The following is a 115,343-nucleotide window of genomic DNA, read 5'->3' on the forward strand; positions in this document are numbered from 1 at the left end:
AAGAACAATCAACACTGTTTGTACATGACAATCCTAAATCTATTGTCAGTGAGAAATTTCGAACAATAAGATCAAATATTATGTTTTCCAATGCAAATACTAGTGATAAAAATATACTTGTCACTTCGGAACATGCATTGTCAGGCAAATCCACAGTTTCTTCAAATATTGGTATTTCTTATGCTCAGGCAGGGTATAATACGTTAATTATAGATGGTGATATGAGAAAGCCTACGCAACACTATGTGTTTCAATTATCTAATTTGACTGGTTTATCAAATTTAATAATTAATAAAACGACGTTTAATGATGCTATAAAAGCTACACATATTGACAATTTAAGTGTTCTGACTTCAGGACCTATACCACCTAATCCATCAGAATTGATTGCATCTAATAAGTTCAAGCAGATTTATGACATAGTATCTAAAGATTATGATTTCATCATTATTGATACACCACCAGTTAATACGGTTACTGATGCTCAATTATTTGTACAACATACAAAAAATGCAGTATTAGTAATTGATACTGAAAAAAATGATCGTGATGAGGTGAAAAAAGCACAAGAACTGCTAAACGTTGCAGGAGCTAAAATATTAGGTGTCATATTAAATAAAATGAAAGTGACAAAATCATCGAGTTATTACTATTACTATGGAACTGATTCAGATGATTGATATGCACAATCATATATTACCTGCTATAGACGATGGTCCTCAATCAATTGATGGGACATTAAAATTATTACGACAGGCAAAACAACAAGGCGTAACAGGTATTATAGCTACGCCTCACCATTTAAGTCTTAAGTATAATAATCCTATAGCAACAGTAATAGAATCAATAAATAATGTGATGCAAATACCCGAAGTCATATCTATATGTTTGCCAATTTATCCAGGCCAAGAAATAAGAATTTCAGATAAGATTTTAACTGATATTAAAAATAACCAGATTATTGGTTTAAACTATTCTAAGTACTTACTTATTGAATTTCCGTCTAATGAAATTCCTCACTATTCACAACAATTATTTTTTGAATTACAACTTCAGCAATTTATACCAATAATAGCGCATCCAGAACGAAATAATGTGTTTTTAAAGCAGTCAGATACTTTGTATTATTTAATTAAAAATGGGGCTTTAAGCCAATTAACTATTACTTCTGTAATAGGAAAACTAGGAAAAAAGATACAAAAATTTGCATTGCAATTAATTGATCATAATTTAACACATTTTATTGCTTCTGACGCTCACCATTATTGTTATAGACCGTTTGAAAATAATCAGTTGTATCAAAATACAAAATTAAAACACTATGCTTCAGAAATAACTCAAATGCTAAAAAACTCACAGTGCATCATTAAAGATGAATCTATATTAAAAAAACAACCGTTAAAAATTGATAAACGCTTCTTGAAATTATTTTAGATAAGAGAGGTGAATTGAATGACACACATCAATGCAAAACAACGATTATTCATCCTTATAATGATTGATTCTATTATTGTTACGTGCTCAATCTTTTTAGGAGACTTTATATTAACTCCTTTTTATGAAATTAATTCTATGCATAAATTATTTATTACATCTATCTGTTTACTGGTTTGTCATTTTCTAACTGCATATTTTTTTGATTTATATCATAGGGCATGGGAATATGCGAGTATTAATGAAGTACTACTTATTGTTCGATCTGTTTCAACGTCTATACTATTAACTTTAATTATTATTTTTGTAATTACATGGTCACAACCTTTTTATAGTTTGTATTTTATAACGTGGATGTTACATATTATTTTGATAGGTGGGTCACGGTTATTTTGGCGAATATATCGCAAGAAGGTAAATGGTGCACCGGTTTATAAAAAACCAACATTAATTGTTGGTGCGGGAGAAAGTGCGTCGTTATTAATAAGGCAAATGTTGAACAGTCCAAGTATGGCTATGGAACCTGTAGTAGCTGTTGATGATGATTATAATAAGCAAAATATAGTGTTAACAGAACGAGTGAAAGTGCAAGGTTATACTACGGATATACCAGATCTTGTAAAACGATATTGTATAAAAAAGATAATTATTGCAATACCTTCAATTGAAAATAAGAAAGTGAGGGAGCTAAATCGAATTTGTAATATCAAAGGTGTTTCTTTATTTAAAATGCCTAATATTAATGATGTATTAACAGGCGAACTTGAAGTGAATCAATTAAAACGTGTAGAAGTAGAGGATTTATTAGGGCGCTCCCCAGTGGAGTTAAATATGGACCAGATCGCGCAAGGACTTACAGATAAAACAGTGCTTGTTACAGGTGCTGGTGGTTCGATAGGTGCTGAAATATGTAGACAAATTTGTCAATTTGAACCTCGAAAATTATTAATTTTAGGACATGGTGAAAACAGCATATATTTAATACATCAAGAACTGATGAAACAACAATATACCAATATTGAAATTATACCTATAATTGTTGATGTACAAGATAGAAAGCAAATCAACAATATTATTAAACAATATAAACCTTTTGCTATTTATCATGCTGCAGCACACAAGCATGTACCATTAATGGAAATAAATACAGAAGAAGCATTTAAAAATAATGTAATTGGTACAAAAAATGTTGCGGAATTAGCTAAACGACATGCTGTACAGAAGTTTGTCTTGATTTCTACAGATAAGGCTGTAAATCCTTGTAATGTAATGGGAGCAAGTAAGCGTATAGCTGAAATGATTATTCAAAGTCTCAATGATGAACAACATGTTACTCAATTTGTAGCAGTAAGATTTGGAAATGTCTTGGGTTCTAGAGGATCAGTTATCCCCTTATTTAAAAAGCAGATAGCTGAAGGGGGACCTGTGACTGTAACTCATCCAGATATGACGCGTTATTTTATGACAATACCTGAAGCAGCTAGATTAGTATTACAAGCTGGAGCATTAGCTAAAGGTGGAGAAATATTTGTGTTGGATATGGGTAAACCAGTTAAAATCGTCGAACTAGCAAAAAACTTAATTCGATTAAGTGGTAAAACAGAAAATGATATTAACATTGAATTTTCAGGAATTAGGCCCGGTGAAAAACTGTTTGAAGAATTGTTAAAAGATGATGAAATTTACCCGACTCAAATCTATGAACAAATTTATATAGGAAAATCTACAGTGTATCCTATTGAAAAACTCTATCCGTGTTTAGCTAAAATTAGAAGCGGTGAAATTAACATAATAGATTTTGCTAAGCGAAGTGAACATTATTTTGAATAAATCGTTTGCTTGTTATTTATTAGGTAATATTTTGTTTGGCGTTAGTCAATGGCTCATTATTTTATTAATTATAAAGCTAGGAACGAGTATAGAATTAGGTGTATACACATATGGCATCGCTGTTATAGCGCCGTTAATTTTGTTTATGTCTTTTGGCTTTAATACATTAATAGTGACTGATAATTATCTTGAAAAACAAACAATGGTCATGTTGAGATGTTATTGCCTAGTCGTAACACTACTATTTTATAGTGCTATCGTAGCTTTTTTTACGAATTTAACACATACGTCATTTCTTTTATTGATTGTAGTTGCAGTTAGTAAATTGGCTGAAGCTGCATTAGATATTAATTTTGCATATTTAATTAAACTACAAAAATACGGGGAAATTGGCCTTTATAAAATATCAATGACTTGTATTCAACTTATTTTACTAATCATCTGTTATGTTTATTTTCATTCATTAACAATGGCCGTATTTTTATATAGTGTGATTATATTGATTATGTTTATACGACTAAATATAAAACATTTATTTAGAGCTATATCATGGTCAGTTAGCTTGAAATTACTGAAATTAGGATTGCCGTTATCAATTACACTAGCGTTATCATCATTAAATACCAACATACCTAAATATATATTAGAGTCTGTTTCGACTATAGAAAATGTCGGAATATTTAGTAGTTTACTTGTCATTTATTCAGCTGGTAATACTTTGTTTTTTTCTATATATAATTATTTTTTACCTAAAGTTGTTGAGAAAAAATCAGACACATCTTATTTATGGAAAGTATTATTAACAATTTTGGGACTACTCTTTACCACTCAATTAATATTAATTTTGGTTGGAACTAATAATTTATCGGTTATACTTCAAACACTGTTTACTTCGTCATATGTACATCTACAAAAGGAATTTATGAATGTTATTGTTGGTAGCATTTTTGTATATGCTAGTATTTTATTTGATTTATTTATCAACGCTTATCAAAAATATATTTACAATACATTTATTCAACTACTCAGTGTAGGTTTAGTTGCTATTACATCGATAGTGTTAATACCATATTTCAAAATATATGGGGCAACACTTGCATTTTTAATCTTTGGGATTACGGTAAGTATTACAAAATTAATAATATCTATCATGATTATACAGAGGGGTAACATATGACAGTTAAAGAAGTAGGGATCATCATTAGTTCAATCGCTTGTTTAATCATTTTTATGTGGTTAAATTACAGCAATATATTGTTGCTACTCTGTATCAACGTGCTTATATTTCTGTGGTTATTCTATCGGGAATATGATAGGAAATTTATTATCATCTTGCTTATCCAGTGGTTGATGTATGTCATATTATTAGTTATTCATCAATATTTTTATGCATTACCAGGGTCAGGGAATGATGATTTACGTTTTGAAGAATTGGCGCAACGCTTTTATATAAACTATTTATATAGCGTGAACTTAGAGATTTTTCAAAATTCAGCGTTTTACTCACAAATGATTTCGCTGTTTTACCTTTTTGGTACACCTCATATTTTGATACCAGGTTTATTAAATATAACCGTCCATAATCTTACTGTAATGCTGTTATATCATATTTGTGTACATTTATTTAAGAATACCAATGTAGCAAATATTTCAACCATTATTTATATTTTATATCCACTTCACATTACTTCAACTATTATTACTTTAAGAGAAATTTATATTACCTTTTTTATTTTATTGTTTATTTATGCATTATTGTTATATCATCGTCGAAATAACAAATGGCATTTAACTATATGCGTTATCGCAATTGGTTTAGGTTCCTTATTTCATATTGGCTTATTAGGATTATTGCTTATATTAGCAGTGTATTTTATGTTTTTATCAGCTCATTCAGCAATAGTAAGAGTTTTTTTAGTGTTAGCTATCATTTTAGGTTTTATTGTGTTGATTACTTATAATGAGGATTCAAAACTGACCTCAACTTTAAAAAATGAGCAGCACTTGGAACCAACAACTTTTAAAGCTAGAGCGGATTACCTTCATATAAATGAAGAAAAAAATATACAGACTAAAACTAAGCAAATCATTTATTTTCTAGTAAAACCACTACCGTGGGAAATTAGAAATTTTTCAGACATTATTGGTGTTGTTAACATAGCATTCATACTATTAGGCACATATTTGGCTTTTAAAGCATATATGTATGAAAGGAATAAGGATATTTTAATTGTTTTAATAGCAATCTATATTGTATTTATCATCTTCTCTTTAGGTACATACAATTATGGTACTGCGTTAAGACATAGAGATAAAGTAACGATGTTATTTACGATGTTTATTAGCTATTATGCGTTCATATTAAGGAAGCGGTGATAACTATGATTCGACGTATATTAAAAGTTATGACAGCAATTTTAACACTTTTACCTAAACGCTTATCTTTATTATTGTATGAACTTAATAGTAATACGAATTGCACATGGCAAATTGCATTACGATACTGCATTGTAGGAAGTTTATGTAAAGCAATTGGCCACAACGTTTATATCGGTAAACGTGTTACTTTAAAAAACATTGAAAATATCACAATAGGCGACAATGTCAGCATTCACGATATGTGTTACATCGATGGATATGGCGGTATTAAGATAGGCAATAATGTATCTATTGCTCACAATACCTCCATATTGACATCAACACATACTTGGTCAGACCAATCTATACCTATTAAGTATAACCAAGTTATAGCAGGTAAGGTTGTTATTGAAGATGATGTATGGATTGGATGTGCGGTCAGAATATTATACAAAGTAACTATTGGTCAGAGATCAGTAATAGCTGCTGGAACTGTTGTGACTACAAATTTACAATCTGGTTGGTTAGGAGCTGGCATACCTATGAAACATAAAAAGAAATTGGAGGATTGGTGATATGAAAGTATTAATAACAGGCATAGCTGGTTTTATTGGTTCACATGTCGCTAGTAAATTACTACAAGCGAATATTCAAATTGCAGGAATTGACAATTTAAATAATTATTATGATGTGTCATTAAAACATGCCCGCCTAGACAATATTGGGAGAGAAAATTTTCCTTTCTATCAAATTGATATAGCAGACTATGAAGCTGTTAATAAAGTTTTTTTACAAGAAAAACCTGATGTTGTAATTCATTTAGCAGCACAGGCAGGTGTGAGGCATAGCATTAAAGTGCCACACAGTTACATTCATTCTAATATTGTTGGTTATTTGAATATTTTAGAATGTTGTCGCTATTTTCATGTTGAGCATTTAATATATGCTTCATCGAGTTCTGTATATGGTGCTAATAAAGCACAGCCATTCAGTACTGCAGATCCTGTTGACCATCCGATAAGTTTGTACGCGGCCACTAAAAAAAGTAATGAACTTATGGCTCATAGTTATAGTGCATTATATAATATTCCGACAACAGGACTCCGTTTTTTTACTGTTTATGGTCCATGGGGGAGGCCAGACATGGCATTATTCAAATTTACGCGCGGTATTTTAGAAGAGGGCGAAGTGGATGTATATAATTATGGGAAAATGGCTCGAGATTTTACTTATGTGTTTGATATTGTTGAAGCCATTTACCGTTTATTAGGACACAAACCTGCTCCTAATGCTAATTGGGATCCTTACCATCCAAATCCTAGTGATTCTTTTGCGCCCTATAAAATATATAATATTGGTAATAATCAACCTGTTAATATACTCGAATTTATCGAAGCTATTGAAACTAAGTTAGGAAAAAAATGTATAAAAAATTTCAAAGATCTTCAACCAGGTGATGTGCCGAAGACGTTTGCTAATGTAGATGATTTATATCGACAAATAAACTTTAAACCATCAGTGACTATTACAGAAGGCGTAAATAAATTCATTGATTGGTATTTATCGTATTATAATATTAGTAAAGGATGTTGAACGTGGACAAAACGATAGCAGTAGTTGGCTTAGGCTATGTTGGATTACCTGTTGCTGTTGCATTTGCACAGAAATTTAAGGTAATAGGTTTTGATATTGATGAAGACAGAATAAAACAATTAAAACAAAATTATGATCAAACTTGTGAAGTGGCGGAACAAGCATTACTAGATACAACGATTCATTTTACTACTAAAAAAGATGTCTTAAAACAAGCTGATGTAATAATTGTAGCTGTACCTACACCAATAGATGATCATAACACACCAGATTTAACCCCATTAATCCATGCTAGTAAAATGATTGGTGAAATTCTTCAACCTGGCATGATCATCGTATATGAATCGACGGTATATCCAGGTGCAACAGAAGAAGTGTGTATACCTATATTAGAACAGCAATCTAATTTAAAATATAATGAATCCTTTTATGTAGGGTATTCACCGGAAAGGATTAATCCAGGTGATAAACAACATACTTTTGATACCGTTAAAAAAGTAGTGTCGTCAAATAATCCTGACATTGGTAAGGAACTTGCTCAACTTTATGAACAAGTAGTAACAGCAGGTGTTTATGTTGCACCAGCAATTAAAGTTGCTGAAGCGGCTAAAGTGATAGAAAATACACAAAGAGATATTAATATTGCATTAATAAATGAATTAGCCGTAATTTGTAAAGAAATGCATATTGATACTGTCGAAGTATTAAAAGCAGCAAAAACAAAATGGAATTTTTTACCATTCTCTCCGGGTCTCGTTGGAGGACATTGTATAGGTGTAGATCCTTATTATTTAACCTATAAAGCTCAGACGATTGGCTATTATCCTGAAGTTATTTTAGCGGGGCGACGTATTAACTCGAATATGGCGAAATATATTGTTGCTCAATTAGTAAAATTGATGATTCAACGTAATATTCCTGTTCATGGTGCAACAGTTAATATATTTGGTATTACATTCAAAGAGAATTGTCCAGATTTAAGAAACTCACAAGTGTTCACAATTATTAAAGAACTAAAAGCTTATAATATGACATTACAAATACATGATCCTGTGGCGGATAAAACCTTGGCACTTTCGTTGTGTGACATTGAATTGTTAACTGAAACAGTTATGACACCGGCTGATATTGCCATCTTTGCAGTAGGACATGATATATATATAGATAACAAAGCTAATTATCTAGAGCTCGTTAAACCAACAGGTATTGTGTGCGATATCAAGTCAATATTTGATGTTAAAGATATACTGAAAACGCAATACTTGTGGAGGTTGTAATTGTGAAAATATTACAAATTGCAGCATTAGAAGTGACACATACTAAATTATTAAAGCAACTAAATACTACATGTATTGAGCAACAATATGATGTTCATTGTGCTTGCTATACTCCTCAAAAACCTCAAAACTATTTTCAAGATAATATGTATTTTCATAATATTTATTTACCACGTCATATCAATGTAGTGACAAACTTTATATCACTCTATAAATTAATACAGCTAATGAAAAAATTGCGGCCTGATGTTGTACATGTACATACGCCAATTGCTGCAGTATTAGGTAGAATTGCTGCAAAAATAGCTAAAGTACCATGTATAATTTACACAGCACATGGTTTTTATTTTCACGAAAGTATGACAAATTTTAAATTTCAAGTGTATTTTAATATTGAAAAATGGATTGGCAGATGGTGTACAGATTATTTGTTTGTTCAAAGTAAAGAAGATTACTATGTTGCGAAAAAGGCTAGATTTTTATCAAAAAAGCATAAGAACAATTATGTGCATATTAGTAATGGTATCGACCTACGTGAGGAGTTTAATTATCACAAAATGGATGTTGCGGCCGTATCCCAGTTGCAAAGTAAATTAAAAATCACTCAATCTGACATAGTGATTACTTTTATAGGTAGACTAGTTAAAGAAAAAGGAATATTAGAGTTATTGTCTGCTTTTAGGCAAATAAATGATCATAGACTTAAATTGATAATTATTGGTGATCTACATCAAAGTGAACGTGATCAAATGACAATTAGACAATTAGAAAAATATCGTAATGAAAATAATATTATTTTTACCGGGTTAGTTCACAATGTAAATCATTATTTATATTTAAGTGATATCTTTTGTTTACCATCATATAGAGAAGGGATGCCTCGCTCAATATTAGAAGCTATGGCTATGAAAAATGCAATAATTGCAACTGACATTAGAGGTTGTAGAGAAGAAATAATAGACGGACAACATGGTTATTTAGTGCCTACACAGTCGAGTGATATGATTGCTCAAAGAATAAATGAGCTAATTACTAATCCACATAAATTAAAACAGTTCCAAGATGCAAGTTATCAAAGAGTTAATAAAAAATTTAACGAATTAGATGTTGTAGCAAAACAATTAGAAATATTTAAGATTATAGAAAGTAGTGACACATCATGTTAAAAAGGTACTTCGATATTGTGATTAGTTTATGTGTATTATTTATGGCTTTACCATTGTTAATAATAGTGGCTATTTTAATTCAAATAAGTATGGGGAGACCAATCATTTTTTGTCAACTACGGACAGGAAAAGATGCACAGCCTTTTAAATTGTATAAATTTAGAACGATGACTAATAAGTACGATGAGCACAATAACTTATTACCGGATGAAAAAAGAATGACGAAAATAGGAAGGTTTATACGTAGTACAAGCATAGATGAATTGCCACAACTGATAAATGTGTTAAAAGGAGATATTAGCATTGTTGGTCCTAGACCACTATTAATGGACTATGTAGCTCTATATAATGACAGACAAAAACAACGTTTATTTGTGAAGCCGGGCATAACTGGCTTAGCTCAAATTAGTGGTAGAAACTCATTATCATGGGAGCGGAAATTTAAATATGATGTATGGTATGTCAAACATCAATCAATGAAATTAGATTGGTATATTATTGCTAAAACAGTGATTAAAGTTTTATTACGTAAAGACATTTGTGCTCAAAACGATGTAACAACAAAGCCATTTAAAGGGTCTTCATCATGAAACCAGTAATGATTATAGGTAATGGCGGTCATGCCAGTGTAGTAACAGATGTAATAAAATCTCTGAATAATTATTATATAAAGGGATATTTAGATGATGTTCAAAAAGAATATATACGAAGTGACGGTTTAATTTATGATGCAATTGCACACATAGATCGTTATAAAGATAATTATTTCGTAATTGCTATTGGAGATAATCAACAAAGAGCAGCAGTGTACCATCGACTGGGGTTAGATGATCAATACTTTGCAACAATTATTCACCCAACTGCCATTATTGGCTCTAACGTAATAATACAAGCTGGCTGCGTAGTAATGGCTCATGCTGTTATACAAACAAATACATTTATTGCTAAACAATGTATTATCAATACTAAAGCATGTGTGGAACATGACAATAACATTCAAAGTTTTACGCATATTGGACCCAATGCTACCTTAGCTGGAAATGTTCATGTTGGCAGTGAATGTCTTTTGGGAGCTAGCGCAACAGTAGTACCTAATACCATTATTAGAAATAAAGTTACAGTTGGAGCAGGTTCGACAGTAATCAATGATATACAAAGTAATCTCACGGTTGTAGGTTCACCTGCACGACAAAGAGGTGATAACAAATGAATGATGAGAGAATTTACTTGTCACAACCACATATGGGTGGGAGAGAGCAATATTATATAAAAAAAGCTTTTGCACAAAATTGGATAGCACCATTGGGTGATAACGTTAATCAATTTGAACATAAGGTGCGCAATTATGTTGGAAGGAATGCTGCCGTAGCAGTGAGTAGTGGTACAGCAGCGATACATTTGGCACTAATTGAATGTGGAGTAAAACAGAATGATTTTGTATTTTGTCCATCTTTAACATTTTGTGCAACTTGCAATCCTATATTATATTTAAATGCCAAGCCAGTATTTATTGATTCGGAAATTGAAACTTGGAATATGTGTCCTCAAGCACTTCAAAAAGCATTTCATCAATACGAACGTCAAGGTTTAAAGCCTAAAGCTGTTATCGTAGTGAATTTATATGGACAGCCGGCAAAATATAATGAGATTTTAGATATATGCGACTATTATGATGTGCCAATTATTGAAGATGCAGCTGAATCACTAGGCTCTATATATAGTAATTGTCACAGTGGGAACATAGGTAATTATAGTATTTTATCTTTCAATGGGAATAAAATTATAACAACAAGTGGTGGAGGTATGCTGTTATCCAATAATGAACATGCTATAGCACATGCTTTATATTTAGCCACGCAAGCTAAAGAGGATGTTTTATATTATCAACATAGTGAATTGGGATACAATTATCGCTTGAGTAATATAAGTGCTGGTATAGGTATTGGACAAATGGAAGTCATCGACGAAAGAGTCGCACAACGAAGAAGGATATTTCAACGATATCAACAAGAATTGCAATGTATTTCTGCAATAACCTTCCAAGAAGAAATCGCAACAACCGTTTCTAATCGCTGGTTAACAGCTCTGTTAATCGATCCACGACAAAGCAATGTTACAGTTAAAATGCTATTACAAATGTTTGAAAAACATAATATAGAAGCAAGACATGTTTGGAAACCTATGCATTTACAACCATTATTTAAAAATTTTGATTTTGTTTCATTAGAGCAAGATAATGCGGGATACATTTTTGAACATGGTATTTGTTTACCTTCTGCTTCAAATATGTCGTTATTACAACAAGATAGAGTCATAAACATTTTACAGGACACGTTATTGCGACATCAGTTGTGAACAAAATGAACTAAAAGCTGAAGCGGTTAAGATCTCTGTAAGTTAATAATGCAATAGACTGGAACAATATTTTGCTCCAGTCTATTGTTATATATGTAGTTAATTATTTGAAAAGTGTTTAGCTAGATTTTTTAAATAACTGTAAAGTTCACTAGGGAACCCTATATTTTTAGCAGTAGTACCTTTATGATTATCAATGAACGCCTCGGGAGAAATAGAAAAAACACGCTGGAAGTTTTTTAAGTAAGTTGAATAAGATTTATAACCATATGATTTCCATATGTCTTTGTGGTTATTAGAAGATAGTATCTCTACAGCTAAACGATAAATTTTGACTTTCCTAATATATTTTATTAAGGATATATTCATTGTTTCAGAAAAAACGCGAGATAAATAACTAGAATTTACATAAAATTTTTCAGCAATAGTAGCTAATGTAAGATTTTCTTTATAATGTTCATTGATGTAGATTAAAACATTATTAATTAGTGGATTGGATGCTTCCAAATTGTGTTCTCGATAATAATTACCTAACCTAATAAAGTTAATTAAACGAATAATACTAATATCTGCATTAAAATAATCTTTTTCGTATATTGAAATGATGGTGTCCAGTAACTCTTTCTTAATAAAATTATCAATTTTACTTTGATCTAGTTCTAGATTGTCCCAATTGAATAATGAAAAACGATTAAAACTTAACTTATTAATATTTAAGGCAATCACTTTGCCTGAATTAATGAGTAGTTTTGGAGCTGAATAAGGTTGTATTAAAAAAAATTCATGTTTATGATAACTACCTAAATAAGCTTTATCATATAAAGTGACACTACCAGTTAAAACAAAAAAAATACTAATTGTATTAAAGCTTTCATTTATATTAATATCAGCATTGTGAATTTGATAATTATAATCCATTGTATCTCTCTTTCCTTCTTCATAGTATTGTGCCAAACCTATCATATCACTTACAATTGCTAAATAATTTACCATCAAAAGCAAATTATTTACTGATAATGGTCAAAAAATTAAAAGTAAATTTGATATGTCTAAAGTTGAAAAGCAATTGTGAGAAGGTCGTGTTTTTATAAAATATGATAATTAAACTATCGTATGTTTCGAGTATTATAAATAAATTAAAATAATCTTTTTGGAATTAATTAAGCGCTAACGGTGATCGTTAGCGCCGGCTTGGAGATATGAATTGAATATTCAAAAGTTTAAAGAGAATAATAAAAACATCCCTATAAGATATCATAGAGTAAATGACAACTACTCCGTTAGTAGAAGTAGCTAACTATATTATAACAAGGTCAAAGATAAATTTTATTATCATTTTGGAATTAGAAAAAAATAGCAGACGAATAGTAAAATAAAAACACTAGTCTAGGAGACTAGTGAAAAATAGTAATAGCAAAAGGCTATATTTTGTAATTCTATTGATGAAAATGAACGGTAACACAGTTACTAAAGTTATTTTTTTTGAAAGCACAGTACTATATACCATTTGTCTTCATAAAAACAGTAAAATGAAGACAACAAAATTATATCAAATCAAAATTTTTTATAATATATTTTTTGAGGATGTGTAAAAAAACTAATAATTAAAGTAAAAATTAAGCTTTATTATTTTGTTAATATTAATAATGATAAAATTTTCGTATTTATGCTTTGATAGTTTTTATTAAAAATTTAATTAGTAATATAATTATTGTTGGTGATTCTATATACGTGAATATATACTTATGTTAGCTAATAATGAATTTGGAGAAATAGCATAAATAATTTCCAAATTAATAAACAACAGCACTTTTGATTTTTACTATATAGTTATCAATTTTTACTACATATTTTGAATGCACTATAGTTTATTATAGAAGTGCTATAATAAACTTGTGTGATAAATAAACACATAAAATTTTTCATAAAATATATTCCCTAATAAGATGGGAAGAGGTAAATTATGTGCAAATTATTTACTTCTTCCTATTTTTATTAGTTATAAACAAACAGTTTTTTTACTTAAATAGAGGCATTTTTTACTAATGGTTAAAATGAGCTATACATTAACAAAATATCATACTATATTTGTAATGAGGTACGGCACATACAGCTAGAATTAATAACATTTTATTTGTTATTAATACATCATCCACAGACGTGTTTTACCTCAAACACACTTGCTTTCTCCTAAACTATTTGTTTAATTAATATTCTTTTTGTTAGTTACAATCAGAGTGTAATGACTAACATAAGTATAGGTAGTGCATCCATATAAACTGCCTCACTCAATCATTTAACATAAACAAAAAGCGAATTTTGTGTAGAAAATTAGCCTGAGTTTTAAAATGTGCACACGACTTGATTCATTTCAGTCGTGTGCATTTTTGTGTTGTGAATGAAGAAGAAACTACGAAATGATAGGTATATGCAAAAGAGAGAAAATAGTTTAATTTGTCCTAGCTGTTTGTATGGCGAAATTATTAGCAGTTAATGATAATTAAAATGTGTGCCAAAAAATAACTTCTTTCGTTATAATAGATAATATGAGATGGAGGAATGTGACGTGGAATTTTGGTTGAAACAACAAGCAAATCGTAATGGGGATGCGGTGTTTATAGACAATGGGAAGACAAAATTAACCTTTAACAGTTGCTATCAACGTGCAACACATCTTGCCTACAGTATTCATAATTTAAATCAAAAACGTGTAGGTATGTACATCGATAACAGTATAGAATCAATTATACTTATTCAAGCTGCTTGGCTCGCTGGGGTAGAAATTGCAATGTTGAATACACGTTTGACAGAAACAGAGATGCAAAATCAGATGCATTCAATCGATGTCGAAGTCATTTTGACAACTTCAGATTTAACTTTAGATGGCTTTGATATTTATACTTATGCGTATTTAATAACTTGTGCTGAAGAACAATCATATGAAGCACCTTTTGACATTAATCGTATTGCTTCAATTATGTTTACTTCTGGTACAACGGGTCCTCAAAAAGCAGTACCTCAAACATTTGCCAATCATTATGCTAGTGCTATAGGTTGTGAACAAAGTCTAGGTTTTGATGCCAATACAAAATGGTTGTCAGTGTTACCTATTTATCACATATCTGGTCTTAGTGTGATTTTGCGTGCATTAATTGCAGGATTCACTGTAAGAATAGAGCCAAAATTTAATACACAGCAAATATTGCACATCATTTCTGAAGAATCACCGACACATGTGTCATTAGTACCACAAACATTAAAATGGTTAATGGATGCGGGGTTAACTCAGCCATATAACATAGAAAAAATTTTACTCGGCGGTGCGAAGTTATCTGCTGCTTTAATCAACCAAGCATTGTCCAATAAGTTACCAATTTACAATTCATTTGGTATGACTGAAACTTGTTCACAATTTTTGACTGCTTCACCGACAATGTTGGAGCATCGTCCAGACACAGTTGGTAAACCTAGTGATAATGTACAAGTGAAAATTGTACGACCAGATAATAAAGGTCATGGAGAATTAGTGATCAAAGGTAATAACGTTATGGAAGGGTACTTATATCCTAATGAGTTGAACGCTATTGATGAACAAGGTTATTTTAATACTGGAGATATTGCTGAAATAGACGATGAAGGTTTTGTAATGGTATATGATCGGAGAAAAGATTTAATAATTAGTGGTGGGGAAAATATATATCCATTTGAAATTGAATCTGTGGCAAAAGCATGCAAAGATGTGGAAGATGCAATGTGTGTCGGTACGGTTGATGATATTTGGGGAGAAGTACCATATTTATATTATGTAGCTAAAGATACTGTGAAAGAGTCACAATTACAAGACTATTTACAAAATCATTTAGCAAAATATAAAGTTCCAAAGTATTTAAAGCGCGTATCAGCGTTACCATACACCTCTACTGGAAAATTACAGCGTCAACATTTGTAAAATAGGAGTGACTTATGATGAAAATAGTAGATATGAAACTATATACTGTTGAGTTACCTTTTAAAGCGCCTATTGTGACGCCGAAAATTACACTGTCTACAAGACAAGCACTTATTTTAGAATTGGTTACTGATGATAATTCACACTATTTTGGGGAATGTAATGCGTTTGACACAGACTGGTATTTTGACGAAACGATCGAGGTAGTAAAACAGCAATTACAGCAATGGTTTGAGGCTAATAAGTATAAAGCATTTTCAACATTTGAAGATATCCAGCAGATGGTTATTTCGCTAGAAGCGTATCCAGCGACTCGTAGTACAATTATTATGGCAACATATCAAATGTTTTATAAGCTATATAATATTACTGTCGATTACGGTGCGACCGTTAGTGGGTTGACTGCAGAAAGATTACAACAACTTAGAGATACACAACCGAAAAGAGTAAAGGTGAAATGGTCTAATACAATAAAAGCTGATTTACAACATCTAATAGCTTTGGCACATAGGCCGAATCTCGTTATAGATGGGAATGAAAGTATTGCTAAAAATGATGCTGCGCGCTTAACGCAATTGTATGCTGATGATATCCTTTATATTGAAGAACCGTTTTATAATTTAACAACATTTAACCAAGTGCCGAATCTGCCATTAGCTATAGATGAAAAAGCTATATCAACTACAGCAATTTTAGATATTGTAAATAATTATAATGTTGAAGTAGTAGTTTTAAAACCATTCCGTTTAGGCGGATTGGACAGAGTGCTTTCACTTATTCAAAAACTTGAACAGTATAATGTTAAAACGGTCATCGGTGGCATGTATGAATATGGTTTGAGTCGCTACTTTACAGCAATGCTCGCTCAATATGCAACTTACCCGGGCGACATCACACCAGCAGGTTATTATTTTCAGCAAGATATTGTGAAGGATTCAGGTTTGTTAAATAATGGAAGACTGGAATTTAATCCTCCCGTTATAGATTTAACACAATTGACCCCAGTGCTTTAATGTTTTTTGTTTTTCTTTTTTAGAGGAACTGGATCGAATCCTCCTTTGTGTAACGGATGACATTTTAAAATTCTCTTAATGCCTAGCCAGCTGCCTTTGAATGCTCCATAAACTTCTACAGCTTCTTTTGTATAAGCTGAACAAGTTGGATAAAATCGGCATGTTGGTGGAGTAAGTGGTGAAATAAAATTTTGATATAGATAGATAACTCCTAAAAACAGTTTTTTCATATTATAGCCTCCAACGTATTTGTAAACATGATAATTTTAACATAAATAAGAGGTGTCAGATGAGTATAAAGTTTAAAGATAGAGATAATAATGATGTACTATTAAAGTTCAAAGAAGAAAATGATTTTGCTGATGCAACACACGTACTTACAATTCCTATTTATACAAATAAATTGTTGTTTACACAACATAAAAAACGCGGTATAGAGTTTCCAGGGGGCAAAGTGGAAGTAAATGAAACATCACAAGAAGCTGCTATTAGGGAATTGCATGAAGAAACAGGTGCCACAGTTAAGGAAATGCATTATATAGCGCAATACCATGTTGCTCGAAGTGACTTACCTAGTTTCAATAAAGATGTTTATGTTGTATTAGTTGATTTTATCGAAGAAAAAGAGGACTATTTAGAAACAACAGGACCTGTTTTATTTGCAACAATTGAAGAAATTCCTGACACTGATAAAAGCTTTTTGCTAAAAGATGATGCAATATTAAGTTGTGTAGATAGGATGATGAATCTTGGCTATTACTAAAACAAAGAAAATGCCTATAGATGTTCGCAATCACAGTGGTTATGAGATTACATATTTAGTGGATGATTTACAAGTTAAAGCGCTATTATTATTACCGTATCAGCGTGTTAAACGTATCGTAGTTTATTTACGTGGTGGTAAAGGTCAAGTAGGGAAGGTGAGAACAGGCAGATTACTGCAATTTGCCAATGCTGAAACGTTAGTAGTAGGCCCTTATTATCGAGGCAATAATGGTAGCGAGGGAAAAGACGATTTCAACGGTGAAGATTTAAAAGATGTGACGACCTTAGTGAAGCTATTACACACACAATATCCAGATGCAGCAATTCACATGATAGGATTTTCGCGTGGAGGATTACAGGGGCTCCTGACATACTATGACTTACCAGTATCCAGTTTTATAATTTGGGGTGGTGTGTCTGATATCAAACTAATGTATGAAGAGCGCGTGGATTTGAGAGGAATGTTGCGGCGTATGATTGGTCACCCTAAAAAACAAGCAGCTGCTTACCAGTTGCGTGATGCCATGCAATATATTACACCAACAAGCCCACCTATATTAATAGTCCATGGTGCACAAGATCACCAAGTAGGTATTCATCAAGCGTATTATTTAGCTCAAGCGTTGAACGATATCTCGTTAACTTACCGCACCGTATACCAACAACAAGAAGGGCATGTGCCAAGACCGTTTGCCTTGTCACCTGTTTTGAATCAGATACAACAGTGGATGTCAGATGTTGAACACCAAACGATTCAAGATGATTATGCAATAGAATAAATTACAAAGAGGCTGAGACAAATTACTTATGTCCCAGCCTCTTTTCATATTATTATAATTGTTTAAATCCGCCTTTGATTGCGAGTTCTTGTGCTTCAGTACCGAATTTTTCAAAATTCTCATTAAAGCGATTAATTAAGTCTTGTGCTTGCTCTTTATATGCAGCAGCATCGCTCCAAGCATTAATTGGGTTTAAAATTGTCTGTGGCACATCATCTACTTCAACAGGGATACTTAATCCGAAAGTATCGTCCTTCTTGAATTCAGCATCTTTCAATTGACCTGTGATAGCTTGATTTACCATTTGGCGTGTATAGTTTAGGCTAATTCTTCTACCTACACCATATTTACCACCAGTCCATCCAGTGTTAACTAAATACACATCTACTTCGTGCTCGTCGATAAGTTCACCTAAAATATCAGCGTATACAGTAGCATTGAGTGGTAAGAATGGAGAACCAAAGCATGTAGAGAATGATGGTTCAGGTTCAGTAACACCACGTTCTGTACCAACTAATTTAGCTGTAAAACCACTTAAGAAATGATACATAGCTTGATCTTTTGTTAACTTAGCGATTGGTGGTAATACACCGAAAGCATCAGCAGTCAAAAAGATAATTGTATTTGGATGCGCTGCTTTTGATGGTTTAACAATATTATCTATGTGATCAATAGGGTAAGCAGCTCGAGTATTTTCGGTATAGTAATTGTCATCGAAATCAACATCTCCGTAATTATCAACAACTACATTTTCTAATACAGTACCATATTTTATAGCATCATATATTTGTGGTTCTTTTTTCTGTGATAGATTGATAGCTTTAGCATAGCAACCACCTTCGATATTAAAAATACCGTTTTCGTTCCAGCCATGCTCATCATCACCGATAAGTTTTCTTGTAGGGTCTGCTGACAATGTAGTTTTACCGGTACCTGATAAACCAAAGAATAACGCGACATCTCCTTTTTCACCAACATTTGCAGAACAGTGCATACTTAAAATGTCACTTTTTGGTAATAGGTAATTCATTACAGAAAAAATACCTTTTTTCATTTCACCGGCATATTCAGTGCCACCGATTAAAATGACTTTGTGTTTAAATGATGTAATAATAAATGTTTCAGAGTTTGTGCCATCGATGGTAGGATCAGCTTTGAACCTTGGTGCAGAAACGATTGTAAAATCTGCTTTAATGTCTTCTGCTTCTTCTTTTGAGCTAGGTTTAATGAACATGTTTTGAGCAAATAAGTTATGCCATGCTAATTCATTAATTACCGTTAAGTTCAACTGTGAATCTTCATCGCTACCTGCATAACCATTAAAGATGTATAGCTCATCTTTTTCATCTAAATAATCTAATACTTTATCATATAAATTAAGGAAAGTTGTTTCATCAATGGGCTGATTGATTTCTCCCCAGTCGATATCATCTTTATATGATGGTTCAGAAACGATGAATTTATCTTTTGGTGATCGACCTGTATATTTACCTGTTCTTGCGTTTATTGCGCCTAGTTCTGTTAGTTCACCTTCATTATTATCAATGATTTTATAATTTAATTCTGTTGTTGATAATTGAAATAAGGAAGTGTTTTTTCTTAAAATGTTTTGTAGTTTATTAGTGTAAGTATACGTGTCTATCGCCATACTTAATCCCTCCATCGTTATTTTAATGTAAGCCCTTACAGTTAACGAGTATAACATAATTACATAATTAATCCATACCAATTTTCGATAAAATTTGAATAAAAGTTAAATTGACATAAGATGCCAGATTAGTTACTATATTAGTAACGGATTCTCTTATCCTGAGTGGCGGAGGGACATGGACCCAATGAAGCCCAGCAACCTCTTCTTAATTGAAGGAAGGTGCCAAACCGTTTGCAGACCTATATTGTCTGAACGATAAGAGCGAATGGACGTACAGAGCCTTCTCTCTATTTATATAGTGATGAAGGCTCTTTTTTATTAAGCTCAACAGATAGAGAATTTTCGTAATTTAAAGCTAAAGGAGCACATTATGACTTACAATAGAAGACTTTTTACTTCAGAATCTGTAACAGAGGGACATCCAGATAAAATTGCAGACCAAGTTTCTGACGCAATTTTGGATGAAATTTTAAAGGATGACCCAAATGCAAGAGTGGCATGTGAAACAACAGTAACAACAGGAATGGCACTTATTTCAGGAGAAATATCTACATCTACTTACGTCGATATTCCGAAAGTTGTCAGAGAAACAATAAAAGAAATTGGCTATACTCGTGCAAAATTTGGTTATGATAGTCAAACAATGGCTGTTTTAACAGCAATAGATGAACAATCATCAGATATAGCACAAGGTGTAGATACTGCATTAGAGTATCGTAATGATATTTCGGAAGAAGAAATAGAAGCAACTGGAGCAGGTGACCAAGGCTTAATGTTTGGTTATGCTACGAATGAAACGGATACATATATGCCGTTACCAATTTTTTTATCACACCAACTTGCAAAACGCTTATCAGATGTTAGAAAAGACAAAATACTTGATTACTTAAGACCAGATGGAAAAGTACAAGTAACAGTGGAATATGATGAGCAAGATGAACCAAAACGTATAGACACAATTGTCTTATCAACACAACATGCAGAAGATGTTGAATTAACACAAATTGAACAAGATATTAAACAGCATGTAATTGAACCAACTGTACCGACAGCATTATTAGATGCAGAGACTAAATTTTATATTAACCCAACAGGTCGTTTCGTAATTGGAGGGCCACAAGGTGATGCTGGATTAACTGGCCGTAAAATTATTGTTGATACGTATGGTGGTTATGCACGACATGGTGGGGGATGCTTTAGTGGTAAGGATCCAACCAAAGTAGATAGATCTGCTGCATATGCTGCTAGATATGTTGCTAAAAATATTGTTGCTGCTGAATTAGCTGACAAATGTGAAGTTCAATTGGCATATGCTATTGGTGTAGCTGAACCTGTATCTATCGCAATTGATACTTTTGGAACAGGTAAAGTAGGCGAAGCACAATTAGTTGAAGCAGTAAGAAATCATTTCGACTTACGTCCGGCAGGCATAATCAAAATGTTAGATTTAAAACAACCAATCTATAAACAAACAGCAGCTTATGGTCATTTTGGTAGAACAGATGTATTGTTACCATGGGAAAAACTGGATAAAGTTAATTTATTGAAAGATTCGGTACAAGCATAATAACAATTTCAAAAATATGTGAGTTTTCCATCGAATGATAAACAGTTTTCTATTATAATGTAAGTATTGAAGAAAAAAGGAGCGAAATTGTTATGAATTCATTTGGACCAATTGAAATTGGTTTGATTGTAGCTGTGATCGTAGCAGTCATTTGCTTGATATTATTTTTAGTTACACTTAAAAGTAAGAAGAAAGCACAACAAAAAGCAGAAGAGCATTATCAAAAAAAAGAAAAGCAATTACAGGATTCTTATGCTGAGGAATTAGAAAAAGAAAGAATTGAAAATAAGAAAACTGTAACTAAACAAAAGGAAGATTACGATCACACTGTAAACTCCAAAAATCGTGAAATTGATGCGTTAAAACTTTTCTCGAAAAATCATAGTGAATATGTCACTGATATGAGGTTGATTGGTATTCGTGAGCGTTTGGTGAATGAAAAACGTATTCGACCAGAAGACATGCATATTATGGCAAATATCTTTTTACCTCGAAATGAGTTTAGTGATGTGCAACGTATTAGCCATTTAGTTTTAACACGAACAGGACTTTATATTATTGATTCACAATTATTAAAAGGTCATGTATATAATGGTATAAGCGGTGCTCAGTTTGAAGAAACGCCAATGATGTCACAAGTATTTGATACATTAGACTTAGATAAGAAGGATCCTCAAGTATTAGTATTGGATCAAAATGACGATACACAGTCATTATCAGTAGTTAATTATTCTAATCATTTGGAAGCTGTTGAAAAGTTAGCTGGTGACTTACAAAATGAATTGAATTTAAAATATACACCAACAACAATTTTATATTTCAATCCTAAAAATGATGGTGGGGTTACTATTTCTAACTTTGCGCAAACTGCTAATAGTAAAGTATTAGTTGGACCAGAACAACTTGATGAGTACTTTAATAAATTTGTTTTCCACGGTAGAATTCAATATAATGTTGAAGATTTACAGCAAGTTATGGATAAAATTGAATCATTTAATTAATATACAAAACTGAGCGTCAAAATAATAGACGCTCAGTTTTTGTATATTTTACACTTTTAAGCATAATCTTTTGTTATTTTTAGTAATTTTTATATGATTAGAGTATCTTAAGTTGGAAGGGGTATTAATTTGGAAACAGTAGAATTTTATAATGGTAATAAAATGCCAGTAGTTGGTTTAGGTACATTCCGTGTTGAAAATAATGATGATTGTAAAGAGGCTGTAAAACATGCCATCATTAATGGTTATCGAAGCATCGATACTGCAATGATTTATGATAACGAATCAAAAGTTGGAGAAGGTATTGCAGAAGGCTTAGCTGAAGCTGGAATTGCAAGAAACGAATTATTTATTACATCTAAATTGTGGTTAGCTGACTACGGTCGTGAAAATGTTCAAGCAGCATACGAAACAAGTTTGAAAAAACTTGGATTAGATTACTTAGATTTATATTTAATGCATTGGCCAGGGTTAGATGAAGCTGTAATGATTGATACTTGGCAAGGTATGGAAGATTTATATAAAGATGACAAAGTTAAAAATATTGGTGTAAGTAACTTTACTGTTAGTCATTTAGAAGCTTTATTAGCACAAGTATCTATCAAACCTGTAATTAACCAAGTTGAGTTTCACCCGTACTTAGTACAAGATGAACTTCGCCGTTATTTAGAAGTTCAAAATATAGTGGCTGAATCTTGGTCACCATTAATGAATGCTCAAATTTTGGATGATGAAGTAGTAAAAGCTGTGGCAGAAGAAGTAGGCAAAACTCCTGCACAAGTCATCATCCGTTGGAATATAGAAAATAATGTCGTTGTTATCCCTAAATCAATTACACCATCAAGAATTGATGAAAACTTAGATGTATTTAACTTTAGTTTAACAACTGCCCAAATTGAAAAATTAAATGCTTTAAATGAAGATAAACGTATTGGTCCTAATCCGGATGAGTTTAGTGGGCAATAAACTGATAATAAAATCCCTAGTGTAGGTAATTACACTAGGGATTTTTTCATTTTTTAACTAATAGTATAGCCTATAAGACAAGCTATAAAAGCACCAAGATATTGCAATACAGAATATAAAGTGAAATGAAACAAATTTCTTTCTTTGTCAATAAATTGTACAAGTTCTGATGCCAAAGTCGAAAAAGTCGTTAAGCCACCCAAAAATCCAACAGTGGTTAGTGATAATATTAAGTTATCTGACGTCTGATTCATAATAATTCCAATTAGCAAGCTCCCGACAAGATTGACGAATAAAGTAGCAATAGGTATACGGGATACAAAGTGACGATTACAATAATTTGTAATGGCACCTCTAACTACTGCACCCAAGCCTCCTCCAAACATAATACATAATAAATTAAGCATTTAACCAACTCCCAATTTTGACACCTAAGTAGCAACATAAAATGCCTAATACATAACTTATAATAGCGTATATAAATAAATGAACGATCGCTTGATGATTAAGCATAGTAACTAATTCAAATTGAAAGGTCGAAAATGTTGTTAAGGCACCTAAAAATCCAGTAGTAACAGCTTTTTTTAAGTGTGGATTATTTCGAAAATAATTTAACGATAGTACACCTAATAATCCCATTAACGTAGCACCTGTTAAATTTGCTAGTAAAGTACCGATAGGAAATGCTGTCGAATTGTTATTAAACAAAGATAATCCATAGCGTAACGCCGCACCAAACGCGCCGCCTATAAAAATATATAAATACTGCATAGTATATTACCTTCCTAACATAAAAAATAGAGCGAGAAAGAACCCAAACAAATAACACTTGGAATTCGTATACCCGCTCTCACGATGTGACATGTTTACTTCTTCATTTTATTATGGATGTATACATGTTACTTAATTTGTGTTGATTTAATGTGAAATATACATTTATGTAGTCTTACTTACACAATTATAATTAATTAAAAAATGATGCCAAAAGTAGCAAGTGAAGATAAAATATGTATAATAATCACGATTAATAAGATGAATGGTAGTAGTTTGCTTGCTTTTTTAACCCAATCCGTGCGTTCTTTTGAATGCTTGATTGATTTATCTGAAAGAATAATAGCAGCAATTAAAATTATTGCGTTAATAAAGCTACAGACAAAAATTAATTTAATCATAGAATCAAATATCTGATCTAGCAAAGGGTTGTAAGTATTGAAACAAAAACTTACTAATATTAATAGCCCAGATAAATAAAAATAAAGTTTTGAGCGTGCCATATTTACCTCCTATAGCGTATCATTTGATAATAATAACACACTTTTACAAAAAGTTAATAGTATTAGTGATTTCTCTGTAATACATACTCATACTATAGTTGAGTAATTATAAATTGTAGGTATAAGAATGGAATTAATATGTTTTAAATAATGAAATTATATAAATTATAGGCAAAAAATTAGAAATTTTATGGCAATGGTGGTATAAATGAAATGTATGGTTTAATAGATTTAAGACAATTCGAAGAGAATTGTTTATATTAGTCAGGAGGAATATGTAATGACAAAATTAAATGTTGAAGTGTTTGCAGATGGTGCAGATATTGAACAAATGAAAGCTGCTTATAAAAATAAAGAGGTTGATGGTTTTACTACTAACCCAAGTCTAATGGCCAAAGCAGGCGTAACGGATTATAAAGCTTTCGCAGAAGAAGTTGTACGTGAAATTCCTGATGCTTCTATTTCTTTTGAAGTATTCGGTGACGATTTAGAAACGATGGAAAAAGAAGCTGAAATCTTAAAACAATATGGTGACAATGTTTTTGTTAAAATTCCTATTGTTAATACTAAAGGTGAAACAACAATTCCTTTAATTAAAAAATTATCAGCTGATAATGTACGTTTAAACATTACTGCTGTTTATACTTTAGATCAAGTTAAAGAAATTACTGATGCTGTAACAGAAGGTGTGCCAACATATATCTCTGTATTTGCTGGACGTATCGCTGATACTGGCGTAGATCCAGTACCAATGGTTAAAGAATCAGTTGAAATTGCACATAGTAAAGCAGGCGTTAAATTATTATGGGCAAGTTGTAGAGAAGTAATTAACGTAATTCAAGCAGATGAATTAGGTGCAGATATTATTACTTGTCCTGCAGACGTTGTTAAAAAAGTAAATACTAATTTAGGCAGAGATATCGAAGAACTGTCAGTTGATACAGTTCAAGGTTTCGCTAAAGATATTCAATCATCTGGCTTATCTATTTTATAATGAAATAGATTGAGTCCGGGATATAAATAGCTCAGACTTTAATATAAACGTCAATTTCTATTGAAAAGATATAGAAATTGACGTTTTCTTTATTTTTTGAATGACAAAATATAGTTTGCCCGATGTTGTAATGTGTTGACACCCGGGAGAATAGCATGTGAGAGTGACTACAGGCTCGAACTATACCCCAGGCAAGCTAGCACGGTCAAAATTGAACGTTTTTAAATAAACAAATGAATGTCAGACAATGATATAGCTGTTATCAAGGATAAGGTACTTTTAAGATAAAAGATTCTACTATTGAATCATTGTGTTATTTACTATAAACTTTAATGGTAAATTGAAATGAACGAAATAGAGCGAGGTATAGTACATGAGTTCGAATATTTTTCAACAGAAAGTGAAAAAACAGCTGTGGTTTTTGAATAAAAAAGAAAAACGTACTTTACATAAAGTTTTAGAGGAAGCAACTTCAAAAGATTCAGAGGTTGATTTAAAACGCCCAGTAAGGTTTTCTAACCAATTTTTAAAAGAGTTTATTTTTCAAGAAAAAGTCGTTTCAGTGACGACATTGTTTCCTTTATTAATTGGTATTTTGTTTGCCTATATTATTTTAATTGGTGTGTTTTTATTTGGTTTTATTACAAGTTTGACTGCAGTCCAATATTTTATAAAACCGGAAGTGTCGTTATCTCCTCTGGTAGTTATTTTAACACTGATAGGTTCAATTTTATTAGTTATTTTGAGCTTATATTTTATTAAGGTTGCTACTGCATACTTTACTAAAAAGTTATTGGAATATAAACATAATTCGAAATTATAACTGACAGCTAATTATAAGTTTGTTTAAATAAATGGATAAGGACAATACTTTCTTGCCATTTTTTTAGAATCAGATGATAGGGTTCATCGATAGTCAGAAAATGACTGTTATTAAATTGAATAATTGAAGCGGAGCCTTTTGTTTTTACTCCACTTATCGAATGCGCATTGATATAATATTGTATCGGTGCGCGTTTAGGTTTTAGTGGAAATAGAATTAAAGTGTCGTGGATGAAGATAGGTACTAACTTATTAATTTTAAGCATGGCTTTGGCATGTTTGAGTTGTACAGTTAAAGATTTATTATTGATTTCTAATAAATATTTTACTACATTGTAAGGCGTTGTTGGATAAATGTAGTAATGGTTTAAATGTTGACAAAGTGTTTTTGTTTGTGTACTTTTTTGAGTGTGTAAGTATAACATATTTGCTGAAGAATGCATATGAACATATTCCTTTCATATTTTAAAATAATTTGAATATTTCACTTGTACAGCCTTTTTATAATTTTTAATTGTAGATAATGATAGTTGCATAATATTAGCAATTTCATATTGCTTATAACCTTGTAAAGATAGCAAGAACCATTGTTGTTCTTTGTGAGATAATTGATTGCTAAACTGTGTATACAAAATGGAGGCTTCAATAGAGGAGAAATTATTCTGAGCTTCTAAGTGGCACAGATTGATATCGACAAAGTGATATTTAAGATGTTTGGAGCGAAATTGATCAATCAAATGGAAACGTAATCTGATATATAAATATGACTCTAATGAGTTGGAATGCTGGGGATTATAATTTACGAGTAATTGCCATAAGTGAATAAATAATATTTGAAAATATTCATCATAATTATACGTGATTTTATATCGTTTTAATAGTTTGTGTATTAACTGTTGTTGCTTTTGCAATTCGATTGAAATTGTCATTATAGTTCCTTTAAGGTTGTAATTACAACTTGAATTTCCGGATATAGAGATTTTATTACGATTAATAGAAATTTTCATTTGCTTAATTAGATAAATAGGTGTTAAATATTAGTAGTAGATAGAATAAATAAACAACATAGCGATTGAATACATGATTAACTCAAAGATATGACATTTTATCTTAATTTTTGTATAAATAGGGAGGTTTCATAATGGATTACGCACACTTAAATTTAGAGCATTTTTTCTCTAGACATGATGACCTAGACATAATAAAAGATAAATCAGATTTTGTAATGATAAATAATACGACCAACGAAATGTTATATCGTGATGGAGATATTGAAGGTACGATTGATTTGAATCGCTATTATTATAAAAATAGATCTCAAGCAGTTAGCTTTATTATGATGGATTATTATAGAAGTCAAGAGTAATGAAATTAAAATTTCATTACTTTTTTTATGAATTTGTGACAACTTAGGTATTAAATTGTCTATTTTACAGTAAAGTGTTAGACTTTATTATCGAAGTCTTATAATTAAATACGATAATTTTGACCTTAGAGGTGTGAACATGACAAAGCATAGTAAAGGCTCTATATTATCAATTATTGGTTTATTGGTAATATTAGCTGTCGTTGTGAGTATCGTCTTTTCAATGATTTCTGATCAAATCTTCTTTAAAGATGTTAAAGAAGTAGAAAAGGTAGAAAATCTCAAAGTTTCTTTAGAAAAGGCGTCGAAAAAACAAATTCATAACTATACTAGTCAACAAGTGTCTAGTAAAGATAATAAAAACTGGCGAGATGCGTCATCTGGAGAAATTAAAGCTGCGATGGATAGTAGTAAATTAATTGATAGCGATACTCAAAAATATCAATTTTTAGAACTTGATCGCTATCAAGGAATCGATGAAAATAGAATTAAGAGAATGTTGATTGATAATCCTACTTTATTAAAACACTCTGACGATTTTATTAAAGCAGCAAAACATAAACATGTAAATGAAGTATACTTAATTTCACATGCATTGCTAGAAACTGGCTCTGCTAAAAGTGAATTAGCAAGTGGTGTGGAAATTGATGGCAAAAAATACTATAATTTCTTTGGTGTAGGCGCACTTGACGAAGATCCTGTTAATACAGGCGCTAAATACGCTAAAAAGCATGGTTGGGATACGCCAAGTAAAGCCATTGAAGGTGGAGCGGCATTTATCCATGATCATTTCTTATCTAAAAAAGAACAAAATACATTATATAGTATGAGATGGAACCCACAAAATCCAGGTAAACATCAATATGCAACAGACATTAAATGGGCAGAAAGTAATGCAAGTTTAATGGCCAACTTTTATAAAGATATGAAAACTGAAGGTAAGTATTTCAAATATTTTGTCTATAAAGATGATGACAAACATAAATCGCAATAATAAAAACTAGAAAGCTGAGATATAAATCTCCGTTTTCAAAATAAGAGGAGACTGGGACAACATTGATTCGTCCCAGTCTCTTTTCATATTGTCAGTAGCTGACTGCATTGAAAATGCGCTTCAAACCGAGCTTGTTTCAACGCTAGTCATTCTTGCCGGGGTGGGAAAACGAAATTATTTTTTTCAAAATCAGATTTCTGTCCCACTTCATGTTTTAGTCGAAACCTTTTTTTCGTGTTGGCAGTAGCTGACTGCATTGAAAATGCGCTTCAAACCAAGCTTTTTTCAACGCTAGTCATCCTTGCCGGGGTGGGACGACGAAATCATTTTTCAAAATCGGATTTCTGTCCCACTCCCTCTTTATATTTTAAGTCTTTTATTTTGAACAAAGGCTGCCTGGTGTATGTTTCAAACATATAGTTTCTTACTATTCCATCGGGTGTCAGCACGTTACATCATCGAACAAATTATATTTTGTTGTTCAAAAGGTAAAAAAGCATCAAATTCTATATATTTTGAATAGAACTTGACGCTTTTTCCAATCAGATTTATGTCCGATCTCGTGATTTTTGTTAATAAACTTTATTTTTTCTAGAGATAAGTAATAATAATAAAAGTGTCGAAATAAATACTTTGAAAATAAGCTTCATGTGATCACATCCTACTCTAAATACTAGCGTTGCCTATTATACATGTTATAAAACAAAATAACTATTCTTCAAAATAATGATGTTTTTCTAAAAAATTCTTGGCAACGACAGCAGGTTCAAGACTTTTACCATCTGCTTGGTAGTTCAATTTTTGCATATCTTGTGTTGAAATTTTATTGTTTAATTTGGCAATAGATTTTTTGATTTTCGGATTGTCTTGTAGAAAATCATTAGGTGCAACTGCACTTGCATCGTATGGAGGGAAGAAATTTTTGTCATCTTTCAACACAACTAAATCATAGGCAGAAATTCGACCATCGGTAGTATAACCTAATGCTACATCTAACTTTTTATTTTTAAGGGCATCATAGACTAAACCAATTTGCATAGGCTTTAATTTATTGAAGCCAAAACCGTAAAATGATTTAAATGGTTTATAACCATCGCCACCACGTTTAATCCAAGTTGAATCTGTACCTACGTTTACTTTATTTTTAATCTTTTTCAGATCTGAAACAGTACGCAAATTATATTTCTGTGCTGTTTCTTTAGTGACCATGAAAGCGAAAGTATTTTCAAACCCATAAGAATCAAAAAATGTTTGATCAAATTTTTTATTGAACAATGTTTGTGTAATTGACATTGCCTTTTGAGGGTTTCTAATAGGTTGCTGTTCTAGTACACCAACTAAATCAGTGCCAGTATATCGTGTGCTAGAGATGTCAGCATCATCATTGATCATTGCGTTATGTTGGATTGTAGCTGAACCTAAATTATTAATAATAGAAGCAGAGTATTCACCATTTGAATCATGTTCAATTTGTTCTTTTAACATGTATGCCATGATTTGTGATTCACTCGTAGCCAAAGCAGAGATTTTGATATTTTTTTGGTTATTGCCACCACCTAAACCGGGTAAATCACAACTTGCTAATATAGAAAAGCTTAATATAATTAATATTGCAAAATACTTTAATCGTTTCATTGATTACCGTCCCATTTAAATTACTTTATTAAAATTAATTTTTTGTATGTAAATAGAGTATCATAGTTGAAAGAAATAATTAACAAGAGCTATGAAAAATTGTTGTATAATGAAATTATTTATAGAATATAGTATTGTTAAATTTATCAGTAATCAATTACAGGAGGGGTCATATGCGAGTAGCAATTATTGGTGCTGGTACAGCCGGTGTATCAGTACTAAGAGAAATGGTTAAATATGAAAAGTTTAAAGATTGGTACGTTGATGTATATGATACACCTAAAAATATGGGGAAGGGCGTCCCATTTCAAAATGACAGTGATCAATTGTTAATTAATTTACCTGCTAAGGAAATGTCTATTAATATCGAAAATCAACGAGAATTTTTCGATTGGTATCAACAACAAAATGTTTTTAAATTTGATAATCCAGAATATTTGCCGAGATTTATTTTTGGCCATTATATGAAGTCTTATTTAAACTATTATTTAAATCAATTTGACAATATTAATAAAATTTCAGAAAAGGTTGAGGAAGTATTTATTAATTCAGATATTGGAGATACACAAGTTTCATATAGCGTGTGTACTAGTATGGATATGACAAGTTGTCGAACTTATGATTGCGTATTTTTAACAATTGGAACATTGTCTTATCACGATCCATATAATTTAAAAGGCACAAGCGGTTATATTCAAACTCCGTATCCAACGTATAACACCTTAGATGAAGTGAAAGACACAGATAACATTGCAGTGATTGGAACTGGTTTAGCTAGTTTAGATGTAATACGCTACGTAGCTGAACACCATCCTAATTTACCTTTAACAGTGACTAGTAGAAGTGCAAAATTACCGCGTGTGCGTGGCAATATGCCAGAATTGCAATTTCAATACATTACACCTGAAAATTTTAATACTATTAAAAAACGACATTTTGGAAATATGCCGTTAACAGAGGCGATAGCATTATTTAAACAAGAATGTGCACATTTTGGTATTTCCTTAACTGAACTATTGAGCAAAGAAAATCGCACCCACGTAGAACAACTCCAATTTGATTTAACGCATGCTGAGGAATTAGGTACGTTACAAAGTTTACTCGAAGGAATTAAAGAAAATATGAATTGGATTTGGAATAGTTTTAATCGACAAGATCAAGAACAGTTTTTAAATCATTATCAACATATACTCAAAGAAAATTCTAATCCGATGCCTCCGAGAACAGCTGAATTACTTATTGCTGAGATTGAGAATCACAACATAGTGATTAAAGCTAATTTACAAAATATTACATATGATGGGCAACATTTTTGTATATCATATGGTGAAGACAAGAACAATTGTGAATACTATGATGTCATTATTAATGCTACTGGCTCAAAGTCACATTTATCTGAATTAGATGGGGATGATCAACTCGTGCTAAATTTAGAAAATAGGCAAGTAATACAAGCCCATCCTTTAGGTGGTATTCAAATAGTACCAGAGACTAACCAAGTAATTAGTCCTAGATATGGCACATTACACCATATGTTTGCATTAGGCCAACTTACAAATGGCATTAACCAATCACGGAATGGCGTTAATATGATAGTTAAACAAGCAGTAGATGTTGTGAAGTTGCTTCTACAGCAATCGAAAGCATAGCTTGTAAAAATAAAAAATAAACCCGACTTTAATAATATGGATTGTTTTTACTGTATAAATAGTGTATTATAATTCATGTAACTTAACATAAAGTTACTTGACTCAAACATCATTAACAATTTCATACGTAATTCTTTCGGGGCAAGGTGAAATTCCTAACCGGCAGTATAAAAGCCTGCGACCCATAAATGTTTAGTATTTATGGCTGATCTAGTTTGATTCTAGAGCCGACAGTTAAAGTCTGGATGGGAGAAAGAATGAAGATATAACACAACACTACTATAGTGTTTATTTGGTCATGCCATTTTACGATAGAGGTATGTCATTATTTAAGTTACACAAATGTTATATAAATATATCCCGCACCTGAAAACTCATGTTTTTCAGGTGCGTTTTTTTATTTAAGAGGTGATAAATTGAGTCAATTTTTAAATTATGCAATAAATTTAGCACACATGGTACAAGGTCAAACAGGAGTCAATCCACCTGTAGGAGCCGTAGTTGTACGTGATGGTCGAATTGTTGGCTTAGGCGCACATTTGCAACATGGTGATAAACATGCTGAAGTTCAAGCTTTGGAAATGGCCAAAGACCTAGCCAAAGATGCAACGATTTATGTGTCATTAGAACCATGTACTCACTTTGGCACTACACCGCCATGTGTTAATAAAATTATAGAATATGGAATTACTAAAGTTGTTTATGCGATGAAAGATACTACATTAACCTCAAATTGTGATGAAATTTTAACTAATGCAGGTATTGATGTGGACTATCGCTTTCAAGAAGATGCAGAAAATTTATATAAAGATTTTTTTACAGCTAAAAATGAACAACTTCCTGAAGTAACTGTAAAGGTGTCTTGTAGTTTAGATGGTAAGCAAGCTACGGATAGCGCACAAAGTAAGTGGATTACTAACAAACAGGTTAAGCAAGATGTTTTTAATTTGAGACATCGACATGATGCGGTACTGACAGGTAGAAATACTATTGAACATGATAATCCACAATACACTACACGTATTGAGAATGGTAAAAATCCTATTAAAGTTATTTTATCTAAATCAGGTACGATTGATATGGGGTTAGATATTTTTACAGATCCACAATCTAAAGTATGGATTTATACAGAAAATAATAAATTGTGTTCACAAACATCTAATGTAGAAGTAATAGTTCTCGATGATTGTTCCTTAAATAATATTTTAAGTGATTTATATCAAAGAGGTATTGGTAAATTGCTAGTAGAAGCTGGTCCGACCGTGACGTCTGAGTTTCTCCAATCTAGCTTGGTAAATGAACTCATCTTATATTATGCCCCGAAAATTATAGGTGGTTCTGGTAAGTATCAATTTTATCAAACAGATAATGTTCTTGAATTATCAGATATTCCGAATTTTGAAATTGTTAATTCTGAGTTGCTTGAGCAAAATATCAAATTAGAACTGCGAAAGAAGTGAGCAAAGATGTTTACTGGAATTGTTGAAGAAGTCGGTACAATCGAACGTAGTCAAAGTAGTAATGCTGTAGTTGAATTAACTATCACATGTCAAACTATCCTTGAAGATATGCACATTGGAGATTCCATTAGTGTAAATGGTGCATGTTTGACAGTTACTGACTTTACTAACCACGGTTTTACTGTTCAAGTAATTGAAGGTACAGAAGCAAAGACGTATTTAAATCAACTGAAACAAAGTAAGGAAGTAAACTTAGAACGTGCGATGAGTGGACAGGGTCGTTTTGGTGGACATTTTGTCTTAGGACATGTTGACGAAGTAGCGACAATTACACGCATACAAACGTCTGATAATTCAAAAATAGTGTCAATCAAGCCACCGAGTCACATACTTGATGAGATGGTACAGCAGGGTTCAATCGCTGTTGATGGTGTAAGTTTGACAGTTTTCAAACTGGGTGACAAAGAATTCGATATTCATTTAATCCCTGAAACAAGAAAATCAACGATCTTGAATGATAAACGAGTTGGTGATTATGTGCATTTGGAGACTGATATGCTATTCAAGTATGTGCATAAAATAGTTGGTAAGCAATCAACAACTTTAACTGCAGATAAATTAAAAGCTTTCGGTTTTTAAAGGAGGGGCATACTATGCAATTAAATCGAATTGAAGAAGCATTAGAAGCACTGAAGCTCGGTAAAAGTATTATTGTAGTAGATGATGAAGATAGAGAAAATGAAGGTGATCTTGTAGCTGTAACTGAATGGATGCAAGATAACACAGTAAACTTCATGGCGAAACATGGAAGAGGATTGATCTGTGCGCCTGTAAGTTCAGATATCGCTGAAAAATTAAAATTACATCCGATGGTTTCTGATAATTCGGATGTCTATGGCACGCAATTTACAGTTAGTATCGATCATGTCGATACAACAACGGGTATTAGCGCAGCCGAAAGAATGTTAACTGCAAGAGCACTTATTGCTACATCTACAACGTCCGCAACATTTAATAGACCTGGACATCTCTTTCCACTAATTGCGAAAGATGATGGCGTTTTGGTACGTACAGGACATACAGAAGCATCGGTTGATCTAGCACGATTAACAGGTGCCAAACCTGCAGCGTTAATTTGTGAAATAATGAATGACGACGGTTCTATGGCTAAAGGTGATTCTTTAGAAGCCTTTCGTGAGCAACACCAATTAGTAATGATTTCTATAGCAGATTTAGTTGAATATCGAAAACATACTGAATCACATATTGAAGCACGTGCTAAAGTACAAATGCCTACTGAATATGGTGATTTTGATATGATAGGTTTCACAACTGCTAGTTCAAGAGATGAAATTGTAGCAATCATCAAAGGTGAGCCTCGAAAAACTGAAAATGTGCGTATTCATTCTTCTTGTATGACTGGTGATATTTTTCATAGTCAACGTTGTGACTGTGGTGAACAGTTGGCAGAATCAATGAAATATATTAATGAGCACGGGGGTGTGATTTTATATTTACCGCAAGAAGGTCGTGGCATTGGATTGATTAATAAATTAAAAGCTTATGAGCTCATTGAACAAGGTTATGATACTGTAACAGCTAATCGAGCATTAGGTTTTGAAGATGATTTAAGAGAATATAAAGATGCGGCAGCAATTTTAAAATATTTTGGTATAGAAAATGTGAATTTGTTGAGTAATAACCCAACAAAATTTGCTGGTTTAGAAGATTATGGCGTGAACATTGCACGACGCGTAGAAATCATTGTACCAGAAAACGAACACAACCATAGTTATATGGTTACAAAAAAAGAAAAAATGGGTCACTTAATATAGGAGGATTTAATTATGAATTTTGAAGGTAAATTAATAGGCACGGATTTAAATGTAGCAATTGTAGTGAGTAGATTTAATGACTTTATCACTGGACGTTTATTAGAAGGTGCTAAAGACACATTAATCAGACATGAAGTAAATGCTGATAATATTGACGTAGCATATGTACCAGGTGCGTTTGAAATCCCATTAGTTGCTAAAAAGTTAGCTGAAAAAGAGAAATATGATGCAGTTATTACATTAGGTTGTGTTATTAAAGGCTCAACATCACATTATGATTATGTCTGTAATGAAGTTTCAAAAGGTATTTCAAGAGCTAATGATGTAACAAATACGCCAGTTATTTTTGGTGTGTTAACAACAGATAATATCGAACAAGCAGTAGAAAGAGCCGGTACTAAAGCTGGAAATAAAGGTTCTGAAGCGGCTATCAGTGCAATTGAAATGGCTAATTTATTAAAATCTATAGATGCATAATTTATAAATTATTAAGAGTTTGGGTTATCAACAACCAATTCTCGAATGAAAAGGACGAATTCATATGACAATGGATTCGCCTTTTTTATATTAAAATATTACCGTAAAATTTCGTCACAAAATATATAACTTAGTGCTTACAGTAAAAGAAAACGTCAATTTCTATCGTATTAAAATAGAAATTGACGTTAATAAATTAGTCAATAATATTAATATTCTAGCACCTTTAGCATCAGTGGCAAAAATTATTTTGCCTTTTTAGTGATGATACTTAATAGCGATCCAACAGCTACAGTAGCACCAGCGATAATACCTAGTTTTTTAAGCATTTTAGGAGAAGTAAACTCCTTATAAGCTAAAACTAAGTTTTGTGGTCGTTCAGCTAATCTACGCATAAAGTAACTAAACCAATCATCACCATATGGGACATAAATACAGAAATTATAGCCTTGTTTAGCGATTTCTTCAGCTAATTCTGTACGAAAACCATATAGCATTTGAAATTCAAATTGTTCTTTATCTATGTTATTGTCTTTAGTAAATTGTTTAACATGATTTATTATTTGATCATCATGCGTTGCTATTGATGTAACGTGATTACAATTAAGAAGGCGTTTTTCAATAATATTTATATAATTTCGATCAATTTCATCTTTTGTTTGATATGCGATGAATTCATTTTCTTTATATGCGCCTTTAACTAAGCGTAAACGCAGCTCAGGGTATTTATCTATTAAAGCTTCTGCTTTAAATAAATATGCTTGAATTACAGTACCTAAATTTTTAAATTCACCTTTTAAACGGTCAACTGTTTGAATAACATCGAGTAGAGAATCATACTTCTCAGTATCGATATTTATGTGCATATTTTTAAATTCATTAGCTTTTAGCAAAATTTCTCTTAAATTGCGATAAGCTAAATCTAAGTCAAATTCAGCTCCTAATTGACTGATTTTTATAGACATATGTGCATCTAAATTATAATTATTAATGGCATACATGACTTCTAAGATTTGGTCTTTAGCCATGATTGCCTCTCCTTCAGTAGAGACATATTCTCCGAGGTTATCAACAGTCACGACGATACCTTTTTCATTTAGTCGGGAAATGGTTTCTACCAAAGCTGGAATGGTGTTGCCTGCAACAACTTTATTAGCACCAAACATGGGTCCTAGTTTTTTAGCAGTGTTGTTTAAGGCCTTGTTGTTTGATAAAGCAATGAAAAAATTTTTAATGATTGGCATATGTATTCCTCCATTCTCACAATTATATTTAGTTCTATTTAAGTGTATCATGAATTTATTAGGGAAGAAATCGTTTACAAGTTGATTTTATACAAAATTATTTACTTAATACACAAAATTAAGTAACAATAAAAATGTTGGTGTTATTTTTCTATTTTATAGGTGTAAAGTTGAAGATGATACACATTAAAATGGAAATTTTATAGCAGTATTTGATACAATTAATATAATGAATTCTATTGAGAAGGGGAAGTATTGACATGTGGAAGTGGGAAACAGAGAATGAAGCAAAAGGTGTAGTTGTTATTGCACATAATATGTTAGAACACACAGGTAGATATGCTTATTTAATCACTATGCTTCGCCGAAATGGATATCACGTTATAATGGGCGATTTACCTGGTCAAGGTCAAACTGCGAGATCAAATAAAGGTCAAATTGAAAGTTTTGATGTCTATCATGAACATATTTTAGATTGGATTAGGATTGCTAATGAATATAAAATACCTACATACATTTTAGGCGTTGGTCTTGGAGGATTAATTGTTTTAAATCTATTAGAAAAAGTAGAGGTACCTGTAGAAGGGTTAATGTTAATTTCACCATTATTGGAATTCAAAAAGAACAATAAAGTTAGAAAAGGTAAAGTAATTTCTAATATTGGAAGATTAGTTAAAGATACTCGCTTTAATATGGGTATAGAAATTGAAGACTTAACTAGAAACGAAGAAGTTATACAAGAAACTAAAGAAGATCAATTGATGTTAAGTAAAGTGAGTTATAATTGGTATAAACAGATTGTCGAAGTAATGAAAGAAACTGTGCAGCATTTGCAAGATATTGATCCTATACCTACACTAGTTATGTCTGCCAGTGAAGATAAAATAAGTGATATTAAAGTCACGGAAATGCTGAAAGATAAAGTTAAAACAAACGAGTTATATTATAAAGTTTGGCCAGGATTTTATCATGAAATTCATAATGAGCCAGAAAGAGATGAAGTCATGCGTTATATTTTATCGTTTTTAAACAATAGTGCGAGTACTATGGGTTTTATCGTTAACGATGAAAATAATGTATCGTAAACATTAAAATATAAAGTTATGACAAAGCGGTTTAATTTATATTGAATATAGATTAAATCGTTTTTTTATTAATATATGTGAAAAGAATCACAAAAATATTGAAAGTTTGTGATCGATTTGATATAGTTTAAATGTGAAAAAAATCACATTATCTTACTGTATAGGAGAGATGGTTATGAATGTTAAACATGGAAATAAAGTAGTATTAGTTGGAAATGGTGCTGTCGGTTCTAGTTATGCGTTTGCTATGGTAGTACAAGGTATAGCAGATGACTTAACGATTATTGATTTAGATGAGACAAAGGTAACTGGAGACGTTGCAGATTTAAACCATGCGGCTCCTTATAGTTCAACAACAGTAAATATAAAAAAAGGTGATTATAAAGATTGTGCAGATGCTGATATTATTGTGATTACAGCAGGTGCAGCTCAAAAATCAGGAGAAACTAGACTAGACTTAGTAGAAAAAAATGCTAAAATAATAAAGTCGATTGTTTCTACAATAATGAAGTATCAATTTAATGGGATATTTTTGATAGCTTCAAATCCAGTTGATGTTTTAAGTTATGTTGCGTATAAGACCTCTGGCTTACCGAAAAATCAAGTAGTTGGTTCTGGTACAGTGTTAGACACAGCAAGATTAAAGCATCAGATTTCAAAATATGTAGATGTTGCCCCAGCTAACATTGATGCAAATATCATAGGTGAACACGGAGATTCTGAGCTTGCAGTATGGTCACAGGCGCATATTGCAGGTCAACCTATACTTGAAATATTAAATAATAATTCACGAGACAAACAATTGATAGACACACTATTTTGTAATACACGAGATGCAGCATATGAGATTATCCAAGCTAAAGGAGCAACGTATTATGGGATTGCTCAAGCCTTGGTTCATATTACTCAAGCCATTTTAAAAAATCAAAATATTGTGCTAACTACTTCTAGTTATTTAGAAGGTGAATATAATCAACATGATGTATATATTGGTGTACCAACGTTGTTAAATAGAAATGGGGCAGTAAACGTCATAGAAACACCATTAAATGATCATGAAAAATTATTATTTAATGATTCAACTGAAATTTTAAAAGAAATGCAGTCAAAAATAAAGCTTACTTGATTGCATATTTCTTTGATTGAATTTAAAATGTGTATAAGATTAATTTTATTAAAAAATGTAATATTCAATCAGTGAAAGTTGTTCTCAAAAAGAATACTTACCAAAATTAATAAAATTAATTTTTTCATGTTTTATTATTATTTTTATTGGGGGTTATTATTATGGGAAAGGCGCTTCAAAATAAAGTTGAAGGCATCTTAAGCTTAAATCAACTTTTAAATGATGTTGAAGCAATCTTTGACAGTATAAAGAAGGAATATAAGATGTCTAAAGAAGAAGTCTTAATATTGCTTACTTTATGGAAAGAAGGTTCAATGACACTAAAGCAAATGGATGATTTCGTTCATATCAAATCATATAAACGTACACGTACGTATAATGATTTGGTTGAAAAAACGTGGATTTTGAAAGAACGTCCACAAAATGATGAACGTACAGTAATTATTCATTTTAATGAAGATTTAAAAGAGAAAAGGGAAGCTCTTTTAGACTTCATTAAAGATGAAATTGCAGCTAAAGAAACTAGTTTACAGTCTAGTTTAAAATCTATCTTAAATGTTTAGAGCAATAAAAAACCTCAGAACAATGTTCTGAGGCTTTTTATTATCTTTTTTCAATGGCACATATAAAAGGTGGGTTATTTTGTTGATTTATAAATTGATATTGTAAGATATGTGCTTGCTGTTGATTAAAATCATGTAAATATTTCATAAGCGCATCTTTTTCGACAGCGCCTTCTTCATGACCAGAATAAATAACCAAAATTATGATGCCTTCAGTGGCTAACATATTAAAAATTGAATTAATAGCTTCTATTGTAGATGACGGCTTAGTCACTATTGACTTGTCGCCATTTGGTAAGTAACCTAAGTTAAATATCGCTGCGTCAATTGTACCGTTATGTTTGGATGTAAGATGTTTTGACGCATTGGCATGACTATCCTTTATTAGCGTAACATTATGATAATTTTCTGTTTTAGCACTAGTAGCTGCCAGTGCTTGTTCTTGAATATCAAAGCCATAGACATGACCTTGAGGCACTAAGTTAGCTAAAAATAGAGTGTCATTGCCATTGCCACAAGTTGCATCAATGACAATGCTTTGAGGTGTGACATGCGATTCTAATAATGTTTTAGCAAAAGGTAATATTCTTTCTAGTTTCATGGTTGTGTCACTTTTTCAAAATATTTACCTTGGTATGAGTTTCTACGTGCTAATTCATTGTCGATTTCATTTAATACTTCCCATTTATTTACGCTCCACATTGGTCCAACCATTAAATCAATTGGGCCATCTCCAGTGATGCGATGTACGATCATCTCTTTAGGAATAATTTCTAACTGATCACAAACTAAATTTGTATAATCTTCTTGAGACATGAATTCCAACATGCCTTTTTCATATTGCTTAACCATAGGAGTACCTTTTAATAAATGTAGTAAGTGAATTTTAATTCCTTGAACATCCATTTGTGCAACTTCTTTGGCTGTTTCCATCATCATATTATAATTTTCACCTGGTAAACCGTTTATGATATGTGTACATACATTGATATTATGACGTCTCAATTTTGCAACACCTTCATAATATGTTTGCATATCGTGTGCACGATTTATTAAATCAGATGTTTCTTGGTGTACAGTTTGTAAACCGAGTTCAACCCATAAATAAGTTCGTTCATTGAGCTCAGCTAAATATTCTACCACGTCATCAGGTAAACAATCTGGTCTAGTACCGATTGATAAACCAACGACACCTTCTTCTTTTAATGCTGTTTCGTATTTCTCACGTAAAACTTCGACAGGTGCATGGGTATTGGTAAAAGCTTGAAAATATGCAATATATTGACCTTCATGCCATTTTTCGTGCATTTTATCTTTAATCTCTTTAAATTGTACTTCGATTGGATCAACTCTATTTCCAGCAAAATCACCACTGCCTGCTGCTGAACAAAATGTACAGCCTCCATATGCTACTGTGCCGTCTCTGTTAGGACAATCAAAACCGCCGTCTATCGCAATTTTAAAAATCTTTTGTCCAAATTTATTTTTTAAATGATAGTTCCATGTATGATATCTTTTGTCTTCAAAGGCATAAGGGAAATAATTACCCATTTTACATTTTCCTTTCTAAAATCATTCTAGTTAAAGATTTTAACATATTTTAGTGTTATATTGTTTACTGTATGAGTAGATTTTTATAATTAGAGAGGGGCTTTATGTATGAATATGCCTAAATCAGTGTGGTGGCTCGTTATTGGTATGGCATTAAATATAACAGGCTCAAGTTTTTTATGGCCATTAAATACGATTTATATGAATGAAGAATTAAACAAAAGTTTAACTGTAGCTGGTTTGGTATTATTGATTAACTCCATGGGTATGGTTGCCGGTAATTTACTTGGCGGTACGCTTTTTGACAAGCTAGGAGGCTATAAAACTATATTATTAGGCACAGCTATTTGTTTGTTTAGCACAACTCTATTAAACCTGTTTCATGGTTGGCCATGGTACGCTGTATGGTTAGTGTTGCTAGGTTTCGGAGGTGGACTAATCATTCCAGCAATTTATGCTATGGCTGGTGCTGTTTGGCCAAACGGTGGACGTCAGACTTTCAACGCTATTTATTTAGCGCAAAACATAGGTGTAGCTTTGGGAGCTGCACTAGGCGGATTTGTTGCTGAGTTGAGTTTTAATTATATATTTATTGCAAACTTATGCATGTATATCTTATTTGCTATTGTTGCGATTTTTAATTTTAATATTAACCTTGAAATAAAAGTTAAACCTAATGACAGTCTAACGTTATTTGCAAAAGAAAATCGACCACAATTATTATCTTTACTACTTATTTGCGCCATGTTTAGTATTTGCTGGATTGCATATATTCAATGGGAAAGTACTATTGCGTCATTTACGCAACAAATTAATATTTCAATGGGGCAATATAGTTTGTTGTGGACAGTTAATGGTATTTTGATACTCGTTGCTCAACCTTTAATTTCACCAATTATACGATTGTTAAAAGGCAATTTAAAATATCAAATGTATATCGGTATAGCGATTTTTATCCTTTCCTTTTTTGTAACAAGTTTTGCACAGCAATTTTCTATTTTCATGATTGGTATGGTGATATTAAGTCTAGGTGAAATGTTTGTATGGCCTGCAGTTCCCGCTATTGCGCACAAATTAGCTCCGACAGGTAAAGAGGGCGCTTATCAAGGGTATGTAAATTCAGCATCAACTATAGGGAAAGCAATAGGGCCAGTCTTTGGAGGCGTTATTGTAGATACTTTTAATATGCAAATTATGTTTTTAGCCATGATGGCATTGTTATTTATTGCGCTTGGATTTGTCTATCTGTTTGGAAAATCGGATGCTAAATATGTAAAAAATGACTAATATTATTTCTATAATGCGAGTAACTGTTGATTTTTCCACTTGAAAATCAACCCAATTTCAAATATCATTAGTAATGTATCGGAGTAGTAACTTATCTAACTTTTCTACAGAGAGCTAGGATGGTGTGAACTAGTGTAAAGTGATGAGTGAACTTACCAACGTAATAAATAATGGATTAATAACATCTCTAACTACTTAATGAAATGAGTGCACGAAAGTGAATGAGGGTGGTAACGCGGCTAACGTCGTCCCTTGAAAATTAAGCATAGTTTGAGGTGTTTTTTTATTGAATAGGAGGAAACATGGTGAATTACAATCATAACGAGATTGAAAGAAAGTGGCAGCAATATTGGGAAGAGCATAAAACATTTAAGGCTAGTGATAATTTAGGTCAAAAGAAATTTTATGCTTTAGATATGTTCCCGTACCCTTCAGGAGCAGGTTTACATGTTGGTCATCCAGAAGGCTATACTGCAACTGATATTATTTCTCGCTACAAACGTATGGAAGGATACAATGTATTGCATCCAATGGGATGGGATGCTTTTGGTCTTCCAGCGGAACAATATGCATTAGATACAGGTAACAACCCTAGAGAGTTTACACAACACAATGTAGATACATTTAAACGTCAAATTAAAGAATTAGGCTTCAGTTATGATTGGGATAGAGAGATTAATACCACTGATCCTGAATATTACAAATGGACACAATGGATATTTATTCAACTATACAATAAAGGTTTAGCATATGTTGATGAAGTTGCAGTAAATTGGTGTCCAGCATTAGGTACAGTGTTATCAAATGAAGAAGTTATAGACGGTGTATCAGAAAGAGGTGGACATCCAGTCTATAGACGACCAATGAAGCAATGGGTATTGAAAATTACTGAATATGCTGATCGTTTATTAGAAGATTTAGAAGACTTAGATTGGCCAGAATCAATTAAAGACATGCAGCGTAATTGGATTGGTCGTTCAGAAGGGGCATCAATTCGTTTTGACGTGGAGGGCTTCAATGACACTATTGAAGTATTTACTACACGTCCGGATACAACATTTGGAGCATCTTTCTTAGTTTTAAGTCCAGAACATGAATTAGTTAATAAAATTACGACAGAAGATAGAATAGATGCTGTAACAGCTTATCAAAATGAAGCAGCTAAAAAATCTGATTTGGAACGTACAGGTTTATCTAAAGAAAAATCTGGTGAATTTACAGGTGCCTTTGCTGTTAATCCATTGTCAGGTGAACAGATTCCTGTGTGGATTGCAGATTATGTATTGTCTACTTACGGTACTGGTGCTGTAATGGCAGTACCAAGTGGTGACCAACGTGACTATGAATTTGCACAAACGTTTAATTTACCAATTAAAGAAGTAATTGAGGGCGGTAATCTTGAAAAAGAAGCCTACACAGGTGATGGCCCACACGTGAATTCTGGTGAGCTAAATGGTTTATACAATAAAGAGGCAATTGAAAAAGCAATTGAATTACTAGAAAGACAACAAGCTGGCGAAAGAAAAATCAACTATAAGTTGAGAGATTGGTTGTTCAGTCGTCAGAGATATTGGGGTGAACCAATTCCAGTAATTCATTGGGAAGATGGCTCAATGTCAACAGTGCCAGAAGAAGAATTACCAGTATTATTACCTGAGACGGATGAAATTAAACCATCTGGAACTGGTGAATCACCATTAGCAAATATAGATGAATTTGTTAATGTTGTAGATACAGAAACAGGTATGAAAGGCCGTCGAGAAACAAATACTATGCCACAATGGGCTGGTAGCTGTTGGTATTATTTACGATATATTGATCCACATAATGATAAAATGCTAGCAGATCCTGAAAAATTAAAACATTGGTTACCAGTAGATTTATATATTGGCGGTGTTGAACATGCAGTGTTACACTTATTATATGCAAGATTTTGGCATAAAGTACTGTATGATTTAGGAGTCGTACCAACTAAAGAACCTTTCCAAAAATTATATAACCAAGGTATGATTTTAGGTGAAGGTAACGAAAAAATGAGTAAATCTAAAGGTAACGTCATTAATCCAGATGATATTGTACACAGTCATGGTGCCGATACATTACGTTTATATGAAATGTTTATGGGGCCATTAGATGCTGCAATTGCTTGGAGTGAAAATGGTTTAGATGGTTCTCGTCGTTTCCTTGACCGTGTTTGGCGCTTATTTGTTAACGAAGATGGTACTTTAACAACAAAAATTGTCGATACAAATGATAAATCGTTAGATAAAAGTTATCATCAAACAGTTAAAAAAGTTACGGAAGACTTCAACTCATTAAACTTTAATACAGCAATTAGTCAATTAATGGTGTTCATTAATGATTGTTATAAAGCTGATGAATTATATCGTCCTTATATTGAAGGGTTTGTAAAAATGTTAGCGCCGATTACACCACATATTGGTGAAGAATTATGGTCGAAACTTGGATATAATGAAACAATTACTTATCAGCCATGGCCAAATTTTGATGAATCACTACTTATCGATGATGAAGTTGAAATTGTTGTTCAAGTTAATGGCAAAGTACGTGCGAAGTTAAATATTCCTAAAGATACTTCGAAGGAACAAATGGAAGCTCTTGCTTTTGATAATGCTCAAATTAAAGCTGAAGTTGAAGGCAAAGATATTAAAAAAGTTATCGCAGTTCCTCAAAAATTAGTGAATATTGTAGCTAAATAATATAGATTGGAGTTTTTAATAATGGAAACTATAACTATTGAAGAATTAAAGAGTAAGATTATTGATTCAAATCCAGTTCATATAGTTGATGTTAGAACTGATGAAGAAACGGCAATGGGTATTATACCAAATGCTAAAACAATTCCAATGAATCAAATTCCAGAGAATTTAAATTATTTCAATGACCATGACACTTATTATATTATTTGTAAAGCAGGTCCAAGAAGTGAAAGAGTTACTCAATATCTAGAAGAAAATGGTGTTCATGCGGTGAATGTTGAAGGCGGTATGAATGCTTGGGGTTCAGATGGTCTAGAAATTAATAGTATTTAAGTTAAAAAAGCTTTTGATCGTTTTTAAGACGGTCAAAAGCTTTTTACATTTATATGTTAAATTGGGCAGCATTTGAACCGGCAACATGGCCAGTAACTAATGCACTCGTGATATTATAACCACCTGTATAACCATGAATATCTAACACTTCACCACACAAGAATAAACCTGAATTCAATTTGGACATCATAGATTTCGGGTGTATTTCTTTTAATGAAACACCACCACCTGTCACAAAGGCTTTATCTATAGGTAGTGTGCCGTTTACGGTAAACGTGAACCCTTTAAATAAATTTGCTAATGTCAGCAGTTGTTTATTGGAAAGGTGATGAGCGGTAATATCAGATGGAATTTCTGCTTGTTCCAACATAAATAACAAATAGCGTTCTTCTATAATTCCATGTAAACTATTTTTTATCTGTTTATCAGGTTCATCAGCTAATAGTGATTGTATTTTTTCTGTTACTGCGTTAATTGACAAATTAGGAAAAACATCAAGTTCCATAGCAACATCAGTTTTCTTTTGATTTTGTTGTTCTTTATAGACAAACTGACTACAACGTAATGCTGCTGGTCCGCTTACACCAAAGTGAGTAAAAATCATATCCATTTGATGCGTAATACGTTGCTTACCATTCTTTTTTAACACGCTTAAGCCTACATTTTTTAAACTTAAACCTTTTAGCTGTTTACTTTTAATAAATGGCTCAGGTGACGTTATTGGTACTTCGGTTGGGAACAGTGTTGTAATTTGATGACCTAATGCTTTGGCAAATTTGTAACCATCGCCTGTAGACCCTGTTTGAGGTACGCTTGTCCCGCCAGTAGCAATAATAACTGTATGACTCGTAAATGATTTGTTGTCATTAAGTTGAACTGTAAATAGATCATTAGCATTTTTTGTAATTTCTGTAACAACACTTTCCTCTAGAATTTCAACATTATTGCGATGTAATGTATTAACGAGTGTATCAACAACATCTTGTGCTTTATTAGATACTGGGAACATACGTCCATGATCTTCTTCTTTTAATTTGACGCCACGACTTTCAAAAAATTCGATAATCGATTCATTATCAAAAATTGAAAAGGGACTATATAAAAACTTTCCGTTGCCGGGAATGTTTTTAATTATTTCTTCGTAGGGCAGTCTATTTGTAACATTACAACGGCCACCACCAGAAATTTTTAATTTTCGACCCAACCCTTTCTTTTTTTCTATTAATAGTACTTTGTCATGGTTTTGGCTAGCTGCAGCAGCTGCCATTAAGCCACTAGGGCCACCGCCTATAATTATTGTTTGATACATTAGTTAGCCTCCAATTAGAATATACGTTTATTTTAAAGCAATATATGTTTGGAAGCTAGTGAACTAATAATGTTTACTTGCTTTGTCAGCAATTAGGTATATAAACTTAGCTGTGTTAAACACAATGAATTTTGATTTCTTATTATTTTATATGTTAAATGAACTAATAGAATTATATTTAGAAGATAATAATTGTTACAATGGTTTACGTACTTTACTAATTTAAGTTTAATTTTACTTAAGTATTGATTTATTTTACACAGTAATTGTATGCTATATACATTTATATTAAAGTGTCGTACTGTTATAACGTAATGATAGGTGATTATATCATTACATATTTTTCTAATTGTCTAATTATGTTTTGACCAATTTCTAACATAATAAAAAGGCCTTTAAATAGTGTCTTTCAAACTGTCGGCAAAGTTTTTACTTTGTTGGCAGTTTTGTTGTGCACGCTTTCAGCGGGCACTGCTTCAGCCTGTAGTCTTCGGCGAGTGCGATTCCCGCAGGAGTCGGCCCAAGTCACTGCCAATATTATAGAAAAGACCTTAGGAGGACTAATATCTAAAGTCTATTTACTGACAATATAATAAGAGACTATCAACAAATCTTCTGACTTTGTTGGCAGTTTTTTGTGCACGCTTTCGGCGGGCACTGTCTCAGCCTGTAGTCTTCGGCGAGTGCGATTCCCGCAGGAGTCGGCCCAAAGCACTGCCAATATTATATAAATTCAACACTGTTGCTGTTTATTATGTTAAATAAAGCAATTGATAAAAAGATTAATATGAAATGATTGCTATCTCTGAAGGAGTTTCTTATAAACATTGTTATAGTCCTTTAAATAGGGCATTTTTATTTAAAGTTAACGTTATATTATTAATAGCAACACAACAAAGCCACCTAGTTATAGGTGGCTTTCAGTCATTAAATATAGTTATTTCGCAAAATGTATTATATTTCGCTATTGGAGAACTTTCTTTATATTATCAAATATTAATCGCTAATGTAGCTAATTTAAAAAAGCAGAAAAAAATAGATTAATTAAAGTAAAAAAAGAGCGATGAATCGAAATAATCACAATGAGTGTATTGAATGATTATGTGTAATTAATTTAATGAAGTTAAATTCGTTTTAAATTTTTTACTTTTTGAAGCTGAATATTTACTAAGTAGTGAAATTGCCTAGTAATATTATATAAAATTATTCTAATATTATATTTATAAAGTGAGTTTGACAACATATATATAAATCTTAATGATTTATTAATTTTTTTGAGGTAGATTTAATGTATATAAACACAATTACTGGCAAAGAGATTGAACAGTTAAGCAATCGATACAGTAAGATAATATTTATATATATTTATTAGAAATTTACTGTTATTACATAGTATTAGAAGTTATAATATTAAATAATTTAAATTGTACTTTAATATTAAGAGCTTATTAATTAGTTGAATATATTTATAGAAATTTTAAAAATAAAAGAGGGATATTATGGATTATAGCTATAAAATTCATGAAAAAAATGTTGAAATTAATGAAAATTTAGATGAAGTTAAAGTGATATATATATTATCAGGTAAGGCAGAACTACATGATAAAATTTCAGTTGAACATTTTGAAGAGAATGAATTTTTGATTATTGAGCCTTATACCTCTCCGAAACTTTTAGTTACTACTGGCATTGTGATGGAAATAAGCATTAATAAATTTAGTTTTAACCGTTTTTCGTTGTATAAAATGAGGCAGTTGGATGTCGAAAGTCAACAATTAGATTTAGCAATAAAGAAACAATTTTTAGACACAGTTATTTATTTGTATGAAGAGGATTTCTTTAATGCCGATATTAATGTAGTTAAACTTATTAACTATATTAGGGCTGCGCAATACTATTCACAAGACAACTTAGGGATTAATAATAATTTGATCAAAACGATTTTGAAATATATTTTTGAACATCACAAAGAAAATATAACATTATCTAAAATTTCTAAGGTTTTTTATGTTAATCCGAGTTACTTATCGCGTGTTTTTTCTGAAGAAATGAATATTTCTATCACTAAGTACATTATTAAAGTTAAAATTTATCGCTTAGCCGTAGAAATGTTAACAATGGATACAACTAAAGATTTGTGGAGAAATTATGGTTATAAATCATATTCTACATTCTCAAAAAATTTTAAAAGTGTATTTATGAAATCACCGGAACAATTTTTGGAAGATTATAAAACGCCTGATGTTAAAGAAAGCTATGACTTTAAGTTGAATTTTGATTACCTCAAGCAATTATCTCAAAAGATTGATAATGCTATACAATCTTAATGTCGTGGTAATTTCTTCATTAAGATATTATCATAATAATACATAACTGCTGATTTTATTATGTTGTTAAAATTATCGCTAATAAAACATGCATTATTCATATAAATTTAGGAGGCTGGGATAATATTAATTTGTCCTAGTCTCATTTCACATTGATAAGAGCTGACTGTATTGAAAATACACTTCAAATCAATCTTTTACAATGCTAGTCATCTATGCAGGGGTGCGACGACGAAATCTTTCTGTCCCACTCCTTTTTCATATTTATATTTCCTTATTATTAATATGTTTGTATTACTACATAATATGACTTATTTTATGTTTAAAAACATGATAATATAGATTTTTCAATATAACATCAAACGTTTGTATGAATTGCAACATAAGGGAAAGTTGAATTTGTAAACACGCTTTTAAAAAATAGTTATAACTAGTCAAAGTAATGAACACTTATATATTTATCTGTGTTATTTTTATATATGTATAACTTTGAAAAAAAGTGTGTATAACGTTATCATTGAAGTTATGATTTTAAAATTAAATTGAGATAGGAAGATATAAATGAGTGAAAGTAAAGAATTGGTTCGAGGGACCTTTCTCATAACATTAAGTATTTTAATTACTAAAGTTTTAGGTGTCCTTTTTATCATTCCATTCTATGCAATAGTTGGAGGAGAAGAAAACCTTGCACCATTTAACTATGCTTACGCACCTTATAATATTGCAATTGCTGTAGCAACTGCAGGTGTTCCGTTAGCAGCTTCAAAATATGTATCAAAATATAATGCGTTAGGTGCATATAAAGTCAGTCAAAAATTGTATAAATCCAGTTTTATAGTGATGACCGTAACTGGAATAGTAGGTTTTGTCGTACTATACTTTTTAGCACCGACAATTGCTTCTATCACATTAGCACAAGATTCAAAAGACTCAGGAGGTTGGTCTGTTGCTGATATCACTTGGATTATAAGAATAATTAGTGTTGTAGTTATCTTTATTCCATTATTAGCTACATGGCGTGGTGTGTTCCAAGGCTATAAGTCTATGGGGCCTACTGCAGTGTCAGAAGTAACAGAACAAATTGCGAGAATATTATTTATTCTAATTGGTAGTTATGTAGTGTTAAACATTATGAATGGTTCAGTATTACTTGCAAATGGTGTGGCAACTTTTGCTGCAGCAATTGGTGCCATTATGGGTATCTTTACGCTATGGTATTACTGGCGTAAACGTAAACCAAATATTGAGAAAATGGTAGCCACTGATGATACGGGTATCACGGTATCTTATGGCAAAATGTACAAAGAAATAATTTCGTACAGTATTCCATTTGTTATTGTTAGTTTGAATTTTCCATTATTTAATATAGTCGACCAATTTACACATAACAATGCCTTAGGTTTGGCAGGCGTACCACAAGAATTACATGACCAATTCTTTACTATGTTAAATATGACGACAAATAAAATAGTTATGATTCCAACGTCACTAGCATCTGGTTTTGCTGTCAGCTTAATACCATTTATTACGAAAACATATGCTACTGGACAATTAGACAATATGCATAGACAAATCAGAACGTCATTAGGTGTTTTAATGTACATTACGGTGCCAGCTAGTCTAGGTATCATGGCATTAGCATTGCCGTTATATAATGTCTTTTATAGTTACAATGTTGAAGGTAGCCACTTACTCTTCTACTATGCACCTGTAGCAATATTAATAGCATTATTAAGTGTTACAGCATCAATGTTACAAGGTATTGATAAGCAAAAACTTACGGTATTTGTAATTCTTGCTGCTGTAGTGATTAAGATTGTATTAAATACACCGCTAATATATATGTTCCATACATCAGGTGCTATTTTAAGTACAGCGATCGCGTTGCTTTTTGCTAATATTTGTAACTTTGTAATTCTTAAAAAATATGCGAAATTCAACTTCAGTGAAACTTGGTTACATTTTGCAAAAATCTTTTTATTCGGTTTTATCATGATGTTAGCTGTTGAATTAACTTACTTCATTTTACAATTTATAGTTTCTCCAGAAAGTAAAATGGGAGCATTGATAATAGTTGTAGTAGGTGTAATAGTAGGTATTTTAGTTTATGGCATAATTACGATGAAAACACATTTAGCAGACCAATTTTTAGGTGAAATACCAAATAAAATACGTCGTAAACTAGGTGTGATTAAATGAGAATAGATAAATTTTTAGCTAATATGGGTGTCGGAACACGTACTGAAGTTAAACAATTATTGAAAAAAGGTAGAGTGACATTGAATGGTACTGTTGAAAAGTCAGCAAAAACGAATGTCAATGCGTTAGAAGACTACATTGCTGTTGATAATAACCATATTGTTTATATTGACAAGCTTTATTTGATGTTAAATAAACCACAAGGTTATGTGTGCGCTACTGAAGATAATCAACATCAAACTGTAATAGATTTATTTAAAGACTATAAAGATTTTCATATTTTTCCAGTAGGAAGATTAGATAAAGATACTGAAGGTCTACTTCTTATTACAAACGATGGTGATTTTAGCCACCAGTTAATGAGTCCTAATAAACATGTGTCCAAAACTTATGAAGTCTTATCAGAAAAAAGTATTACAAATAATGATATAGAATTATTTAAAACGGGTATTGAGTTACATGATGGATTAGCTAAGCCTGCTACTTTGGTAAAAGCACAAGAAGAAAGGAAATCATTTGTAACTATTACCGAAGGAAGGTATCATCAAGTTAAGCGCATGTTTCATGCTATAAACAATGAAGTACTTGCGTTAAAGAGAATCTCAATAGGAGATTTACAACTTGATGAACAGTTAGCTGTCGGCGAATATCGTCATTTAAAAGAGCAAGATTTTGAACAATTAGGAATAAAATAATTAAAGAAGGTGTAATTTTATGTCAAGATTATTAAAAGCAGTTGTAGGTATTGGGGGCGCAGCAGCAGCTGTCGTACTTTCTAAAAAAGAAAATAGAGATAAGTTGAAAGGTGAATACGACAAATATAAGTCAAACCCAGAATCTTACAAACAAAATGCTAAAGATATAGCAAGTCAAATTAGCAGTAAAGCAGGTGAAACTGTTAATGAAGTAAAACAAGACCCTAAAGGATATGTCAACAAAGTGAAACAAGATCCTAAAGGCTATATCAATGACCAAAAAAATCGTTTTAAAAATGTAAAATCTTCAGATGAAGATCAAATTGATGAAGCTCGTTTCACGGATGAAGGTGCAGCTGATCCATCTAACAACTTAAGAGTTGTCACTGAAGAAGAATTAAAAAACAACAAAAATAAATTTGACAACGATGAAAAATAACAGTTATTAACTAAAAGCCTAACTCACGTATAAATGAGTTAGGTTTTTTTAATATATTAATTAAAATATAACAGTTGCGATATTACTTGCTATAACAAGACTCAACTGTTTTTGTATTAATGTTACAGTAAAAAAATCAAAATAATATTGTCATCTCGCTGTAGTTTATGCGTAACATCATGTAAAATATATTTTAAACTAGTATTTAAGAAAGAAGTGGATCGTAAATGTGGAAAGACAAAGTTCTAGCTTATGAATCACAAATTATTGATGATTTAAAAGGCTTATTAGCAATAGAGAGTGTTAGAGATGATAGTAAAGCATCAGATGCATATCCTGTTGGCCCTGGGCCACGCAAGGCATTAGATTATATGTATGAAATTGCTGAACGTGATGGTTTTGGGACACATGATGTTGATCATATTGCTGGAAGAATAGAAGCAGGTGCTGGCGAAGATGTGTTTGGCATCTTATGTCACGTTGATGTCGTTCCAGCTGGTGATGGCTGGGACACAGATCCTTTTGATCCAGTTGTAACGAGCGATAAAATAATAGCACGTGGCACATTAGACGATAAAGGACCAACAATTGCTGCTTATTATGCAGTTAAAATTTTAAATGAAATGAACGTTGACTGGAAAAAACGTATACATATCATTATTGGAACCGACGAAGAATCTGATTGGAAATGTACTGATCGTTATTTTGAAACAGAAGAAATGCCAACATTAGGATTTGCACCTGATGCAGAGTTTCCAGCGATACACGGTGAAAAAGGTATAAGTACGTTTGATGTCATCCAAACAGCAAAAGCTGAAGACATTGATGAACCTGATTATGAATTGTATAGCTTTGTATCAGGTCAGCGATATAATATGGTACCAGACGAGGCAATTGCCAAAGTTTTAGTGAAAGAAAATATGACTGATGTCATTCAAAGCTTTGAAAATTACTTACAGCAAAATCAACTAGATGGTACAAGCACAGTTGATAGTGGTGTTTTAGAATTAAAAGTTTTTGGTAAAGCAGTTCATGGTATGGATCCATCAAAAGGTACGAATGCAGGGTTATATTTATTAAACTTTTTAGCAAACTTAAAATTAGATAAAACAGCATCTAACTTTGTAGCATTTAGCGAACGCTATTTGTTTAAATCAGACTTTGGAGAAAAAATGGGTATGAAATTCCATACTGATGTGATGGGAGACGTCACTACTAATATTGGTGTTATTAATTATAATAACCAAGAAGGTGGTAGTTTCGGTATTAATTTACGTTATCCTGAAGGGTTTGAATTTACTAAAGCACTGACACGTTTTGAAGAAGAAATTAATGCACTTGGATTTGATATCGAATTAGGTAAAAATCAGTCACCGCATTATGTAGATAAAAATGACCCATTTGTGCAAAGTTTAGTGGAAACTTATAGAAACCAAACAGGTGATCATAGTGAACCATATGTTATTGGTGGTGGCACTTATGCGCGCAACTTAGATAAAGGCGTAGCATTTGGTGCTATGTTCAAAGACACTGAAGACTTAATGCACCAAAAAAATGAATATATGACTAAAAAGCAATTACTTGATGCAACTAGTATTTACTTAGAGGCATTATATAAATTATGTGTGGAGGGATAACTATGACTAAAGTTTTAATTAATGAACAGTTAGTTGAAGAACATGACGCAAACGTACCATATAACGACAGAGGGTATACTTTTGGAGACGGTATTTATGAATATGTACGTGTGTATAATAATAAATTATTTACTGCGAAACCACATTTTGAACGTTTATTAAGAAGTGCCAAAGAAATTGGTTTAGAACTTAACTACACAGTTAACGGTCTTATTGATTTAGTACAAGAATTAATTGTCGCAAACAAAATTATTAATGGTGGCGTGTACATACAAGTGACACGTGGTGCTGCTCCTCGTGATCATGCCTTTCCGACACCTTCTGTAAAAGCAAATATTATGGGATTCACAAAAAGTTATGACCGACCATATAAATCCTTAGATGAAGGTATTAATGCAATTACAACTGAAGATATTCGTTGGTTACGTTGTGATATTAAAAGTTTGAATTTATTAGGTAATGTTTTGGCTAAAGAATACGCAGTTAAATATAATGCACAAGAAGCGATTCAACACCGAGGCGAACAAGTTACTGAAGGATCATCTAGTAATGCATACGCTATAAAAGACGGTGCAATTTATACGCATCCAATTAATAATTTGATTTTGAATGGTATTACAAGACAAGTAATTAAAGAAATTGCTGAACAAAATAATATTCCTTTTAAAGAGGAAGCATTTACCGTAGATTTCTTGAAAAATGCGGATGAAGTTATTGTTTCAAGTACTTCAATTGAGGTTATGCCAGTTGTTAATTTAAATGGTGAAGCTATTGGAAACGGTAAAGTTGGCCCAATTACACGAAAATTACAAGAAGGTTTTACACATTATATTGAGAATGAAAGTGCAGTTCCTTTAGAAGCTGAAAGATAATTTAACATATTTATGTCAGTTGAAATGTGGTATAATTTCAACTGACGCTATTTTATGAATCATATCTTACATAGGAAGTAAAAAGTGACTTTTTGTTTCTCATTTTTGGTTGAAATAAATACCCAAACATTATAAAATCTTTTATGAGTCTTGAAATTGAACAAGCAATTTCATAAAACAGAAACGATATTCTTATTAGCAAGAGAGACGTGGACGATTATATAAAAAAGCTAATAAGTACATAGTATGAACTTAAAACGTAATGGGACAAATACGTAAATAATTACGTTTAATTACGAGGTTTCGTACATTTTTTGTTAACAATTGTTATATATGGCTCTTGAAAATAACTTTCTAGAGCCATTTTCTATTGAAAGTGAGGTGAACGTGGTGGAGCAATTTTATCAATTAGGGTGGACGCTAGATTCTGCAGGCGGTGCTTCAGGTGAAGCATATATGGCTGAACAAGATGGCCAAAAATTATTTTTAAAGCGTAATTCGAATCCTTTTATAGCTGCATTATCTGCAGAAGGTATTGTGCCTAAACTAGTTTGGACGAAACGCATTGAAACTGGTGAAGTGGTAACAGCTCAGCATTGGAAAAATGGTCGTGAATTGTCATTCAAGGAAATGCATCAAAAAAGAGTTGCACAGTTATTGAAGAAAATTCATAATTCTAAAACGCTACTTAATATGTTGAAGCGTATGGAAATGGAACCTATAACTCCTACAATTATGTTACGCAAAATCAATGCCTCATTATCTCGAGAAGTTCTAACACATCATGTTGTACGAAAAGCGTTAACGTATTTAGAAGAGCATTTACCAATACTAGATTCTCGGTTCTTTACTGTTGTTCACGGCGATGTAAATCACAATAATTGGTTATTGTCAGATCGGGATGAACTTTATTTAGTTGATTGGGAAGGTGCTATGATTGCCGACCCTGCGATTGACATAGGTATGCTCCTATATAACTACGTTCCTGAGCAACAATGGTCAGAGTGGCTAAATATTTATGGTGCGAATGACACTATCGAATTGCAGAAGCGAATGAAGTGGTATACAGTCATTCAATCAATCGGTATGGTACAATGGTACGAAGAACAAAAGCGTTATAAAGATATGAATACGTGGTTGAAATTTTTAAATGAAGTTATGACGAATAATGCATTTATTTAAGGAGTATAAGTAATGAGAATGCGATATAAACCTTGGGCAGAAGATTATTTGAAATCTCACCCAAGTATTGTAGATGTTGATGGTACGCATAATGGTAAAATGCAAGCGTGGTTCGATAATGATGCACCCATTCATATCGAAATTGGATCTGGCATGGGGCAATTTATTACAACATTAGCTATACAAAATCCTGACATTAATTTTATCTCTATAGAACGAGAAAAAAATGTCATGGTCAAAGTTTTAGATAAAGTTTTAGAACACAATTTAACTAACATCAAGCTAATATGTAACGAAGCGGGTGAGCTAACCGAATATTTCATGCCAAATGAGGTATCACGAATTTATTTGAATTTCTCAGATCCGTGGCCAAAGCGTAGACATACAAAGCGCAGATTAACATATGCATCATTTTTAAAGTTGTATAAAGAAATCTTAAAAGATGATGGCGCAATTCATTTCAAAACTGATAATAGAGGCTTGTTTGCTTATAGTCTTGAAAGTATGTCGCAATTCGGTATGTATTTTACAAAAATAAATTTAAATCTTCATCAAGAAGACGATGAAGATAATATTGAAACAGAATATGAAAGAAAATTTTCGGATAAAGGTTCGAGAATTTATCGCATGGAAGCACAATTTCATTCAAACTAACGTTGTTCATATACTGAGCAACGTTTTTTTGTGAAAATTTATATTTATTTGTAAAATGTTTATAATGATAATAAGAGTTCCATATCAAGGAGGAATATTATGCAATTAGGACAATTTACGATTCATCAACTCAATGGAGGCATTACTAATATCGATGGTGGCGCAATGTTTGGTGTTGTACCAAAAGCATTATGGACAAAACGTTATAATGTAAATGATAAAAATCAAATTGCCTTACCTACGCATCCAATTTTAATTCAAACAAATAATCAACATATTTTAATAGATACGGGTATCGGAAATAGTAAATTGACGGAAAAAGAGCGACGTAATTTTGGTGTGGATTATGAAAGTCAAATCGAAGTAGAATTGAACAAATTGAATTTACAACTGACAGATATCGATATCGTCTTGATGACTCATATGCATTTTGATCACGCTTCTGGTTTAACTGACAATGCAGGAAATGCAATTTTTAGTAATGCTGTACATTATATACAACAAGATGAATGGCATGAATTTCAAAGTCCAAATATTAGAAGTAAATCAACCTACTGGGAAAAGAATAATGGAACATTTAAAGACCAACTTATTTTGTTTGATGGAGAAATAGCAATATGTCCAGGCATACGTATGCAACATACTGGAGGTCATAGTTTTGGACATTCCATTATAATTATAGAAAGTGAAGGGGAAAAAGCGGTGCATTTAGGAGATATTTTCCCAACGACGGCACATACGAATCCACTTTGGGTGACAGCTTATGATGACTATCCTATGCAGTCTATTAGAGAAAAAGAGCGCTTATTTCCGTATTTTATTCATCAAAATTATTGGTTTTTATTTTATCATGATGAAAATTACTTCGCGGTAAAATATGATAACAAAAAGAATATTGTCGATTCTGTATCGAGAAAATAGGGAGTGGGACAGAAATCTGATTTTGAAAAAAAGATTTCGTCGTCCCACCCCGGCAAGGATGACTAGCGTTGAAACAAGCTTGGTTTAAAGCGCATTTTCAATGCAGTCAGCTACTGCCCATATGAAAAAAGACTAGGACAATCTATATTGTCCCAGCCTCTTTGATGTTATTTAATTCTCAATTATATCTAAAATTTCACCAGTACGTGCATCTGCATAAAAATCATAATATGTACATGTATCATTTTTAATTGTAGTGATACCACCTTGATAAACAATATAATCATGACCAGCTTTATTATACTGTAATGGTTGCTGAACAATATATGAACCAGCAACGTGCATGAAATACGTTTTTACTTCACTAAGTATTTTATCTGGATTTACAGTGCGCTTATTATAGAGTCGTTTAATTAAATAAAACATCCCAATACTTACAATAAATGATATTGCTGCAATAATACACCAATTTTTTTTGTTAAACATCATATCATCTACCCCCAACGAATTCATATTATTAGTTTACCATAATGATGATGATATAATAACTATTAAGGAGTGAGTAAACTTGAATTTAGATCAAAATAAGACTTTAGAACGAATGAAAATATTAACGGAGTTACACGGTGCTCCAGGATTTGAAAATGATGTACGAAATTATCTTAAAGAAGAGATGGCACCATTTGTCGACGAATTTGTACAAGATCGCATGGGAGCAATATACGGTGTGAAACGTTCAAAATCAGCTGATGCCAAAAGAGTGATGGTTGCAGCACATATGGATGAAGTTGGTTTTATGATTACCAATATTACTTCAAACGGTTTACTCCAATTTACTAATCTAGGCGGAATAGCTAATGACATTTGGCAAGGCCAACGTTTAAAAGTTAAAACACGAAATGGTGAAGAAATATTAGGCATTGTTGCAAATATACCGAAACATTTTCGCACTGGTAATGAAGGTGCCCCTAAAATTGAAGACTTGCTGCTAGATATTGGTTGTGAAAATTCTGAGCAAGTATCGTCAAGAGGGATAGAAATTGGTGATACTATCGTACCAGAAACGCCATTTACACAATTATCTGAACATCGTTTTGTGAGTAAAGCATGGGATAATCGTTATGGTTGTCTTATTGGCATAGAGTTATTAGAATTAGTACAAGATATGGAGTTAGATGTGGATTTATATGTTGGCGCAAATGTTCAAGAAGAAGTTGGATTACGTGGTGCAAGATCAGCAGCTGAATTAATTGAGCCAGATGTAGCTTTTGTCGTCGATTGCTCACCAGCTAACGATATGAAAGGTAAACAAAACCTTTCAGGCGAACTAGGGGAGGGGACTCTAATTCGTATTAAAGATGGTACTATGATTCTCAAACCTACATTTAGAGATTTTTTATTAAATAAAGCACAAGAACATAATATTAAACATCAATATTACATTTCACCCGGTGGCACAGATGGAGGAGAAATTCATAAAGCTAACCAAGGTGTACCAACTGCTGTTATCGGTGTTTGTGCACGTTACATTCATAGTACCAATGCTGTATTTGATATTCGAGATTATACAGCTGCCAGAGCGTTGTTATTTACTTCAATTAAGGATTTGACTAGTTCACAAATCGAACATTTACAATATAGTTAATTAAGGAGCATATAAACATGAAAAGTTTAGAAAGTGAAAAACAATTTGAAGAATTAAAACAAGCCAAAACTGTATTTTTATTTACCGCAGATTGGTGTCCTGATTGCAAAGTCATCGAACCTGATTTGCCACAGTTAGAAGAAAAATATAATGATTTTAATTTTATTTCTGTTGATAGAGATCAATTTATGGATATTTGTGTTGACCATGGTATTATGGGTATTCCAAGTTTTTTAGTTTATAACGACGGTGAATTATTGGGTAGTTATATTGGAAAAGAACGTAAATCAATTGAACAAATTGATGACTTTATTGCTTCACTATAAATAGATAGTGAGAACGAGTATTGTAAAATGATAAAACTATACCCTTTGAACGTATATTTTTTCTGTTCTAAAGGGTATATTTATTGTAAACTGTATAAAGGCACGAATATAGGAGTGTTAATCAATGAATGTCTTTCAAATGAGAGATAAATTAAAAGAACGTTTAAAGCAATTAGATGTAAAATTTAGTTTTAATCGTGACGATGAAACGTTACGTATATATAGAGTTGATAATGGAAAAGGCGTAACAATTAAATTGAACGCGATTGTTGCAAAATACAAACAACAACAAGAAAAAATTGTAGATGAAATCGTTTATTATGTTGAAGAAGCAATCGGCCAAATGAAGGATGACTCATTAGCAGATTTAGAGCAAGTTAATGTTATGCCGGTGTTACGTGCACCAAGTTTTGCAAAAGAAAACAAAGATGGCGTACCATTTGTGATAGATGAGCATACAGCTGAAACTAATATTTATTATGCAGTTGATTTGGGAAAATCATATCGCTTAATAGATGAAAAACTGTTTCAACAACTAAATATTTCTAAACAACAATTAAAAGAAATGGCATTATTTAATGTCCGAAAATTAGAAAACAAATATATAACAGATGAAGTAAAAGGTAATTTATTTTACTTTATTAATTCCAATGATGGTTATGATGCTAGTAGAATTTTAAACACTTCATTTTTAAATGAATTTGAAAAACAATGTGAAGGCGAAATGCTAGTAGCAATTCCACATCAGGATGTGTTGATTGTCGCAGATATAAGAAACAAAACGGGTTATGATGTAATGGCCCATTTAACTATGGAGTTTTTTACTAAAGGACTAGTGCCAATTACTTCATTATCCTTCGGTTACGAAAGTGGTCACTTTGAACCAATATTCATTTTGGGTAAAAATAATAAACAAAAACGTGATCCAAACGTTATTCAAAGATTAGAAGCAACAAGAAAGCAATATGAAAATAAAGATAAAAAATAAGGAGTTTTAAGTATGAACCTTTTTTACAATAAAGAAAAAGTTGGAGATGTAGCATTTTTACAAATCGAGCCACATGAAGGGCCGTTCTCTTATGAAACAAAGGGGAATGTTGTAGAAATTACTGCGGATAATAAAGTAGTAGGATACAATGTTTTCAAAATAGCAGATAAAGTAACAATTACAGATAATGGTCATGTTAAATTGACTGAATCTATTATCGATGCGTTACAAAACGCTATTGTTGAGGCAGGGTTCACTCAACAGTTGAACGCGGACTTGTCTCCAAAATTCGTTGTAGGTTACGTTGAAAGTAAAGATAAACATCCTGATGCGGACAAATTGAGTGTATTAACTGTAGATGTAGCTACTGAAAAATTACAAATTGTGTGCGGAGCACCAAACGTAGAAGCAGGTCAAAAAGTAGTGATTGCAAAAGTTGGTGCGGTTATGCCTAGCGGAATGGTAATAAAAGATGCGGAACTGCGTGGAGTAGCTTCTAGTGGAATGGTGTGCTCAATGAAAGAATTAGACTTACCGAACGCGCCAGCCGAAAAAGGTATCATGGTGTTAGATGATAGTTATACGGTTGGACAAGCATTTTTTGAAGAATAAAAAAGGAGGATGAGCGTATGAGCTGGTTCGATAAATTATTTGGTGAAGAGAACGACTCACAAGACGATTATTTAGCTAAAAGAAATCAACGTCGTCACAAAGCCAAACAAAATCAAAATGATAAAGACTCATTACTTCCTCAAAATAATGATGTATACGAGCGACCTAGAGGTAAATTTAGGTTTCCAATGAGTGGTATAGAAGATACCGACGCCAATCATTCAACTAGCAATGAGCACAAGTCATCTTCTAATGAGCAACAATTTAATGAAGTTACAAATGATGGGAGACAGCGTTCTCGAAGACGCAGAAATTCTGCCTATGAACAAAATATTGATAGACAACCAGAATCAACATCAACGACTCATTCATATAAGCAAGCAGAAAGACCAGATAATAAGCAAAATAATAAGAGAATTCGTATTCAAACAGAGGTCTTGAGAGCACAATATTCAACACCATCTTCAGAAAAACCGCATTATCATAAAAGCGATTTTAAAGCGAGTGAAGTACCTTCGGCAATTTTTGGTACTCAAAAGAGACACAAATTAGAAAATGGTGTTATCACAAATAAAGAACTAACATCTGATACAGATACAAATGAGTTATCAAATTCAAACCAAACAATGATGAATGCTCATGAAGTGAAGCAGTCAGATTCTGCGCAACATCAAACTTCAATTGAAAACAATGTTAAAGATAATGAAAGTTATTACAATGATGATTTGCTTAGAAAAGGTGATAAGCGCCAAGACCAACAAAACACAGCTGAGCAAAAGCAAGTGAAAAAGGATAACACTGTTAATATTGAAAACTTTTATGCATCACAAATTGTCGAAGAGATTCGACGTGAAAGAGAACGTAAAGTTTTACAAAAGAAACAATTTAAAAAAGCTTTACAACAAAAACGCCAATCACATGAAGATAGTCCTAAAGATAATATCCAAAAAGCTATCGATGAAATGTATGCCAAACAAGCACAACAATATGTTGGAGAAAGTTCGCTAGATGAAGTAGATAGTGATGATTTGTCAAAAGACCAATCAAATACCGAACAACAGCATCAACAAGACACAGAGCATGCATTTGATAATGAGAGTAGCGCTACTGATATTACTGAATCAGAAAACTTTATGTATGAAGAAGTAAATTTAGATAATATTAGTGATGTACAATATGTAGATGATGACCAAACGTCTATTGAAGATACAGAACAACAAGCATCTACTATAGAACCAAGTACTACAGAAAGTACATATGAAGATTCAGTAGAGCAATCAGCAGCTGATGAAGCAATAGCAGATGCAACTTATAGAGAAATATCGGAAGCGTCTACGAATGACCTCGAAGAAACATCACATGAACAAAATTTTGACCAAGATATTCTAAATGAAGAAGCGGAAGTTGAAGAAACAACGGAAGCCATTAATGAAAATGAACAAGAAGAATTATCAGAAGACGCTTCTACAGCTAATGTAACTACAAATGTTGAAGATAGCTCTGACGATCACGATGATGCAACTACAGAATTTAATGAAAATCAACATAATGATTTAGACTCGAATGATGCTACTGAACACGTTAACGATGAGGACACGACAATTAATCAGGAACATGTACAGTATGAAGCTGCTACGTTAAATACAGAAGAAGATGCCGAAACAGATGATTCAGTACACAATAATTCATCTGAAGCACAAAATACGGCTAGTAACACAGCAATAGAAAACAATGTGGATGAAAAGGCGGATCAACAAACGAAAACTGTTCAGCAATCGCAATCTACAGTAAAACGTCCTATTGCTAAAGGTAGTAAACCATTTAATGTAGTTATGACACCTTCTGATAAAAAACGTATGATGGATGCTAATAAAGCAAAAAAAGTAAGTACTAGTACAACAACTTCTTCAAAATCAGTAAATGTACCTGAACTTAAACCTACATCTGACCAATCTAATCAGACGAAGGAAAATTCAGATAGTGCCACAGTTACAAATGAAACAAATAATATTGCAAGTGCGGTAGATTCGACGAGTGAACATCATACTAAGCAGGGTGCAACACATGACCAAACAATAGAGCATAGCACTCAACAAAATGATGTAACTGAAACGACACAAGATACAGAACAACATGAAAGTAAAGAGCAACCACAAGCAACACGTACAATTCGTAGAGGGCCAAGCGTAAAATTACCTGATGTGGCTTTACTAGAATCACCAGAGGAACAAGAAGTAGATGATGCATGGATCGAGGAGAAAAAGCAAGAATTAAACGATGCTTTTTACTACTTTAATGTACCTGCCGAAGTACAAACTGTTACTGAAGGACCAAGTGTAACTCGTTTTGAACTTTCTGTTGAAAAAGGAGTCAAGGTTTCTAGAATTACAGCATTACAAGATGATATTAAAATGGCACTTGCAGCTAAAGATATTCGAATTGAAGCACCAATTCCGGGTACCAGCTTGGTTGGAATTGAAGTACCAAACCAATCTCCAACTAAAGTGAATATAAAATCAATAATTGACAGTGAGCAGTTTAATGATGCCGAATCAAAATTAACTGTAGCTATGGGTTACAGAATTAATAATCAACCATTATTAATGGATATAGCTAAAACACCACATGCGCTAATTGCAGGGGCAACTGGTTCAGGAAAATCGGTATGCATAAATAGCATATTGTTATCACTTTTATATAAAAATCATCCGGAAGAGCTAAAATTACTCTTAATTGATCCAAAAATGGTAGAATTAGCACCATATAATGATTTACCTCATTTAGTGTCGCCAGTTATTACCGATGTCAAAGCAGCAACACAAAGTCTTAAATGGGCTGTTGAAGAGATGGAGCGCAGATATAAATTATTTGCACAATATCACGTTAGAAACATTACTGCTTTTAACAAGAAAGCAGCATATGAAGATAGGTTACCTAAAATTGTTATAGTTATTGATGAGTTAGCCGATTTAATGATGATGGCACCACAAGATGTAGAACAATCTATAGCGCGTATTGCTCAAAAAGCACGTGCTTGTGGTATTCATATGTTAGTAGCAACACAGCGACCATCTGTTAACGTAATTACAGGTTTAATTAAAGCGAATATACCGACAAGAATTGCCTTTATGGTATCTTCAAGCGTTGATTCAAGAACTATTCTTGATAGCGGTGGTGCTGAGAGATTATTAGGCTACGGCGACATGTTGTATCTTGGTAGCGGTATGAATAAACCTATCCGAGTACAAGGTACTTTTGTTTCAGACGAAGAAATCGATGATGTTGTAGATTATATTAAACAACAACGTCCACCAGAATATTTATTTGAAGAAAATGAATTATTGAAAAAAACAGAAAGTCCACCACAAGATGATTTATTTGATGATGTATGTCAATTTATGGTGCAAGAAGGCCATATTTCAACATCATTAATACAAAGACATTTCCAAATAGGTTATAATCGTGCGGCTCGAATAGTTGATCAATTAGAACAACTTGGATATATATCAGAAGCTAATGGTTCTAAACCTAGAGATGTTTATTTAACAGAAACTGATTTAAATGAAATTTAATATATATAAAAGGGAGTGTTCGTATGACACATTATCATTTTGTCGGTATAAAAGGCGCTGGTATGAGTTCACTAGCACAAATCATGCATGATCTTGGCCATGAAGTACAAGGCTCTGATATCGAAAGTTATGTTTTTACAGAGGTTGCATTAAAAAATAAAGGTATAAACATACTTCCGTTTGATGCCAATAATATCAAGAAAGATATGGTAGTAATTCAAGGCAATGCCTTTCCAGACACACATGAAGAAGTTACAAAAGCGCATGATTTAAATTTAGAAGTAATTCGTTACCATGACTTTTTAGGGCATGTCATTAATCAGTATACTTCTGTAGCAGTAACAGGAGCTCATGGTAAAACGTCAACTACTGGATTATTATCACATGTAATGAACGGCGATAAAAAAACGTCATTTTTAATTGGTGATGGTACTGGTTTAGGTATACCAGCTAGCGAATATTTTGCTTTTGAAGCGTGTGAATACCGAAGACACTTTTTAAGTTATCATCCAGATTATGCTATTATGACTAACATTGATTTTGATCATCCAGACTATTTCAAAGACATCAATGATGTTTTTGATGCATTCCAAGAAATGTCTCGCAATGTCAAAAAAGCAATCATTGCTTGGGGTGATGATGAACATTTACGTAATATTAAAGCAGATGTACCTGTTTATTATTATGGTTTTTCACAAGATGATGATGTATATGCAGCTAATGTACAATTCAATGAAAATGGCACTACATTTGATGTGTATATCAATAACACGTACTATGACACATTCTTATCACCACAATATGGCGACCATAATATTTTAAATAGTTTAGCAGTAATTACTATAAGCTATTTAGAATCTCTTAATGTCGACAATATTAAAGAAGCATTAGAAACATTTGGTGGCGTTAAACGTCGTTTTAATGAAACTAAAGTAGCCAATCAAGTGTTAGTTGATGATTATGCGCATCATCCAAGAGAAATTAGTGCTACGATTGAAACAGCAAGAAAAAAATACCCGAACAAAGAGGTTATTGCTGTATTTCAACCACATACATTTAGTAGAACAAAAGCCTTTCTTGAAGAATTTGCAGATTGTTTAAATAAAGCAGACCACACGTATTTATGTGAAATCTTTGGCTCAATTAGAGAAAATACTGGAAATTTAACAATTCAAGATTTACTTCAAAGAATAAATGGTGCTACACTGATAGATGAAGAAAGTGTAGACATATTAGAAAAATATAGCGATGCAGTTATTTTATTCATGGGTGCAGGTGATATTCAAAAAGTTCAACGTGCATATATGGATAATCTTGGCGTTGTTAACGAATTTTAGTATGTTTATGTTAAAATGAGTTGGGTATTTAAATAAAATAACAACATATGTTTATTAGGAGGCGTTTTTAATGGAATGGATTTTACCCATTGCTGGGATTATTGCAGCGATAGCTTTTCTTATCTTAGTTATTGGAATCGTTGTGGTTTTAATTTCAGTGAAGAAAAATTTAGATCACGTAGCTAAAACTCTTGATGGTGTTGAAGGACAAATTCAAGGTATTACACGTGAATCAACAGATTTACTTCATAAAGCAAACCGCTTAACTGAAGATATTCAAGGTAAATCTGATCGATTGAATTCAGTGGTTGATGCTGTTAAAGGTATTGGTGATTCAGTACAAACATTAAACGGTTCAGTTGACCGCGTGACTAATTCAATTACGCACAATATTTCTCAAAATGAAGACAAAATTTCTCAAGTTGTACAATGGTCAAATGTGGCAATGGAAATTGCTGACAAATGGCAAAATAGAAGAGGTCGTAGAGAAAGTGCAAACTACAAAACGAGCAGTGTAGCTGGTGACACAAATCATAGCTATACTACACGTGTAGATAATAAATAATTAATAAATATACTTACACAAATGCACTTAAATGGGGTTGTTACTTTATTTAAGTGCATTTGCTATAGGAGGCAAATATTATGGCGTATTATAATCGTGATAACTATGAAAAAAACTTAGAAAGTTATGAAGTTCCTGAAGAGTATAACAATAATGAAGAAAGAAATAATTTTGTCTATGGTTTTGTTGTTGGAGCAGTAATTGGTACAGCAGTCGGCCTAGTTACTACTAAATCTAAATCTAAAAACACTAAAAAAGAAACAACTAGTGATTTTAAATCCAGTATTACGTCACAATCCCAAAATGCTAAACAACAAGCAGACACAGAAGTAAATAATATTAAATCTACTGTGAGTCAATCTGAGCGTGATGCACAAAAAGTCGCTATCCAACAAGAGTCTGCGTCTCATGATTTAGCAAATACGTCTCCAAAAGCTCAAGAAGCAGATACATCATTAGAGAATAATACGTCAGATCAAACAGATAATGACGATGCGAATAAGAGTAATACAGCAGGTGTTGCTGGTGCAGCTGGCGTAGGTGCAGTAACAGGAGCAGCAGGAGCAGCAACTTTTGCACAAGACGATAACAATAATGCTGACACAGAGCAAAGCACTTTATCTAGTAATGATGTAGAGCCTACTCAAAAAGAAAGAGCAGCACAACAAGAAGCAATTAAAGAAGAGGCTTCAGAAAATAATTTAGCTGAACCTGGACAATCAAATGAAAATGGTTCCCAAAATGGTAAAGCAGCAGTTGGAGCTGCAGGTGTAGCTGGCGCGGGTGCAGTAGCGGCAACGGGTGCAGCAGCTACAAATAATGATGGGGATAATGCTAGCTCATCAGAAGAAGCATCAGCAGAAGTACAAAATACTAAAGATACTTCTAACAAAGTAACTGCTGAAGGTTTAGCACAAGCTGCACAGAATAAAAACCATGCTTTACAAAACGACGACACACGCGCACAAAACACAGCTAACTTGCTTGAACCAGAAGCACCGCAAACTACTCAAAAATTTAACACTGTACCTAACCTTGTTACTAAGCAAAGTGATAAAGACAATGCGAACATTGCAGGCGCAGTGACAGGAGGTACTGTATTAGCTGGTGGAGCAGTTGCAAGTACTAGTGAGAATGAGAAAGCACATACAGAAAACAAATCAACTTCAGAGCAATCAACTTCAACTGAACAGCCATCAGCTGAAAAGAGAGTTACGCAAACTCATGAATCAGTATCATTTGAAAATGGTCACATTGTTCATGATAAAGCTACGAATAATTTAACTAATGATCAAAACACGGAAGATTCAACTTCAACAGTGAACTATAAAAAAAATAGAACTTCACAAAGAACAAGTGAAGAAAAAGCTAAAAGTAAAATTGAAAAAAGAACCTTCGACAAGTAAAACTTAAAATAAAAAATTAATTGTTTAAAGTTAAAACTAGTCACATATGTTAAGCGCAGGATAGAAGTCAAACTAACGTCTTGATTTCTATCCTGTTTAATTTTTAATTAACTTTAATTTTAGAATAGTGTGAAATTTACCCTAGCAAATGACAGAAAATTCAGTTAGTATTAGAGTTATTCTATTTTAAACAAGATAAATTTACATTCATGACTTGAACTTAACGTCAGTTATTGTTAGAATTACTTTTAACAAATATTTTATCGCTTTAAAGCAGAATAAAATATAAGTTTTTAAAATCTTCATAGAGGTGAATAAAATGACGGATAAATTACAAGCGTACAGAGATGAAATAGTTGAAATTAATGATGAAATTTTAAAATTATTATCTAAAAGAGGCGAATTAGCACAACAAATTGGAGAAGAAAAAAGTAAACAAGGTACTACGGTTTATGATCCACAACGTGAAAAAGAAATGATCAACATTCTTTTAGATAAAAATGAGGGACCGTTTAATGATAATGTCATTAAGCAATTATTCAAAGAAATTTTTAAAGCCTCTACCGATTTACAAAAATCAGAAAATGAAAAACATTTATATGTGTCTAGAAAATTAAAACCTGAAGATACAATTGTACAATTTGATAACGGTGGCATAATTGGTGATGGCAATAAATCATTCGTGTTTGGCCCATGTTCTGTAGAGTCTCAAGAACAAGTAGATGCAGTGGCTGCTGATTTACATGCCAAAGGTGAAAAATTTATTCGTGGTGGTGCATTCAAACCACGTACATCTCCATATGATTTCCAAGGATTGGGTGTTGAAGGCTTAAAAATATTAAAAAATACTAAAGATAAATACAACTTAAACGTTGTTAGTGAAATCGTTAATCCAGCAGACTTTGAAGTAGCTGATGAATACTTAGACGTATTCCAAATTGGTGCACGTAACATGCAAAACTTTGAATTATTAAAAGAAGCAGGACGTTCTAACAAACCAGTATTATTAAAACGTGGTTTATCTGCAACAATTGAAGAATTTATTTATGCAGCAGAATACATTGCTTCACAAGGTAATAATAATATCATTTTATGTGAACGCGGTATTCGTACTTATGAAAAAGCTACACGTAATACTTTAGATATTTCAGCAGTACCAATCTTAAAACAAGGTACACATTTACCAGTCATGGTTGATGTTACACACAGTACTGGACGTAAAGATATTATGTTACCAACAGCAAAAGCTGGTTTAGCAGTAGGCGCTGACGGTATTATGGCTGAAGTACATCCAGATCCATCTGTAGCATTAAGTGATAGTGGACAACAAATGGATTTAAACGAATTTGATAAGTTCTACAATGAAATAAATCCTTTAGCACAAATGTACAATAGCAAAAAAATAAAATAATAGTAGTTATATGATAAAAACCTCTTGTGTTTTTAACTACAGAAATTAGATATTGTATTATCCATGGGATATCGATATCTATAGTAGTGAACATAAGAGGTTTTTTATGATTTTTAAAGCAATAACATAGCTCGCTACGCTTGTGATATATGACATAATTGTGACATTGAAACAAAATTATTTTCCTAGACAATAAAATATGATAAACTTTGAAAATGTAATGAAAACGGGTTATAATGACAAATAAACCGCTTACAAGGAGGAAACTATGACTGTTACAATTTATGACGTAGCGCGTGAGGCTAGAGTATCAATGGCAACAGTATCACGTGTTGTGAATGGCAACCAAAACGTGAAACCAGAAACGCGAGATAAAGTTAACGAAGTAATCAAGAAATTAAACTATAGACCGAATGCAGTAGCACGAGGTTTAGCAAGTAAACGTACAACAACAGTAGGAGTAATCATACCAGATATTTCTAACGTTTATTATTCGCAACTTGCACGTGGATTAGAAGATATTGCGACAATGTACAAATATCATTCAATTATTTCAAATTCTGACAATGATCCAGTCAAAGAAAAAGAAATCTTTAATAATTTATTAAGTAAGCAAGTAGATGGAATTATTTTCTTAGGAGGTACTATCTCTGAAGAAATTAAAGATTTAATTACTAAGTCGTCTGTGCCGGTTGTAGTTTCAGGTACAAATGGTAAAGATGCAGGTATCGCTTCAGTTAATATTGATTTTGAAACAGCTGCACAAGAAATTACAGAGCAGTTAATTTTAAATGGTGCAAAAGAATTCGCTTTTGTTGGCGGTAATTATTCTAAAAAAGCACAAGATGACGTATTAGCAGGTTTAAAAACAGTATTGGCAAAACACCAATTAAATTTAAATGAAGACAACATCTTTAATGGTAATGAAACGTATAAAGATGGGGTACGTGCTTTTGAAGCATTAAATAAAACAAAACCAGATGCAATTTTATCAATCAGTGATGAACAAGCCATTGGTTTAGTGCACAGTGCACAAGACGAAGGTGTGAGTATTCCTGATGACTTGCAAATAGTTAGTTTTAATAACACACGTCTAGTGGAAATGGTAAGACCACAATTATCAAGTGTAATTCAACCATTATATGATATTGGTGCAGTAGGCATGAGATTGCTTACAAAATACATGAATGAGGAAGAAATCGAAGAACCGAATGTTATTTTACCTCATAGAATTGAATATCGTGGTACAACAAAATAAGACACTATAAAAAGCTGACACATTCAACATGTGACAGCTTTTTTATTATATATAAGTAGAATTCAAAGCATTGTAAATGACGGTCTTGAGTCAAATTATACTTTAATTGTTATTCAAACCATGAAGCTACTTGTTTTGCATGTTTCGTATTTAGTGCTGATATTTCTTTTGTTCTAGGAATATAAGGATAATCTGTACATTCATCGGACCAAGTTTTTGGTAAGGAACAGGGTGCATATTGTTGCCATTTAGTAAGCCATTTTTGTGGTAAAGGACCTTGTTGTTTTGGCTCACCAATAAGTGCTAAAAATACGTGTGACCAAGCAAGAGGTACAACTTTCCATATATTATATCCTCCGCCACCAAACATCAGTACTTTCCCATCTGTATACTTATCCGCTAGCATTTTAATATAGTATGGGATTTCATATAGCGCATCAAGTGTACAACTCATATGTGTCAGTGGGTCTAAATAATGAATATCGACCCCATGGACGCTAATAATAATATCAGGTTTAAATGTTTTAATTACCGGTTCAATCGTTTGTTTAAAAGATTCTAAGTATGAATCGTTTTCCGTAAATGGTTCTAAAGGCAAATTAACGGTGTAGCCGAATCCTTGTTCACTACCTCGTTCTGTATAGTGTCCAGAACCCGGAAAGAGAAATTTACCAGTTTCATGTATTGAATAATTTAACACATGATCATTCGTATAAAAACTCCATTGTGTACCGTCTCCGTGATGCGCATCTGTATCGATACATAATACTCTACTATTATATTTTTGTATTAGATGAGCAATAGTAATTGCCACATCGTTATATACACAAAATCCATTTGCTCTACCAGGCAGAGCATGATGTAAGCCTCCACCTAAATGGCATCCATTAGTAACTTTATTAGTCATAATTGCATCAGCTAAATTCAAAGCTCCTCCCACAATACGAGCACTGTGTTGATGCATATGCTTAAACTGCATAGTATCTTCACCATCTAAACCATATTTTCGGGCTTCAACATCGCTTAAAATACCATGTGATGCATGGTGCATAGCTTGTATATAATCATAACTATGTATTAGGGCAATTTCTTCGTCTGATGCAAGTCTCGGTTGTATAAGATGATGGTTATGTAATGCGTTTAAATCAACGAGTAATTCTGTTGTTAATTTTAAACGCATTTGATTGAATGGATGGTCATTTTTAAAACGATATTGTAATAATTCATGTGCATACACATATCCCGTTTTGTTTTCAGTAATCATAAAATTCTCCCCTTTAAAAGAAAAAGCGATTCATAAAACGTATGTCATCAAAAGCTTGTAATTGATCGATAGTAATTCTACTGCCAATTCTTGCCATTAAGCAGTTAGCTGGATGACTAGTAATTTCAGGATCATCTGTTGCGAAAATTTCTAAGTTCCCGTATCCCATCAATTTTTGCATGAGTTTTTTGTACTCGTATACATCGAGACCAGAATTTTTCAAATCCCAGTGCCAATAATATTCTGTTGTGAGTATGATATAATCTTCAATTTCATCGCTCGCAAGACTAGTTTGAATAAGCTCCTTACCTAAATGCAGTTTGCGATAAGGTAAACTAATTTCAATCGCCCCTAATTCGATTAAATATTCTAGCTCCCCTGTAGACCAACGTTCCAATGGATCTGGATAGTGAAAAGTGACATAACCAATAATATGTGACTGCTGCTTTAAGATAAAGATGCGGCCTTCATCTAGTGTGCATATTTCCTTGATAGCTTCAAATTGTTCATCTGGATATCGGAAAGCAGTTAAACCTTGGTCAAAACTCATTAAATCCAGTTGTGCTTTCGAGACAGGACCTTCAATGATATATTCAACATCATCAATTGAGTACTGTTTTGAGATATAAGTTTTTTTGTGTTCCATAACTCACTCCACCTTCAAACTTAAAATAGATTTAAGGCATTATTTATATTGATTATAATTGAAAATAACATAAATTAACACAGTAATTATTTTTATGTCAGATATTTTTGAAAATTGTGTCTATATTAGATATAATTACACTACAGTATTAGAAAGCGATTTCATTTAGAGGGGGATTTACAATGAAAGTAGAAGTATATAAAGGGGATCAAGGAAACTTTAACCTTACAGACTATGACAAAGTGTACAACAATTTTGACTGGAAAGATGTTGAAAAAGAGTTTTCTTGGTATGACTCTGGTAAAGTAAATATGGCGCATGAATGTATAGACCGCCATGTTGATAATGGCAAGGGCGACAAAATTGCTCTACATTATAAGGACGATAAGAGAAAAGAAAGTTATACTTTTAACGAAATGAAATCAAATGTAAATAAGGCAGCTAATGTGCTTAAAGATAAAGCTAATGTAGAAAAAGGGGACAGAGTGTTTATCTTTATGCCTAGAACACCTGAGTTATACTTTGCATTGTTTGGTATTTTAAAATTAGGTGCAATTGTTGGTCCATTATTCGAAGCATTTATGGAAAAGGCAGTGGCTGATCGTTTAGATAATAGTGATGCCAAAGTAATTGTAACCACGAATGCGTTGTTACCTAGAATCCCGCAAGAAAAGTTACCTAATCTTGAAACTATTATTGTTGTGGATGAAGAAGTAGAAAATGGTTATGTTGACTTTAATAAGGAATTAAAATCAGCAAGTGATCAAATAGAAACAGAGTGGTTAGACTTAGATGATGGTCTTATTTTACACTACACATCTGGTTCAACTGGTCAGCCTAAAGGCGTGTTACACGTACAAAGAGCTATGCTAGTACATTATATTTCAGGTAAATACGTATTAGATATGCAAGAAGATGATGTATATTGGTGTACAGCTGACCCTGGATGGGTGACGGGTACATCTTATGGTATCTTTAGTCCATGGCTAAATGGTGTTACAAACTGTATAGCAGGGGGACGTTTTTCTCCTGAAGCATGGTATAGCATGATTGATGAATTTAAGGTCACAATTTGGTATACAGCGCCTACAGCATTACGTATGTTAATGAGTGCAGGTGATGATGTAATTAAAAAATACGATTTGTCATCGCTGAAAAGTATTTTATCTGTCGGTGAACCATTGAACCCAGAAGTTATTAAATGGGCTTATGATGTATTTGGTAAACGCGTATTGGATACATGGTGGATGACTGAAACAGGTGGCCATATGATTGTAAATTACCCATCAATGGATATTAAATTAGGTTCTATGGGAAAACCATTGCCAGGAATTGAAGCATCTATTATTGATGATCAAGGTAATGAATTGCCTGTGAACAGAATGGGGAATTTAGCGATTAAAAAAGGCTGGCCATCAATGATGACGGCTGTCTGGAAGAATCCGGAAAAATATGAATCTTATTTCATTGGAGATTGGTATGTATCTGGTGACTCAGCTTATATGGATGAAGATGGTTACTTTTGGTTCCAAGGTCGTGTTGATGATGTAATTATGACAGCAGGTGAACGTGTCGGACCATTTGAAGTTGAATCAAAATTAGTAGAACATGAAGCTGTAGCAGAAGCTGGTGTAATCGGCAAACCTGACCCTGTAAGGGGCGAAATTATTAAAGCATTTGTTGCATTAATTCCAGGTCAAGAACCTTCAGATGAACTAAAAGAAGATATTCGCGTATTTGTCAAAGAAGGATTAGCAGCACATGCGGCGCCTAGAGAAATTGAATTTAAAGATAAATTACCAAAAACACGTTCTGGTAAAATTATGAGACGTGTATTAAAAGCTTGGGAATTAGATTTACCAGCTGGTGATTTAAGCACAATGGAAGATTAAAATTGACATCGCTTTTTAAATAAAAAAGTGGCAATTATTTTTAATAAAAAAGACTAGAATGGCATTGCTGTTCTAGTCTTTTGTCATGTTGTACATTAGGTGTTAAAAAGGAAATTAATGTAAGCGCTATCTTAAATTGTCGACAATATTGCTTAAGTTCGTTAATATAAATATGGAAGAACTTTTTAGATGATACTCATTTGTGATACCATCGAATTAATTTGTTAAAAGGGGCGAATTTAGTTGGCACATTTATCTGATTTAGAAATTGCAAATCAATCAACATTAAAACCAATTGGTGATATTGCTGAAAAGGCAGGTATACCTGCTGACGCTTTAGAGCAATATGGTCATTACAAAGCGAAAGTTGATATTAACAAGATTGATAAAAAAGACAAAGGCAAAGTTGTACTAGTTACAGCGATGAGCCCAACACCTGCAGGAGAAGGTAAATCAACAGTGACTGTTGGTCTATCAGATGCATTTAACCAATTGAAAAAGAATGTAATGGTGGCATTAAGAGAGCCAGCGTTAGGTCCAACATTTGGTATTAAGGGTGGCGCTACTGGCGGCGGATATGCTCAAGTCTTACCTATGGAAGATATTAACTTACACTTTAATGGTGATTTTCACGCAATTACAACAGCAAATAATGCATTATCTGCATTTATAGACAATCATATCCATCAGGGAAATGAATTAGATATTGACCAACGTAGAATCGAATGGAAACGTGTCTTAGACATGAATGATCGAGCACTACGTCAAATTATCGTCGGTCTAGGTGGACCAACACAAGGTGTACCACGTGAAGATGGCTTTAATATAACTGTTGCATCTGAAATTATGGCAATATTATGTTTAGCGACTGGCATTAAGGATCTTAAAGAAAAAATTAGCAAAATTACAATAGGCTATACTAAAGACCGTAAACCTGTATCAGTAGCTGATTTAAAAGTTGAAGGTGCCTTAGCTATGATTCTTAAAGATGCCATTAAACCAAACTTAGTACAAACAATTGAAGGTACACCAGCACTTGTACATGGTGGACCATTTGCTAATATTGCACATGGATGTAATTCAATCTTAGCAACAGAAACAGCTCGAGATTTAGCGGATATTGTAGTAACTGAAGCTGGATTTGGTTCAGACTTAGGTGCAGAGAAATTTATCGATATTAAAGCACGCGAAGCAGGTTTCGAACCGTCAGCAGTAGTAGTAGTAGCTACAATAAGAGCGTTAAAAATGCATGGTGGTGTAGCTAAAGATCAGTTGAAAAATGAAAATGTATCAGCGCTTCAAGACGGTATTGTCAATTTAGAACGACATGTAGATAATGTGAAAAAATATGGTCTGGAACCTGTTATTGCATTAAATGCATTTGTTCATGATACCGAAGCTGAAACAGAGTTTGTTATTAACTGGGCGAAAGAGAAAGGCGTACGCTTATCATTAACAGAGGTATGGGAAAAAGGCGGTCAAGGTGGAATTGACTTAGCACAAAATGTCTTAGAGGTTATCGAAGAGCCTCAATCATTTAAACATTTGTATGATTTAGACTTACCATTAGAAGAAAAAGTTGAAACAATTGTGAAAGAAATTTATGGTGGTAGTAAAGTGACATTTACATCTAAAGCCCAAAAACAATTACAATCATTTAAAGATAATGGTTGGGATAATTATCCAATTTGTATGGCAAAAACACAATATTCATTTACAGATGATCAAACACAATTAGGTGCACCATCTGACTTTGAAATTACGATTCGTGAATTAGAAGCCAAAACTGGTGCTGGATTTATTGTTGCACTAACTGGTGCAATTATGACTATGCCAGGTTTACCTAAAAAACCAGCAGCATTAAATATGGATGTTACAGACGATGGACATGCCCAAGGCTTATTCTAACGATAAGCTATAACTTGTTATATGTTATTCATAATAAAGGTAGAACTGAACACTACACAATGTAGGTTCAGTTCTACCTTTTACTTTAATTCTTATTCAGAGCTTTGTAATTTCTGTTTTAAATTCTCTTGTTCTGCTTTATTAAACGTTGCTTTTGAAATTTTGTCTTCAACAAGCATTCGTTTTAACACATAGTGTTGACGGTCTAAACCTATTTGTAATTCGTCATTGGACTTTAACTGGCCATTTTCTTGATAGGGAGTGTATAAGTATGGACTTTGTAACAAACCTACAATGTAAGCTGATTCTGCCACAGTTAAATTATTTGAAGATTTACCAAATAAACTAAAAGACGCAGACGCTATACCAGTTATATTAGCATCGTGGCTATCTCTGCCAAATGGAACGATATTAAGATAGGTATACAAGATTTCTTGTTTACTTAATAGTTGTTCTGTGCGCATTGCCAGTACTAACTCATTCGCTTTTCTATTGTAAGTTTTTTGATTGGATAAGATTTGATTTTTTACTAATTGTTGGGTAATGGTACTTCCACCAGATGATATTTCTGTATTGAAAATATCTTGACCCACCGCACGTAATAATGCTTTAGGTAAAATACCATTATGTTTAAAATATAAACTATCTTCTGATGATGTTAAAGCTTTAATGACATTTTCATTGACATGAGCTGGGCCAACGATCAAAGTATTAGTTGTATTATTATATGCAGCTAACACAGAATCATTCTTAAAATCTAGTGCTTCACTACCAGGAAAATCAAGTAATTGTGTTTTTAATTCGTGGTCCGTCATATGTGATGCTTCTTTGGTAATATGATCAAAATAAATGACTGAGGCAGCTAATAAAATGATTGAAATTGAAGCCATGATAATAAAAGTACCTATAAACAAATACTTGAGTTTTTTATAAAGTTTTTCGAACTGTTCCATTTTATGAACATGATCATTATGTGTATTTACTTTATGATCTGTGTGACTCTGTTTCATTAGCTACCTCCTTATATTGTATACATTATAACATAGAATATTATTGACTTTTAAAATTGAGTTACTTATAATAAGATTCAATTCGATATTATTTTTGGATTAAAGGAGAAGTAGCTGATTAATAATCTTCAGAGAGATAGTGGTCGCTGTGAACTATCGTTTGTTATTGAGTGAATACACCTTGCTTGTTTACAAACATAATCCAACGTTTGAGTTAATGAACGTATCATTAATAAAGTTGATGGACTTAAAGTTTGGTGGTACCGTGCATATGCGCCCTTACATTTCGTAAGGGCGTATTTTTTTGGTTATAAAACTTAATTCAAAAATAATAAGATATTAATAGGAGGGTTTATCATGGCAAATGCATTAATTGAAGATTTACAATGGCGAGGTCTAATATACCAACAGACTGATGAAGCAAATTTAGAAGCGTTATTAAATAAAGAGCAAGTATCATTATATTGTGGCGCTGACCCAACGGCTGATAGTCTACACATTGGTCATTTATTACCATTTTTAACGTTACGCCGTTTCCAAAATCATGGTCATCGACCAATAGTTTTACTTGGTGGTGGTACTGGAATGATTGGAGACCCGTCAGGTAAATCCGAAGAACGTGTTTTACAAACAGAAGAACAGGTGGAGCAAAACGTTGCTGGCATTGCACAACAAATGCACAAATTATTTGAATTTGAGACAGAAAAAGGTGCGCAACTCGTAAATAACAAAGATTGGTTAGGAAAGATTTCTTTAATCGACTTTTTAAGAGACTACGGTAAACATGTCGGCGTCAATTATATGTTAGCAAAAGATTCAATTCAATCACGCTTAGAAAATGGTATATCATTTACCGAATTCACATATACTATATTACAAGCCATTGATTTTGGTCATTTAAATCAAACTTACAACTGTAAAGTGCAAGTAGGGGGATCTGATCAATGGGGCAATATAACTAGTGGTATCGAATTAATGAGACGTATGTATGGTCAAACAGAAGCATATGGTTTAACAATTCCATTAGTTGTTAAATCTGATGGTAAAAAGTTTGGTAAATCTGAAGGAGGAGCTATTTGGTTAGACTCAGCTAAAACAAGTCCTTACGAGTTTTACCAATTTTGGATCAATACTTCAGATGATGATGTCATTAAGTTCTTAAAATACTTTACATTTTTAGAGCACTCTGAAATCGAACGTCTGGAGCAATCATTGCAAGAAGCACCGCATTTAAGAGAAGCACAAAAAGCCTTAGCTGAAAATGTGACAGCATTTATTCACGGTGAAGATGCATTAAATGATGCCATTCGTATTTCACAAGCATTATTCAGTGGCGATTTAAAATCTTTATCATCACAAGAATTAAAAGAAGGCTTTAAAGATGTGCCACAAGTAACATTGAGCCATGATACAACAAATATCGTAGAAGCTATTGTAGAAAGTGGTATTTCATCTTCAAAACGTCAAGCTCGTGAAGATGTTACGAATGGTGCCATTTATATAAATGGGGAACGTCAACAAGATGTAGGATATACATTTACAGCAGCAGATAAAATTGATAATGAATTCACTATTATACGTCGAGGCAAAAAGAAATACTTTATGGTAAATTACAAATAAAATTTCTCTCTAACATATTATTTTATAGACATTAAATAAGGCTCAAACCTATATATAGGTTTGAGCCTGTTTATATTTATGGCATTAAACTACTGTCGCCACTTTGACTTGAATTGGACTCTTTTGAAGAATCTTTAGAAGTGTTAAGTTCTTTTAATGTAATATCTACAGTTTGTGTCTTACCTTTACGTTCGATGGTAATTGTTACTTCGTCTCCAGGTTTTTTATGTTGATATAAGTAAGATTTTAAATCAGTATCTTCTTTGACGTCTTGATCATCGATTTTAGTAATAATATCGCCTTCTTTTAGACCGTTATCTCCATCGACTTTTGCAACATAGACACCATCTTTACGATTGGTTTCTAATTCTTTTTTGTATTCTTCTGGAATATCACTTAAATTGAGCAAGCCAATACCAATTGATGGGCGTTCAACTTCTCCTTTTTCGACTAACTCTTTAATTGTTACTTTGACTTCATTACTTGGTATAGCAAAGCCAATACCTTCAACTTGTTCGCTAGCAATCTTCATTGAGTTAATTCCTACAAGATTACCGTTGATATCGACTAAGGCACCACCTGAATTACCTGGATTAATAGCGGCGTCTGTTTGTAGTACATTTACTTTGTTATTACCAGCAGAAGTTTGTGTATCAATTGTGCGTTCGCTTGCAGAAATGATACCTGACGTAACCGAATTAGCAAATTCTAGGCCAAGTGGGTTACCCATTGCGAATACGCTATCACCTGTTTTTACTTTTGAGGAATTAGCGAATTTTATTGCTTTTGTGCCTTCAGTGTCATTGATTTTTAACACTGCGATATCTGTAAGTGCATCTTTACCTACTAATTTCGCATTAACTTGTTTGGAATTATGTAGTTGGACTTTGATATCACTGGCACCATCAATAACGTGATTATTAGTTACTATATATGCAGAACCATTACTTTTTTGATAAATAACCCCAGAACCTACACCAGCTTCTTGTGATTTAGATGATTTACCTTGTAACAAATCATTGAGGTTTTGTGCTTTCTGCATATTGATTACACCTACGATTGCTGGCGACACATTATTAATCATTTGATTAACAGAATTATATTTATCGCTTTTACCATCTAAGGTATTGCCACCTTTACTGTTAGATGTTTCTTCTACAGTTGCACCATCATGATTAGTAATTGTCCCATTAAAAATCTTTCCAATACCAAGGACTAATAAAGCGCCTAAAACACCAGCGATTAATGCTACTATAATTGTTTTGAACCATGGGAATTTTGGTTTTCTTGGCTGTATTTGTTGATAATTATAGTTATTATGTTCTGCTGATGAATTAGTTTGATTATTATTATTTTTTTGCTCATGACTGTTATAAAAATCTGACATATTTTACCTCCTGAATCATACACTATAACTATATTATGAAAGGTATATTGCTTTTTTTCTAGTATATTGCTATCGTACTTTAGACTGATTTAGATATTTTCTTGTTTGAAACATAACTAAGTGATAAAATCTATAAGGAAGTATAAGGCAAAAAGAGTAGGTGAAAGCATGTATAAATTTATTAGTTCAATTTTATATTGGATTATAGTGAAAATTAGTAAATCACTTGTTGTACAAGGTAAAGAACATATACCACAATTACATAGATATGTAGTCACTTGTACGCATGAAAGCTATAATGAAGTAATTATGTTAGGTATGTCTATTTACCCAAATCAAATTCATTATATGGCAAAAAAAGAATTATTTATAAATAAATGGTTTGGAAAGTTTTTAAAATCACTAAATGCATTTCCTGTAGATAGAGAAAATCCAGGACCAAGTACGTTAAAACGACCGATTAAACTATTAAAAGAAAATAAAACAGTAGGTATTTTTCCAACAGGACAACGTGCAGAGTTTACTGAAGACGCTCCCTTAAAGCGAGGTGCAGTGACAATTGCTATGATGGGTGGAGCACCTATATTACCAGCTGCTTATGTAGGACCTAAAAAAATTAAAGGGCTGATTACGGATACAGCACATATTAAATTTGGTGAACCTATTGAAACGAAAAATTTACCTAAATCAATGAAACGTAATGAAAAATTAGAATATTTAACAAAAGAATTAGAAAATAGAACAAGACAATTACAAAATGAATTAAATGAATATGTAAACCAAAAGTAAGTTATAATTTTCATTAATAAAATTAAAATTATGAAGATGGTGCGATTTTGAATTTAATTGTGTTATTATGAAATTGTACAATTATGTATTAAATGCATCATGACCACGTGTTAAATTTGTACACGTGGTCTTTTTTGGGGAAAAGATAATTATAGAGGAATGAGGGGATTTTATGTACAATTTCTTCCAGCGTTTAGGTAGGTCGTTAATGTTACCTGTTGCTGTGTTACCGGCAGCTGCAATAATAACAGGTATAGGGAATGCGCTAGCGGCAATTGGCATCTTACCACATGTTGCCACATTTTTTACGAATGCAGGGTCGACGATACTTGAACAATTGGGTATTTTATTTGCGGTCGGTGTAGCATTAGGAATGGCTAAGAAAAATGATGGAGCAGTAGCTTTAGCAGCTGTCGTAGGTTTCTTTTTAACGACAGTCGTATTAAGTCCTGCCAAATTGGCACCATTATTAGGTGTTAAAGAAACGGGCGTTGATAAAGCGTTTGAGCAAATGAATAATGCGAATGTTTTTATAGGATTAATTGTAGGACTAGTTGCAGCATATGCTTATAATAAATTTAGCCAAACAGAATTACCTACAGCTTTATCGTTCTTTAGTGGTAAACGTTTGGTGCCAATTATGACAGCTTTCTTTAGTATTATTTTAGCTGTAGTGTTGTTGTTTGCATGGCCATATATTTATAATGCAATCGTAGCATTTGGTATGTGGATTATGGGCTTTGGTCCTACTGGTGCATTTATTTACGGCTTCTTTAATAGATTATTAATACCTACAGGACTACATCATGCTTTAAATTCAGTATTTTGGTTTGATCTAGCAGGTATCAATGATATGGCTAAGTTCCAAACGGGTGAAGGTGCAGTAAAAGGTGAAACAGGACGATATATGGCTGGTTTCTTCCCAGTTATGATGTTCGGTGTGCCTGCCGCTGCATTAGCTATGTACCATACTGCTGAAAGTAAGCAGAAAAAGCGTGTGTATGGCTTGATGTTCGCAGGGGCCATATCAGCGTTTTTTGTAGGTGTGACAGAACCAATTGAATTTTCATTTATGTTTGTTGCTCCGATATTATTTGTTATACATGCCTTTTTAACAGGACTGTCATTATTTATTGCAGCATTATTCCAATGGACTGCCGGCTTCACCTTTAGTGCAGGATTAATAGACTATGTTTTATCGTTAATTAATCCGAATGCTAATCAACCATGGATGTTGTTAGTACAAGGTATTGTATTTTTTGTTATTTATTATGTTGTCTTTAGAGTAGCAATTAAAGTATTGAAACTTAATACACCTGGTAGAGGAGATAATCTTTTAGCAGATCCAACGAGTGAAACAGATGCAAAGCAAGCAGATGAAAACACAAACTCAAATGACCGTAAATATAGTCAAACAGCTATACAAATAATTGAAGGACTTGGTGGTAAAGAAAATATTACTTCTTTAACAAACTGTGCAACACGTTTACGTATGGAACTAAATGATAATGATGTACTTGATGAATCTAAAATTAAAGCTGCAGGTGCAGTAGGTGTTACAAAAAGTGGAAAGCATAATGTACAAGTCATTATCGGTACTCATGTGCAGCAAGTCGCAGATGAAATTGAAATGAAGATGGAACAATAAATAGCATAATTTAAAGAAGAGCAAATGATTAAATTCATTTGCTCTTCTATGTATAAAATAGTAAAATTGTGTGGTATCAGAATTTTCTGAATTAGGAGAGTGAGTAAGATGAAATCAGTATTGTTTGATGTTGATGGCGTCTTTCTAAGTGAAGAAAGGTGCTTTGATGTTTCAGCGTTAACTGTATATGAAATATTAATGGATGACGCGTTTTTAGGTCTTGATCCATCAGTTGATTTTAAGACATTAACTGACGATGATATTCAAGACATAAGAAGTAAAATATTTGATAACGACAAGATTCTAGAAAAGTTGAAATCATTAGGACTTAATTCAAATTGGGATATGCTTTTTGTTGTAACTGCATTACATTTTATTGATGTCTGCAAACAGTTAACAAGTATACAATTAGCAGAAGTGCTAGATGATCAAAAATTTAACCAAACTACATTACAAAGTATTGGTTCTGCTGTTTCTGACGTCACACTAGATTATTCAGCACCACTCACATTTTTAGATAAGGTGCAACCAGGAAAAGATTTTATTTATCAAGCATTAATAGAACATGCTGCTACTACTTTACATACGTCTAAAACTGCTTTATTTGAATTAAAAAGTGCGTTTTGGACATTAGCACAAGAAGTCTATCAAGAATGGTATCTCGGTTATAAGTTATTTGCTGAAGTTGAACAAAAAACTAATCGTACGGACTACAAGCAAGGGTATATTTATAATGAAGTCGTTTTACGCCCTCTCGATGAGATTAAAACATTATTAGAGGATTTAAAAACGGCGGGCTATCAAATTGCAATTGCTACAGGACGTCCACGCACTGAAACTATCGTTCCCTTTGAAACAATTCACATAAAGGAATTATTTGATGATGAACATATTGTAACTGCGAGTGAAGTACTAATCGCAGAAGATTTATATCCAGAATTAAAACCATTAGGTAAACCCAATCCATTTAGTTATTTAGCAACACTAGAAGGTAACGATCAATCTAAATATCAACATTATGCTTCTAATCAAGAGAATCGCGTAAATAAAGATGATGTTTATATAGTAGGGGATTCCTTGGCAGATTTACTGAGTGCTAAAAAAATTGGCGCGACATTTATTGGGCCACTTACAGGGTTGAAAGGCCAAAATGCACGTGAAGAGTTAGAAGCTTATGAAGCGGATTATATTATTAACCATGTAGGTGAAGTTAGAAATATTTTATTATAAAGTGTAAATATAAGTACGAACTTTATAGTGATAGTGTGAATATAAACTCAAGAAAAATGACCCTTCATTAATTATATGAAGGGTCTTATTTTACTTTCAAAAGTATACTGATTTTGTAATGTGCTGTCGCCCAGGGGAATAGTAAATGTAAGGGTCTACAGTCTGGAACTATACATCAGACAAGTATGCAAAGTCTAAATCTTTAGCATTCAAATATAAAGAGGACCAATCCAGATTAAGGATTAGTCCTCTTATTTTGAGAATGCGTATTTATGTCACAGTCTTTTTAGTGGAATAACTTATTTAAATAGTTTTTTGATTACCGAAATATAATGATTAAATAGAATAATTAGTGCTGTGTTGCAAATCTAATTGTACGTTACGGATTAAATTAAATCCTTCAATTTGGTATAAATCATTAATTATTTCTTCATTGACTGGATGGTCTACTGATAAAATCATTAAAGCATTTCCACCTTGGTTTGTACGGCCTAAATGCATTGAAGCAATATTTATGCCATATTCACCTAGAATTTGACCAGTTTTACCGACAATACCTGGACGGTCTGTGTGATTAACAATTAATTGATTTTTTTCAGGTTTAAAGTCGACAGGATAGTCGTTAATTCTAACTATGCGTGGGCCATAACCATTTAACACTGTGGCACCAATTTTTATTTGAGTATCATTATTAGTTAAAGTTAATTCTATATAGTTACTAAAGCCATGACGTTTGGTATTTTTTTCTATATTATATGAGACACCTTGTTCATTTAATAAAACAAGAGCATTGATTAAGTTAACACGTTCTGCTAAGTCTTGACTTAATACTGAACTTACTAAAGTACGCGTGATTAGACTAGTATCATCTAAAGCTATATCACCTTCATATTTAATGTGTAATTCACGTGGAGCTTTATCTAATAATTGAATACCAACTTCTCCAGTTAATTTACTTAATTCAATAAATGGTTTTACTTCTTCATGTGTTTCATCAAATGTCATGCGTGGTGCATTTACAGCATGTAAGACATTACCATTTTCAAAAATATCAATAATTTCATTAGCTACTGATACTGCAACTTTTTCTTGCGCTTCGACTGTTGAAGCACCTAAATGAGGTGTAACAATAACTTTATCATGATTTGCGAAAGGTGACTCTGTAGCAGGTTCTGTTTCAAATACGTCTAGTGCTGCACTTTGAATTTGATCATTATTTAGTGCATCTAATAAAGCTGCTTCATCAATGATACCACCACGAGCAACATTGATAATTTGTAAATTCGGCTTAGCTTTATCAAAGAATGCTTTACCAACGATACCTTTTGTTTTAGGCGTAAGTGGAGTATGCACCGTAACAAAATCGGCTTGTTCGGCTATTTCATCAACAGAAGCACGCGTAACTTCTAACTCTTTAGCTTTTTCTTCAGATAAGTATGGATCAAAAGCTAAAATTTTCATACCAAAGCTTTGAGCACGTTTGGCCACACCTATTCCTATTCTACCAGCACCTATAACACCTAAAGTTTTTGTGTATAATTCTGTACCGCGATACGCTTTACGATCCCATTTACCTTCTTGCAATGATTTATGAGCTTGAGGGATATTTCTAGCCATTGATAAAATCATTGCCATGGAATGTTCAGTAGCTGAGATAGTATTACCATCAGGAGCATTGATTACAATAATCCCATTTTTTGTTGCAGCATCAATATCTATGTTATCTACACCGACACCTGCACGTGCAATAACTTTTAAATTTTTGGCAGCTTCAATTACTTGTGCATTGACTTGAGTCTGACTACGTACAATTAAAGCTTCATATTTTCCAATTTCATCTATTAACTGTGCTTCAGTTAAATCTGTTGCAGTAGTTAAATCAAAATTAGAGTGTTCATGTAAACTAGCTAAACCTTCTGGTGAGATTGGATCAGATACTAAAATTTTATACATATGCTTTTACTACCTCCATATATTGTGTTAATGCTTTACCAATTAATGATGTATTTCTATATTCAGAAATGATAATTTCTAATGCAGAGACAACTTGTAAAATATCGAAAGGTGAAATTTTACCCATGTGACCGATACGTAATATTTGTCCTTTTAAATGGCCTTGTCCGCCTGCAATAGTAATTGAGAAACGAGATTTCAATTCATTTTTAATATATGCTAATTCATCTTTGCTTTGTGGTACAAAAGCTGTGACAGTAGGGGAAGCATATTGATCTTCTACTAGTAAGTCTAAATCTAATGCCTTAAGCGCACTTCTTAAACCGTCTCTAATGGCATAATGACGAGCAATTACATTATCAAAGCCTTCTTGTTCAACAAGTTGTGCATATGCGTTAACGCCTCTGAATAATGCAACATTAGGTGTGAAAGGTGTGGAGTTGTCGGCCAAAGATTTCAAATACTTATTAAAGTCTAAATAAAATCTAGGTGTTGTCACTTCACTGAATCGTTGTTTTGCTCTGTTATTATATGCAACAAATGCTAGTCCCGGAGGTAACATTATGGCTTTTTGACTACCTGATATTAAGACGTCGATATTGTCACGAGCAATATTAGCATCAACAGCACCAATACAACTGACACCATCAACAATGTAATAAATGTTCTCGTCAAATGATTTAAGTGCTGCGCCCAGTTCACCGACTGGATGTAATACCGCGGTAGATGTTTCACAGTATTGACAATAAACAGCAGTAATATCGACGTTTAGTTCTGTTATGAAATCGATGAATGCAGGAACATCAACAGCCTGTCCCCATTCAACATCAAAGATATGTACGTTTTGGTAATATGTTTCGGCAATTTGTTTAAAGCGGTTGCCAAATGCACCAGAAACAATAATAACGATGTGATCATCAGGATTAGCAATATTTAACATACTTGCCTCTAATGAACTCGTTCCGCTTGATGTTAAAATCATCACTTCGTTCTCTGTGCCAAAAACAGGTTTGATTGCTTGAAATGCTTCTTGTGCAATTGCTTCGAAATCACTTGATCGGTGACCGACCATTGGTTCTTGTGTTGCATGTAGTATTTCATCAGGTACAGGTGTAGGACCTGGTGTTAGTAACAATGGATGATATTGTTTCATTTCAAATTCCCCCAATACTCAAGATTTTTCAAGTTTAGCAAATTTTCAGACAATATAAAAGTGCAAAAGTGAACATTAATAGAAAAGAACCCCTAAAAAAGAGGCTTTGAAAGGGGTTACATTGTGATGGTTTACACGTTTGTGAAATTAAAAATATTTTTTTATTTTATTTGACGGAACATTCTATTTTCACAGCAACGTTCCCTCGTATTGAGTTTGAAATCATACAATTATTGTCTGCAATCTTTAGTAATTTCGATAATTTATTGTTCAACATTTCTTTTTCTGAATCATCAATATCAATAATAGGATAATGTGTAATTGTATCCATTTTGAATTTTCCTTGTTCGAAAATGGCAGTGCCTATTGATTCTTGAGTTATGGCGATTTGATGAAAACCGGAACGTTCTAATACAGCAGCCAAAGAAATGATATAACAAGATGAAGCTGCAGAAACTAGTAATTCGTCAGGATTAGTACCTGTTCCATTACCACCTAATCCAGCTGGAATAGAGATAGGGGCATTGATGACATCTCCCTCAGTATTACCAACTGATTCTCTTCCGCCTTCCCAAGTAGTAGTGACTTTAAAATCATGTTTAACCATATTGATGTTACCTCCATAAAAGATATGATATTTTTAGTGTAGGCGATAAATGAATAGAAAGAAAGAGGAGTGACTTGAAACATGGGGTCTAATGAATGTTTAGTAATTGCCCATCGTGGTTTGGCGGCAACTTATCCTGAAAACACTTTAAAAGGCATTGAAGCAGCGTTGCAATTAAATATCGATTTTTTAGAAATAGATGTACATAAAACGAAAGACAATGAGTTGGTAGTGATCCATGATGATACAATTGATCGTACTTCTAATGGTAGTGGTCGAATACAAGATTATACATTAGCGGAGTTAAAAAAGTATGATTTTGGAAGTTGGAAAGGGGAGGAATTTGCAGGTTTAACTATTCCAACGTTGACGGAAGTTTTAGATATGGTTGTGCAATATAATCAAAAGTTACTTATTGAAGTGAAAAAGCCTAAACAATATCCCGGCATAGAGGATTTGTTAATATCAATGTTAACAGAACACAAAATAGCTACAGAAGATGTAGTAATTCAGTCTTTCGATAAAAAAAGTATGAAGTATATTGCCTCACTTACAATAGGACATCAATTAGGTGTGTTGTTAAGTAGAAAAAGATACTGGTATCAAAAACCTGACTTCAAGGCACTGGCCGAATATGCTACTTTTGCAAACCCAGACTTTAAGTTGGCAACTGCAGAATTTGTGCAACAAGCACATGAACATAAGCTTTTAGTTGCTCCATACACTGTGAATGACTTAACAACTAAAGACCAACTATTAACTGCAGGTGTTGACGGTATTATTTCTGACGCACCAAATATGCTATTCAATATCGAGTAATTTGATATTGAATAGCATATTTTTGTGATATTAATGTTAGTTACATCATTATTAGTCTAGTGTAACCAATTTCGTTTGAGTAACCCCATAACGTAACAGTCACTATATTGACCGCGAGTATAAAAATGTTCTTTTAAAGTACCTTCAATTTCAAAATTTTGACTGCTATAGATATGTACCGCTTTATCATTGGTAGTATCAACGAATAAATATATTTTGTTTAAGTTTAATACTAAAAATGCATAATCAATAGCCATCTTAAACGCGGATTTTGCATAACCTTTACCATTGTATTGTGGATCTACTATGATTTGAATCTCACATGTACGATGTATAAAGTTAATTTCTACAAGTTCGACAACCCCGATGCGTTTAGAATCTTCTTCGATAATGAAACGACGTTCGGATTCATCTAAAATATGTTTTTGATACAAAGATTGTAATTCACTTAAAGATTGATAGGGTTCTTCAAACCAATAAGACATAATAGAATATTCATTGTTTAAATGATGGACAAATTTTAAATCAGTAGCTTCTAATGCTCGGATAATCATTTTCCCACTCCTTTCCTATATTTTATATAAAATTGGAAATAAAGTAAAAAAAACCAAGAAGTCTACTAAGAGATCTTCTTGGTTTAGTAACAATAAAGCTATTATCTTGAGTAGTACTCAACGATAAGTTGTTCATTGATTTCAGCTGGTAATTCACTACGCTCAGGGATACGAACAAATTTACCTTGTAAGTTATCAGCGTCGAATTCTAAATAATCTGGTACGAAGTTATTAATTTCTACAGATTCAGCGATAATATCTAATTTTTGAGATTTTTCACGAATTGAAATTTCTTGACCAGGTTTTAAAGTGTATGAAGGGATGTCAACACGTTTGCCATCTACTTCAACGTGACCGTGGTTAACTAATTGACGTGCTTGACGACGAGTACGAGCTAAACCTAAGCTATAAACAACAGCATCTAAACGAGCTGCTAATAATTGCATGAAGTTTTCACCGTGTACACCGTGTTGGTTACCAGCAATTTCGAAAGTATTACGGAATTGTCTTTCAGTCATGCCATATAAGTAACGTAATTTTTGTTTCTCACGTAATTGTAAACCATATTCTGATAATTTTTTACGTTGGTTAGGACCATGTTGTCCTGGTGCGTAAGGACGTTTTTCTAATTCTTTACCAGTACCACTTAAAGAGATACCTAAACGACGAGATTTTTTCCAGTTTGAACCTCTGAATCGAGCCATATTAAGACTCCTCCTTTTCTTTTTTGTAGTTATGAAAAAACAAAAAAGAGTGTTACATGCTTATTTGGATATATTATTTTATGTGTCTTCACCTCATAGCGCTGGTTACGCGACACGTCCTCGTTGGGAATAACATAGAGCCAACTAATATGTAACTGCTACTTTCGTTTATTCACACAAAGTTCATTGTAACATCATATTACGAAGTGTCAATACTTTCTTCTCAGAAATTGAAAGTAATTGATTAGTTTAGTTGTTCTTCTATAATTTTAACCATTTCTTCAAGTTCGATTTTATCATCAGCAGTAAAACGATTATGAATTGGTGCATCTATATCAAGCACACCAATAACTTTCCCATTTTGATGTATAGGTACAACGATTTCAGATTTACTGTTTGCATCACAGGCAATATGACCTGGGAAGGCATTTACATCTGCTACTACTTGTGTTTGATTTTCAGCGACGGCTGTACCACAAACACCACTTCCAACCGCTATATGTACACATGCCGGATGGCCTTGAAATGGTCCTAAAATCAATTCATCTTGCTCCATTAAGTAAAAACCTACCCAATTGACTTGATCTAAATTATCATTGATTAATGCAGAGGCATTGCTTAAGATAGCAATTAAGTTATGCTCATCTTCAATTAACGATTTAAGTTGTTTTTGAGCCATATTGTAATTTGTTTGTTTTATTTCTACCATATTTTATAAACCTCGCTTCAAATATTGTGAATAATATAATGACAAATGGTATAGTAAGTAATTAAAAGATTCAAGTGCTTGAACTTGGAATAATGTGTTTTTTGGTAGGTAAGTTGAAAAATGTAAAATTAATCTGCAAATTTAACTGATTTCTATTTTAATGTCAAACCAAATTACGTTATAATTGAAATGATAAAATAGGAGGAGAAAATATATGGCACTATATATTATTTTAGCAATTATTGTCATTATACTGATAATAATCGGTGTATTATTCTATATGCGTTCAAATAAAAGCCACATCATTGAAAAAGCTGAAGAACGAAAATTAAAAGTAGAGCAATTACCTTATAATGAGAGTTTATCAAAACTATCAGATTTAAAATTAACAGGTGAAACAAAAAGTACATATGACGACTTAAAGGCATCATCACAACAAAGTAATAACCAATACCTCGCACCAGTAGATGAGAAAATTCATAATGCTGAAGGTTTACTTGGCAAATTTAAATTTGCTCAAGCTCAATCAGAAATTGATGAAGCGCATGAGTTAATGGATCAATATGAGCAAAATTATGAAAAAACTAATACGCAAGTAGATGAAATTGTAAACATACATAAGAAAAGTGATAAATTGTATGAAGAATGCAAGAATGATTATCGTGAAATGAAACGAGATGTACTTGCGAATAGACATCAATTTGGCGAGGCTGCAACACCTTTAGAAAATGAAATCGAGTCTTTTGAACCTGAAATGCAAACGTATGAGACGATGAAAGAAGAAGGTAATTATAACCAAGCATATCAACATATCAATACATTACATGAAGATATGAACTTCTTGAAAAAGGATATGTCAGAAATTCCTGATTTAATTCGTGAAGCACAAAAAGAATTACCGGGACAATTCCAAGATTTGAAATATGGTTGTAGAGATTTAAAAGTTGAAGGTTATGATTTAGATCATGTTAAAATCGATAGTTCTTTACAAACATTGAAAACGGAATTAAGTTTTGTTGAGCCAATGATTAGTCGTTTAGAGTTAGATGAAGCTAATGAAAAATTAATCAGTATTAACGATCGTTTAGATGAAATGTATGATTTGATTGAACATGAAGTGAAAGCAAAAAATACAGTTGAAGAAACAAAAGAAACGATTACTGATAATTTATTCAGAGCGAAAGATATGAACTATACGATTCAAACTGAAATTGATTATGTGCGTGAAAACTACTATATCAATGAAAGTGATGTTCAAAACATAAGACAATTTGAAAATGAAATCCAAAATTTAATTACAGTATATGATGATATTTTACGTGAAACTTCAAAATCAGCAGTTCGATATAGTGAAGTTGAAGACAATTTGAAATATATTGAAGAACACGTAACTGTTATTAATGACAAACAAGAGAAACTACAAAATCATTTAATTCAACTACGAGAAGATGAAGCGGAAGCAGAAGATGATATCCTTCGTATACAAAGCAAAAAAGAAGAAGTTTATAGAAAATTATTAGCTTCCAACTTGCCAAGTGTACCAGAACGCTTCATTATTATGAAAAATGAAATTGACAATGAAGTTCGTGAAGTAAATGATAAATTTGAATCACGACCAATTCACGTCAAACACTTGAAAGACAAAGTGTCTAAAGTAGTATTACAAATGAACAAATTTGAAGATGAAGCTACTGATGTGCTCGTAAACGCAGTATATGCAGAAAGACTTATTCAATATGGTAATCGTTATAGAAAAGATTATTCTAACGTTGATAAAAGCTTAAATGAAGCAGAACGTTTATTTAAAAACAATAGATATAAACGCTCAATCGAAATTGCTGAGCAAGCACTAGAAAGTGTTGAGCCGGGAATTACACAACAAATTGAAGATAATGTTACTAAAGAAAGTGTTTAATCGTTAGTTAAACATTAGCTAACAATTTAGTTGTAAAACCGCCAAAAAATATGCTATTTGATATTGTATAGAACTAAGGTGAGAGTGAGATATGACCTCAAATTAAAATTATTTGAGGTCATTCTTACTCTCATCTTTCATTTTTGTCAAAAAATAGTATAATGCTTTAGTAGATTATAATACGAAATGCACTATTAATAATTAAGTCATTGATATATCTAACATGTATATGAAATATGAAGGAAACTAAAGGAGTGTCAAAATGATTTACCTAGATAACGCGGCGACTACTAAACCTAACCAAGATGTGTTAGATACATTTGTGAAGGTGAATCAAAGCTTATATTTTAACCCTAATAGTCCTCATAAAGCAGGATTACAAGCAGAACAACTATTACAACAAACGAAACGTGAAATAAAGGAGTTATTGCAGTTAAATAATGCTTTTGAAGTGTTGTTTACTAGTGGTGCGACAGAATCAAATAATATTGCATTACAAGGTATTGCACGTAAGAAAAAAGCGTTTGCTCCAGAAATTATTACCTCAGTACTTGAACATCCATCAGTATTAGAAGTTGTCAGAGCTTTAGCAGACGAAGGTTTTTGTGTGAAGTATGTAAACATTACTGCTGAAGGGCAAGTAGATGTAAACCATTTAGCTTCAATGATGTCTGATAGGGTTGGTTTGGTTACATGTATGCACGTAAATAATATCATGGGACAAATACAACCCATCCCAGAAATTGCAGAAATAGTGTCACAGTATCCAAAGGCACATTTTCATGTTGATGCAGTGCAAGCAATTGGTAAAATACCATTATATTTTAATCAAGTAGATAGTATTAGCCTGAGTGGTCATAAATTTAATGGTTTGAAAGGCCAAGGAGTACTATTTGTTAGAAATATACATCAACTCGCTCCAATAATGTATGGTGGCGGACAAGAATTCGGTATTCGTAGTGGTACAGTCAATCTACCAACGAATATTGCCATAGTAAAAGCAATGAAATCAGCTGTATTAAATCAAGCATCAACATTTAATATGCTACAAACATTAAAAACACAATTGATTTCATTTATAGAAGAGTTTCAAGGTGTTTATTTGAATTCTCCGGAAGGTAGTTCTCCTCACATAATTAATATTGCTTTCCCGGGAGTTAAAGGAGAAGTATTGGTTAATGCCTTTTCCAAGTATGATGTTATGCTGTCGACGACGAGTGCATGTTCGTCCAAAAAAGCGAGCTTAAATGAAGTATTACTAGCTATGGGAATAACTGAAAAACGAATTGAAGGTAGTATCCGTCTTTCATTAGGCAGTCATACGACAGTTGAAGATATTGAAGATTTTAAAGCGCAATTTATAAAAGTGTATGAAGAAATTAAGGAGTTGTTAAAATGATATACGATCATATTTTAGCAAGGTATGGTGAGTTAACGTTAAAGGGTGCCAACCGCAAAGTATTTGTAAGTCAATTACGCAGTAATGTGAAACGTGCCTTAATGCCGTTACAGGGTTATAAAGTCAAAGCAAATAGAGATAGAATGTATATTGAATTAGATGACAATGCTGAGATAGAAGAAATTATGGAACGATTGAGCCATGTGTTTGGCATCCATTCAATAAGTCCAGTACTGAAAATAGATAAAACAATAGAAGCTATTAATGCGCAAGCGATTCAATTTGCCCAAAGTTATAATGCCGGTGAAACATTTAAAATTGACGTAAAACGTTCGGATAAACAATTTCCGTATGATACGTATCAATTACAAAAGGAAGTAGGCGGAGCTGTACTTAAAAATAATGAACAGGTTGTAGTAAATGTTAAAAATCCTGATCATGTTATTAAAGTAGAAGTGCGATTAGATGCAGTATATGTTTATGATCGTACAATATATGGTGCAGGTGGTTTGCCAGTTGGAACAGGTGGTAAAACGCTACTTATGTTATCTGGTGGGATTGATTCACCTGTTGCAGGAATGGAAGTTATGCGCCGTGGCGTAACTATCGAAGCTATTCATTTTCATAGTCCACCATTCACGAGTGAAAAAGCAAAAGAAAAAGTTATTGAATTAACGCGTATTTTGTCACAACATGTTGGTCCAATTAAATTGCATATCGTGCCATTTACGGAATTACAAAAACAAGTAAATAAAGTAGTAAATGAACGCTATACAATGACATCAACACGTAGAATGATGATGCAAGTTGGGGATAAATTAGCGCATAAAATTGGAGCGCATGCTATTGTTAATGGTGAAAATCTAGGACAAGTGGCAAGTCAGACGCTAAAAAGTATGTATGCTATCAACCATGTAACTTCTACTCCGATACTAAGACCATTATTAACATTAGATAAAGAAGAAATTGTAACTAAAGCTAAAACAATCGGTACATTTGATATTTCAATTCAACCATTTGAAGATTGCTGTACTATTTTCACACCCAAAAATCCAATTACCGAACCGGATTTAGAAAAAGTTGTGAATTATGAAAGTGCATATGATTTCACTGATATGATAGATCGCGCTGTTGATAATATTGAAACGTTGACAATTACTAAAGATTATCAAAGTGAAAAAGATAAAGCTACGAGTGAATTAGCAGATGAATTGTTTTAAATAATACATTGAAATACGACTAGATAAAAAGGGGTTAAAACAATGGTGGAATGGGATATATCACTTATACTGATAATTATTTTACTAGGATTTTTAGCGGCATTTATTGACGCAGTAGTTGGGGGAGGAGGTTTAATATCAATTCCAGCTTTATTAGCAATTGGTATGCCTCCAGCTGTTGCTTTAGGAACGAATAAATTAGCGAGTGTTTTTGGTTCAGCAACGAGTGCTTTTAGATTTTTGCGTTCAGGTAAAGTAGATTTGGCAGTAGTTGCAAAGCTATTTCCATTTGTTTTTATCTTTTCGATTATTGGCGCTAGCCTCGCTACATTTTTGCCTGCTGAATTATTGAAGCCTATTGTGATTGTAGTTTTAACAATAGTTATGATTTATACTTTGATAAAAAAAGATTGGGGTAGTATACGCACGTATAGTAAATTAACAGTGCCGAAAGCGATTATATTTACAGCCTTTATGAGTTTAATCGGTTTTTATGATGGCTTTTTAGGTGGCGGAACTGGCTCGTTTATGCTATTTGTATTATTGATGTTTGGTTTTGATTTTTTAAGCGCTGCTGGCAATGCTAAAGTATTAAATTTTGGTTCTAATTTAGGTGCGTTAGTATTATTTATTAGCTTAGGTCATGTAGATTATTTTTATGGTTTTATCATGGCAGCTAGTATGATTGTTGGTTCTTATATTGGTGCTATGTTTGCGATTAAAAAAGGTGTTGGGTATGTTAAGGTGTTATTTGTTAGTGTCACTGCTATTTTAATTGTGAAAAGTGCTTATGATTATTTACAAAATATTTTATAACAATCAAGTAATATAGAGGTTGTAGTATAAATTTACAGTATTGTATATGGCAAATACTGTAAATTTAACACTACCTCTATTTTTTGTGTTTTATTTATTATAGTATTGATAACAAGAAAGTATTTATAGCAATAAATTTTAAATGGAATGGAGTGTGGAAGATGTCCAAAAAAAGAATAGTTGCGATAATTTTAGCAGCAGTTATCGTTATAGGCGGTATTGTGATGAGCTCAATAGCAGCTGTAGTTGGATCATTTGTATCTGATTCAGCAGACATGAACTTAATGTCTGAAGAAGTAGAATCAGAAGGTGATAGTGCTAAACGTATTGCTCATTTAACATTGAATGGTCAAATTATGGAAGGTTCAGGTGGTGGCCTATTTTCTGGTGAAGAGGGCTATAATCATGATTTGTTTTTAAAAGAGCTAGATTCAGTAAAAGAGGATAATACGGTTAAAGGTGTATTATTAACTGTGAATACACCGGGTGGTGGCACATATCCTAGTGATGAAATTTATAAAAAAATTCAACAACTAAAGCAAAGTGGTAAAAAGGTATATGTACATATGGAAAGCATGGCTGCTTCAGGGGGCTACTATATCTCGGCACCAGCTGACAAAATATATGCTGGACCTCAAACGATGACGGGATCTATAGGTGTTATAATGTCTAATATTGATTATTCTGAGTTACAAGAGAATTTAGGCATTAAAGAAAATGTTATTAAATCAGGTGCACACAAAGATATTATGAGTGGTTCTCGTGAGATGACGGACGAAGAGAAAGATATTATGCAATCCATGTTAGATGATAGTTTCGATCGTTTTGTCAATATAGTAAAAGACGGTAGAAACATGTCAGAGGAGAAAGTCCGTAAACTTGCAGATGGACGTTTATATAGTGCACAACAAGCAGAAAAAAATGGTTTGATTGACGACATAGCGTACGAAGATGAAACGATTAAAGCATTGAAAAAGGATATCAAAGCTAAAGATGCAGAAGTATTTAAATATAATGGACAGTCAGGTGTCTTTGGTTCTTTATATAGTGCTAAGACAGCAGCATCACAATTAAGTAATCAACTCGAAGATGTTAAAGCTATATTTACGAATAATACAGATGCTCGTCCAATGTACTTGTATGAAGGGTAGGTGATAAGTAATGATGAATGACGACTCAAACTACAACAGACAATATAATGAGGATGAAACAACAGCTCGCCCAACTATGAATAATGAAAACAATGACAATACACCAAAGAGTGATGATTTAGTGCATAAACAAATAATGAAGGTGATATATGCGGGATTTGGCATACGTTTTGTCAGCTTTATAATTGATTTACTTATCTTATTTGGTATTCATAGTTTATTATTAAAACCTATATTTGCCTTTGCACAAATTGATAAACAGAAATTATGGATTGATTATTTTAGTGTAGCTCATTTATTGGACGCCCTAATATTTTATTTATACTTTGTATTAATGACGAAATTCTTCAGACAAACGTTGGGTAAAATGATTTGTAATATTCGGGTAGAACGTGATGATAGATTAGCGTTAACATGGAAAGATGTGCTATTTCGTGAATGGATAGGTCGCATCATTAGTGGTACTTTCGGTAACTTACCTTATTTAGTTACCTTGTTCACAGTGAAGCATAAAGGAATACACGATTACTTTGCAGATACTGTTGTTATACGTAATAAATATGCATATTTATATTACAAAAAGTAAATATAGTGATTTTGCTAAGATGTAATATTTTATTTCTAACAGCTAAACCGTTATAATTTCTATGGAAGCATATATTTAGGAGGGTCAACAATGACACAAATAACTTTTAAACAAGAGCCAGTGACATTACTAGGCGAACAAGTTAAAGAAGGACAAGAAGCACCAGACTTTACAGTGTTAGATAATTCAACGGCTGAAGTTACATTATCAACATATGAAGGTCAAAAGAAATTAATAAGTGTTGTACCATCAATTGATACTGGCGTGTGCGATCAACAAACACGTAAATTTAATGAAGAAGCAAGTCAAGAAGACGGCGTTGTGTTAACTATCTCAGCAGACTTACCATTTGCACAAAAAAGATGGTGCGCTTCAAATGGTTTAGATAATGTTATTACACTAAGTGACCATAAAGATTTATCATTTGGTAAAAACTATGGTGTTGTTATGGAAGGTTTACGTTTATTAGCACGTTCAGTTTTTGTTTTAGATAAAAATGATAAAGTAATATATACAGAAATAGTATCAGAAGGCACTGATTTCCCAGATTTTGAAAAAGCCTTAGAAGCATATAGAAGTATTTAATTTTAGTAAAATAAATATATTGGTAATGTCATCATACTACAAACAGTATCGTTGACATTGTAAATGAAACTGTTCATAATAATTTGGTGATTTAAGATAAAAATGTATCTTATTGAAAAAAATTATGAACAGTTTTTTTAGAAAGGATTATTATCATGACTCAAGAAAAAACAGTTATGGAACGTTTATTCCAAACGCTAGATGAAAAAGCAAAAGCTTTCAATGAAGAGAATGGGCAAAGTTTTATTGAAAACTTGGGTCTAGCAATGGAGCATGTATATAAAAATGAGCGAGAATTATTAGAGCAAGCGACTTTACAAGATAGAAGAAAAGCATTTCAATTTGCATATTTAAGTCTTTTGCAAAATGAAGAAATTCAAGCAAATCATCAAATTACACCAGATTCAATAGGCTTAATATTAGGTTTTTTAGTGAAACAATTTATGGCCAATCAAACAGAATTGCATATTGCTGATATTGCTAGTGGCGCAGGCCATTTAAGTGCTTCAGTACATGAAGTAATGACTGATGTTACACTCATGCATCACTTAGTAGAAGTTGACCCAGTACTATCAAGAGTGAGCGTACATTTAGCAAACTTTTTAGAGATTCCTTTTGATGTATATCCACAAGATGCCATAATGCCGCTAGCATTTGAAGAAGCGGATGTCATAATTGGAGATTTACCAATAGGTTATTATCCTGTTGATGAACGTAGTCATGAAATGAGTTTAGGGTTTGAAGAAGGCCATAGTTATTCTCATCATTTATTAATAGAACAAGCGATTACAGCATTAAAACCATCAGGCTATGCATTTTTAATTGTGCCAAGTAATCTGTTCGAAGGGGATAATGTAAAACAGTTACAAAACTATATTGCTACAGAAACCGAAATGCAAGCATTTTTAAATTTACCCGCAACGTTATTTAAAAATGAAAAAGCTAGAAAATCTATATTAATTGTGCAGAAAAAAGAAGTGAATGTAACAAAACCTGTAGAAGTCTTGCTAGCAAATATTCCTGACTTTAAAAATCCACAGCAATTCCAAGGGTTTTTAGCTGACTTAAATACTTGGATGACAGAGAATCACCCAGAAATTTAAACTGTATTACTCTTGAATTTAAACTGTATTAATGGTTAAATAGATAAGGATAAACTTATATTGAAAATGGAGGCCAAAGCTTATGTCAAAATTAATTTTGGCGATTAACGCTGGTAGTTCATCTTTGAAATTTCAACTTATTGAAATGCCTGAAGAAAAAATAATTACTAAAGGTTTAATCGAAAGAATAGGATTAAAAGACTCAGTCTTTACTATAGAAGTAAATGGCGAGAAAATTAAAGAAGTAACGGATATTGCAAACCATGAAGATGCAGTAAATATTATGTTAGATAGTTTTAAACATCACGGTATTATTGATAGTATTTATGATATACAAGGAACTGGACACCGTGTTGTACATGGTGGCGAGACGTTCCCAACATCAGTATATGTTACGGATGAAGTTGAATCACAAATAGAAGCATTAAGTGAATTAGCACCACTACACAACCCTGCAAACTTAATGGGGATTCGTGCTTTCCGTAAATTATTACCTGAAATTCCACACGTAGCAGTGTTTGATACTTCATTCCATCAAACGATGCCAGAAAAATCATATCTGTATAGTTTGCCTTATCAATATTATGAAGATTATGGAATCCGTAAGTATGGTTTCCATGGAACAAGTCATAAATATGTTTCTCAACGTGCAGCTGAAATCTTAGGTAAGCCAATAGAAGAATTACGTATTATTTCTTGTCATATTGGTAATGGTGCATCTATAGCAGCAATTGATGGAGGAGAATCTGTTGATACATCAATGGGCTTCACACCTTTAGCAGGTGTAACAATGGGCACACGTTCAGGTAATATTGATCCAGCATTAATACCATTTTTAATGGAAAAAACAAGCAAAACAGCAGAAGAAGTATTAAATACATTAAATAAAGAATCTGGTTTACTAGGTATCTCAGGTACATCAAGTGATTTAAGAGATATTATAGAAGACAGTAAAGAAGGTAAAGAACGTGCGCAACTTGCATTAGATGTCTTTGCGTCACGTATTCACAAATATATTGGTTCTTATGCTACACGTATGCATGGCGTTGATGTTATCGTCTTCACTGCAGGTGTCGGTGAGAACTCTGATCCAGTACGCGCTAAAGTACTTGAAGGATTAGAATTTATGGGTGTTTATTGGGATGCTAAGAAAAATGAATCTATCCATGGCGAAGAAGGATTTATAAACTATCCACATTCACCAGTTAAAGTAATTGTTATTCCAACGAACGAAGAAGTAATGATTGCACGTGATGTTATTGAATTTGGTAATGTTGATTAATAAAAATAATTAAAAGAGATAGGGATATAACTCCCTATACTCAAAAAAGAGGGCTAATCTTTAATAAGGATTAGTCCTCTTTATATTTAAAAGTATTCGATTTTGACCGTGCATGCTTGCCTGGGGTATGGTTCGAGCCTGTAGTCTCTCACTCATACTAGTCCACGGGCGTCAGCACGTTACAAAATCGGGACAATTATCTTTTATAGTCAATGCTATTTTACGACTATGACACTTTTTTACATTGATGTACAACATAACAAAATAAATGCTAGTTATAGTAAGTATATTGTCTATTTTATGGCAATACTTCAAAAGCAATAATTTGTGTTTGTTGTTCTTTGTTAAAGTTATTATCTGCAACAAGAACAAGTGTGTCATGACCATTTGGCAACTTTTTGCCGAATGTAATACCTTCAACATTATCTATATTCTTAAGATCAGTTTTATTGAGAGAAGTCACTAATTGCTTTTTTAATGGTTGAACTTTGTGATTTTTTAAAGATGACATATTTTTAATATTTGTGGCATTCTCTGTACTATATTTATAGACTTTAACATGGTTAGTATAGGAATTATCTTCTGCTTGAACGCTGGCACGTTCTAGTGCTAAAAATTCGTGATCATTAATTGCTAAAATTTCTGTAATTCCGTTATTGGCGTCTTTATTTTTGCCTGGTTTTTCAGGTATGGCATCAAGTGGATAAGCATATTCTGCTAACACATTACCTTGTCTATCATACTGCGTAATACGTGAAGTTGACCCAGAATTAATTGTAGGTACAGTATCATCTTGTAATAATGGGCCTTCCATAGCAGTCCAATAAGATTGACCGTCAGCAGAAAATGTACTGCCTTCTAGTGCCATATTATTGCGAAAGCCTTGCTTGTCATTGGCAGACATTTTAAACGGTTTATGTATAGGTAATTCTGATATAAATATGCCGTTAGATGTAGCTTGGCGAATAAATGGGTTTAAACCTAGAGTTCGATCACCTTCACTCGTGTACCATAGATGGTTGCTCAGTGGATCGAAGCGTATTGATTCTGGATCTGCCACAATATTCTTTGAAGATTTATCATATTGCTTTTTATTAGTATAAGTTGAACCATTTGGTTGTTTTAATGTGTTGACGTCTTTGAAGTTAATGTTGTTAAAACCTTGTTGATTGTAATTAATGTTGGCTTCGTAATAACGAGAGGGACTATGTTCTGAACGATCATCACTAATAAGTAACCACTTATTATTCTGAGGATTGTAACTAATTCCCGACAATCCACCGACAACAGTATTTTTATATTTTGTATTGTGTGGAATGGTTTCGCTGTCGATGAGTTTGATATTATTTACAGTTTTAGGCTTGTCTGACTGATTGTTGGCAGCGTCAGTATTGTTTGTATGTAGAGTGGTGAAAGTAGTTAAACTAAATGCAATTATGCATGTGATGCCAGTTTGTTTAAGCTTGTTCATGAGTCATCTTCTCCTTTTTAAAATGCTATATTAAGGATAAAGGTTAGATATGAATTGAGTTTAAATTAGAGCTATATTTTTTGTAAAAGGGTGGGTACGGAGATTAAACTTTTATGTATTTAAAGAGATAGCATACATATATTATGGTATGCTATCTCTCATCAAATATTATACTAATAAAGTATTTTTAATTTCATGCTTCACGTTATCTGATTAGCGAGCACTATAGTGTGATCTTAATTTTTCTGTAGCAACTTGTGGTTGGAAGTCTTCTGGAAGTTCTTCAGTACGAACAACTAGAACATCACATGGTGAGTGACGTACAATAGCTTCTGATACAGAACCTACAATAAATCTTTCTACAGCATTAAGACCAGAAGTACCACACATAATTAAATCAGCGCCAACATCAGTGGCTAATTTTTTAGGAATAATTGCTTTTGGAGAACCAAATTCTAAGCGAGTAACAACATCTTTAACACCTGCATTTGCTGCCACTTCTTTATAACCATTTAGTAAATCTTCAGAGAAATTTTTAGATTTCTCAGTGAATTGTGCATCGTATACTTCATAAGATGAGTAAGTTCTAGAATCAATTACATTTACCACTGTTAATTGTGCATCATTACGTTTTGCAACATCTACAGCTTTGTTAAAAGCCCATTCTGCTTCATGTGATCCGTCAACTGCGATTAAAATATTTTTATATGTTAGCATCGCAATTACCTCCTTACTTTTAATTAATTTTATTATACCATTATTAACAGAATATTTGTACAATTTAACTATCTACAAATATGTAAATTTTGTGATTGCGCTTTCATTGCTTTCGCGTTACGATGTTTATGGAGGTGGATGGAATGAATATTGGTATTCCAAAAGAGATTAAAAATAATGAAAACAGAGTAAGTTTATCACCAAGTGGGGTACACGCTTTGGTCGAGCAAGGGCATACTGTTTTGGTAGAAACAGCTGCAGGATATGGTTCTTATTTTGAAGATGTTGATTACCAAGAAGCTGGGGCACAAATTGTTAAAACACAACAAGAAGTATGGAATGTGGATATGGTAATGAAAGTTAAAGAACCATTAGAAGAAGAATTTAAATTCTTCAAAGAAGGTCTAATATTATTTACATATCTACATTTGGCTAATGAACAAAAATTAACAGAGGCTTTATTAGAGAAAAATGTAGTGAGTATTGCCTATGAAACAGTGCAGATGCCTGACCGTTCATTACCTTTATTAACTCCAATGAGTGAAGTGGCAGGTCGAATGTCTACACAAATTGGCGCAGAATTTCTTCAAAAATATAAAGGAGGAATGGGTATACTATTAGGTGGTGTACCTGGTGTTGCCAAAGGCCGTGTTGCAATTATTGGAGGCGGGCAAGCTGGTACAAATGCTGCTAAAATAGCTTTAGGTTTAGGGGCAGATGTTACCATATTAGATGTTAATCCAAAACGTTTACAGCAATTAGATGATCAATTTGGAGGACGCGTACATACTATTATGTCAAATCCATTGAACATCGAAAGTACAGTCAAAGAAAGTGATTTAGTTATAGGGGCAGTACTTATCCCTGGTGCAAAAGCGCCAAACCTTGTAAGTGAAGCAATGATCAAACAAATGAAAGATGGCTCAGTAATAGTAGACATTGCGATAGATCAAGGTGGTATCTTTGAGACAACCGATCAAATTACTACTCATGATAACCCGACTTATACGAAGCATGGTGTTGTGCATTATGCTGTTGCCAATATGCCGGGTGCAGTTCCAAGAACTTCAACTATTGCACTAAACAATGCAACGTTACCATATGCGATTCAAATCGCCAATAAAGGATATTTAAAAGCGTTACAAGATAATGAACCTTTATCACTAGGTTTGAATACAGTTAATGGTAAATTGACTAATAAAGGTGTAGGAGAATCATTAAATATACCTTATACATCAATTGCAGAGCAATTAAAATAAATAATAAACAGGACGATGCTTAAGCATCGTCCTGTTTTAATGTAAACTATATTAAACAATTTTTGTGCCATGTACTTCTTGAAAAGGGAAAGCTTCCAATAGTTCTGGCAAATTATCTTTAGTTAAACCGCCGCCCGGCATAATTTCAATTTTGCCACCTGAATTGACAACTAATTTACCTAGGTGATTGAGATTATTAAAAAGATTACTTTCTTTAGGGCCACCATGTGTTAATAAACGAGTGAAGCCAAGATCAATCAATTGATGCAAAGCTTTAATTTGACCATGTTGATGAATAAGGTCAAATGCCATGTGACATACGACAGGTATAGGTGCTGAGAGATTGCGCAACGTTTTCATTTGCCATTCATTCAACACATGGTCCACTGTTAAACAACCAAAGACAAAATAGTCCACTTGAAGCGCTTTAAAGTGTTTAATGTCACGTTGCATAATTTCAAAATCATATAAATTGTAAACAAAATCCCCACCACGAGGACGAATCATAACAGCAAGTTCAACTTTATGGGCTTTACAGATTTCTGCGGTAATTTCGACCATACCGTAACTAGGTGTAGTACCACCGACAGCTAAGTTATCACATAATTCAAGACGGTCCGCACCATTTGCGATGGCGCTTTCTACTTCTTCGATCGTTTCTACAACTGCTTCTTTAATCATTTGTCATATCCTGTCATTATTTTATGTCCATCTTCAGTAACTACAATATCATCTTCTATACGTACACCTGCTACTTCTGGTACGTATATTCCAGGTTCAATGGTTATGACCATACCAGCTTCAAATTGATTGTGATTACTGCTAGAAACATCTTGATATTCATGTTCTTCTAAACCTAAACCATGGCCGAGGCGATGTGGGAAGTATTCACCGTAACCCGCTTCAGCGATAATGTTTCTAGCAATGTGATCAACGTCGCTAATTGTCACGCCAGGTTTAATTGCTGCAATAGCTTCTGTTTCAGCTTTTAACACAACATCGTAAATTTCTTGTGCCTTAGCATTTGGTGTACCAAATTTCACCGTTCGAGTCATATCACTGCAATAGTTATTATAAATAACGCCTAAGTCGAATAGGACAAATTCATTATTTTGTAATTTTCGGTCGCCTGGTGTACCGTGAGGTGATGCAGCATGATCTCCAAATAGAACCATAGTATCAAAACTCATTTCATGTACACCATAAGCTTTGATTTCATTTTCAATATGATTAACTACTTGGCGTTCGGTTACACCTTCTGATAAGTATGAAACACCAATTTCAATACATTTATCTGCCAATTCACATGCTTTTTGAATAGTAGCAATTTCGTCTGCAGATTTAATGTTACGTAAGGACTTAACTGTTGCATCAATGTCATTAAATTGTTGGACTCCAAATGCCGCAGTTAATTCACGTTGACGTTTCAAAGTGAGGTGTTCCGCTTCAACTAATAAATTATTTGCACTGAATTGATATTTATCCAAAGCATTTTCAGTATCTAAATAGCCGATAATTTCCCCTGTAAAAGGTGATGCTTTTACTTCCTCAACTTCTAGTTGAGGACAAAATAAAACCTGTGTACCATCAGCTTTGATTAATAATGCAAGTAAACGTTCGTGTGGATCACTTAAATAACCCGTAAAATAAAATATATTAAGTGGTGTTGTAATCCAAGCTGCATCAGCTTGTTGATGTTTAATTTCAGTAATTATTTGCTCTGTTTTCATTTGTTATTGCCTCCTAGTAAGTAAATACATTTATATTAATTTTAGGTTAGTTAACTCTAATATTCAAAAATAAACTACTTTAATGTTGGAATTTAATGCGCTTTTTTAGTGGAAAACTTGGATTTCTTAATGAATAAGTGTTATAGATAAAGAAAGATGTGGTATATATAACAGTAAACATAGCAAATGGGAGGCACTATTAATGAAACTATCATTTCATGGACAATCAACAGTTTATTTTGAAGCAAATGGTAAAAAAGGGATAATCGATCCTTTTATTACTGGTAATGAATTGTCTGATTTAGATGTATCAAATTTGGAAGTAGATTATATTATTTTAACACATGGACATGGTGATCACTTTGGTGATACTGTGGAAATCGCACAAAAAAATAATGCAACAGTAATAGGTACAGCTGAATTAGCAGATTATTTAACAACTCATGTAGGCTATGATAATGTGCGACCAATGAATATAGGTGGAAAAGTAAGTTTTGATTTTGGAACGTTGAAATTTGTACAAGCATTCCACAGTTCAAGTCTTACAGATGATAATGGTATTCCAGTTTATTTAGGTATGCCAATGGGAGCAATTTTAGAATTGGAAGGAAAAACAATTTATCATACAGGAGATACAGGATTATTCAGCGATATGAAATTAATTGCTGATAGACACCCAGTAGATATTTGTTTCGTACCGATTGGCGATAACTTTACGATGGGGATTGATGATGCAAGTTACGCCATTAACCAATTTATAAAACCACAAATTAGTATACCTATCCACTACGATACTTTCCCATATATCGAACAAGATCCGAACGATTTCAAGGAAGCTGTTAGTGTAGGGGAAGTACAAATATTAAAACCGGGTGAGGAAGTATCACTTTAGTTAACAAAAGTCTGGACACATTGTTGTTCCAGACTTTTTATTATGAACGTAAATAAAAATATTAAGACATACATTATTAATACCAGCGCTAATTTGAAATTACTTAACAATTAGGACTGGTATCTCAGCTCTTTTAGCGATTTTATGGCTCACGCTACCAAGCACAATTTTTTTCTTATCAGAAGCTTTACGGTTACTTAAGACGATAATGTCGAATTTACCACTGTTAGCTTGTTTGACTAATTCAACTTTAGCGTTTCCTCGTACAATAATTTCATCATATTTAATACCATAACCATCTAAAGCTTCGCGTGTACTGGCTAAACCCTTACTTCTTTTTTCAATCAATTTGTCTAAATGAACGCCCGATTTAATAGAAGCTTGTGCATCTTGTTCATTGATTGCGTTGAAAATTGTAACTACAGTACCTTCACCTGCAATTTTTGAAACTTGCTCCAAAGCTTTTTCGTTTTCAAGTGTTGTATCCACACCTAGTAAAATATTTTTATACATTTTACACCCTCCTTCATTCCTATTTTAATCAATAATATGCGCATTTTGCAATGATATCTAAATGTTTAATGAAAAAATTTTTAATATTATTTACTTAAGTAAGTATAGTAAAACTAATATTTATAGAAAGTAATGAATTTGTTGCATCGCATTTTGTCGCATAAAAAGTTATAATATTTAAGAAACTATCAAATAAATGAGGGCAGTAGTATGACAAAACATGAACAAATTTTATCATATATTGAATCTTTATCTGTGGGCCAAAAAATATCTGTACGTAAAATTGCGAAAGATCTAGAAGTTTCTGAAGGCACAGCTTATAGAGCGATTAAAGATGCTGGTCAAATTGGATTGGTAGCTACAATTGACCGTGTAGGCACTGTAAGAATTGAAAAAAAGAATAGAGAAGAAATTGAACAACTTACATTTAGTGAGATTGTTAAAATTATAGATGGACAAGTATTAGGTGGGAGAAATGGCTTAATTAAAACGTTAACTAAATTTGCTATAGGCGCTATGGAGTTAAATGATGTTGTGAAATATTTGAGTCCCCACACTTTACTTATAGTAGGTAACCGTAAAGATGTACAATTAGAAGCATTAAAACGAGGTAGTGCTGTATTAATTACAGGCGGCTTTACTACTACTAATGACATTATTAAATATGCAGATGAGCATGATTTACCAATTATTTCTTCAAATTATGACTCATATTTAGTTGCTAATATTATTAATAGGGCAATGTACAACCAAATGATACGTAAAGAGATCTTAGTAGTAGATGACATTGTTAAACCTATCGATGATACTACTGTACTTTTTGATGATATGACATTGACTGAATATAAAATCAAAGCGCAAGCTACTGGACATTCAAGATTTCCGATAATTGATGAAGAATGGAAACTTGTAGGCATTGTAACAAGCAAAGAAATCATCAATATGCAGGATGAAGATACGTTAGCAACATTTATGACAAAGTCCCCAATTAATGTGCAATTATCAACTACAATCGCTAACTGTGCACATATCATGATTTGGGAAGGTATTGAATTATTACCAGTAACGACAATAAGTAAAAAGCTTATTGGTGTTATAACTAGAGAAGATGTACTAAAATCAATGCAATTAATTGGAAGACAACCACAAGTCGGGGAAACCATTAACGATCAAATTGCCAAACATATAACGATTTCAAATGATATTATACAAGTAACAACTACACCTTTACTGACTGATCAATTTGGCATGTTAAGTAAAGCTGTATTCGTTGCAATAATAGAAGAAACTGTGCGTTATGAAATGCGTAAGTATAAAAAAATTGAAGTAATGATAGAGAGCTTGAATATTTTTTATATCAAAACTGTTCAAATTGAATCTGAAATTGACGTGCATTATGATATGTTAGATGTGGGTAGAAATTTTGCAAAATTAGAAGTAACTATGAAAAACGGCGCTCAAAATGTCGCTAAAGCGATGATTATGTGCCAAATTATAGATTAATATATAACTATTACGACGTTTGAAAATGAAAGGAATAGATAGCATATGGAAGCAATTAAAAACGAAATTATGAATGAAATAGAGAAATATGAAACAGTTATCATACATCGACATGTAAGACCAGATCCAGATGCTTATGGTTCCCAGTTAGGATTAAAAGGATATTTACAAGCTAAGTTTCCAACTAAACAAATATATGCCGTTGGTGAAAGCGAGCCATCATTAGACTTTATCGGTACATTTGATGACATTAATGATAGTACATATGAAGGTGCGCTAGTTATAGTATGTGATACAGCAAATTCACCACGCATTAGTGATTCACGTTTCAGTTTAGGTGAAAAACTCATCAAAATTGATCACCATCCAGCAATTGACCAATATGGTGATATTAATTTCGTTAATGTGCAAGCATCATCAACGAGTGAAATTATTACTGATTTTATTATACATTTTAACGATTTAACCATTATAGATGAGACTGTAGCAAGACTATTATACATTGGAATTGTTGGAGACACGGGGCGCTTTTTATTCAATAATACGACGCCTCATACGCTTGAGATTGCTAGTGAATTATTGAAATTCCCATTTAATCATAATGATGAATTAAATCAACTTGCAGAAAAAGAACCAAGTTTATTACCATTCCAAGGTTATGTCTTACAAAATTTTCAGTTGAATGATAAAGGATTTTGTAAGGTAATAATTACTAGTGACGTGTTAGAAACATTCGACATTGCACCGAATGAAGCCTCTCTATTTGTTAATACTATTGCAGATATAAAAGGTTTGAAAATTTGGTTGTTTGCGGTAGATGAAGGTGAGGAAATAAGATGTCGCATTCGCTCGAAAGGCATTGTGATTAATGATGTCGCTAGTGATTTTGGCGGTGGCGGCCATCCCAATGCATCTGGAGTATCTGTAGATAGTTGGGAGACATTCGAACACTTGGCAAATGCGCTAAATAAAAAACTGTAGGAGTAGAGGTGAAATCAAATGGTTGCGCATTTAAATATTCATTCGGCATATGATTTATTAAATTCGAGTTTAAAAATATCCGATGCCGTATCAAAGGCAACTAAAGAAGGGTATTCGGCTTTAGCAATTACTGATACGAATGTATTGTATGCGTACCCTCAATTTTACGATGCCTGTGTAAAAGCAAACATTAAACCTATATTTGGTATGACCATTTGGTTAACTGATGGATTAACTACTACGGAAACGGTATTGTTAGCACGCAATAACCAAGGGCTAACTGACTTATTAAAACTGTCATCTGCTGTTAAGATGAAAGAAAGAACTGAAACTACAATTGAATGGCTACAAAAATATGCAGCTGATTTAGTTATTATTTTTAAAAGCATTACCGATGAGCATCAGGTGTTGTTGGAAGCTTTTGCTGACCATGATATGGTTTATGTTGATCATCAAAGTGAACAGGTTACTGATATCCCTGCAGTATGGATACAAAGTGCTAATTACTTAAACGAAGAAGACGGTTCAACTATTCGTGCCTTACACGCAATTCGTGATAATACAAAGTTAGACTTAGTAAATGAAGCGCCAAATTATCACTCACATTTGTTTAGTACTTCTGAACATCTTGAGCTTGATGTGACAACTGAACAATTAGAAAGAACTGAAGAAATCGCCCAGCAATGTACAGCTAATTTATCGTATCATCAATCATTGTTGCCCAAATTTAAAACGCCAAATGGTATGGATTCTAAAGCATATTTACTGCAACAATTACAAGAAAATTTAGCTGCGTATGACTTAACACATCAAACCGCTTATGTTGAACGATTGCACTATGAATACGACATTATTACCAACATGGGATTTGAAGATTATTTTTTAATTGTGAGTGATTTGATACAATTTGCGAAAAATAATGATGTCTTAGTAGGACCAGGTCGTGGTTCTGCAGCGGGCTCTTTAGTTAGTTATTTGTTAGGAATTACTAACATTGATCCGATTAAGTATAATTTATTATTCGAACGATTTTTAAATCCTGAACGTGTGACTATGCCTGATATTGATATTGATTTTGAAGATACTAAACGTGAACGTGTTATACAATATGTTCAAGAAAAGTATGGAGAAATGCACGTTGCAGGTATAGTTACGTTCGGTCATTTATTAGCTCGGGCAGTGGCTAGAGATGTTGGAAGAATAATGGGCTTTGAAGATGTCACATTAAATGAAGTATCTAAATTAATACCTCATAAATTAGGTATTACATTGGATGAGGCGTATCAGAATAGTGATTTTAAATCATTTGTCCATAGAAATCATAGACATGAACAATGGTTTGACATTTGTAAAAAACTAGAAGGTTTACCTCGCCATACTTCAACGCATGCTGCTGGTATTATTATTAATGATCAACCCCTTTATGATTTTGCACCATTAACTATGGGGGATACTGGAGTATTGACTCAATGGACAATGACCGAAGTCGAACGTATAGGTTTACTTAAAATTGACTTTTTAGGGTTAAGAAACTTGTCTATTATTCACCAAATTACAAAGCAAGTTAAGTATGATTTAAATATTGATATTAATATTGAAGCACTTCCTTTTAATGATAGTGCTGTATTTAAATTGCTTTCAAGTGGGGATACAACAGGAATTTTCCAACTAGAGTCAGATGGTATTCGTAATGTATTAAAAAAATTACAACCGGAGCATTTTGAAGATATAGTTGCAGTGACATCATTATATCGTCCAGGACCAATGGAAGAAATACCAACATATATCTCACGTCGGCATAATCCTGCCAAGGTACAATATTTACATCCGGACTTACAGCCCATATTACAAAATACTTATGGTGTTATAATATATCAGGAACAGATTATGCAAATAGCTAGTAAATTCGCTGGGTTTAATTATGGTGAAGCGGACATTTTACGACGTGCTATGAGTAAAAAGAATCGTGCAGTACTGGAAAATGAGAGACAGCATTTTATCGAAGGGGCACTGCAAAAAGGTTACCCACAAGAACTTAGTACACAAATATTTGATTTAATATTAAAGTTTGCGGATTATGGATTTGCTCGTGCGCACGCAGTCAGTTACTCAAAAATTGCCTATATTATGACTTATTTAAAAGCCCATTATCCTACTTATTTTTATGCTAATATTTTAAGTAATACAATTGGCAGTGAAAATAAGACCGCCTCAATTATTGATGAAGCAAAACACCAACGTTTGAACATTAAGCCACCACACATTAATTTGAGTCACTGGTTTTATAAAGCTACTTCTGAAGGTATTTATTTATCACTTGGCGCTATTAAAGGCGTGGGTTATCAGAGTGTTAAGTTGATTGTTGAAGAAAGAAAACAGCGTGGTAATTTTAAAGACTTCATAGATTTTGCTCGACGCATACCGCAAAGAATTAAATCACGCAAACTACTTGAAGCACTTATATTAGTAGGCGCATTTGATGAATTTGGTAAAAATAGAGCGACGTTGCTACAAACGATTGATCATGTGATTGATAGCTCTTCTAGTATAGAACAAGACGATTTTATTTTTGATGTACTTACACCTAAAACGTCATATGAAGAAACGGAAGAACTTGCTGATAAGGTATTAAGTGATTATGAAAAAGAATATTTAGGTTTCTATGTGTCGCAACATCCAGTTGAAAAATACTTTGAGCAAAAGCAATATTTAGGTATTTATAAATTGAGAAATGCGAGCAATAGATCACCAATTTTAATTCAAGTAGATACTATTAAAAAAATACGTACAAAAAATGGTCAAAATATGGCATTTCTAACATTAAATGATGGTGTTACAACTATTGATGGTGTAATGTTTCCCGATACATTTAAAAAGTATGAATTTGATTTAGTAGAAGACCAAATGTTTATCGTCAATGGTAAATTTGATACAAGAAACAATAAGCAACAATTGATTGTTAATGAAGTGCTAGATGTAGTGAACTATGAACAAACGGTTATCGCTCAAGCTACTCAAATCGTGATAAGAGGTCAGTATGATATTGACGAACTCAAAGCACAATTAAAATTACATGAGTCGAATAATATGCTACCAGTGAACTACTATAATGAAGCCCAATCAAGCATGAATAACCTTGGTTATATTGATAAACAAAGTATAGAAACATTCATAGATAGTTTTTCGCCAAATGATGTCCGTATTATATAGCTTTTATACAACCTTGAATTATGGTATAGTGAACTGATGATATATGGAATGTTATCATCAGTTTTTGCTATAAGAACGTAAAAGGTAATGTTAAAGCATTTCCAAATTTGAGCATTTGCAAATAAACTGTTTTTTTAAAGAGTAATTAGTTGTAATATAGTATATAGTATAATAAAAATATATATAATATCTTTATAAATTACATAAATGTAAGGGGACGATATTACATGACATTAAGAGATGAAGCATTAGAAATGCACAAGCGTAATAAAGGGAAATTAGAAGTTAAATCTAAAGTCAAAGTTACTAATAAAGAAGAACTTAGTTTAGCATATTCACCTGGTGTTGCTGAACCTTGTAAAGAAATACACGAGGATCCACGCAAAGTATTTGATTATACAATGAAAAGTAACACCGTAGCGGTGGTGACTGATGGTACAGCAGTGTTAGGTTTAGGTGATATCGGCGCTGAAGCTAGCATTCCAGTTATGGAAGGAAAAGCTGTATTGTTTAAAAGTTTTTCTGGTGTAGATGGCGTTCCAATTGCTTTAAATACTACCGATACTGAAGAAATTATTAATACTGTAAAGTTATTAGAGCCAAACTATGGAGGTATTAACTTAGAAGATATTTCAGCGCCACGTTGCTTTGAAATTGAAGAACGTTTAAAAAAAGAAACGAAGATTCCAGTATTTCACGATGACCAACATGGTACTGCGATAGTAACAGTTGCAGGATTAATTAATGCTTTACGCATTGTTGAAAAAGATCTTTCAGATATTAAAGTAGTATTAAATGGTGCTGGTGCAGCAGGTATTGCAATAGTAAAATTATTATACTCTTATGGCGTGCATAATATGGTAATGTGTGATTCAAGAGGTGCTATATATGAAGGTAGAATATATGGCATGAATGATACGAAAGAATATGTCGCTAAATGGACAAATAGAGATAAAACTGACGGTAAATTAGAAGATGTAATAGAAGATGCAGACGTCTTTATTGGTGTATCAGTAGCAGATTTATTATCTAAAGAGATGGTTGAATCTATGGCAAAAGATCCTATTATTTTTGCTATGGCGAATCCAAATCCTGAAATCAACCCTGATGATGCCAAAGCAGCTGGTGCCAAAGTTATAGGTACAGGCCGTTCTGATTTCCCAAATCAAATTAATAATGTATTAGCGTTCCCAGGTATATTTAGAGGTGCTTTAGATGTCGAAGCAACACATATCAACGAAAAAATGAAGCAAGCTGCTGTTGAGGCGATTGCGAACTTAATTCAACCAAATGAATTAAACCCAGATTATTGTATTCCTGGCCCATTTGATAAGCGTGTTGCGCCATCAGTGGCAAGAGAAGTTGCAGTTGCTGCTATGGAATCTGGCGTTGCTAGAACTGAAGTTGACCCAGACGATATATATAACAAAACAATGTCGCTAACGGATTTAAATTAAATCAAAGTAGACATAAATTGAAGTATAAATGGAGTGTAATTAACACTGGTTAAGTGGAGGTTTACCAATGTTTAAGGATTTTTTCAATAGAAGTAGTAAAAAGAAAAAGTATGTAACAGTATCTGATTCTAAACAAAATGATGTGCCTGCAGGTATTATGACTAAGTGCCCGCAATGTAAAAAAAT

The 115,343-nt window shown here is 32.7% G+C and carries 106 protein-coding genes and 2 riboswitches (2 of these 108 cut by a window edge); of the genes, 77 read left to right on the top strand and 29 right to left on the bottom strand.

The window, feature by feature from the left end:
* The 12 genes in view from KA845_RS10790 to KA845_RS10845 are tightly spaced (at most 18 nt apart) and all read left to right on the top strand, a layout consistent with a single transcriptional unit that may run on beyond the window.
* Positions 1–680, top strand: the 3' portion of a protein-coding gene (locus KA845_RS10790) for a polysaccharide biosynthesis tyrosine autokinase (protein WP_107374171.1). 19 nt of this gene lie to the left of the window's left edge; 680 of the gene's 699 nt are visible here — the last part of the coding sequence; the start codon falls outside the window, past its left edge; its stop codon occupies positions 678–680.
* Positions 673–1,434 (top strand): tyrosine-protein phosphatase, encoded by a 762-nt coding sequence (locus KA845_RS10795; protein ID WP_021459072.1) that lies wholly within the window; start codon positions 673–675, stop codon positions 1,432–1,434. The genes KA845_RS10790 and KA845_RS10795 overlap by 8 nt, the downstream gene beginning before the upstream one ends.
* 18 nt (positions 1,435–1,452) lie before the next feature.
* Positions 1,453–3,264 carry a polysaccharide biosynthesis protein gene (locus KA845_RS10800; RefSeq protein WP_103387787.1) on the top strand — a complete coding sequence of 604 codons (1,812 nt, stop codon included), beginning with the start codon at positions 1,453–1,455 and terminating at the stop codon, positions 3,262–3,264.
* Complete coding sequence (locus KA845_RS10805) at positions 3,257–4,441, top strand: lipopolysaccharide biosynthesis protein (RefSeq protein WP_103387788.1); 1,185 nt, start codon at positions 3,257–3,259, stop codon at positions 4,439–4,441. The genes KA845_RS10800 and KA845_RS10805 overlap by 8 nt, the downstream gene beginning before the upstream one ends.
* On the top strand, positions 4,438–5,640 hold the full coding sequence (locus tag KA845_RS10810; protein WP_082435625.1) for a phospholipid carrier-dependent glycosyltransferase: 1,203 nt from the start codon (positions 4,438–4,440) through the stop codon (positions 5,638–5,640). Before KA845_RS10805 ends, KA845_RS10810 begins: the two co-directional genes overlap by 4 nt.
* 5 nt (positions 5,641–5,645) lie before the next feature.
* On the top strand, positions 5,646–6,197 hold the full coding sequence (locus KA845_RS10815; RefSeq protein WP_002509450.1) for an acyltransferase: 552 nt from the start codon (positions 5,646–5,648) through the stop codon (positions 6,195–6,197).
* Between the two features lies 1 nt (position 6,198).
* Positions 6,199–7,215: an NAD-dependent epimerase gene (locus KA845_RS10820; RefSeq protein WP_103387789.1), complete on the top strand. Its 1,017-nt coding sequence runs from the start codon at positions 6,199–6,201 to the stop codon at positions 7,213–7,215.
* Positions 7,216–7,217: 2 nt separating this feature from the next.
* Entirely contained in the window at positions 7,218–8,492 is a 1,275-nt protein-coding gene (locus KA845_RS10825) for a nucleotide sugar dehydrogenase (protein ID WP_002509452.1), read from the top strand.
* A 2-nt stretch (positions 8,493–8,494) separates the two neighbouring features.
* On the top strand, positions 8,495–9,658 hold the full coding sequence (locus KA845_RS13135) for a glycosyltransferase family 4 protein (RefSeq protein WP_103387790.1): 1,164 nt from the start codon (positions 8,495–8,497) through the stop codon (positions 9,656–9,658).
* The gene (locus tag KA845_RS10835) at positions 9,652–10,248 is read left to right on the top strand and encodes a sugar transferase (protein WP_210128067.1); all 597 of its coding nucleotides are present in this window, start codon (positions 9,652–9,654) and stop codon (positions 10,246–10,248) included. The genes KA845_RS13135 and KA845_RS10835 overlap by 7 nt, the downstream gene beginning before the upstream one ends.
* Complete coding sequence (locus KA845_RS10840; RefSeq protein ID WP_021459074.1) at positions 10,245–10,868, top strand: acetyltransferase; 624 nt, start codon at positions 10,245–10,247, stop codon at positions 10,866–10,868. Before KA845_RS10835 ends, KA845_RS10840 begins: the two co-directional genes overlap by 4 nt.
* Positions 10,865–12,013 (top strand): DegT/DnrJ/EryC1/StrS family aminotransferase, encoded by a 1,149-nt coding sequence (locus tag KA845_RS10845; protein ID WP_103387791.1) that lies wholly within the window; start codon positions 10,865–10,867, stop codon positions 12,011–12,013. The genes KA845_RS10840 and KA845_RS10845 overlap by 4 nt, the downstream gene beginning before the upstream one ends.
* Before the next feature lie 99 nt (positions 12,014–12,112).
* Here the strand turns inward: KA845_RS10845 and KA845_RS10850 are convergent, their stop codons facing one another.
* Positions 12,113–13,006: an AraC family transcriptional regulator gene (locus tag KA845_RS10850; RefSeq protein ID WP_232045981.1), complete on the bottom strand. Its 894-nt coding sequence runs from the start codon at positions 13,004–13,006 to the stop codon at positions 12,113–12,115.
* A 1,573-nt stretch (positions 13,007–14,579) separates the two neighbouring features.
* Here KA845_RS10850 and menE point away from each other — a divergent pair.
* Positions 14,580–15,962, top strand: a complete 1,383-nt coding sequence (menE, locus tag KA845_RS10855; protein ID WP_204171874.1) for an o-succinylbenzoate--CoA ligase — start codon at positions 14,580–14,582, stop codon at positions 15,960–15,962.
* 17 nt (positions 15,963–15,979) lie between these two features.
* Positions 15,980–16,975, top strand: coding sequence for an o-succinylbenzoate synthase (gene menC / locus KA845_RS10860; protein WP_103387794.1), 996 nt, complete (start codon positions 15,980–15,982; stop codon positions 16,973–16,975).
* Here menC and yidD read toward each other — a convergent pair.
* Entirely contained in the window at positions 16,972–17,205 is a 234-nt protein-coding gene (gene yidD / locus KA845_RS10865) for a membrane protein insertion efficiency factor YidD (protein WP_210128069.1), read from the bottom strand. The genes menC and yidD overlap by 4 nt on opposite strands.
* A gap of 59 nt (positions 17,206–17,264) precedes the next feature.
* Here yidD and ytkD point away from each other — a divergent pair, with 59 nt between their 5' ends.
* A complete protein-coding gene (ytkD, locus tag KA845_RS10870; protein WP_021459079.1) occupies positions 17,265–17,738 on the top strand; it encodes an RNA deprotection pyrophosphohydrolase in 474 nt (157 codons plus the stop codon).
* On the top strand, positions 17,725–18,519 hold the full coding sequence (locus tag KA845_RS10875) for an alpha/beta hydrolase family protein (RefSeq protein WP_210128071.1): 795 nt from the start codon (positions 17,725–17,727) through the stop codon (positions 18,517–18,519). The genes ytkD and KA845_RS10875 overlap by 14 nt, the downstream gene beginning before the upstream one ends.
* A 52-nt stretch (positions 18,520–18,571) precedes the next feature.
* Here KA845_RS10875 and pckA read toward each other — a convergent pair whose 3' ends face one another.
* Entirely contained in the window at positions 18,572–20,167 is a 1,596-nt protein-coding gene (gene pckA, locus KA845_RS10880; RefSeq protein ID WP_210128073.1) for a phosphoenolpyruvate carboxykinase (ATP), read from the bottom strand.
* Positions 20,168–20,320: 153 nt separating this feature from the next.
* A riboswitch (SAM riboswitch) is annotated at positions 20,321–20,432 on the top strand.
* Between the two features lie 108 nt (positions 20,433–20,540).
* On the opposite strand from pckA, the gene metK reads away from it, so the two are divergent.
* The 3 genes from metK to KA845_RS10895 all read left to right on the top strand — a co-directional run bounded on the left by metK (position 20,541) and on the right by KA845_RS10895 (position 23,704).
* Positions 20,541–21,737, top strand: a complete 1,197-nt coding sequence (gene metK, locus KA845_RS10885; protein ID WP_002510563.1) for a methionine adenosyltransferase — start codon at positions 20,541–20,543, stop codon at positions 21,735–21,737.
* Positions 21,738–21,829: 92 nt separating this feature from the next.
* Positions 21,830–22,738 carry a nuclease-related domain-containing protein gene (locus KA845_RS10890; RefSeq protein ID WP_002510564.1) on the top strand — a complete coding sequence of 303 codons (909 nt, stop codon included), beginning with the start codon at positions 21,830–21,832 and terminating at the stop codon, positions 22,736–22,738.
* Between the two features lie 129 nt (positions 22,739–22,867).
* On the top strand, positions 22,868–23,704 hold the full coding sequence (locus tag KA845_RS10895) for an aldo/keto reductase (protein WP_002510565.1): 837 nt from the start codon (positions 22,868–22,870) through the stop codon (positions 23,702–23,704).
* Positions 23,705–23,757: 53 nt separating this feature from the next.
* Here the strand turns inward: KA845_RS10895 and KA845_RS10900 are convergent, their stop codons facing one another.
* From KA845_RS10900 to KA845_RS10910, 3 genes are all read right to left on the bottom strand, one after another.
* A complete protein-coding gene (locus tag KA845_RS10900; protein WP_002510566.1) occupies positions 23,758–24,111 on the bottom strand; it encodes a fluoride efflux transporter FluC in 354 nt (117 codons plus the stop codon).
* Positions 24,104–24,475 carry a fluoride efflux transporter CrcB gene (gene crcB / locus KA845_RS10905; protein WP_021459821.1) on the bottom strand — a complete coding sequence of 124 codons (372 nt, stop codon included), beginning with the start codon at positions 24,473–24,475 and terminating at the stop codon, positions 24,104–24,106. Before crcB ends, KA845_RS10900 begins: the two co-directional genes overlap by 8 nt.
* 197 nt (positions 24,476–24,672) lie before the next feature.
* The gene (locus tag KA845_RS10910; protein ID WP_002510568.1) at positions 24,673–24,978 is read right to left on the bottom strand and encodes a hypothetical protein; all 306 of its coding nucleotides are present in this window, start codon (positions 24,976–24,978) and stop codon (positions 24,673–24,675) included.
* Positions 24,979–25,258: 280 nt separating this feature from the next.
* Here KA845_RS10910 and KA845_RS10915 point away from each other — a divergent pair, with 280 nt between their 5' ends.
* Positions 25,259–25,972 (top strand): transaldolase, encoded by a 714-nt coding sequence (locus KA845_RS10915; protein WP_002510569.1) that lies wholly within the window; start codon positions 25,259–25,261, stop codon positions 25,970–25,972.
* Between the two features lie 373 nt (positions 25,973–26,345).
* On the top strand, positions 26,346–26,795 hold the full coding sequence (locus KA845_RS10920) for a hypothetical protein (RefSeq protein WP_002510570.1): 450 nt from the start codon (positions 26,346–26,348) through the stop codon (positions 26,793–26,795).
* A gap of 7 nt (positions 26,796–26,802) precedes the next feature.
* Here KA845_RS10920 and KA845_RS10925 read toward each other — a convergent pair whose 3' ends face one another.
* Complete coding sequence (locus KA845_RS10925) at positions 26,803–27,237, bottom strand: competence protein ComK (protein ID WP_210128075.1); 435 nt, start codon at positions 27,235–27,237, stop codon at positions 26,803–26,805.
* Positions 27,238–27,252: 15 nt separating this feature from the next.
* Entirely contained in the window at positions 27,253–27,723 is a 471-nt protein-coding gene (locus tag KA845_RS10930) for a sigma-70 family RNA polymerase sigma factor (RefSeq protein WP_210128077.1), read from the bottom strand.
* Between the two features lie 212 nt (positions 27,724–27,935).
* Between KA845_RS10930 and KA845_RS10935 the strand changes: the two genes are divergently transcribed.
* Both KA845_RS10935 and sagB read left to right on the top strand, forming a co-directional pair.
* Entirely contained in the window at positions 27,936–28,160 is a 225-nt protein-coding gene (locus KA845_RS10935; RefSeq protein WP_002510573.1) for a hypothetical protein, read from the top strand.
* A 139-nt stretch (positions 28,161–28,299) separates the two neighbouring features.
* A complete protein-coding gene (gene sagB, locus KA845_RS10940; RefSeq protein ID WP_002510574.1) occupies positions 28,300–29,154 on the top strand; it encodes a peptidoglycan release complex glucosaminidase SagB in 855 nt (284 codons plus the stop codon).
* Between the two features lie 711 nt (positions 29,155–29,865).
* On the opposite strand, the gene KA845_RS10945 is transcribed toward sagB, so the two are convergent.
* The gene (locus KA845_RS10945) at positions 29,866–30,789 is read right to left on the bottom strand and encodes an osmoprotectant ABC transporter substrate-binding protein (protein WP_002510575.1); all 924 of its coding nucleotides are present in this window, start codon (positions 30,787–30,789) and stop codon (positions 29,866–29,868) included.
* 173 nt (positions 30,790–30,962) lie between these two features.
* On the opposite strand from KA845_RS10945, the gene KA845_RS10950 reads away from it, so the two are divergent.
* From KA845_RS10950 to ribH, 5 genes are all read left to right on the top strand, one after another.
* A complete protein-coding gene (locus tag KA845_RS10950; protein WP_021459818.1) occupies positions 30,963–32,438 on the top strand; it encodes an FAD/NAD(P)-binding protein in 1,476 nt (491 codons plus the stop codon).
* A 128-nt stretch (positions 32,439–32,566) separates the two neighbouring features.
* Positions 32,567–32,699: riboswitch (FMN riboswitch) on the top strand.
* Between the two features lie 155 nt (positions 32,700–32,854).
* Positions 32,855–33,898 carry a bifunctional diaminohydroxyphosphoribosylaminopyrimidine deaminase/5-amino-6-(5-phosphoribosylamino)uracil reductase RibD gene (gene ribD / locus KA845_RS10955; protein WP_002510577.1) on the top strand — a complete coding sequence of 348 codons (1,044 nt, stop codon included), beginning with the start codon at positions 32,855–32,857 and terminating at the stop codon, positions 33,896–33,898.
* Positions 33,899–33,904: 6 nt separating this feature from the next.
* Positions 33,905–34,537: a riboflavin synthase gene (ribE, locus tag KA845_RS10960; protein ID WP_210128079.1), complete on the top strand. Its 633-nt coding sequence runs from the start codon at positions 33,905–33,907 to the stop codon at positions 34,535–34,537.
* A gap of 14 nt (positions 34,538–34,551) precedes the next feature.
* A complete protein-coding gene (locus KA845_RS10965) occupies positions 34,552–35,733 on the top strand; it encodes a bifunctional 3,4-dihydroxy-2-butanone-4-phosphate synthase/GTP cyclohydrolase II (RefSeq protein ID WP_002510579.1) in 1,182 nt (393 codons plus the stop codon).
* A gap of 12 nt (positions 35,734–35,745) precedes the next feature.
* A complete protein-coding gene (ribH, locus tag KA845_RS10970; RefSeq protein ID WP_002510580.1) occupies positions 35,746–36,210 on the top strand; it encodes a 6,7-dimethyl-8-ribityllumazine synthase in 465 nt (154 codons plus the stop codon).
* 245 nt (positions 36,211–36,455) lie between these two features.
* On the opposite strand, the gene KA845_RS10975 is transcribed toward ribH, so the two are convergent.
* Positions 36,456–37,454, bottom strand: a complete 999-nt coding sequence (locus KA845_RS10975; RefSeq protein ID WP_002510581.1) for a proline dehydrogenase family protein — start codon at positions 37,452–37,454, stop codon at positions 36,456–36,458.
* Positions 37,455–37,714: 260 nt separating this feature from the next.
* On the opposite strand from KA845_RS10975, the gene KA845_RS10980 reads away from it, so the two are divergent.
* From KA845_RS10980 to KA845_RS10990, 3 genes are all read left to right on the top strand, one after another.
* Entirely contained in the window at positions 37,715–38,539 is an 825-nt protein-coding gene (locus KA845_RS10980; RefSeq protein ID WP_103387796.1) for an alpha/beta fold hydrolase, read from the top strand.
* 175 nt (positions 38,540–38,714) lie between these two features.
* Entirely contained in the window at positions 38,715–39,665 is a 951-nt protein-coding gene (locus KA845_RS10985; protein ID WP_210128081.1) for an L-lactate dehydrogenase, read from the top strand.
* A 161-nt stretch (positions 39,666–39,826) separates the two neighbouring features.
* The gene (locus KA845_RS10990; RefSeq protein ID WP_103387797.1) at positions 39,827–40,228 is read left to right on the top strand and encodes a transcriptional regulator, SarA/Rot family; all 402 of its coding nucleotides are present in this window, start codon (positions 39,827–39,829) and stop codon (positions 40,226–40,228) included.
* Between the two features lie 40 nt (positions 40,229–40,268).
* On the opposite strand, the gene mnmM is transcribed toward KA845_RS10990, so the two are convergent.
* Both mnmM and mnmL read right to left on the bottom strand, forming a co-directional pair.
* On the bottom strand, positions 40,269–40,829 hold the full coding sequence (gene mnmM, locus KA845_RS10995) for a tRNA 5-(aminomethyl)-2-thiouridylate-methyltransferase MnmM (protein WP_103387798.1): 561 nt from the start codon (positions 40,827–40,829) through the stop codon (positions 40,269–40,271).
* Complete coding sequence (gene mnmL, locus KA845_RS11000; RefSeq protein WP_021459814.1) at positions 40,826–41,779, bottom strand: tRNA modification radical SAM protein MnmL/YtqA; 954 nt, start codon at positions 41,777–41,779, stop codon at positions 40,826–40,828. Before mnmL ends, mnmM begins: the two co-directional genes overlap by 4 nt.
* Positions 41,780–41,887: 108 nt before the next feature.
* On the opposite strand from mnmL, the gene KA845_RS11005 reads away from it, so the two are divergent.
* The 3 genes from KA845_RS11005 to KA845_RS11015 all read left to right on the top strand — a co-directional run bounded on the left by KA845_RS11005 (position 41,888) and on the right by KA845_RS11015 (position 46,119).
* A complete protein-coding gene (locus tag KA845_RS11005; RefSeq protein WP_002510587.1) occupies positions 41,888–43,066 on the top strand; it encodes an MDR family MFS transporter in 1,179 nt (392 codons plus the stop codon).
* Between the two features lie 302 nt (positions 43,067–43,368).
* Positions 43,369–45,786, top strand: coding sequence for a leucine--tRNA ligase (gene leuS, locus KA845_RS11010; protein ID WP_167868103.1), 2,418 nt, complete (start codon positions 43,369–43,371; stop codon positions 45,784–45,786).
* Positions 45,787–45,807: 21 nt separating this feature from the next.
* Positions 45,808–46,119: a rhodanese-like domain-containing protein gene (locus tag KA845_RS11015; protein ID WP_002510589.1), complete on the top strand. Its 312-nt coding sequence runs from the start codon at positions 45,808–45,810 to the stop codon at positions 46,117–46,119.
* A gap of 49 nt (positions 46,120–46,168) precedes the next feature.
* On the opposite strand, the gene KA845_RS11020 is transcribed toward KA845_RS11015, so the two are convergent.
* A complete protein-coding gene (locus KA845_RS11020; RefSeq protein WP_002510590.1) occupies positions 46,169–47,428 on the bottom strand; it encodes a BaiN/RdsA family NAD(P)/FAD-dependent oxidoreductase in 1,260 nt (419 codons plus the stop codon).
* Positions 47,429–48,220: 792 nt separating this feature from the next.
* Here KA845_RS11020 and KA845_RS11025 point away from each other — a divergent pair.
* From KA845_RS11025 to KA845_RS11070, 10 genes are all read left to right on the top strand, one after another.
* Complete coding sequence (locus KA845_RS11025; RefSeq protein ID WP_021459811.1) at positions 48,221–48,472, top strand: hypothetical protein; 252 nt, start codon at positions 48,221–48,223, stop codon at positions 48,470–48,472.
* Between the two features lie 455 nt (positions 48,473–48,927).
* Complete coding sequence (locus KA845_RS11030) at positions 48,928–49,755, top strand: helix-turn-helix domain-containing protein (RefSeq protein WP_002510186.1); 828 nt, start codon at positions 48,928–48,930, stop codon at positions 49,753–49,755.
* A gap of 561 nt (positions 49,756–50,316) precedes the next feature.
* A complete protein-coding gene (locus tag KA845_RS11035) occupies positions 50,317–51,954 on the top strand; it encodes a putative polysaccharide biosynthesis protein (RefSeq protein ID WP_210128083.1) in 1,638 nt (545 codons plus the stop codon).
* On the top strand, positions 51,951–52,649 hold the full coding sequence (locus KA845_RS11040; RefSeq protein WP_002510188.1) for a pseudouridine synthase: 699 nt from the start codon (positions 51,951–51,953) through the stop codon (positions 52,647–52,649). The genes KA845_RS11035 and KA845_RS11040 overlap by 4 nt, the downstream gene beginning before the upstream one ends.
* Before the next feature lie 19 nt (positions 52,650–52,668).
* Positions 52,669–53,088, top strand: a complete 420-nt coding sequence (locus KA845_RS11045; protein ID WP_002510189.1) for a YtxH domain-containing protein — start codon at positions 52,669–52,671, stop codon at positions 53,086–53,088.
* A gap of 227 nt (positions 53,089–53,315) precedes the next feature.
* A complete protein-coding gene (gene pepV / locus KA845_RS11050) occupies positions 53,316–54,725 on the top strand; it encodes a dipeptidase PepV (protein ID WP_107373989.1) in 1,410 nt (469 codons plus the stop codon).
* A 2-nt stretch (positions 54,726–54,727) separates the two neighbouring features.
* Positions 54,728–55,597, top strand: coding sequence for a D-amino-acid transaminase (gene dat / locus KA845_RS11055; protein ID WP_002510191.1), 870 nt, complete (start codon positions 54,728–54,730; stop codon positions 55,595–55,597).
* A gap of 390 nt (positions 55,598–55,987) precedes the next feature.
* Positions 55,988–56,779, top strand: a complete 792-nt coding sequence (locus tag KA845_RS11060) for a phosphotransferase family protein (RefSeq protein WP_002510192.1) — start codon at positions 55,988–55,990, stop codon at positions 56,777–56,779.
* 12 nt (positions 56,780–56,791) lie between these two features.
* Positions 56,792–57,433, top strand: a complete 642-nt coding sequence (gene trmB / locus KA845_RS11065) for a tRNA (guanosine(46)-N7)-methyltransferase TrmB (protein WP_002510193.1) — start codon at positions 56,792–56,794, stop codon at positions 57,431–57,433.
* Between the two features lie 99 nt (positions 57,434–57,532).
* Entirely contained in the window at positions 57,533–58,354 is an 822-nt protein-coding gene (locus tag KA845_RS11070; protein ID WP_002510194.1) for a YtnP family quorum-quenching lactonase, read from the top strand.
* Between the two features lie 171 nt (positions 58,355–58,525).
* On the opposite strand, the gene KA845_RS11075 is transcribed toward KA845_RS11070, so the two are convergent.
* A complete protein-coding gene (locus KA845_RS11075) occupies positions 58,526–58,843 on the bottom strand; it encodes a PepSY domain-containing protein (RefSeq protein WP_002510195.1) in 318 nt (105 codons plus the stop codon).
* Positions 58,844–58,955: 112 nt separating this feature from the next.
* Between KA845_RS11075 and KA845_RS11080 the strand changes: the two genes are divergently transcribed.
* The 10 genes from KA845_RS11080 to ccpA all read left to right on the top strand — a co-directional run bounded on the left by KA845_RS11080 (position 58,956) and on the right by ccpA (position 71,474).
* Positions 58,956–59,999 (top strand): M42 family metallopeptidase, encoded by a 1,044-nt coding sequence (locus KA845_RS11080; RefSeq protein ID WP_481906367.1) that lies wholly within the window; start codon positions 58,956–58,958, stop codon positions 59,997–59,999.
* 17 nt (positions 60,000–60,016) lie between these two features.
* On the top strand, positions 60,017–60,325 hold the full coding sequence (locus tag KA845_RS11085) for a thioredoxin family protein (protein WP_002510197.1): 309 nt from the start codon (positions 60,017–60,019) through the stop codon (positions 60,323–60,325).
* Between the two features lie 124 nt (positions 60,326–60,449).
* The gene (locus KA845_RS11090) at positions 60,450–61,313 is read left to right on the top strand and encodes a DUF1444 domain-containing protein (RefSeq protein ID WP_210128087.1); all 864 of its coding nucleotides are present in this window, start codon (positions 60,450–60,452) and stop codon (positions 61,311–61,313) included.
* Between the two features lie 12 nt (positions 61,314–61,325).
* Positions 61,326–61,925, top strand: a complete 600-nt coding sequence (ytpR, locus tag KA845_RS11095) for a YtpR family tRNA-binding protein (protein ID WP_103387803.1) — start codon at positions 61,326–61,328, stop codon at positions 61,923–61,925.
* A 17-nt stretch (positions 61,926–61,942) separates the two neighbouring features.
* Positions 61,943–65,497, top strand: a complete 3,555-nt coding sequence (locus KA845_RS11100; RefSeq protein ID WP_210128089.1) for a DNA translocase FtsK — start codon at positions 61,943–61,945, stop codon at positions 65,495–65,497.
* A gap of 23 nt (positions 65,498–65,520) precedes the next feature.
* Positions 65,521–66,834 (top strand): UDP-N-acetylmuramate--L-alanine ligase, encoded by a 1,314-nt coding sequence (murC, locus tag KA845_RS11105; RefSeq protein ID WP_210128091.1) that lies wholly within the window; start codon positions 65,521–65,523, stop codon positions 66,832–66,834.
* A gap of 70 nt (positions 66,835–66,904) precedes the next feature.
* Complete coding sequence (locus tag KA845_RS11110) at positions 66,905–67,399, top strand: DUF948 domain-containing protein (RefSeq protein WP_002510202.1); 495 nt, start codon at positions 66,905–66,907, stop codon at positions 67,397–67,399.
* A gap of 80 nt (positions 67,400–67,479) precedes the next feature.
* Complete coding sequence (locus tag KA845_RS11115; protein ID WP_103387806.1) at positions 67,480–68,805, top strand: hypothetical protein; 1,326 nt, start codon at positions 67,480–67,482, stop codon at positions 68,803–68,805.
* Positions 68,806–69,124: 319 nt separating this feature from the next.
* The gene (locus tag KA845_RS11120; protein WP_103387807.1) at positions 69,125–70,216 is read left to right on the top strand and encodes a bifunctional 3-deoxy-7-phosphoheptulonate synthase/chorismate mutase; all 1,092 of its coding nucleotides are present in this window, start codon (positions 69,125–69,127) and stop codon (positions 70,214–70,216) included.
* Positions 70,217–70,484: 268 nt separating this feature from the next.
* A complete protein-coding gene (ccpA, locus tag KA845_RS11125) occupies positions 70,485–71,474 on the top strand; it encodes a catabolite control protein A (protein ID WP_002510205.1) in 990 nt (329 codons plus the stop codon).
* 109 nt (positions 71,475–71,583) lie between these two features.
* Here the strand turns inward: ccpA and KA845_RS11130 are convergent, their stop codons facing one another.
* Together KA845_RS11130 and KA845_RS11135 are read right to left on the bottom strand one after the other, a co-directional pair.
* A complete protein-coding gene (locus KA845_RS11130; RefSeq protein ID WP_002510206.1) occupies positions 71,584–72,738 on the bottom strand; it encodes an acetoin utilization protein AcuC in 1,155 nt (384 codons plus the stop codon).
* Positions 72,739–72,751: 13 nt separating this feature from the next.
* Positions 72,752–73,384 carry a GNAT family N-acetyltransferase gene (locus KA845_RS11135; protein WP_103387808.1) on the bottom strand — a complete coding sequence of 211 codons (633 nt, stop codon included), beginning with the start codon at positions 73,382–73,384 and terminating at the stop codon, positions 72,752–72,754.
* A 182-nt stretch (positions 73,385–73,566) separates the two neighbouring features.
* Here KA845_RS11135 and acsA point away from each other — a divergent pair, with 182 nt between their 5' ends.
* Together acsA and KA845_RS11145 are read left to right on the top strand one after the other, a co-directional pair.
* Complete coding sequence (acsA, locus tag KA845_RS11140) at positions 73,567–75,276, top strand: acetate--CoA ligase (protein ID WP_002510208.1); 1,710 nt, start codon at positions 73,567–73,569, stop codon at positions 75,274–75,276.
* 243 nt (positions 75,277–75,519) lie between these two features.
* A complete protein-coding gene (locus KA845_RS11145; RefSeq protein ID WP_002510209.1) occupies positions 75,520–77,184 on the top strand; it encodes a formate--tetrahydrofolate ligase in 1,665 nt (554 codons plus the stop codon).
* A 92-nt stretch (positions 77,185–77,276) separates the two neighbouring features.
* On the opposite strand, the gene KA845_RS11150 is transcribed toward KA845_RS11145, so the two are convergent.
* Positions 77,277–78,194: a biosynthetic peptidoglycan transglycosylase gene (locus KA845_RS11150; protein WP_210128092.1), complete on the bottom strand. Its 918-nt coding sequence runs from the start codon at positions 78,192–78,194 to the stop codon at positions 77,277–77,279.
* 357 nt (positions 78,195–78,551) lie between these two features.
* Between KA845_RS11150 and tyrS the strand changes: the two genes are divergently transcribed.
* Positions 78,552–79,814 carry a tyrosine--tRNA ligase gene (tyrS, locus tag KA845_RS11155; protein ID WP_103387809.1) on the top strand — a complete coding sequence of 421 codons (1,263 nt, stop codon included), beginning with the start codon at positions 78,552–78,554 and terminating at the stop codon, positions 79,812–79,814.
* Between the two features lie 76 nt (positions 79,815–79,890).
* Here the strand turns inward: tyrS and KA845_RS11160 are convergent, their stop codons facing one another.
* The gene (locus tag KA845_RS11160) at positions 79,891–81,201 is read right to left on the bottom strand and encodes a S1C family serine protease (RefSeq protein WP_103387810.1); all 1,311 of its coding nucleotides are present in this window, start codon (positions 81,199–81,201) and stop codon (positions 79,891–79,893) included.
* Between the two features lie 168 nt (positions 81,202–81,369).
* On the opposite strand from KA845_RS11160, the gene KA845_RS11165 reads away from it, so the two are divergent.
* The 3 genes from KA845_RS11165 to KA845_RS11175 all read left to right on the top strand — a co-directional run bounded on the left by KA845_RS11165 (position 81,370) and on the right by KA845_RS11175 (position 84,868).
* A complete protein-coding gene (locus KA845_RS11165; RefSeq protein WP_103387811.1) occupies positions 81,370–81,990 on the top strand; it encodes a lysophospholipid acyltransferase family protein in 621 nt (206 codons plus the stop codon).
* A gap of 172 nt (positions 81,991–82,162) precedes the next feature.
* Positions 82,163–83,638: an N-acetylglucosamine-specific PTS transporter subunit IIBC gene (gene nagE / locus KA845_RS11170; RefSeq protein ID WP_002510214.1), complete on the top strand. Its 1,476-nt coding sequence runs from the start codon at positions 82,163–82,165 to the stop codon at positions 83,636–83,638.
* A 108-nt stretch (positions 83,639–83,746) separates the two neighbouring features.
* Positions 83,747–84,868, top strand: a complete 1,122-nt coding sequence (locus KA845_RS11175; RefSeq protein WP_021459801.1) for an HAD family hydrolase — start codon at positions 83,747–83,749, stop codon at positions 84,866–84,868.
* 336 nt (positions 84,869–85,204) lie between these two features.
* On the opposite strand, the gene serA is transcribed toward KA845_RS11175, so the two are convergent.
* From serA to KA845_RS11190, 3 genes are all read right to left on the bottom strand, one after another.
* Positions 85,205–86,821 (bottom strand): phosphoglycerate dehydrogenase, encoded by a 1,617-nt coding sequence (serA, locus tag KA845_RS11180; protein WP_210128093.1) that lies wholly within the window; start codon positions 86,819–86,821, stop codon positions 85,205–85,207.
* A complete protein-coding gene (locus KA845_RS11185) occupies positions 86,814–87,974 on the bottom strand; it encodes a pyridoxal-phosphate-dependent aminotransferase family protein (RefSeq protein ID WP_002510217.1) in 1,161 nt (386 codons plus the stop codon). Before KA845_RS11185 ends, serA begins: the two co-directional genes overlap by 8 nt.
* A gap of 166 nt (positions 87,975–88,140) precedes the next feature.
* A complete protein-coding gene (locus KA845_RS11190) occupies positions 88,141–88,581 on the bottom strand; it encodes an SACOL1771 family peroxiredoxin (RefSeq protein ID WP_002510218.1) in 441 nt (146 codons plus the stop codon).
* Positions 88,582–88,662: 81 nt separating this feature from the next.
* Between KA845_RS11190 and KA845_RS11195 the strand changes: the two genes are divergently transcribed.
* Positions 88,663–89,400, top strand: a complete 738-nt coding sequence (locus KA845_RS11195) for a glycerophosphodiester phosphodiesterase (RefSeq protein WP_103387813.1) — start codon at positions 88,663–88,665, stop codon at positions 89,398–89,400.
* A 56-nt stretch (positions 89,401–89,456) separates the two neighbouring features.
* Here KA845_RS11195 and KA845_RS11200 read toward each other — a convergent pair whose 3' ends face one another.
* The 3 genes from KA845_RS11200 to KA845_RS11210 all read right to left on the bottom strand — a co-directional run bounded on the left by KA845_RS11200 (position 89,457) and on the right by KA845_RS11210 (position 91,367).
* Positions 89,457–89,954, bottom strand: a complete 498-nt coding sequence (locus KA845_RS11200) for a GNAT family N-acetyltransferase (RefSeq protein ID WP_002510220.1) — start codon at positions 89,952–89,954, stop codon at positions 89,457–89,459.
* Positions 89,955–90,055: 101 nt separating this feature from the next.
* A complete protein-coding gene (rpsD, locus tag KA845_RS11205; RefSeq protein WP_002510221.1) occupies positions 90,056–90,658 on the bottom strand; it encodes a 30S ribosomal protein S4 in 603 nt (200 codons plus the stop codon).
* Positions 90,659–90,902: 244 nt separating this feature from the next.
* The gene (locus KA845_RS11210; protein ID WP_103387814.1) at positions 90,903–91,367 is read right to left on the bottom strand and encodes a GAF domain-containing protein; all 465 of its coding nucleotides are present in this window, start codon (positions 91,365–91,367) and stop codon (positions 90,903–90,905) included.
* Between the two features lie 214 nt (positions 91,368–91,581).
* Between KA845_RS11210 and ezrA the strand changes: the two genes are divergently transcribed.
* The 9 genes from ezrA to KA845_RS11255 all read left to right on the top strand — a co-directional run bounded on the left by ezrA (position 91,582) and on the right by KA845_RS11255 (position 101,424).
* Entirely contained in the window at positions 91,582–93,282 is a 1,701-nt protein-coding gene (ezrA, locus tag KA845_RS11215) for a septation ring formation regulator EzrA (protein ID WP_210128094.1), read from the top strand.
* A 262-nt stretch (positions 93,283–93,544) separates the two neighbouring features.
* Complete coding sequence (locus KA845_RS11220; protein ID WP_103387815.1) at positions 93,545–94,681, top strand: cysteine desulfurase family protein; 1,137 nt, start codon at positions 93,545–93,547, stop codon at positions 94,679–94,681.
* Complete coding sequence (gene thiI, locus KA845_RS11225) at positions 94,678–95,901, top strand: tRNA uracil 4-sulfurtransferase ThiI (RefSeq protein WP_210128095.1); 1,224 nt, start codon at positions 94,678–94,680, stop codon at positions 95,899–95,901. Before KA845_RS11220 ends, thiI begins: the two co-directional genes overlap by 4 nt.
* 42 nt (positions 95,902–95,943) lie before the next feature.
* On the top strand, positions 95,944–96,717 hold the full coding sequence (locus KA845_RS11230) for a sulfite exporter TauE/SafE family protein (protein ID WP_037579998.1): 774 nt from the start codon (positions 95,944–95,946) through the stop codon (positions 96,715–96,717).
* 161 nt (positions 96,718–96,878) lie between these two features.
* Entirely contained in the window at positions 96,879–97,868 is a 990-nt protein-coding gene (gene sppA / locus KA845_RS11235; protein WP_021459794.1) for a signal peptide peptidase SppA, read from the top strand.
* 13 nt (positions 97,869–97,881) lie between these two features.
* A complete protein-coding gene (locus KA845_RS11240) occupies positions 97,882–98,454 on the top strand; it encodes an RDD family protein (protein ID WP_245338065.1) in 573 nt (190 codons plus the stop codon).
* Positions 98,455–98,544: 90 nt separating this feature from the next.
* Positions 98,545–99,039, top strand: a complete 495-nt coding sequence (tpx, locus tag KA845_RS11245; protein ID WP_002510229.1) for a thiol peroxidase — start codon at positions 98,545–98,547, stop codon at positions 99,037–99,039.
* A gap of 155 nt (positions 99,040–99,194) precedes the next feature.
* A complete protein-coding gene (locus KA845_RS11250; protein ID WP_002510230.1) occupies positions 99,195–100,142 on the top strand; it encodes a class I SAM-dependent methyltransferase in 948 nt (315 codons plus the stop codon).
* A gap of 82 nt (positions 100,143–100,224) precedes the next feature.
* Positions 100,225–101,424 (top strand): acetate kinase, encoded by a 1,200-nt coding sequence (locus tag KA845_RS11255; RefSeq protein WP_002510231.1) that lies wholly within the window; start codon positions 100,225–100,227, stop codon positions 101,422–101,424.
* A 298-nt stretch (positions 101,425–101,722) separates the two neighbouring features.
* On the opposite strand, the gene KA845_RS11260 is transcribed toward KA845_RS11255, so the two are convergent.
* Both KA845_RS11260 and KA845_RS11265 read right to left on the bottom strand, forming a co-directional pair.
* The gene (locus tag KA845_RS11260) at positions 101,723–102,895 is read right to left on the bottom strand and encodes an esterase-like activity of phytase family protein (RefSeq protein WP_210128096.1); all 1,173 of its coding nucleotides are present in this window, start codon (positions 102,893–102,895) and stop codon (positions 101,723–101,725) included.
* Positions 102,896–103,108: 213 nt separating this feature from the next.
* Positions 103,109–103,612 (bottom strand): universal stress protein, encoded by a 504-nt coding sequence (locus tag KA845_RS11265; protein ID WP_002510233.1) that lies wholly within the window; start codon positions 103,610–103,612, stop codon positions 103,109–103,111.
* Positions 103,613–103,755: 143 nt separating this feature from the next.
* Between KA845_RS11265 and ald the strand changes: the two genes are divergently transcribed.
* Positions 103,756–104,871 (top strand): alanine dehydrogenase, encoded by a 1,116-nt coding sequence (gene ald, locus KA845_RS11270; RefSeq protein WP_021459791.1) that lies wholly within the window; start codon positions 103,756–103,758, stop codon positions 104,869–104,871.
* A 51-nt stretch (positions 104,872–104,922) separates the two neighbouring features.
* Here ald and KA845_RS11275 read toward each other — a convergent pair whose 3' ends face one another.
* Positions 104,923–105,552, bottom strand: coding sequence for a copper homeostasis protein CutC (locus KA845_RS11275; RefSeq protein ID WP_021459790.1), 630 nt, complete (start codon positions 105,550–105,552; stop codon positions 104,923–104,925).
* Positions 105,549–106,601, bottom strand: a complete 1,053-nt coding sequence (locus tag KA845_RS11280; protein WP_002510236.1) for a M24 family metallopeptidase — start codon at positions 106,599–106,601, stop codon at positions 105,549–105,551. Before KA845_RS11280 ends, KA845_RS11275 begins: the two co-directional genes overlap by 4 nt.
* A gap of 202 nt (positions 106,602–106,803) precedes the next feature.
* On the opposite strand from KA845_RS11280, the gene KA845_RS11285 reads away from it, so the two are divergent.
* The gene (locus KA845_RS11285; RefSeq protein WP_021459789.1) at positions 106,804–107,493 is read left to right on the top strand and encodes a metal-dependent hydrolase; all 690 of its coding nucleotides are present in this window, start codon (positions 106,804–106,806) and stop codon (positions 107,491–107,493) included.
* A gap of 99 nt (positions 107,494–107,592) precedes the next feature.
* Here KA845_RS11285 and KA845_RS11290 read toward each other — a convergent pair whose 3' ends face one another.
* Positions 107,593–108,006: a universal stress protein gene (locus KA845_RS11290; RefSeq protein ID WP_002510238.1), complete on the bottom strand. Its 414-nt coding sequence runs from the start codon at positions 108,004–108,006 to the stop codon at positions 107,593–107,595.
* Between the two features lie 210 nt (positions 108,007–108,216).
* Between KA845_RS11290 and KA845_RS11295 the strand changes: the two genes are divergently transcribed.
* The 5 genes from KA845_RS11295 to accD form a co-directional block, all read left to right on the top strand.
* Positions 108,217–109,509 (top strand): DRTGG domain-containing protein, encoded by a 1,293-nt coding sequence (locus KA845_RS11295; protein WP_002510239.1) that lies wholly within the window; start codon positions 108,217–108,219, stop codon positions 109,507–109,509.
* Positions 109,510–109,554: 45 nt separating this feature from the next.
* Positions 109,555–110,490, top strand: a complete 936-nt coding sequence (locus KA845_RS11300) for a DHH family phosphoesterase (RefSeq protein ID WP_103387817.1) — start codon at positions 109,555–109,557, stop codon at positions 110,488–110,490.
* An 18-nt stretch (positions 110,491–110,508) separates the two neighbouring features.
* The gene (locus tag KA845_RS11305) at positions 110,509–113,700 is read left to right on the top strand and encodes a DNA polymerase III subunit alpha (protein WP_210128097.1); all 3,192 of its coding nucleotides are present in this window, start codon (positions 110,509–110,511) and stop codon (positions 113,698–113,700) included.
* Between the two features lie 227 nt (positions 113,701–113,927).
* Positions 113,928–115,157, top strand: coding sequence for an NADP-dependent malic enzyme (gene ystJ, locus KA845_RS11310; protein WP_210128098.1), 1,230 nt, complete (start codon positions 113,928–113,930; stop codon positions 115,155–115,157).
* Positions 115,158–115,224: 67 nt separating this feature from the next.
* A protein-coding gene (gene accD / locus KA845_RS11315; protein WP_002510243.1) for an acetyl-CoA carboxylase, carboxyltransferase subunit beta crosses the window boundary here: on the top strand, positions 115,225–115,343 show its beginning. The gene runs 748 nt beyond the window's last position; only the first 119 of its 867 coding nucleotides appear in the window; the start codon lies at positions 115,225–115,227; its stop codon lies beyond the right edge, outside the window.

Source organism: Staphylococcus sp. GDX8P114P-2, assembly GCF_017892945.1.
GTDB classification, from domain to species: Bacteria; Bacillota; Bacilli; order Staphylococcales; family Staphylococcaceae; genus Staphylococcus; species Staphylococcus arlettae.

Excerpts from the sequence above, each read along its gene's own strand:
- KA845_RS11030 (WP_002510186.1), top strand. The coding sequence starts at position 48,928 with ATGGATTATAGCTATAAAATTCATGAAAAAAATGTTGAAATTAATGAA.
- KA845_RS10990 (WP_103387797.1), top strand. The coding sequence starts at position 39,827 with ATGGGAAAGGCGCTTCAAAATAAAGTTGAAGGCATCTTAAGCTTAAAT.
- ezrA (WP_210128094.1), top strand. The coding sequence starts at position 91,582 with ATGGCACTATATATTATTTTAGCAATTATTGTCATTATACTGATAATA.
- KA845_RS11175 (WP_021459801.1), top strand. The coding sequence starts at position 83,747 with ATGAAATCAGTATTGTTTGATGTTGATGGCGTCTTTCTAAGTGAAGAA.
- KA845_RS10915 (WP_002510569.1), top strand. The coding sequence starts at position 25,259 with ATGACAAAATTAAATGTTGAAGTGTTTGCAGATGGTGCAGATATTGAA.
- KA845_RS11290 (WP_002510238.1), bottom strand. The coding sequence starts at position 108,006 with ATGTATAAAAATATTTTACTAGGTGTGGATACAACACTTGAAAACGAA.
- KA845_RS11090 (WP_210128087.1), top strand. The coding sequence starts at position 60,450 with ATGAATGTCTTTCAAATGAGAGATAAATTAAAAGAACGTTTAAAGCAA.
- KA845_RS10800 (WP_103387787.1), top strand. The coding sequence starts at position 1,453 with ATGACACACATCAATGCAAAACAACGATTATTCATCCTTATAATGATT.
- KA845_RS11240 (WP_245338065.1), top strand. The coding sequence starts at position 97,882 with ATGAATGACGACTCAAACTACAACAGACAATATAATGAGGATGAAACA.
- mnmL (WP_021459814.1), bottom strand. The coding sequence starts at position 41,779 with ATGGGTAATTATTTCCCTTATGCCTTTGAAGACAAAAGATATCATACA.
- ccpA (WP_002510205.1), top strand. The coding sequence starts at position 70,485 with ATGACTGTTACAATTTATGACGTAGCGCGTGAGGCTAGAGTATCAATG.
- sppA (WP_021459794.1), top strand. The coding sequence starts at position 96,879 with ATGTCCAAAAAAAGAATAGTTGCGATAATTTTAGCAGCAGTTATCGTT.
- KA845_RS11020 (WP_002510590.1), bottom strand. The coding sequence starts at position 47,428 with ATGTATCAAACAATAATTATAGGCGGTGGCCCTAGTGGCTTAATGGCA.
- KA845_RS11280 (WP_002510236.1), bottom strand. The coding sequence starts at position 106,601 with ATGAAAACAGAGCAAATAATTACTGAAATTAAACATCAACAAGCTGAT.
- KA845_RS11220 (WP_103387815.1), top strand. The coding sequence starts at position 93,545 with ATGATTTACCTAGATAACGCGGCGACTACTAAACCTAACCAAGATGTG.
- KA845_RS10985 (WP_210128081.1), top strand. The coding sequence starts at position 38,715 with ATGAATGTTAAACATGGAAATAAAGTAGTATTAGTTGGAAATGGTGCT.
- KA845_RS11110 (WP_002510202.1), top strand. The coding sequence starts at position 66,905 with ATGGAATGGATTTTACCCATTGCTGGGATTATTGCAGCGATAGCTTTT.
- KA845_RS10845 (WP_103387791.1), top strand. The coding sequence starts at position 10,865 with ATGAATGATGAGAGAATTTACTTGTCACAACCACATATGGGTGGGAGA.
- tpx (WP_002510229.1), top strand. The coding sequence starts at position 98,545 with ATGACACAAATAACTTTTAAACAAGAGCCAGTGACATTACTAGGCGAA.
- ald (WP_021459791.1), top strand. The coding sequence starts at position 103,756 with ATGAATATTGGTATTCCAAAAGAGATTAAAAATAATGAAAACAGAGTA.
- KA845_RS11250 (WP_002510230.1), top strand. The coding sequence starts at position 99,195 with ATGACTCAAGAAAAAACAGTTATGGAACGTTTATTCCAAACGCTAGAT.
- KA845_RS11080 (WP_481906367.1), top strand. The coding sequence starts at position 58,956 with ATGAAAATATTAACGGAGTTACACGGTGCTCCAGGATTTGAAAATGAT.
- KA845_RS10930 (WP_210128077.1), bottom strand. The coding sequence starts at position 27,723 with ATGACAATTTCAATCGAATTGCAAAAGCAACAACAGTTAATACACAAA.
- KA845_RS10890 (WP_002510564.1), top strand. The coding sequence starts at position 21,830 with ATGAATTCATTTGGACCAATTGAAATTGGTTTGATTGTAGCTGTGATC.
- trmB (WP_002510193.1), top strand. The coding sequence starts at position 56,792 with ATGAGAATGCGATATAAACCTTGGGCAGAAGATTATTTGAAATCTCAC.
- KA845_RS11260 (WP_210128096.1), bottom strand. The coding sequence starts at position 102,895 with ATGAACAAGCTTAAACAAACTGGCATCACATGCATAATTGCATTTAGT.
- KA845_RS10840 (WP_021459074.1), top strand. The coding sequence starts at position 10,245 with ATGAAACCAGTAATGATTATAGGTAATGGCGGTCATGCCAGTGTAGTA.
- KA845_RS11070 (WP_002510194.1), top strand. The coding sequence starts at position 57,533 with ATGCAATTAGGACAATTTACGATTCATCAACTCAATGGAGGCATTACT.
- acsA (WP_002510208.1), top strand. The coding sequence starts at position 73,567 with ATGAAAGTAGAAGTATATAAAGGGGATCAAGGAAACTTTAACCTTACA.
- KA845_RS11295 (WP_002510239.1), top strand. The coding sequence starts at position 108,217 with ATGACAAAACATGAACAAATTTTATCATATATTGAATCTTTATCTGTG.
- menC (WP_103387794.1), top strand. The coding sequence starts at position 15,980 with ATGAAAATAGTAGATATGAAACTATATACTGTTGAGTTACCTTTTAAA.
- KA845_RS10820 (WP_103387789.1), top strand. The coding sequence starts at position 6,199 with ATGAAAGTATTAATAACAGGCATAGCTGGTTTTATTGGTTCACATGTC.
- KA845_RS11135 (WP_103387808.1), bottom strand. The coding sequence starts at position 73,384 with ATGGAACACAAAAAAACTTATATCTCAAAACAGTACTCAATTGATGAT.
- KA845_RS11195 (WP_103387813.1), top strand. The coding sequence starts at position 88,663 with ATGGGGTCTAATGAATGTTTAGTAATTGCCCATCGTGGTTTGGCGGCA.
- KA845_RS11025 (WP_021459811.1), top strand. The coding sequence starts at position 48,221 with ATGATTGCTATCTCTGAAGGAGTTTCTTATAAACATTGTTATAGTCCT.
- KA845_RS11035 (WP_210128083.1), top strand. The coding sequence starts at position 50,317 with ATGAGTGAAAGTAAAGAATTGGTTCGAGGGACCTTTCTCATAACATTA.
- thiI (WP_210128095.1), top strand. The coding sequence starts at position 94,678 with ATGATATACGATCATATTTTAGCAAGGTATGGTGAGTTAACGTTAAAG.
- mnmM (WP_103387798.1), bottom strand. The coding sequence starts at position 40,829 with ATGAAACTAGAAAGAATATTACCTTTTGCTAAAACATTATTAGAATCG.
- KA845_RS11185 (WP_002510217.1), bottom strand. The coding sequence starts at position 87,974 with ATGAAACAATATCATCCATTGTTACTAACACCAGGTCCTACACCTGTA.
- KA845_RS10925 (WP_210128075.1), bottom strand. The coding sequence starts at position 27,237 with ATGCATTCTTCAGCAAATATGTTATACTTACACACTCAAAAAAGTACA.
- ribH (WP_002510580.1), top strand. The coding sequence starts at position 35,746 with ATGAATTTTGAAGGTAAATTAATAGGCACGGATTTAAATGTAGCAATT.
- pepV (WP_107373989.1), top strand. The coding sequence starts at position 53,316 with ATGTGGAAAGACAAAGTTCTAGCTTATGAATCACAAATTATTGATGAT.
- KA845_RS11255 (WP_002510231.1), top strand. The coding sequence starts at position 100,225 with ATGTCAAAATTAATTTTGGCGATTAACGCTGGTAGTTCATCTTTGAAA.
- KA845_RS11300 (WP_103387817.1), top strand. The coding sequence starts at position 109,555 with ATGGAAGCAATTAAAAACGAAATTATGAATGAAATAGAGAAATATGAA.
- KA845_RS11085 (WP_002510197.1), top strand. The coding sequence starts at position 60,017 with ATGAAAAGTTTAGAAAGTGAAAAACAATTTGAAGAATTAAAACAAGCC.
- KA845_RS10945 (WP_002510575.1), bottom strand. The coding sequence starts at position 30,789 with ATGAAACGATTAAAGTATTTTGCAATATTAATTATATTAAGCTTTTCT.
- KA845_RS11040 (WP_002510188.1), top strand. The coding sequence starts at position 51,951 with ATGAGAATAGATAAATTTTTAGCTAATATGGGTGTCGGAACACGTACT.
- leuS (WP_167868103.1), top strand. The coding sequence starts at position 43,369 with ATGGTGAATTACAATCATAACGAGATTGAAAGAAAGTGGCAGCAATAT.
- KA845_RS10810 (WP_082435625.1), top strand. The coding sequence starts at position 4,438 with ATGACAGTTAAAGAAGTAGGGATCATCATTAGTTCAATCGCTTGTTTA.
- serA (WP_210128093.1), bottom strand. The coding sequence starts at position 86,821 with ATGTATAAAATTTTAGTATCTGATCCAATCTCACCAGAAGGTTTAGCT.
- KA845_RS11190 (WP_002510218.1), bottom strand. The coding sequence starts at position 88,581 with ATGGTTAAACATGATTTTAAAGTCACTACTACTTGGGAAGGCGGAAGA.
- KA845_RS11230 (WP_037579998.1), top strand. The coding sequence starts at position 95,944 with ATGGTGGAATGGGATATATCACTTATACTGATAATTATTTTACTAGGA.
- KA845_RS10920 (WP_002510570.1), top strand. The coding sequence starts at position 26,346 with ATGAGTTCGAATATTTTTCAACAGAAAGTGAAAAAACAGCTGTGGTTT.
- ystJ (WP_210128098.1), top strand. The coding sequence starts at position 113,928 with ATGACATTAAGAGATGAAGCATTAGAAATGCACAAGCGTAATAAAGGG.
- KA845_RS11150 (WP_210128092.1), bottom strand. The coding sequence starts at position 78,194 with ATGAAACAGAGTCACACAGATCATAAAGTAAATACACATAATGATCAT.
- sagB (WP_002510574.1), top strand. The coding sequence starts at position 28,300 with ATGACAAAGCATAGTAAAGGCTCTATATTATCAATTATTGGTTTATTG.
- ytkD (WP_021459079.1), top strand. The coding sequence starts at position 17,265 with ATGAGTATAAAGTTTAAAGATAGAGATAATAATGATGTACTATTAAAG.
- KA845_RS10815 (WP_002509450.1), top strand. The coding sequence starts at position 5,646 with ATGATTCGACGTATATTAAAAGTTATGACAGCAATTTTAACACTTTTA.
- KA845_RS11265 (WP_002510233.1), bottom strand. The coding sequence starts at position 103,612 with ATGCTAACATATAAAAATATTTTAATCGCAGTTGACGGATCACATGAA.
- KA845_RS11165 (WP_103387811.1), top strand. The coding sequence starts at position 81,370 with ATGTATAAATTTATTAGTTCAATTTTATATTGGATTATAGTGAAAATT.
- KA845_RS11305 (WP_210128097.1), top strand. The coding sequence starts at position 110,509 with ATGGTTGCGCATTTAAATATTCATTCGGCATATGATTTATTAAATTCG.
- KA845_RS11130 (WP_002510206.1), bottom strand. The coding sequence starts at position 72,738 with ATGATTACTGAAAACAAAACGGGATATGTGTATGCACATGAATTATTA.
- KA845_RS10850 (WP_232045981.1), bottom strand. The coding sequence starts at position 13,006 with ATGGTAAATTATTTAGCAATTGTAAGTGATATGATAGGTTTGGCACAA.
- tyrS (WP_103387809.1), top strand. The coding sequence starts at position 78,552 with ATGGCAAATGCATTAATTGAAGATTTACAATGGCGAGGTCTAATATAC.
- KA845_RS10910 (WP_002510568.1), bottom strand. The coding sequence starts at position 24,978 with ATGGCACGCTCAAAACTTTATTTTTATTTATCTGGGCTATTAATATTA.
- KA845_RS11275 (WP_021459790.1), bottom strand. The coding sequence starts at position 105,552 with ATGATTAAAGAAGCAGTTGTAGAAACGATCGAAGAAGTAGAAAGCGCC.
- KA845_RS11210 (WP_103387814.1), bottom strand. The coding sequence starts at position 91,367 with ATGGTAGAAATAAAACAAACAAATTACAATATGGCTCAAAAACAACTT.
- murC (WP_210128091.1), top strand. The coding sequence starts at position 65,521 with ATGACACATTATCATTTTGTCGGTATAAAAGGCGCTGGTATGAGTTCA.
- KA845_RS11285 (WP_021459789.1), top strand. The coding sequence starts at position 106,804 with ATGAAACTATCATTTCATGGACAATCAACAGTTTATTTTGAAGCAAAT.
- KA845_RS11100 (WP_210128089.1), top strand. The coding sequence starts at position 61,943 with ATGAGCTGGTTCGATAAATTATTTGGTGAAGAGAACGACTCACAAGAC.
- KA845_RS11160 (WP_103387810.1), bottom strand. The coding sequence starts at position 81,201 with ATGTCAGATTTTTATAACAGTCATGAGCAAAAAAATAATAATAATCAA.
- yidD (WP_210128069.1), bottom strand. The coding sequence starts at position 17,205 with ATGAAAAAACTGTTTTTAGGAGTTATCTATCTATATCAAAATTTTATT.
- KA845_RS10835 (WP_210128067.1), top strand. The coding sequence starts at position 9,652 with ATGTTAAAAAGGTACTTCGATATTGTGATTAGTTTATGTGTATTATTT.
- KA845_RS10900 (WP_002510566.1), bottom strand. The coding sequence starts at position 24,111 with ATGCTTAATTTATTATGTATTATGTTTGGAGGAGGCTTGGGTGCAGTA.
- nagE (WP_002510214.1), top strand. The coding sequence starts at position 82,163 with ATGTACAATTTCTTCCAGCGTTTAGGTAGGTCGTTAATGTTACCTGTT.
- KA845_RS10975 (WP_002510581.1), bottom strand. The coding sequence starts at position 37,454 with ATGCCAATCATTAAAAATTTTTTCATTGCTTTATCAAACAACAAGGCC.
- pckA (WP_210128073.1), bottom strand. The coding sequence starts at position 20,167 with ATGGCGATAGACACGTATACTTACACTAATAAACTACAAAACATTTTA.
- KA845_RS11005 (WP_002510587.1), top strand. The coding sequence starts at position 41,888 with ATGAATATGCCTAAATCAGTGTGGTGGCTCGTTATTGGTATGGCATTA.
- ytpR (WP_103387803.1), top strand. The coding sequence starts at position 61,326 with ATGAACCTTTTTTACAATAAAGAAAAAGTTGGAGATGTAGCATTTTTA.
- KA845_RS10795 (WP_021459072.1), top strand. The coding sequence starts at position 673 with ATGATTGATATGCACAATCATATATTACCTGCTATAGACGATGGTCCT.
- KA845_RS10980 (WP_103387796.1), top strand. The coding sequence starts at position 37,715 with ATGTGGAAGTGGGAAACAGAGAATGAAGCAAAAGGTGTAGTTGTTATT.
- KA845_RS10950 (WP_021459818.1), top strand. The coding sequence starts at position 30,963 with ATGCGAGTAGCAATTATTGGTGCTGGTACAGCCGGTGTATCAGTACTA.
- KA845_RS11045 (WP_002510189.1), top strand. The coding sequence starts at position 52,669 with ATGTCAAGATTATTAAAAGCAGTTGTAGGTATTGGGGGCGCAGCAGCA.
- KA845_RS10965 (WP_002510579.1), top strand. The coding sequence starts at position 34,552 with ATGCAATTAAATCGAATTGAAGAAGCATTAGAAGCACTGAAGCTCGGT.
- metK (WP_002510563.1), top strand. The coding sequence starts at position 20,541 with ATGACTTACAATAGAAGACTTTTTACTTCAGAATCTGTAACAGAGGGA.
- KA845_RS11075 (WP_002510195.1), bottom strand. The coding sequence starts at position 58,843 with ATGATGTTTAACAAAAAAAATTGGTGTATTATTGCAGCAATATCATTT.
- KA845_RS11120 (WP_103387807.1), top strand. The coding sequence starts at position 69,125 with ATGACGGATAAATTACAAGCGTACAGAGATGAAATAGTTGAAATTAAT.
- KA845_RS10935 (WP_002510573.1), top strand. The coding sequence starts at position 27,936 with ATGGATTACGCACACTTAAATTTAGAGCATTTTTTCTCTAGACATGAT.
- rpsD (WP_002510221.1), bottom strand. The coding sequence starts at position 90,658 with ATGGCTCGATTCAGAGGTTCAAACTGGAAAAAATCTCGTCGTTTAGGT.
- ribE (WP_210128079.1), top strand. The coding sequence starts at position 33,905 with ATGTTTACTGGAATTGTTGAAGAAGTCGGTACAATCGAACGTAGTCAA.
- KA845_RS11200 (WP_002510220.1), bottom strand. The coding sequence starts at position 89,954 with ATGATTATCCGAGCATTAGAAGCTACTGATTTAAAATTTGTCCATCAT.
- crcB (WP_021459821.1), bottom strand. The coding sequence starts at position 24,475 with ATGCAGTATTTATATATTTTTATAGGCGGCGCGTTTGGTGCGGCGTTA.
- KA845_RS11015 (WP_002510589.1), top strand. The coding sequence starts at position 45,808 with ATGGAAACTATAACTATTGAAGAATTAAAGAGTAAGATTATTGATTCA.
- KA845_RS11115 (WP_103387806.1), top strand. The coding sequence starts at position 67,480 with ATGGCGTATTATAATCGTGATAACTATGAAAAAAACTTAGAAAGTTAT.
- dat (WP_002510191.1), top strand. The coding sequence starts at position 54,728 with ATGACTAAAGTTTTAATTAATGAACAGTTAGTTGAAGAACATGACGCA.